The following is a 92712-nucleotide window of genomic DNA, read 5'->3' as shown; positions in this document are numbered from 1 at the left end:
CGCTTACCGCTCATGGGCACCTCTCTTTAAGCCATCTTAAATGACTCTGAGGTGTCTGTTAAACCCATGGCGATTCAGTAAGTAGGGGCAGAGTTACTTCCATTAATTTCCGGAACCACCCACTCGTTCACGTAAATAACCTATCTTCAGAGAACTTTTTTACAGTTCTCTGAAGATAGGTTAGCCCAGCGTTAAATTCGTCGGCAAACTGGTTCTGTGGTATCTCATTTGTATCGGTGTATATCACCGACATATAAAATCATCCACCACTATCAACGTAACACCAGACAACCTGCTTTCTGCCGACAACATCCCCGCTGTCGGCGAAATACACTGATGTCAGCCTTATGACGACTTATGCAACTCCCTAATCACATGCACAGCCAGCAGACTTTCCACCGAAATCACAGTATTGATTTTTACCGCTTTGACGATTTCAATCAGCGACAGGGTATTCTGCGCCAGTTGATCACGCAGCTCACTGACTTCTACCTGTAACTGCTGGTTTCTGGCCAGCAAGGCTTGGCGGGTTTTGCGGTTGACGTATTGCTGTTTTTCTTTTGGCTGCAGATTTAGCGGCTTAAGCTGTTGGTCAACATAGGCAGCAATCAGGCGTTTACGTTCAAAATTGCTAAGCGTGCTTAACCCGCCGTTGACGACGCCTTTTGCCTTAAGTCGGGTATGCAGTGCTTTGGCGGAAATAGGGGATTTGTCAAAGCCTTCAACCAGCATCAGTTGTAGTTCGTGTTCGATCAGTGTGTCCAGTTCCTTGCCGCGCATCAGTCGGTCTCCTGTATCAATTGTTGGTATTCAAGGGCAAAAAGCTGGGCCAGTGTGCGGATTTCACCCTCGGTATTTATGTCAGCAGACAGCACATTTTCCGTGGCAACCAGTTGTTGAGTCTCAGCACGACGTAGCCATTGCGTTTGTCGTGCGTCCAGTTGTTGTAACCGTTGGTCGATATCGGCCAGTTTGGCCTGGCAGTCGGGCTGAGGTTGTGCAAGTTGGATCAACTTTGAACGCGCTTGCTGTAGCGCCTGCTTTTTGGCAATCAGATTGGGTAGCTCATCTATCCGCCCTGTCAGGGTGAAATGTTCGCAAAAGACTGCACTCTGGCATTTCAGCCGATAAGGACATCCCCAGAGGTTAACTTCCCGCATACAGGAACCAAATTTCAGTGGATACAGCACGGCGTGTCTTTCCACCATTGCAGATGCTTGCACAGGTCCTTCAGCATCGCGAATTTCCTCAAAAGCGGCAGCAATATCCGCAAACTTTTCTATATAAATACTCAGAAAGCTATAATCCTGCTTATCGAGCTCCAGTACACGATTCGCCCATACATTTTTGAGGGAAGGAGCATTTTTTCTGGGATCGTATACACCCTCAACAGTCGTGACAATCAGACTAAACTTGTTTCCTTTTATATTTGATTTAATAGAGCTGCACTCCAACAACAATAACTCACCAATTCGTAATCCATAATTTAATAGCAGACGAACAATCAAAAAATTGCGGAACTGAAGATAGCCAAAAGGGAAAGGGTTTAGTGGGTTATGCTTTTGGGGAGAGGAGGGGGCTATTATGCCGTACAGACTGACCACCATCGCATAGGTCAGGCTCTGAAATCCTTGACCGTTGTGACTGCATTGCGAAGATTTTCCTGGTATCAATGTTCGATAGTTGTCTCGGCAAAGATGTAACCGAATATGTAAACGTGAAGCCAGAAGTGATAATGCCTTGGGGGAATCATCCCGATATGCCGGTGATATATAGGTGTTGATCAAAAAAGAGATAAAGTGAATTACCGCCTGAAATCGGGCTGCGTTAGTAGAGCCATGGGAGGCAGAGACTGTCGAAAGTGGCAACAGGCTTGACTGAATGACGCGACCGTTTTCAAGATACAGTGAAAATGAAGGCATTTCTCTGACAGCAATGTCCGGATTATGGCCAGATGAATAGAAGCTGTAGCAAAATGTGACGCCATACTTTTGCTGCCAGAATTCGTAAAAGAATTTCACAGCCTGTAGCGAAGCAGACTGTGTGGACAATGAACGATGAGCCAAATGATCAATGTGATATCTGAGGGGATACAACAATGGCAAACAGGTTTCCATGTCCATCAGGATCCATTGCCGTTTACAGTCGGAGATAACCAACTGGTTAAGTGAGTACATGACTTTAACCACACAATGATTATGGATATGAAGAAAATGTACTCTGTACCTAACGTAAGAAATGAGAGGGAGGTCAGAAATTACTAACGTATTGATTTATCAGTCAGTGGAAGTGCCTTATGAACTTATTAACCATCATAGATGATTTAACATAATATACATTATGCGCACCAATCTTGTAGTGGCTCAATGTTAATGCCTATTTGGAACTCAGGGGCCCATGCTTATTTTCCGTTCAGGTGGTGTCGCTGGCGCCGCATACCAGTTTTGCTCGTCAACCATCACGGTACCTTCAGGCTGCATCACGAAATTCGGCGACATGATCTGAACGTTGAATTCGTTGAACACATCCTGAATATTGCTGTGCAGTTCATTACGTGCCATCGCCAGCGACTGTCCCGGTAAGAGCCGTACCTGTAACTCATAAGAGATATACCAGTCCATCAGAGCCAGTTGGCGCACCTGCGGCGGCTGGGAAAGATCGACGCCTTTTGCTCGCTTGGCGGCCAGTTCCAGCATCGCATGCACCTGTCGCCAGGGCGTGTCGTAACCAATGGTGACGCCCACCGTCAGGTTGATACCACCATCAGGATCTTGCGAGCTCAGGTTGGTAATTTTGCCACTCACCACCACGGCGTTTGGTACTGTAACAACGTAGTTTTCACGGGTGATGATTTTTGTCGCGAGCATACCGATTTCACTCACTAACCCCTCATTATCCGCCACCCGAATAACATCCCCTTTACGCAGCGCGCGCGAATAAATCAGCACTAACCCGCTCATCGCATGGTTCATCACTCCTGCCGAACCCAGCGTCAGCATCAACCCGAAGAATACGCTAATACCTTTAAATGCCAGTGAGTTTGCGCCGGGTAAGAAAGGATAGGCCGCAGACAGGGCAAATAGCCACACCGCGACGGAGATGAGTTTGCGGGTCGCGCCGACTGTTTCAGGGTGGATGCCCGGGAGTTGCAAACGCCCTGCTTCTACCTGGTTAAGCACCACCTTGAGGAGTTTAAGAATGAATGCGGTGATAAGGAAAATAATCAGGACAATCATGACTCCCGGCATCGCGGAGACAATCGACAGCGCAATTTCCCTCAGCACGCGAACTGACCAGTCGCCTAGCGACGCACCCCAGACGCGCGTCCAGGGAAACAGGCTGAATGTCCAGCTTAGCCAGGCATAAAAAGCCAGAATACCTAATAAAATCATGATCAAGGCATACAGACGAGTTTCAATTTCGCCAATAAAACGCCGCCAGCGTTGAGGTACCCAACTGCGGTTTTCAATAATTCTGCGCCGGAAAAAACGTCGTACCCATTTCCAGGAGCGCCAGGAAACGTACCAAAAGAGAATTAACACCAGAACGCCCGCGGCGGTTTTCACCGCGGATAACGCCAGCCAGCCCGTGTCATATTGATCGAGAAGCGCTGTCCGCTGGGCTTCCATTCGCTCTAGCACGCGCTGTGCGGCCTGGTCGAGCGTCAGATCGTCACCCTCGTCCAGATCTGCCTGCGTCAGTAGCATCACCGGCTTGCCATTCATGACAATCAACCGACCCTGCTGGTTATAGCGGGATATCGGCACAATTTTCAGCGGCTCACGGACATCCTGTGCCGTAAAGTTGCGTAACGTATTGCGGATACGTAAAACGCGTTCTTCAGGCGTGGTAAGACCAAACTTCGCCTGAAGCATGACAATCGGCTGATGGAAGATGTACACCGTGCGGGCGCGCTCCTGGTCGCTTGGGTCCTGACGAGGCTCCGCAGCAAATCCAGAAAAGGCCAGAGAAGAAAGTAAACACGTTAAAAAAGCGAGCAGAATCTTGTTCATTCCCACCATCCCAAACGCGAACATTATCGTTATTTTTCAAACCATCAGCCAAAGGCGGAGGTTTCGCTTTCTTGAGCATAGACCAGCCTCTGGTTTCTGTATTGGTGCTTAACATTAAGTATGCTTCACCGGATAATGCATTCTGTTTATATTGACCGATGACTGTACTTACCGTTTTGCCCTGTTGATATAAACCTGTAAACCCTCTGCAAGAAAATCAAATACCGTTTTACAGGCCAGGCTGTGGCGTAAATCCTCATGCATCACCAGCCAGGTGTCGAGATGAAATGTAAAGAAATCAGGCATTATCCTCTGTAACGGCGGAGAAAAATCGGCCAGTTGTACCTGACACATACCGATACCGGCACCTGCGCGTATGAGCTTTAATTGTGCAATATCACTGTCAGTACGCACGGTAAAAAGATCGCGGTTCAGCTGAGGATATTGTTTAAGCGTCTGCAAAATAAAGGGCGTCATATTATCGAAACCCACAAGTGTATGGGTGAATAACGCATCAATACTTTCCGGAGCACCATGGCGTGACAGATAGGCTGGCGCGGCATGCAGACCTATTTCAATTCTGCCCATCCGACGTGCAATCAGTTGCTCCTGCACCGGTGTGGTCATGCGTACAGCAATATCTGCTTCCCGATTCAGTAAATCCTGAACTCGATTTGACAGAACCAGTTCAACGGTTATTTGCGGGTATTCATCCTTTATTTGTGCGATCACCGGAGGCAGAACCTCGGTGCCGATGATTTCACTGGCGGCAACGCGCACCACGCCTCGTAATCCGGTTGCGCCGGAACTGAAACTGGCAGCTGACCGCTCAATCATCATGGCCGTGTTTTCCATCGCTTGCGCATGGCCTCTCAGCTCGATGGCTGCGTCCGTGGCCTGCAATCCTGTCTGCGAACGTGTAAATAAAACAAGGCCAAGGGCTGATTCCAGTGCCGCGATATGACGACCTGCAGTTGGCTGGGTAATGGCAAGTCTGCGTGCGGCCCCTGACAGAGACCCCTCTTTCATCACTGCCAGAAAGGTGCGATACCATTCCCATGGGATATTTAGCTTCATACAAAAATGCATACCTGCTGGCTTATATTATGCAATTACATTTAGCTCGTACGGTCATTAAGATGTCAAGCAGATATCCAACAAGGGTAAGATGATGAAAAGCACAAAAAAGGTACTGATACTGGGTGCAACGGGTGGGATTGGTGGCGAAATTGTCCGTAAATTGATCCGGGACGAATGGGATGTTCGCGCATTGCGCCGTAGCGTTCCGCAAAATGACGCGCACAACAAAAGCATTACATGGGTAAGCGGTGATGCGCAGAATGCAGAACAGGTAGAGGCAGCGGCGTCAGAGTGTAGCGTGATTGTCCATGCTGTTAACCCGCCGGGTTATCAAAACTGGGAGCAGCTGGTTTTGCCCATGCTGCATAACACCATTAACGCAGCGGAGCGAAACGGTGCATTAATCGTTCTGCCGGGCACTCTTTATAACTACGGTCCGGATGCTTTTCCCCTCTTACGGGAGGATTCTCTTCAGGATCCTGTTACACGTAAAGGTGCTATACGCGTGCAAATGGAGAATGCACTGTCAGCCTATGCACAGCGTGGCGGCAAGGTGCTGATTTTGCGAGCTGGCGACTTTTTTGGTCCCCATGCTGGCAACAACTGGTTTTCACAGGGATTGGTCAAACCGGGGCACTCACCGAAGGTAATTAAAAATCCCGGGAAAGCCGGCGCAGGCCATCAGTGGGCCTATCTGCCTGATGTCGCCGAAACACTGGCTACGCTGCTGACGCGTCGGGAGGAACTCGAACCGTTTGCCTGTTTCCATATGCGCGGTCATTGGGATCCTGATGGGACAGCGATGACCGCAGCCATAAAGCACGTCGCGGAACGTGCCGGTATTAAGGCAAAAGTGAAGTCATTTCCATGGTGGCTAGTCTCTGCAATGAGTCCTTTTAATACCACACTGCGTGAAATGCGGGAGATGCGTTATCTTTGGGAGCAGTCAATAGAGATGGATAATTCAAAACTGATTGCATTTTTAGGTCACGAACCGCGGACCCCTCTTACAGAGGCCGTGCATTCTACATTAGCTGGCCTGGGATGTATTTAACATAACCTGCACGTTTAGAAAGGGTTGAAAGATGTCTGATATACTTTAGCTTTTGAAAAACGCTGCCGTAAGCAAATGGAAATTGAATTAAATAAAAGTGTTAAAGAGAGAATTTTCCATGCTGTCATTTTTGAAGTGACGGCAAACGTTATCATCGCGCTGTCACTTGCCTGGCTGATGAACGTGTCGGTACTCCAGTCAGGTTCGTTGTCTGTGATATCCGCACTTAGCGCAACAGTCTGGAATTTTATTTTCAATAAACTCTTTGACTCCCTGCAGAAAAAATACCGCTTTCAGCGGACGTTTCTCGTCCGTGCGATCCATGCGGTTGGTTTTGAAACAGGATTGATCATCACCTTAATCCCTGTGGCAATGGTTATGCTGAATCTAACAGTGACTGAGGCATTTTTTGTTGAGATTGGTCTGGTACTGTTCTTCCTACCCTACACAATGCTGTTTAACTGGCTTTACGACTACCTGCGCTGGACATTTTTTGGACGGAAACGGTCTGCCATGTAGCGATTGTGCGTTTTAACGCACGATGATAGACTGGCCTTCGTGATCGACAATAAGCATTATTGAGGCACCGCTTTATGAATAAACTTCTTATACTCTTCCCCGCTCTGTGTTTAAGCGGTTGCGTGGATCTGGGTAAAATTGGAACACATCCGGAAGTGGCATCCTTCTATATCAATCATCCAAAAAGCCAGGTTGCAGATTGCCTCATATACACATCCTCCAGAGAACATTTATCGCTGGAATTTGATGATACCCTTCCTGATGGTAGCGAAAGATATAATCTCCAGGATAGTGATTATACCGATGTTGCCTGGGTCGAAGTCAGTAAATTCAGCGGAAAACAGACTTCCGTTGAATTTTATTATGCACCTCACGATCCTGAATTGCATAAATCTATTCTGTCTATAGTGGATCAGTGTAAAAAATGAAGAGGAAGATAAAATGCAAAGTCTCCTGACTAAAGGAGTTTGTCTCGCGTTAGCGTTGTCCGCCGCCGGGACGGCTCAGGCCGTTCAGAAAGGGAGCCATGATAACAATCTCACCGGGATAACCATTTTCGCTCAAAAAGAGTCTCAGGGAAGCCAATGGGACAGTACAACGGGCGAAGCAAAATATATGATCAGCTATAAGGTTACACTTGATAATGCGTCTGATAAAAGTATTGAGCCAGGCAAAGACAATAAAATGTGCTTCTTCCTGTTTGATAAAAACGGAAAATCATTTATGAGCACCGGCATTGAAGTGGAAATGTTGAAAAAATACAATCCACGGGACAACAGAACAGGGTTAGTTTATTTCGCCAGCGCAAACCCTGACGTTTTAAATATGCCATTTGTCCGTTTCGGCATCGGAAAAGATTGCATAAATTGATACCTGTCACATTGACACGTTCTTTAGCATGTTCGACTCCACTCTCCTTCTATACTTTTTATTTCTCCATCTCAAAAAGGAAGGAACAATGTTCGATCATGTGAAATTCGGCGTCAGTGATTATGAAAAAAGTAAAACCTTCTTCCTCCACGCACTTCAGCCGCTTGGTGTAGAACTTATCGATGAAGGCACACCAGAATACGGTGTCGAAATGAGCTCAGGCGACGTTTCGCTTTGTCTTTTTCAGACAAATGAAAAACCTGCCCCTCTGCATCTGGCGTTTGTGGCCAACACGCGCCAGCAGGTCGATGAGTTTTACCATGCCGCCCTGCGCGCTGGCGGACAGGATAACGGCGGGCCGGGATTACGCCCGTACAGTGAAAATTACTATGCCGCTTTTGTCATCTCGCCTGATGGTCATAACATCGAGGCGGTGTGCCATGCGCCGGAGAGTCTGTAGCTCAGCCCTTTCGTCAGAAGCCATCAAATGCTCTGTCATGCATCTTTTTGCACGATAATGCACGAAAGTGTTTCATAAAACGTCGGCAATCCCGTAAGGTATCGTCTGCAAACGTGCAATTTCGTGCATAAACACTGACAGAGGTATCTATGACACAACAGTTGATTTTAATTGCTGGCCCCTATCGCAGCGGAACAGAAGGCGTTCAGGCGCGCATTGATGAGAATCTTGCGCGTCTCGAAAACGCAGCATTAGCCGTTTACCAGCGGGGTCACATCCCGGTCATTGGCGAATGGCTGGCTTTGCCGTTGGCGAAGGCCGCTGGCTCGAAATCGGTTGGTGATGAAATCAGTGAAGCGATGCTGTACCCCGTTGCTCACCGGCTCATCGCTAAATGTGATGCGATTTATCGTATTGCCGGTGTGTCTAAAGGGGCCGATATGGACATTGAGGTAGCCCGCAAATATGGCCTCAGAGTTTATACCGCGCTTGAGAGCATTCCTGAGGCTTAAGGCAGACCGCCAGCCAGTCTGTGGTCACAGGCTGGCTATCAGATAGTGTCACGATCTGAGGTCAACACGATGGAGACCCCTTTTTCCGATACCGCACGGATCCACTCTTTATCAGTATCATCTTCAACGACGATGGTATTAACTGAACACACATCGCCAATCACAAACGAAGACGCTGTGTTGATCTTTTCCGGAGACGCCAGGACGACCGTCTCTGCGGCTCTGCCGGAAAATGCACGTTTGATGCATGCCTCTTCGAAATCACCGGTTGTCAGCCCTGCGTCAGGATGAATACCGGTCACGCCCATAAAAAACAGGTCGGCATGAATATTTTCGATGCCTTCGATGGCCGCAGCGCCGACCGCAACGATAGAGTGTTTATACAAGCGACCGCCGATAAGAATCACCTCAATGGACGGATGATCGACCAGCCCAAGGGCAATGCTCGGGCTATGCGTAACCACCGTGATGCGCAAGTCAGCCGGTAAAAACGTAATCAGCTCCGAGGTCGTCGTGCCACCGTCGACGATCACCACCTGGCCTGATGAAATCAGCTGAGCCCCTTTCCGTGCCACCCTTTTTTTCGCATCCATTTTCACGGATTGCCGTTCAGCAAAGGGAGCAATCGCAGATGATGCCGGAAGCGCGCCACCGTGAACGCGCTGTAAACGCCCTTCTGCCGCCAGCTCGCGTAAATCACGCCGAATGGTGTCTTCAGAGACGTCAAAGAACTTGCTGAGCGCTTTTGACTGGACCTGACCTTCGGCGCCGAGCTTTTCGAGGATCAATTGTTTTCGCTGACTGGTGAGCATCATGAATTCCTGATATTGCATGTTTTGTCTTGAAATTGCACGACAATGCTGTTTATGATAATTACTCTACGTAAGGAGGAACAAACGTGCAATCAAATCGTGCAGATGTACGCATTATTAACAGTGAAACGCTGTCAGATAACTGGTACGTTCTTAAAAAATACACCTTCGACCTGCAGCGACGTGATGGTGAATGGCAACGACAACATCGGGAAGTCTACGACCGTGGGAACGGCGCGACTATTCTGCTTTACAACCGTGATAAAAAGACGGTGATCCTGACTCGCCAGTTCCGTTTCCCCGTCTTTATCAACGGCCATGAGGGCGATTTAATTGAAGCCGCTGCGGGGTTGCTGGACAACATGGATCCCGAAAGCCGCATAAAAGCAGAAGCGGAAGAAGAGACTGGATTCCACGTTTCAAGCGTGCAGAAAATCTTTGAAGCCTATATGAGCCCAGGCTCCGTCACGGAAAAGCTCTATTTTTATCTTGCCGAGTACCAGCCGAAAGACAGAACCGGCGCAGGCGGCGGGATCAAGGCGGAAGGAGAAGATATCGACGTGCTGGAAATGACGCTTGAAGAGGCATTACGCGGCATTGAAACGGGCAAGATTGTCGATGGGAAAACCATCATGCTGCTTTATCATGTTGCCCTTAAAGGAATTCTCTAACCTACTGGTTTAAATCCTGATTTAAAGGTGCATGAAGTCGGTGCTTGTCCGTTATGCGGATGGAATGCGGAAAACCTCCTAAATTTTGCAGTCTACTATATTTAGTGGGCGGTTTCGAAATTCGATAAAATCATAAACATTTCCCTGAGTCATCTGCATTTACTATTCAAAAATGCCAAACGTTCATGAGGCTGCCTGCAGAGGTAGCCTGTCTTATCTGTTGACTGGATTAAAATGCGACTCGCTACAGATAACGAAGCATATTATACTTGCTCCTCCACTCGAGCAGGAGGCAGCAACTCACGTGAAGGATACATATTACAACGACATAACGATCAATACGCTAATTCAGAGTGATCTGGACGCGTTTTTTGAGGACTTCAAAGGGATCGTCTTCGCCTACGCTATTATGAACAAGAAAGATCCTTCACAGATGAGGATACTCAATAACAGTCCTGAGTGGTTTAATATCTACCTTGAAAGAAAATATCAGTTCATTGACCCTGTCATTATTAGGGCTTTGCGCTGTGTTGAGGACTTCTTCTGGGAAAGTGATGTCGTCCTGTCGGATGGTTATAACCTGACACGTATTTTCGACGAAAGTGTTCAGTATGACATATACCAGGGGCAGACTTTTCCTCTGCATGACTATCTGAATAATCTTGTTGTCTTATCCGTCATCAGCCCTAAGCATTCTGGCATTGACATAGAGAAATATCGGCCGCAATTTTTACGCTTCCTTACTCAGTTACATCAGAAGACACTCAATCTGTATAGTCAGCATCAGCAGAAAAAGAATGTGTTCTTGTCGCCACGTGAGCGACAAATCCTCAAATGGGTCAGTGCCGGAAAAACCTACGTAGAAATTTCTGTTATTTTGTCTATTGCTGAACGCACCGTTAAATTCCATATGGGCAATGTAATGAAAAAACTCGGAGTGAATAATGCCAGACACGCAATAAAGCTTGGAACAGAACTCCGGTTACTGGACGACTGACCCCTCAGACACTGGTTATAGATGGCGTAAATGCTCGAGCATTTCGCGAAGCCAGTGGCTTGATTTGTCTTTGCTAATAATATCTTCAATAATGCTGGTGCTGGCAGGCATATAAATATAGTAAATAACCTCTCCTTTTTCAGAAACACCGCGCTGAATAACTTCAACTTTCCAGTTCGCATGGCGAAATATGGCATACATACCGCGACTGGCTACTGCGTACATTCCGTGATATTTTTTCTTTATGCAATAAATATTCATTGCAAGAAACAATGCCTTACTGGCGGGCACACCCTGCAGACTTGCAGAGTCTCGTATTTCTTTATCTAAAAATAAACGACTCACTTCACAGCAGGGAACATCTGCTGGAAAAACAATGGGACTATCGAAATAATTGTGAAAGATTTCGCTTATCATTGTCGGCTGCGTTGAGTTAATAAATCGCGCGCCGCATAACAGCTGTCCATCATACATACCCATTAAGTATGTCGTGTTATGGGAATCAAATTGATCCTTTTCCATCCCTTCGACGCATTCCACTTTCCAGTTGAGCCGGTCCCGAAAGGTTTTTCTTCTGAGTCGATAGAGTTCGTGCGCTAATGCTGGTGGTAAATCATCGTAGTCGTGCAAAAAAAATTCAATGGCAGAAATCATGCTCTTGTTCCTGATAATAACACCTGAAACTATTATCACCTGTCTTTTAGGACAGCTTTCATTGTGCCGCATATTCCCTATACTTAAAAAGTACCTGACCACGAAGTTCTCGCAAAACTAAGCGGTCAGGAGGTCAAAGACCTATGAAACACCAGGGATATACCCATCGATGATTATCTAATATTTAAAGTTTCGGGTATAGAGCATAAGAAGCACTTTGCCGATAAAATAATAAAAAACAATAATCATAAAGTAATTACAATAAAAACATTGCCCCTTAATCTTTTAAGGGGTATTATTTCCGATTAATTTTTTTCTACCTCCCCTTCATTTTACAGACTCTGCTGACTTCAGCTGCCCAAAACCCTCGCCGGTACCGCTTTGCAGGCATCTGCCTGTGCTATTCTTGCAGAATCATGCAAAACGGAGAGTTGATGATGGCCGACTGGAACCCTTCTCTTTACCTGCAATACGGCGCGGAAAGAACGCGTCCTGCCGCTGAACTGCTCGCCAGAATTCCTCTTGATGCGGTCTCTACCATCGCTGATTTAGGCTGTGGGCCAGGAAACAGCACCGCCTTGTTGAAGCATCGCTGGCCTTCGGCACGCATCACCGGGGTCGATAACTCCCCTGCAATGCTCGAGGAAGCACGCACCGCGTTACCCGACTGCCATTTTGTTGAGGCCGATATCCGCCAGTACAAGCCTGGTCAGCCGCTGAGCCTGATTTACGCTAACGCATCGCTACAGTGGATCCCGGACCATTACGATCTCCTGCCGCACCTGGTTTCTTTGCTCACGCTGAATGGCGTATTAGCGATCCAGATGCCTGACAACTGGCTTGAACCCACTCACGTGGCGATGCGTGAAGTGGCGCTGGAGCAAGACTACCCTGACCGCGGCCGCGAGCCTCTGCCTGGAGTGCATGCCTATTACGACATCTTGTCGGAGGCCGGTTGTGACGTGGATATCTGGCGGACAACCTATTTCCATAAAATGAGCTCCCACCAGGCGATTATTGACTGGGTAAGCGCCACCGGTTTGCGCCCGTGGCTCCAGGAACTGAATGAGAGCGAGCAGAAACGTTTCCTGAAACGCTACCATGAACTGCTGGAAGAGCAGTATCCACTCCAGGAAAACGGGCAGATACTGCTGGCTTTCCCACGGTTGTTTATTGTGGCGAAACGTCAACCCTGAACGGGTTATGACCGGGCTTCTCTCAGCAATTGCTGGATGACCTTTTCCTGCTGCGCATAATCTCCTTCACCAAAGGCGGTATAGCGTAGCTGCCCTTTGGCATCAAAATAGTAATGCGCTGGCCAGTACTGATTGCCGAATGCATTCCAGATTTGGTAGTTATTATCCGTCACCACCCGATACGGCAACTGCCATTTAGTGACCGCATTTTTTACCGATGAAAGCGGCTTTTCCCAGGGATATTCCGGCGTGTGAACCCCAATCACGACCAGCCCCTGCGGCTGATACTTTGTGGCCCAGTCTCGCACATGCGGGAGCGTATGCTGGCAGTTAATGCAATCCCACGTCCAGAAATCGATCAGCACAACCTTCCCTCGCAATGATTCAGACGTGACAGGGTCACCGTTAATCCACCCTGTTCCACCGCTTAACGAAGGCAACTGGCTGCTGGGCTCTGCGATCACGACCGGCTGGAGCTTCACCTGCGCGGTTGTGGGTTTCGCCAGCTTCAGTAACGTGGTTTCGAGACGGTCCGCAACGCCGTTTGCCCCTTTCAGAAGCGAAGTCATCCCTGTCGCGTTAAATACGACCGTCGCCAGCATCACCACGCCAGCCCCCTGCCGCAGCTTTTCCATCAGCGCCGATTTTGCTCTTAACGGCACCATCAGCGTGCGGCCTCCTAAAACGAGCAGACTCAACATCAGCGCGCATCCGCTGCCATAGGCCGCCAGCAGCACGCCCGTCGCAATAGCCGAGTGGCCCGCGATATTAATGCTGAAAATGGCGCCCAGTATGGGCCCGGCGCAAGGGGACCAGAGCAGCCCGACCGCAAGCCCGGCCAGAAAAGCCGATGCCATACCGCGCGTTTTCCCGCTTCGGGTGTTGAGGACATTTCCCGCGCTGACGGCCGGTCCCGCAACACGCTGGGCGAATGATGGAAAAATTAAGGCCAGCGCGGCCGCGGCCAGAATGACGAGGGCGATCCAGCGCCCGACGATGGTTGCCTCTGCTATCCACTCGCTGGCGACGGTGACGACCATCGCCACCAGGGTGAACATCACGATCATCCCCGCAAGCAGGGCCAGAATATGGCGTCGTTGCCCCTGAAAACCGGCGAACAGAAGCGGGATAACCGGGAGCGTACATGGACTGAGCAGGCTTATCATCCCGCCCAGAAAAGCGATTACCAGAAACATAGAAACCTCACAATACAAGTCCTGCGACGCTGCAGTGAGGCTATTTCATCGTGCGGATGTGTTCAGGATATGTGTACAAGCGTGGGTTTTGTCTGGATGTGTATCACCCAGGCCGGGAGATACAAAGCCGTACAATTAGCTAACGGCGCGGTAGCGTAATGGAGACATCCAGCCCGCCGCCGACGCGGTTCGACAGATTGAGCTTTCCTTCCAACTGAGCGGTGAGCTGCGCGGCAATCGCCAGCCCGAGTCCTGTTCCGCCGGTATCGCGGTTGCGGGATGTTTCAACCCGATAAAACGGCTGTAATACCGCCTCAAGCTCGTCATTGGGTATTCCCGGCCCACCGTCCGTGATGTGAATAACCACCTCTGCGCCAGACGAATCATCAATAGCAATGACGGCATACTCACCGAACTTCAGGGCGTTATCCAGCAGGTTTGTCATCACCCGGCGAAGCGCCTGCGGACGCGTGACGATCGGTAAACGGACTTCACCTGCCTGAAACTGCACATTTTTACCGATGTCCTGATAATCGCAGGCGATGCTGTTGACCCATGCGTTAAGCTCCAGCTTCAGGGTAGTCTCTTCCAGTGATTCTGATGACCGGGCATATGCAATACCTTCCCGTACCAGACGCGACATGTTATCAAGGTCGTTTAAAAGCTTGTCTCGCAATTCTGGTTGATCCGCCATTTCAACGCGAAGCTTCATGCGGGTAATGGGCGTCTGGAGATCGTGAGAAACAGAGGCCAGGATCTGCGCGCGCTCCCTGAGATAAGACTGAATGCGCGCCTGCATTGCGTTGAAGGCATGGGCTGCCCGCTGCACCTCCAGCGGTCCTTGCTCCGTCATTGGCGTGCTGGCCGCCGGATCCAGTGAATCCACCGCGCGGGTAAATTGTGAAAAAGGCCGAACTACCTGTCGTACGGCTACCCAGGAGCAGGCCGCCAGAAGCAGCAGCTGCAGGATGAGCACAACGGGCAGCCAGCTGGCGACCGGCGGCATGCGCGGGATCAGGTCAATGGTCAGTGGCGAGCCATCGCGTAACGTCAGATGCGCCTGGATGTGTGAAACGGCGCCGGGAACGGCGGTGAAGCTGAGCGGATACTCTGCGGCGAGCGTCGCTTTTAAGGTATGGATGGCATCCTGCGAACGCTTATCCGTCGGCGCTGCGCCGGGCTCCCCTGTGCCCAGAATATAGCGATAGTTACCGCGTTCAAGCCTCGGCAGCCAGGCCGCGCGCTCGCTGGCCGGTAACCGGTCTAAAATGGCGACGCTGGTTGCGACGTCGTTTTCCAGATTACCGAGCATCACCGTGCGGGCGCTGTGCATTCGCTCAATCATGACCAGCGTCAGGCTCAGGGCGTTAGCCAGCAGCAGGCCTGGCAGCACGACGATCAGCAAACGGGCCAGCAGCGAGCGTGGCCAGAGCCTCATTCGTTAACCTCTTTGATGGTCACCGGCATCGTAAAGACGTAGCCTTCGCTGCGCACGGTTTTGATATAGGCGGGCGTGCGGGCATCTTCATTCAGACGCTGGCGAACCCGGCTAACCAGCAGGTCGATAGAACGTTCAAACAGTTCGGCGTCGCGCCCTTGCGTCAGGTTGAGCAGCTGATCGCGGGTCAGCACGCACTGAGGATGGTCAAGGAAAACGCGCAGCAGGCGATACTCCGCCCCGCTGAGCGACACAATAACGCCTCCCGGATCGATTAAGTGACGGGCGACGGTATCGAGCTGCCATTCACCGAACATCACCAGCCGCCCTGCTTCCGTTACCTGCAGATTGGGCGGCATCGTGCGAAAACGCCGTAAAATGGCTTTGATACGCGCCAGCAGCTCGCGGGCGACAAACGGCTTCACCACGTAGTCATCCGCGCCCATCTCCAGACCCAGGATCCTGTCCGTCTCCTCATTGCGGGCCGTCAGCATCAGGATGGGCAGATCTTTGTGTTTGCCGCTGCGCAGCTGCCGGCATAGCGTAAGTCCGTCATCGCCGGGCATCATGACATCCAGCACCACCAGGTCGATATGCTGTTTATCCAGCACGACGCGCATCTCTTTGCCGTTGGCCGCGCCCGTCGCGCGATAACCAGACTTACCGAGATAATCGACAATCAGTTCACGAATATCCCTGTCGTCATCGACGACAAGGATATGATCAATATGCTCCACCGAACTCTCCAGACCGAAAGGTAACGTACTGAAAATAGCACATTTCAGAGTTTGTCAGCATCAACGACGGCCTTGACGAAATCCTGTGGATCTTCCTGAGGCGGGTTGTGCCCCACGGTTGCCCCGAAAGTGCGATGTTCATATTTACCGGTAAATTTACCCGCATAGGCCTGCGGAGCCGGATGCGGCGCACCGTTGTTTCCGCCTTCGATGGTGATCGTTGGAACGGTGATATTCGGCAGCGCGGCCAGTTTTTGCTCATAGCTGTCGTATTTGCGCTCGCCTTTTTCCAGCCCTAAACGCCAGCGATAGTTGCTGAGCGTTACTGCGACGTGATCCGGGTTATCGAGGGATTTGGCGCTGGCGTTAAAAACAGCATCACTAAATTTCCAGTCAGGCGATGCCTGCGACCAGATTAAGCGCGCGAAGTCATGCGTGTTTTTGGCATAACCTTCAGCACCGCGCGCGGTGGCGAAATAGAACTGATACCACCACTGCTGCTCCGCTTTTGGCGGCAACGGTTGTTTGACAATCTGCTGACTGCTGATGAGATACCCACTCACCGACACCAGTGATTTAACGCGCTCTGGCCACAGCGCCGCAACGATATCCGCCGTACGGGCACCCCAGTCATATCCTGCAAATACCGCCTGCTTAATATTCAGGGCGTCCATCAGGTTCACAATATCTTTCGCCATGGCTGAAGGCTGGCCGTTACGCGGCGTTTTGGCTGACAGGAAGCGCGTGGTGCCGTAGCCGCGCAGAGAAGGCACAATCACCCGATAGCCTTTTGCCGCCAGTGCGGGTGCGACCTCGGCATAGCTGTGAATATCGTAGGGCCAGCCGTGCAGTAAAATAACCGGCTGGCCATTTTTCGGGCCGATGTCGACATAACCGAAATTCAGATCGCCGGCGTTAATTTGCTGCGGGTGATCAAAGGCGGCCGCGACGTTTGTGCCGGTGGCTTCGGCCTGACAGGACATCACGGTGCCAAGAGAAACGGTCAGTGCGAGGGTTGAGTACGCGAGTTTGCTAAACATGTTGGTATCTCCGGTTGAGTACAATTTACGGGGATATAACAACACTGCAATGTATAGCGGATATGTGCGAAAGCGGGTTTATTGCAAGCCTGTGTATGTATCCGGGACGCTGATACAGTGTGATACAAACACAGGCGTTGTCGCCTTAAAGGGAGAGACGATAGCGGACGTAATCGTCAGCTTCACCATATTTGTCATAGAGTTTACGCGCCGGGTTATTCTCCCGGGTGACCCAATACAGTTTTGACCACCCTTCGCGCTTGCCTTCCTCAATCAGAGCATCAATAAGCGCCTTACCTGCTCCCGCCCCGCGTTCGTCGGCATCAACAAACAGATCTTCCAGGTAGCAGATGGGGGCCGTTGACCAGGTTCCTTCATGCAGAATGCACATCGCGAAGCCGATGACCTTTTCGTCTTTCTCTACCACGCGGCAGAACATCGGTGAATGCGCTGAGAGCGCCCTTTCCCATGTCGATGCGGTGACGGATTCCTCGAGGTAGCAATCATAAAAATGGGTATAGCCGTCCCACAATGGTCGCCAGTGGGAATAGTCGTCTTCGCGTAAAGGTCTTACTGTGACAGCCATGTGTTCCTCACATTACAAATCGATCGCCATTTCAAAACAGCGTAAATCAGCGCCTGCCATGTGCGAGTGATGATATTTTTCGCTCAGCGTAACAAACCCCAGCTTCTGGTAAAACGACCGGGCGTTAGGCGTTGAGTCGAGCGTCATGCGGGTTATCCCCCGGCTACGGGCTTCATTTTTCAGCGCCTCGATAATCCGGGTCGCCATGCCTTTACCGGATGCCGCAGGCAAGGTGAATATCGCCTCCAGACAGTGGGTGTCAACATCCAGATAGCCGGTTGCCGCAATATCACCCTTTTCATCTTCCACCACATAAAAAGGGTATTCAATGATCATCTGCCGAAAGCGTTCGGGCATGAGATCGGGCGTCCAGCGCGCAATGATGTCCGCGTCGTAACTGGTTTTACAGCCGTGACGAATCGCCTGATTGCGAATATTCCAGAGTATTTCGGCTTCCTGCGGGTTGGCTTTTCGTAACGTCATAATCCCCCTTTAACGGCTTTTTAGCCGCATTTCCCGTGCCAGTCTCGCAAGACGCTGAGTACGACAATAGAGCGTAAAAAGCACAAAGCCGCTGCTGTTCATCACTACCCGACAAAGTAACAGCGCGAAGGATGCGATGACCAGTGGCCAAAGGCTTCCGTCATGAGAAAACAGGAGATGTAACGCCTGAACGAGGGTCGCTATCAGCAGAATGATGAACAACGCCATAAAGCCCGACAATCCCGACGTCTTCCCACGAGCCAGGAGTACGCTTATCACAATGAGCGCGCCTGTCATCGTCAATGATGGTATGAAAAAGCTCAATGCATGATGTAAAGGTGACAACCCCTGCAACGTGCTGAGAAAAGGCAGAAGGTTTAACGCAAACGCCACTAAAAACAGAGGTAACAGCACCGCTACCGGATAAGGATTTTGACGCGGAAGCTCGCTGAGAGGACGCGAGAAATACCGTTCCAGCTCGGGCGTGGAATGATTCAAGAGACGGGTATCACGACGAGCAATAGCCTCTTCTATCTCTTTGCCATGCTGCAGGAGATCCTGGAAAACCCGTCCGGTTAAAATAGACAAAAAGCTCATCAAAATTTCGCCATTAAAAAATGCTGCCCATTTTTAGTAGTGAATAACCACAGCACGCCTCACCAGAATGTGATAGAGATGAAAATACCAGAACGCAAACAAAAGCATAACGCTTAAATATGGAGATCCGCGGATGACGATACCGACGCTCACGACAGAACGCTTACTGCTAAAGCCGCTGGTTGCCGAAGATGCGGCCCAGATACAAAAGCTTTATCCGCGCTGGGAGATTGTCCGTTATATGGTCTCTTCCGTGCCCTGGCCCTACCCGGATAACGGCGCGGAAAACTATGTCAACAACGTGGCGTTGCCGGATATGGCAAAAGGGATTGCCTGGTTCTGGAGCATCCGTCGTCGTGAGGTGCCGGACGCGCTGATGGGCATTATCTGTCTGTACGACGTCGAAGATAACAACCGAGGATTCTGGTTGGCTCCGGAGTTTCAGGGCCAGGGCTACATGCGCGAAGCCAGCACTGCCGCGACGGATTACTGGTTCAATACGCTAAACAAACCCGTGTTGCGCGCCCCGAAAGCCGCCGCCAACAGCCGTTCCCGGCGTATTTCAGACAGTAGCGGCATGCGGCTTATCAGAACGGAACAAAAAGCCTACGTCAGCGGCATGCTGGATTCTGAGCTGTGGGAGATTACCCGTGACGAGTGGAACGCCCGTCAGGTCAGCTGATAATGCTTATCCGGCATCAGCCTTTCCGGAATGTTCTCTTCATCGTTCATCTGCAGCAGATCGCGTTCCATCATGTTGCAGATGGCGTCCAGCGGCAGGTCGTTATTCTCGGTACCGAACGGGTCTTCCAGCTCTTCCGCCAGGGCGTCCAGCGAGATAAAGGTGTATGAGATCAGTGCTGAGACAAACGGCGTCATGTAGTGCAGATCCACAACCAGCGCGAACGGCAGCATGATGCAGAACAGATACACCGTGCGATGCAAAATCAGCGTATAGGCAAACGGCACCGGCGTTGTCGCAATGCGTTCGCACCCGGAAAGGACGATGGACATATCGTTCAGGCGGTTGTTCAGACTGTGGAACAGGATGTCCGAGAGTTGCCCGTTACGCCGCCGCACGGCCAGCCACTCCCCCATGATCAGTAAAATACGGTTCGCCGGTGAGTTGGCGCTCATCACGTGACGTAAATCATCCGGAGCAAGATAGCGAGAGAGTTGTTCAGCGTTCAGTTCCCGGCGCAGGGTCATGCGCAGGCAGTTGGCAAAAGCAATCTGCAGGCGGACAAATTCCCCCAGGTGCTTATCGTCAGGCAAGGTGTTTTTTACCTCGCGAAACAGCGAGCGTGCCGCTATCATCAGTTGCCCCCAGAGCAGGCGAGCCTCAACGTAGCGTGAATAACAGGCGTTGTTTCTGAAACCCAGAAAGATAGCGATCGCCACGCCGAGAATGCTAAAGGGCGCCACGGTAAATTTGATGCCCAGCGAGGTATACCACGGTAGCATCAGGATAACGGCGATAGAAAGCAGGAAGTTGAGCAGCAGTCGGGTGTAGATTTTGGGAAGTACCGAACCGTGCCAGACAAAAATCAGTTGTAGCCAGTGCTGTTTAGGACGAACAATCATAGTGTGTTTCAGGAAAGGAAAGAGCGTGGCTATTAAACGTGATCCCTTTCACCGTTGCAAGCATGTTAACGAAACATTGAATTTTCTCACCTGCTTAGCAATAACCGCACGGTGCTGCATGTGCTTTTAAAAAAAAGAGTAGATAGTATGTTGTAACTAAATAAAGGGATAGTTAAACCCGGCCGAAACCGGGTGACGTCATTAACAAAGAGTTTTTACCGCTGCGCGCATTCCCTTCAACAAAATGGCATCAAGGTCCAGGGTGACCTGGTCGACAAGACCGGATACTTGCGTCAGATCCTGTTCCCAGTGCTCGCTCACGCTCAGCACGGATTGCACCAGCTCACGGGTACTCAACTGCTGGTCGCGGTGCTGCGCCCAGAGCTGCTGATAACGTTCCAGCCAGAATGCATCATCCTGCACCGGATAGTTCTCCCCGTTACGCTCCGCACGATAAAACGCTATCAATGCAGCAAGCGCGAACGTCAGACGTGCAGGTAATTGTCCGCTTGCCTTCTGCCCTGCCAGCAGCTGCGGCAGGATTCGGGTGCGGTATTTGGTCATGCCGTTAAGCGCGATGGAAAGTAACTGGTGTCTGATGTAGGGATTACGAAAACGCCCTGTTACCGCACTGGCGAAAGATTCCAGCTCGTCACGCGGCAGATCGAGGACAGGAATGATCTCCTGATAAATCGCTTTTTCGACGAATGCGCAGATCTCAGCATCATTCATCGCCTCGCCCACCGTATCCAGCCCAGCCTGGAATGCCACCGGAACCAGCGCCGTGTGCGCACCGTTCAGGATGGCGACTTTGCGCTCTTTGTAGGGCCTGATGTCGTCAACAATCAGCACATTTAACGGGTACTTATCCAGACGAAGTTCCTGAGCAAGGGATGCCGGCCCCTGGATAACGAACAGATAGAAATGTTCAGCCGTGTCCAGGAACCCATCGTGATAACCCAGCCCAGCTTCCAGCGTGGCCGCTTCATCGCGCGGGTAACCGGTCACGATACGGTCAACCAGCGTCGAGCAGAAGCGGTTTGCCTCGTTAAGCCACCGGATAAAAGCAGCAGGCAGCGACCACTCCTGGGCATAGCGCAGGACGAGTTCACGCAGTGCATCTCCGTTGTAGTCAATCAGTTCGCACGGAATGATGATCCAGCCTTTGTCCGGTGCACCGTTGAAGTGGCTAAAACGCTCAAACAGCAGTCGCGTCAGCTTCGCCGGGTAGCTCACCGCAGGGGCATCGTCGAATTTGTCACCCGCGTGGTAGCTGATACCCGCTTCGGTGGTATTCGAGAAAACAAAGCGCATATCCGGGTTGTGTGCCAGTTTCAGGAACGCATCATACTGGCCGTAGACGTCGATCTCCCGGTTAACCGAGCGGATAAGACGGCTCTCACTCACCGCTTCACCCTGCCCGTTAAGACCGCGAATGATAGTGGTATAGAGACCATCCTGAGTACTCAGCGACGGCGGGAAGTCGCTCTGAATAGGACGGACGATAACCACACCGGCGTCGAGATCGGTATGTTCATTTAACAGGTCAATTTGCCAGTCGACAAACGCACGCAGGAAATTGCCTTCACCAAACTGAATGATGCGTTCTGGGTATTGAGCACCGGGAAAATCACGACGGTTGAGCGTGTTCACAAGGGGGTTCCTTTTATGATTAGTCATACAGCTTGATAAGATTGGTACGATAACTTATCAAAACTTAACGACCAGGAACCCTGTTTTGATCAATTCGCGGCACGGTTGTGCAAAATAATTATAAGAACTTATAGAACACAGACGTGGCCGTCATGGCACCGTCCGGCATCAGGGCATAGCGCGGGATCTCACCCACCTTTTGCCAGCCAGCACGATGGTAGAAGGTTTCGGCCCCGCTGCCGGTGGAGGTATCGAGTACCAGAACCGAAATCTCTCTGGCCCGGGCCTCAGCTTCTAGCGCTTCCATCAATGCCATCGCGGCCCCTTTCCGGCGCGCTTTTTCATGAACCAGCAGCTTCGCCACATCGGCGCGATGCGGCTGGTTTTCCGGCTGGTCTGTGATCAGCTGCACCGTTCCGATGACGCCATCCTGTGGATCGACACACGCAAGCACGAGGCGCTCGTTGCGCCCTACGCTTTCAGCAATGCCGCGCCAGAAAGAACGGCCCTTCTCCAGACTAAAGGGATGCATAAAACTGACGGATGCACCGCCGTTCACACAGTTTTCGAGGATCCCGGCCAGCGCCTCAAGATGGGTGAGAATATCGTCTCGGGTGAGATTTTTGATTTGCAGTGAGGTATTCATTGTTTTTCCTTACGTTGAATACCGTCACTGTGCATTTAACATCTTCTTAACGCAAACGGATCGAACATAGGCTTTTGTTATGTCATCGGGCGCGCTGGCGCTGCTGTTTCATGGCATACATCTTTTCATCGGCATCTTTCAGCCACTGCTGCAGGTCGTTGCCGTTATGATCGAATTCACTTAGCCCCCATGAGAAGTGGAGCGACCAGGGGTGAAGCTTCCGGGCGTTATAGCTTTCTACCTGCTCGGCGAGATACTGCATGGCAATCCAGGCGCCCTGCTCATCCGTATCCGCGAACAGCACGGCGAACTCGTCCCCGCCAAAACGCACCAGCAGATCCGCCTCACGGAAAGAGGCGCGCATCAGTTGCGCCATGGATTTCAGCGCCTTATCCCCCTCTTCATGCCCGAAACGATCGTTAATTTCTTTAAAGCGATCCAAATCCAGCCAGCCGAGCGTCAGCGGCTCAGCCCGGCGTCGGGCAACGGAAAGCGTGAAACGCACGAGTTGATTAAAGCCCCGACGGTTGAATAATCCGGTTAATTCATCCGTGGTCGCCGCGCTGATGGCAGCAAATTCATCTTCCGCCAGTGCGCCAAGGTCTCCCAGGACGGCGAGGTCGGCGGCAGAAAACTCCCGGGGAGCGTAATCAATCAGGCACAGCGAGCCTACGCTTGCGCCGTCACGCAGGCGCAGCGGGAAGCCCGCGTAAAAACGCACGCGTGGTTCGCCGGCCACCAGCGGATTATCCGCAAAACGATCGTCCTGAAGCATATCCCCCACCACCAGCGGCGCTTCGGTGAGGATCGTATGCCCACAAAATGAGATGTTGCGCGGAATGGCGTTGGGTGCCTGACCATCAGCCGACTTCACGATTAGCGAATGCTCATCAATGAGATTGACCATCGCCAGCGGCACCTGGAAGAAGCGTTTTGCCAGACGCGTTAACCGATCAAACGCCGGGGAACTGTCGATCTCAAGCAGACCTGATTCACGAAGCGAGTTCAGCCTGTCTGTTTCATTTTCAGGGGTTGCAGGTGCTTTCATAATGTCTCCTGACGTAAAGCGTTACTAAAAGCGTAGCTTAAACAGAGACATTGTCAGTGTTCTGACATCCTGTTAAGCCGCTTACTATTCACGTCAATGCCTTATGACGATTAACGCAGCTATGTTTCACTCCCGGAGGGCGCGGCAATTTGCTCGTCCGATACCCGGGCGCTGGTACGGTTTCGACCCGCTTTTTTTGAACGATAGAGATGATCGTCCGCTTCGGTCATGAGCTTGTTGAAGACCTCGGTCAACTGCCATGACTCAGATTTTCCACTTCCGAGGCCAATACTGACCGTCAGATAGAGCGTCTGGTGACGCCATGTAAAAGGATGGCTGGCAACGGTGGACCGGATACGTTCAGCCAGTTCAAAACCGTGCTGCGCGTCGCCTGAATTGACCACCACAGCGAACTCTTCCCCGCCCATGCGTGCCACCATGCCGTCTTCGCCGACAACCTGCTGAACCTGTCGGGCAAACGACGCCAGCACGCGGTCTCCGCACTCATGCCCATAGTTATCATTAATGCTTTTGAAGTAATCAATATCCAGCAGCATGACGGTCAGAAAACGTGAATGCCGGTACGTCTCTTCATGCTTTAACGCCTCGTAAAGCCCGGAACGCGAGTAGACGTGCGTTAAAAAGTCATAATCCGCCCTCAGTGAAACCTGGCGGATCAGGGAATTAATCGCGGCCATGCTGACGGATACCATCACCGGGCAGATCGCCATCGTGGCGATTCCCAGCCGGGCTGAAAACATCATTGGCGTCGTAAACGGCGTCGCCACGGCAATATTAATAATCGAGTTGGCGACCAAAATGATTTCAGTAGCGCCTGTGATAAACGTCAGCAGACAAGTCGCAGGTAATGAGTAACGAACCGCACACCAGATAAGCGCAGGCAGAGGAAACGAGAGGCTCCCCGCTCCGCCAATCACCACCGACGCGACAACCGAGACGATCAACGCAATCACCGGCAGCTGCTGCTCCAGCCGTAACCTGAGCTCACGGCCGGGCATACGTAACGTGAGCATACAGGGTACAACAAGCACGCCAGTTGAGAACTGCTCGCTAAACCAGTCGGCAAACAGCGGCCAGAAGGTGTGACGGTCAATCCCGACCGACCCCACCGCGCCGAGCAAGGCGCAGAGCAGCGCGGCAATCAGACAGTAGTTAAACAGGCGTAATGCGTTAAGCGGATCGGGGGTTTTCTTCATCAGCCGCTTGTCGCGCTGAACCAGCACGGCGACGACAACGATAAAGATCATGTTAGACAGGTTGATCACCACTGAGGCCATACCCCAGTTGGTCGTCACCGCGTCGTACAACAGCATCGCGACATAGGATACCGCATAGTAATGCAGGCGATTCAGGTAAACATAACGGGCGAAAACCCCTGCCATGACGCCATTCAGCGGCCAGAATAGCGACAGGGCCTCAACGAGCCGTAATTCCGCACCCACAAAATAGAATAAGGTAGTGAGGATGAAGATCGTTGATGCATTTCGCAGCGGCGTGTCGGGTTGGAACAGCCTGAAAGCGGTAAGAGTAGAACGCATTAAATATCATTCCATATGATAGCTTATGGCAATTATTGCGGTCGTCAGCATGATCGGGACTAACTTGGGATGCATCTATAACACAAATACCACTGGAGCATAACTCGTCAAATTTAGGCGTTCAGCTGCAGCACCAGCCAGTGGTGGATGACGCTGACGATATAATTTTGTTGCGGCGCGGTGAGCGTTACACCCTGTGGAATGTTATGCCATTTTGCCAGACAGCCCCGACAACAGGTGGCGGTGGCATGCTGGGCGATAAACACCGGGTGACCGCGCATGGGCGTCTGTTTACCGTCGTTTGCGGGATGTGCAGGCGCAAGGCGCTTTTCGACAAAATCCGCGGCATGCTGGTCAATGGTTTCGGGGCCTTTGTCCCAGCAGTACTGCCGTTCCTTATCGCCTAAGCGAAAGCGCGAACGAAATGTCGATCGCGCCAGGCGGGAAAAGAGAGGATCCAGATCGGACATCAGTATACGGAACGTCCCAGACGCTGGGTCAGTTTCTCCAGAACCGCCACACCGGCAAGCGAATTTCCCGTTTCATCCAGCTCCGGGCTCCAGACGGCTATTGCCATTTCATGCGGCACAATCGCCACGACGCCACCGCCGACGCCCGATTTAGCCGGAAGTCCAACGCGCCAGGCAAACTCGCCAGCGTTTTGATACATCCCGCTGGTTGCCATCAGCGCGTTAACCTGCCGAGCCTGAAGCGGAGAAACGACTTCCTGATCGAGATGTGGCGCGTGCCCCTGGTGCGCAAGGAACAGGAACGTCTGAGCCAGCTCAACGCAGCTCATTTTCAGGGCGCAGTAATGGAAGTAATTTTGCAGCACGGTCGCTACGTCGTTATGGAAATTACCGAAGGATTTCATCAGCCACGCAATAGCCGCGTTACGGGCGGAGTGTTCAAACTCCGAGCGTGCCACCACCACATCATAGGCAATATCGTCAACGCCCGAGAGCTGGCGAACAATCTCAAGCATTCGCTGGCGCGGTGCGCTGAGGCGGCTTTGCAGCATATCGCAGACCACCAGCGCCCCGGCATTGATAAAGGGATTTCGCGGTTTACCCTGTTCAATCTCAAGCTGAAGCAGCGAGTTAAAAGGCTGGCCGGAAGGATCTTTACCGACACGCTGCCAGATCTCTTCTTCTTCATACTGGCGCATCGCCGCAACCAGACTCAGCACTTTCGAAATGGACTGAATGGAAAAACGTTCCGTTGCATCGCCTGCCTGGTATCGCTGTCCGTCGATGGTACAGATAGCAATCCCCAGCTTATTCCCGCTCACCGAGGCAAGGGCCGGAATATAGTCGGCAACCTTCCCCTTTCCAATTAACGGACGAACCTGCGCCAGAATCTCGTCCAACATCTCATTATGGATGACCGCAGCCACACTTTGCTCCTTGCCCTCAGGCTAAAACGGGCTGCGAGTATAACAGAGGCTTATGTATTGCGTCAGGCGCTAAGACGAAAACGCGAAACGGCCTGCAATAAAAGATCGGATTGCTTTTGCAGCCGCTCAGAGGCATCCGAGGCGTCAGAGACCAGCAAGTCCGTCTGGCGGGAGACCTGATTCAGCGCCTGAAGCTGACGCGTCATCTGGTGAATACTGTCACCCTGACTGAGCGTGGCGGTTGAGATCTCATTCAGCAAACTGCTTAAATTGCCCACCAGACCGGTGACCTGCTGCAGATTCTCTTCCATCAGGTTAACGGCGCGGGAACCGTCTTCAATACCCTGCAACGAGCGGTTAATAAGCTCCTGAATGGTCTGCGTCGAGTGGCTGCTTTTTCTGGCCAAAAGCCCGACTTCCCGGGCGACGACGGCAAAACCGCGCCCCTGGTTTCCGGCATGGGCAGCCTCGATGGCGGCATTCAGCGCCAGGATGTTGGTCTGAAACGCCACGCTGTCGATCATCGCCACGATCCCTCGCATCTCAGAAGATCGGTCGACGATCGCCTGCATAGACGCATTAACGGTAGACATCATCTGGTCGCCCCCCACGGCAGCCTGGCGCGCCTCATCGGCCCGCGAACTGGCGAGCCTGGCATAGCCGCTATTCCCTTCCACATGGGTTTCCAGCGCCGCGATATGCGCCGTCACATCCTCAAGCTCTTTCGCCTGGCGTGCTGACTGCTGATACAGCTTCTGGTTACCCTCCGCCAGGGAGCCAATGTTCTCCACCATGGTGGCAGTGGCATGGCTGACCTGCGTCACCAGCTGCTGCAGACCGTGCTGCATCGTCGCGATACTGTCGCTAAGCTGCCCTATCTCCCGGTTGAAGCGCATGACGTTCGGCGGCGTGCCGGAGAGATCTCCTGCCGCCAGCTGGTTAATATGCGCAATCAACCGACGCAGCGGCGTAATCACCCATCTGGACATGCCGAACCAGACGACAACCGCGATGGCGAGCAACAGCACCGGCGCGAACAGGAACAACGTTTGCAGGCCGGAGAGCTGTGCCATTAAGCTCTGGCGCCCCTGCATGGCCTGCTTCTCGCTTGCCTGCTGATAGCGCGCATAGTTGTCGTTAAAATCAGACTGAAACGCCTGTGCCGGTACGGCAAAAAAAGCGTCGATGGTGTTGGTCTTAACCAGACCTTCAGCCTGTTCCTTGATCGCGCCGTAGAAAAGTTGATAGCTGTTCACCAGGGCGTCGTCTTTCGGCGGATTCAGCGCCAGCCAGGCCTTCCACGCCTGCTGAGAAACCGTCAGCGCCTTTTGCGCATCATCCATCAGGCTATGCCAGCTTCCGTCGGAACCGGTCTCTTTATCCTGCATAAACCAGACGCCGGACCGGTTAAGCAGATCGCTTGCCGCCAGCAGGGAGACACGGGCCAGATCCAGCTTGCTCTGCTGCTGCCAGGCCAGCAGATTTTGCTGCTCGTTGCGCTGGGCTTCGTTCAGAGAGGCGTTAAGCAGGAATGACGAGGAGAGCTGCAGCGCGGAGAAAAGGCCAATAATGCAAAAGATACCCGTCAGCAGGCCAAAGTGACGAGGGGTGAGACGCTGCGCAATACGGCGAAAAATTTGCGTTAGGTTCATAATTATCTTCATTAACAATGCGTTAGACGCGTGTGAGTCTACGAAATGAAAATGACAGAACCATTGCAGATAAATGACAGCGGCCCCCATGGTGAGGGCCGAAATCACAGGCGGGCAATAAATTACACGCGATCCTTCCACACCGTCTGCACGTTGCAGAACTCATGCAGCCCAAAATGGGAAAGCTCGCGGCCAAAGCCGCTTTTCTTCACGCCGCCGAAGGCCACGCGCGCGTCGCTGGCGCTAAAGCCGTTGATAAACACGCCGCCGCACTCCAGTTCGCGGGAGAATTTATCCGCAAGCGCTGCATCAGCGGTAAAGACGGTGGCGGACAGGCCAAAGTCGCTGTCGTTGGCAAGCGTCAGGGCGTGCTCCGCGTCTTTCGCAACAGTAATGGCCGCGACCGGACCAAACAGTTCCTGGCGGAACGCCGTCATCGACGGGTTAACGTTCGACAGCACGGTTGGCGCGTAGTAATTCCCCTCTCCGCTGATCTTCTCTCCGCCCAGCAGCAGCGTTGCCCCTTCGGCCAGGGTCGCCTGCACCTGCTGATGCAGTTCATCGCGCAGGTCAAAACGCGCCATCGGGCCAATAAAGTTCTCTTCCCGATCCGGTGCGCCCAGCTTCAGCGCAGAAACGGCCTCGACAAAACGCCGGGTAAAGGTCTCTGCGATACCCTCCTCGACGATAAAACGTTTCGCCGCCGCGCACACCTGCCCGGTATTCTGGTAGCGACCCGCCACCGCCGCCTTCACGGCAAGATCGAGGTCGGCATCGTTGAGAATGATAAACGGGTCGGAGCCACCCAGCTCAAGAACGCATTTTTTCAGCGCGGCCCCTGCCTGCGCGCCAATGGCCGCACCGGCACGCACGCTGCCGGTGACGGTCACCGCCGCAATACGGCGATCGTTAATCGCCTGACTTACGCCGTCATTGGTGGCATTCACCCAGCCGAATACACCTTCAGGGAAACCGGCATCCGCAAAGATCTGCGCAATAAGGTCCGCAGAGCCGAGCACGTTCGGCGCATGTTTGAGCAGATAGCTGTTACCTGCCAGCAGGATCGGCACCGCGCCACGCAGCACCTGCCAGAGCGGGAAGTTCCAGGGCATCACTGCGAGAACCGGCCCCAGCGGACGGTATTCAATGACCGCGTTGTGGTTTTCCACCAGCGTAGGCTCCGCACGCAGCATCGCCGGGCCGTGCTCGGCATACCAGTCGCACAGCGCGGCAGATTTTGCCACTTCCGCCCGCGCCTGCAGGATAGGTTTCCCCATTTCACGGGAGATTGTCTGCGCCATCTCTTCCGCGCGGTTTCGCAACGCTGCGCCGAGTTCCCGCAGCTTCTGCGCCCGATGGGACACGCTTTCGCGTCGCCACTGGCGATACCCCGCGTCAGAATGAGAAATCGCGCGTTCAACCTCTTCCGGCGTCGCCCAGGGATACGCGGCGAGGGTTTCCCCCGTTGCCGGGTTAACAGAAAAGGCATGCGTAGCAGATGAATAAATCATGTTGTTCTCCACGTATTTCGGTTGATTCATTGTGGCTCACTCTGCTATTTCTTAAAAATGAATAATACTAACCACCTTATTCACGAAACGAGAATGATATGGACTTAACCCAGCTCGAAATGTTTAACGCCGTCGCGCTGACGGGCAGCATTACCCAGGCGGCGCAGAAGGTGCATCGCGTGCCGTCCAACCTGACGACCCGCATCCGCCAGCTGGAAGCCGATCTTGGCGTTGAGCTGTTTATTCGTGAGAACCAGCGTTTGCGCTTATCCCCCGCCGGGCATAACTTCCTGCGCTACAGCAGGCAAATCCTCGCCCTGGTGGATGAAGCGCGCATGGTCGTCGCGGGAGATGAGCCACAGGGATTATTTGCCCTCGGCGCGCTGGAAAGTACCGCCGCCGTGCGCATTCCTGAAACGCTGGCGCAGTTTAACCAGCGCTATCCGCGCATCCAGTTTGCCCTTTCTACCGGGCCATCCGGAACGATGATTGATGGCGTACTGGAGGGAACCCTCAGCGCCGCCTTTGTCGACGGGCCGCTGTCGCACCCGGAGCTGGAGGGCATGCCGGTCTACAGGGAAGAGATGATGCTGGTCACGCCTGCCGGGCATGCGGAGGTGACGCGCGCCACGCAGGTCAGCGGCAGCGACGTTTACGCCTTTCGCGCGAACTGCTCGTATCGCCGACACCTGGAAAGCTGGTTTCATGCGGACAGAGCCACGCCCGGCCGCATTCATGAGATGGAGTCCTATCACGGCATGCTCGCCTGCGTCATTGCGGGCGCGGGCATCGCGCTGATGCCGCGCTCGATGCTGGAGAGTATGCCGGGACATCATCAGGTTGAAGCCTGGCCGCTGGCGGAAAACTGGCGGTGGCTCACTACCTGGCTGGTGTGGCGACGCGGGGCGATGACCCGCCAGCTGGAAGCCTTTATAGCGCTGCTAAACGAACGTCTTCAACCAGTGCCTTCTCCATAAACAGGCTGAGCGGATCGTCAGCATACGGGGCAAACGCCGGACGCAAATCGTACCCGCACTGCTCATAAAGACGAACCGCGGCACGCTGTTTGATGCCTGTCTCCAGCCTTACCGTATGACAATGACGGCTCAGGGCTTCATCTTCCAGGGCGGCCAGCAGCGTCTCGCCGAGATGCTGCCCACGATGGGCCGGATCGATATAGACCCGCTTCATCTCCCCCGTTCCGTCACCGTTGAGAACGATGGCTCCGCAGCCCACGGCGTGCAGCTGCTGGTCACGAATGACCATCAGGATAAGCGAAGCTTCCGGCAACGCAGCGAGGTCAAGCAGATGATTGCTTTCGGCGGGATAGAGTTCGCTCTGATAGCGGTCAAGCGCCGCGATCAGTTTGACAATGTCCGGATGACGTGCAGATTCAGAGGTAATGGAATACATGGCAGGCTCCTTGCTTTTTTTGTGAGACTAAATTTCAACATAGCGCAGGCCTGCCAGGGTGCTACATAGTATTAACTTATGTCATGACGCGAGCGTCAGCTGGACATCTAACGCCCTCAGCTCGGCCTGTGTCGTCTCATCCAGCCTGCTGTCCGTCACGATATCCGTGAGGGTATGAAGATGCGCCACGTTAAACAGTGACCAGGCGCCATATTTGGAGCTGTCCGCCAGCAGCACGCGGCGTTTAGCGTTGGCAATTAAATCGCGCTTAAGCGCGGCCTTCTCTTCCGTCGGCGAGGTTATGCCGCGGGTGATATCCCATCCGTTACAGCTGACAAAAGCCACGTCCGGCCAGACGTTTTGCAGCAGGCAACGGCCGTGCTCACCGATGCAGGACTGGCTCGAATCATCGATACGCCCGCCAATAATCGTTACTTCAATCTGTCGGAATTCCGAGAGAAACAGCGCAATGTGCAAATCGCTGGTGATCACGCGAAGCGGCAGATGCGTCAGCTGACGAGCGAGTTCAATCATCGTGGTACCGGCATCCAGCACAATGGCGTCCCCTGCTTTAACAAAACTCGCTGCCGCGCTGGCGATAGCGTGTTTTTCCACCAGACTGCGCTGCATTTTTTCATGCGTCGTGGGCTGAGAAGGAATAAACCGGTTAAGGGTTACGCCGCCATGAGTACGGCTAATCACACCTTCCTGATCGAGCTTAATCAAATCCCGGCGGATCGTTGCCGGAGAGGCATCGGTAATTGCCACCAGCTGATCCACCGTCACCAGATTATGCCCTTTCAGGTAATCCATTATCTGCTCTAACCGGTTATATCCCTTCATATCATTCCCGTGTAATTTGCATAGCCAACTGGATAGACACCGTCATGCTCTCAGACTTCGCTTTACCGGTCCAGGCAATATCGAACGCGGTTCCGTGGTCTGCAGAGGTACGGATAAACGGCAACCCGGCGGTGATATTCACCCCGTCATAAAAGCCGAGCAATTTTAGCGGAATATGCCCCTGATCGTGATACATCGCAACGACCATGTCATACATTCCTTCGTGGCATTGCATAAATACCGTATCCGGTGGACACGGTCCGGTGACGTTTAACCCCTGCGCTTTCATTGCCTCAACGGCCGGGCCGACAATTTTGATCTCTTCGTCACCAAACAGGCCGTTCTCACCCGCATGCGGGTTTACACCGGCAACGGCAATGCGAGGATGCTCGAACCCGACGCGTTTCAGGAAGCTATCCGCAATGCCAATCACGGTTTTTACCCGATCCTGATTGAGCGTATCAAGGAATTTGCGCAGCGCAATGTGGGTCGTGATGTGGATCACCTTCAGTTTATCCGTATACAGCACCATGGCGTAATCTTTGCTGTCGGTCAGATGCGCCAGCAGCTCGGTGTGACCCGGATAGAGGTGACCGGCCAGATGCAGAGCCTCTTTATTCAGAGGAGCCGTCGCGATAGCCTTTACTTTACCCGCCACCGCCAGTTCGGTGGCACGCTTCACGCAGCGATAAGCCAGATCCCCTGCGGCAGCCTGAACGACACCCGGCTTTAACGCATCAGGATCGGCCAGCGGTTCGTCCAGCACGTTAATCACGCCAGGGGCAAATTTCGCGTCGCACACCTCGTCGATAAGACGTATATCCGCCTGCCCGGCGATCCCTTTATCCAGCACCCGCTGCAACGTTCTGGCGCAGCCCACGACAACAACAGGCGCCCCTGACAACTCGCCTTCGGTGAGGGATTTGATAATGATTTCCGGGCCAATACCAGCCGGGTCACCCATGGTTACAGCAATGATTTTAGTCACTCAGTCTCTCCTCGATAAAATGCAATACCTCAAGCAGTGTCTCTTCCTTTCCGAAGCCCCCTGCTTTGGTCATTACCGGCTGCTGCCAGCCGCAACCCAGAAATTTTCCGTAAGGTACGCACTGTGCGACGCACCCGACGATCTCAAAACCCCGCGCACCAAGTGCCCTGGCGACTGCCATCGCAACATCGCCACCGGAGACGTACAACGCGTCCGGCTCGTGCACCGCAAGCACCTGTCGGGTCAGTTCACCTAAAAGCGTACAGATTTTTTCGCCCAGGCCTGCCCGGGTGACGTGATGCTGCTGACAGAGTTGCTCGACCTGATGGCGAGCCTCGTGGCACGCGCAGGTATGAACAATGCAGTGATGCCCAGCCTGTAGCACCTGCACAATTTGAGCGAGATACCCGGCCGTAACGCCGCGCAAAATGTCATTCACATCAATGAATACCGACGAGACGCCGGAAGCACGTGTTGCCAGGGTGACCTGGCGTTGAGCGATCTCACTCATCGAGCCCACCACGGCCAACAGCTGTTTGTGTCGCGCCGGGGCCAGATGACGGGCCAGCGCATCGCATAGTCCGGCAGAGCCCACCAGCAGCGGCATCTGCGCGCAGGTCATTGCTGCGGCGATAATGGCATCCAGCTCCTCGTCGGTCTGCGCATCAACGAAGATCCACTCCGTTCCCTGCGCCAGCTCGGCAGTCAGCGTCTCCACGGTCACGCTTTTACCAGTCACGTCGGTAAAAAGGTCTGCAATCGCGGCAGACGGGACGGGCGTTTTGGGATCGCTGGCAAATTCGGTTTCATCCACCGGAGTGCCGTTTACCAGACACCTGCCGTGCCGCGTGATCCGCCCTGCCGAGGGGTACGCCGGGGCAACAATCACCTGTTGCTTGCCGCTTAATGCCTTAAGGGCCTGCGTTTCAGCCCCCACGTTGCCACGCAGCGTGGAATCAATCTTTTTGATGAGCCAGCGGGCATCCGCGATATCCGCCCCTAGTGCGGCCACCTTTTCCGCCGCCTCTGAGACCCGCAGCGCCCGGGAATCGGTATTGACGATCAGCACATCGGTCGCCTGGGTAAAAGGTGTATGAAACGCCACGCTGACTTTTTTGCCGCACAGCGCCAGGCTGACGCCGGCATCGTTAGCACCGGTAAAGTCGTCTGCGACGACCACGACCTCTCTGTACAGATTGTTCACTTTCATCCCCGCTCCGGGTTCGCCTTTCCTGTTAATGATTATATTCAATCATGATTGATTATATGTGAGCAAGATCAAGTTAATCAGTTTGCGAATAAATTATAAATTTAGCCACACGATGACCATGAAGCGTCTTATTTGAGCGAAATCAATCATGGGCACAGAGACAGGAGAAAAGCGTGGTTACGATCAACAGCACCATTATTAGCGGCGCGAATGCCATCGCCGCCATCAGGCCGTTACTCACTGATAAAACGCAGCTGCTGCTAGTGACGGACGGCAACATTGCGCGTCTGGAGGCAGCAAAGCAGATCCGCGCGATCCTCAAAGAGGACAACCGCCGCGTCACGATTATTGACAGCGTGCCGCCTGAACCCTCCCACCACGATGTCAGCCAGCTGCTCGCGGGGTTAAACGGGACGTTTGGGCTTGTCGTGGGGATCGGCGGCGGTAGCGTACTGGATGTGGCCAAACTGCTCTCAGTGCTGTGTCATCCGCTGTCGCCGGGGCTGGATAACCTTCTGGCGGGTATAAAACCTGAGGCGCGCATCCCCTCTCTGCTGATCCCGGCTACTGCCGGAACCGGCTCGGAAGCGACGCCGAATGCCATTCTGGCGATTCCGGAGCAAAACACGAAAGTGGGCATTATCTCCCCCGTACTGCTGCCCGATTACGTCGCCCTGCTGCCGGAGCTGACCACCAGCATGCCCGCGCATATTGCCTCATCTACCGGGATTGATGCGTTGTGTCATCTGATTGAGTGTTTCACCTCAACGGTTGCCAACCCGGTCAGCGATAACGCCGCGCTGACGGGACTGGCTAAGCTGCTGAACAACATTGAAACGGCCTGCGCTGAACCGGGAAATCAGCTGGCGAAGCTGGAGATGCTGTGGGCGTCTTACTACGGCGGGGTTGCCATTGCGCATGCAGGCACACACCTGGTTCACGCCCTTTCCTATCCGCTCGGCGGGAAATATCACCTGCCGCACGGCGTCGCCAACGCCATTCTGCTGGCGCCCTGCATGCGAGCGGTTCGTCCCCACTGCGTGACGAAATTTGCACAGGTATGGGATTTGGTGCCGGGTGCAGATGCAACGCTGTCAGACGAAGAAAAATCCCACGCGCTGGTGGAGTACTTTGCCGCACTGGTTAGCAGGCTCAACCTGCCGGACAACCTGGAAGCGCTGGGCGTACCGCGCGACGACGTCCCCTCCCTGAGCGATGCGGCCCTTAACGTTAAGCGGCTAATGAACAACGCCCCTTGTCAGGTCAACCACGACGAGGTGCAGGCGATTTACCGGACACTATTTCCCAACATGAATAGCCAGGGAGTGAATCATGCATAACAACATCAGGGGCGTACTGACGGCCATAGTGACCCCCTTTGACACGGAAGGCGCGCTGAATCTACCGGGCCTTATACAACAGATCGATCGTCAACTTAATGCTGGTAACGGCATCTTCTGCGGCGGCACAAACGGTGAGTTCTTCGTGCTGAACGAAGAAGAAAAAATCGCCGTTACCCGTACCTGTGTGGAAACGGTTGCCGGGCGCGCCCCGGTGGTGGCGCACATTGGGGAAATCTCGACCCGTGAAACCATCCGCCTCGGGAAACAGATCGCCTCGCTGGGCGTCGACGCCGTTTCCGTCATTACCCCTTACTTCGTTCCGCTGAAGCAGGCTGAACTCGTCGCACATTACACCGCTATCGCCGACGCGCTAGCCGTCCCGGTATTTCTGTACAACATTCCGGCGCGTACCGGCAACACCATTGAGCCCGCTACCGCACGCGCGCTGGCCGAACATCCGAACATTATCGGTATTAAAGACAGTGCCGGAAGTTACGAGAGCCTGCGCGGATTCCTCAATGCGGTAAGCGACATTGACGGATTCAACGTGCTGAACGGACCGGATTCGCTTATCCATCAGGGTTTCGTCGACGGATGTTCAGCCTGCATTTCCGGGCTGGCGAACGTGGCGCCGGAGGCCATCAACGCCATCTGGTCACGCTTTAACGCGGGTGATATTGACGGTTCTCGTCTGGCGCAGGAGCGCGTCACCCAGCTTCGCACCGAGCTTTACAACGTGGCGTTTTCGCCTGCCGCAGTCAAAAAAGCGCTGCAGATCATGGGGGAAGACGTCGGAGAAAGCCGCTATGCCGTGGCGTTTAGCGAGCAGCAGTGCCAACAGATACGCCGAATAGTGACAATGTCACTTAACTAAATGGCGTTTGTTTCGTCAATAAGAATACCGGGTGCCCGAGGTGCCCAGGATTCACTCGCCCTGAAGAGAGGCAAAGATGAATAATTTTACCGCTGAAGATACCCTGATCATTGTGGGCATAGTCATTGTCTACATCCTGTTCACGACCTGGCTAACCTTCCGGATCCGCAGTAAAAATTCCGGGGACTTTATGGAAGGCTCCCGCGCGATGCCGGCGTTTATTGTCGGGATCCTGCTGATGTCCGAGTATATCGGCGCCAAATCCACTATCGGCACCGCGCAGGCGGCGTTTGAAGACGGGTTTGCTGCGTCCTGGTCCGTCATTGGGGCCGCGATTGGCTTCCCGCTTTTTGGCCTGCTGCTGGTAAAACGCATCTACAGCACCGGAAAAATCACCATCTCTGGTGCGATTGCTGAGAAATATGGTAACAGCACCAAAAACATTATCTCCATCATCATGATCTATGCCCTGCTGCTGGTTAACGTGGGGAATTACGTCAGCGGAGCTGCGGCCATTTCAACGGTATTGAAAGTCAACCTGCCCGTTGCCGCCTTCATTACGGCCATCGTCAGTACCTTCTATTTCGCCTTTGGCGGCATGAAGGGGGTAGCCTGGGTGACGGTGGTGCACAGCGCGCTGAAATACTTCGGCATTCTGGTCATCATGGGTTTTGCGCTGTCTAAGACGGGCGGCTTCGCGCCAATGGTTGAAAACATGCCGGACTTCTACTGGACCTGGGATGGCAATATTGGCGCGTCGACCATTTTCGCCTGGCTCATCGGCACCATTGGTTCCATCTTCTGTACCCAGTTTGTGATTCAGGCAATCTCCTCCACCAAAGACGTGAAATCGGCCAAACGCTCTACCTGGGTTGCGTTCTTCTTCTGCCTGCCGATTGCGCTGGCCATCGCGGTAATTGGCGTGGCGGCAAAATACCTGCACCCGGAGATTAACAGCCTGTATGCAATGCCGATTTTCCTGCAGGATATGAATCCGTGGCTGGCCGGTCTGGTCACCACCTCTCTGGTGGCATCTATTTTCGTCAGCGTCAGTACCGTTGCACTGGCTATCGCCTCCCTGGTGGTAAAAGATTTTTACGTGCCGATGCGCAACCCGACGCCTGAACAGGAATTTAAGGCCACCCGCTGGATCTCCCTGCTGATTGGTTTCCTGCCGCTGATTTTTGTTCTGCTGGTGCCTGAAGTCCTGAAGCTCTCGTTCTTTACCCGCGCTATTCGCCTGTCGATTTCAGTGGTGGCCGTTATCGCCTTCTACGCCCCGTTCTTCCGCAGCACCCGTGGTGCGAATGCGGGCCTGATTGGCGCCTGCGTCGTGACCTCCGTCTGGTATCTGCTGGGCGATCCTTTCGGCATCAACAATATGTACATCGCCCTGCTGACCCCTGCCGTCATCATGGTGATTGACCGTCTCATTCCGGGAAAAGCGCAGGGTAAAGCGCCAACCCCCGTTGAAAATAATGGAGTCTGATATGTCTGTAACCATAACCCGCGATGGGATTGTTCGCCCGCAACAGGATGCCCGCACGGAGGCCGCCATGCTGCCTTCCTCTTGCCCACAAAACCACGCGGCGAATCTGCTGCCGCTCCCGGATGGCTCGCTGATTTGCGTCTGGTTCGGAGGAACCCAGGAAGGTATTGCGGATATCTCCGTATGGAGTTCACGCCTGGCGCCGGGCGGCCAGCAGTGGAGTGATGCGGTAAAACTGTCGGATGATGCCACGCGTTCCGAACAAAACCCGGTTCTGTTTCTGGCCCCGGACAACGTGCTGTGGCTGCTGTGGACCGCACAGATTTCCGGTAATCAGGACACGGCTATTGTTCGCTATCGCCAGTCTCGCGATCTGGGGAAAACCTGGGGGGACATCGCAACCCTGCTCGATAAACCGGGCACGTTTATTCGCCAGCCAATTGTCGTGCTGGACAACGGAAACTGGCTGCTGCCTGTATTTTACTGCCGCACCCAGCCGGGAGAGAAATGGGTCGGAAATGACGATATCAGCGCGGTAAAAATCTCCGCAGATGGTGGCAAAACGTGGCGCGATGTCGAGGTGCCGGAAAGCCTGGGCTGTGTACACATGAATATTACCCCGCTTCACAACGGCACCCTGGTGGCGCTGTTCCGCAGCCGCTGGGCGGACAATATTTATTACAGCCAGTCAACGGATCACGGCGAAAGCTGGTCCGTACCGGAGCCGACGGAGCTACCCAATAACAACTCCTCTATCCAGGTAACAACCCTTGCCAGCGGTGAACTCGCGCTGGTCTTTAACGCCATGAGCGCCGCCGGCGCGCGTGAACGTCGCGCATCGTTATACGATGAAATTGACGATGGTGACGGTCGTAAAGAGCCGGCGATCACCAGCGGTCGGACAGCCTTCTGGGGCGCGCCGCGCGCGCCGATGACCGTCGCCATTTCGCCGGATGGCGGGAAAAGCTGGCCGTGGCAGCGTCATCTGGACGAGGGGGATGGTTACTGTATGACCAACAACTCCATGGAAAAACTCAATCGCGAATTCTCCTATCCCAGCATCAAGCAGGGACCTGAGGGCAATCTTCATATCGCTTACACGTACTTCCGCCAGGCCATAAAATACGTGCGGGTGACGCCAGAATGGGTCAAGGAGACTCTATGATTATCGGACATCTCAACGCCCTGTCGCTGGCAGGGCTACCGCCAGCGCTGTGCGCCCTGCTTTCCCGCCCGGATTGCACGTTGAAGGCCCTCAGCGAACGCGATGACGGACGCTGGCAGCCTGAGAATGCGTCGTGGTTTTGCCACATTGGCCCGGCGCAAACGCAGCCGCGAGCTGAGCGGCATACGGAATATCATCATCAGTGGGCGGACATCCAGATTGTGTTAGCAGGTGAAGAGCATATTTATGCTGGAACGCTTCCCGCAGGCAGGTCAGGTGACGAAGAGCGTAAACCGGATCTCTTTATCGCTTCACCCGCCGGGCTCGGCGTCAGGATCCGCCTGACCGCGGGTGGCTTTGTGGTCTTTTGTCCCGGAGAACCTCATCAGGCGCTGTGCGCCGTAGAGGCGCCGATGATGGTCCGCAAAGCGGTGTTTAAGGTTCCCCGCGCGATGCTGGAAGTCTGACATGCGTCACGCCGTCGTCACCGGGGCCAGCTCCGGAATTGGTGAGGCCATCGTTAAGCGATTACTGGCGGAGGGCTGGCAGGTCACCGGGCTCAGTCGCCGAGCCGTGATGCTGGATACGCCTGGCTTCACAAGTCTTCGCGTTGATATCACCGATCCTGATGCGTTGAGCAGCACCCTGCACACCGTCGCCTCGCCCCAGGCAGTAATCCATGCCGCCGGGATGATGGCCGCCGCGCCATTGGGCCAGCTGGAAAGCCGCGTTAGCGCCTCACTGTGGCAGCTCCACGTCCGGGCCTGTGAGGCGCTGTTTAACCATTTTGCGCCCTCTATGGCTGCCGGAGGACGGTTTGTGGCGATAGGCAGCAGAACCTCTCGTGGTGCAGCAGGACGATCGCAGTATGTTGCCACCAAAGCGGCGATGGTAGGAATGGTCAGGAGCTGGGCGGCGGAACTGGCCCCGCGCGGGATCACGGCTAACGTGGTCTCACCAGGGGCCACCCAAACGCCGATGCTCAGTGCACCAGGGCGGAAAACCTCGCCCCCAAAATGTCCGCCAATCGGACGTTTAATCGCGCCAGAAGAGGTGGCGGCACTGGTGAGTTTCTTGCTTAGCGAAGACGCCGCCGCCATCACCGGCCAGGAGATGGTGATATGCGGCGGCGCCTCCCTCAGCTAGCGCAGGAAGATACGCCCTTTCAGATACAAGGTGGCCTGGCCGCCAATCAGCACGCGGTCGCCCTTCAGCTCGCAGCGCAAATCCCCGCCACGGTATGACACCTGGCGGGCATTGAGTGACGTTTTACCCAGCTTTTCGCTCCAGTACGGGATCAGCATGCTGTGGGCGGATCCGGTGACCGGATCTTCCGGCACCCCTTCGCCCGGGCAGAAGAAGCGGCTGACGAAGTCATATTCTTCTCCCGGCGCCGTCACGCAGACCATTTTATCCAGCGGAAGCATTGCCCCAATATCCGGCGTTAACGCTTCCACCTGCTGCTGGCTCTCCAGCACCACCATGTAATCCCGACCCACGCGCACCTCTTTCGCCTCCGTGATGCCCAGCGCGCTAAACAGCAACTCGGGTGGGGTCTCGACAACCTCCGTCGACCACGCGGGGAAGTTCAGCGTCAGCCAGTCGCCGCTGCGTTTGACCGACAGCTCGCCGACAAAGCGCGTGGTGAAGGTGATTTCGGTATGCGGGTAATCAAGGTATTCGAAAATGACGTGTGATGCGGCCAGCGTGGCGTGACCGCACAGGTTAATTTCATCCAGCGTGGTAAACCAGCGTAGCTCAAACCCGCCGTCGGTGCGCACGAAAAAGGCGGTCTCGGACTGGTTATGCTGCTGCGCCATTTTGAGTAGCGTCTCGTCCGGCAACCACTCTTCCAGAGGACATACCGCTGCGGCGTTGCCGCCAAAGGTTTTGTCGCTGAAGGCATCCACCAGATAAAAATCAATTTCCTGCATTGTCTCTTCCTCTCTTGTTATGGCTATTTAGCGCAGAAAAACTGTGCCTTTCAGATAAAGTGTGGCCTGCCCGCTCATCAGCACGCGCGAGCCTTTCAGCTCACAGCGTACATCGCCACCGCGCGCTGAAACCTGACGGGCAAACAGCATTGTTTTCCCCAGCGTTTCACCCCAGTAAGGGATCAGCATCGTGTGCGCGGAGCCGGTGACCGGGTCTTCCGGTACGGAAACGCCCGGTGAGAAAAAGCGGCTGACAAAATCATATTCCCCCTCACCGCGCGCCGTAACGCTCACCTTATGCTCACCTGGCGTCATCGCCGAGAAGCGCGGCGCAAGCGCTTCAACCTGCTGGCGATTTTCCAGTACGATCAGCCAGGCACGCCCTTTACGGGCTTCAACGTAGCGGCTGATACCCAGCGCCGAAAGCATCTCCGGCGGGGGGATCTCCTGATGGGTTGGACATGCAGGGAAGTCCAGCGTCATCCACTCCCCCTCCCGGCTGACCGTCAGGCGGCCAGAAGCGGTATCAAAGTGGATCCGCGAATCCGGGTAATCCAGCTCGGTAAACAGCACATGCGCGGCCGCCAGCGTAGCGTGGCCGCAGAGATTGACTTCTGTGAGCGTGGTAAACCAGCGTAGCTCAATGCCCCCTTTACTGCAGACGAAAAAAGCCGTTTCCGACTGATTATGCTGTTGCGCCATTTTCAGTAAGGTTTCATCGGGTAACCACGCTTTCAGCGGGCAAACGGCTGCCGGGTTACCGCCAAACGAGGTATCGCTGAACGCATCTACCAGATAAAAATCAATCTCCTGCATTGTCTTACCGCCTGTTTTTATTGTGTTGTTCTTTTATATTCAATGAAAACCGCGTTCCCGGCTACCGCTTTCACAAAGTAAATATTGAGATCTGCATCACATAATGGTTGAGTTATTGGCAGCGTGCTGTTCGGTAAGCTGGGTAACCGGCATGCCTCCACGCTGGTGAGCAGCGCCATCGGTCTGCTGCTGGCCTGCCTGCTGTTGCTGATGCCTGCCGCAGGCAGTGAACGCCATCTGGCGATCCTCAGCCTGTTCTGGGGCGTGGCGATCATGATTATTGGTCTGGGCATGCAGGTGAAAGTCCTGGCTCTGGCGCCGGATGCAACGGACGTCGCAATGTCGCTGTTCTCCGGGATTTTCAATCTGGGGATTGGCGCGGGCGCGCTGGTGGGAAATCAGGTAATACTTCACGTATCGATGTCGGCGATTGGCTACCTGGGTGACGTTTGTTTTTTGCCGGGTGGCGGCTTCGCCTTACCCGGCCTACAAGACCCGTAGTCCCGTGCAAGCGAAGCGCCGCCGGGCAAGACATCAATGATAGGTCTTAATAATTTCCAGCACGCCGTTAATAATAAACTGCACGCCCATACAGACCAGTAAGAAGCCCATCAGACGGGAAATCGCCTCGATACCCCCTTTCCCTACCCAGCGCATGATGGCGCCAGAACTGCGCAGCGACGCCCACACGATAACCCCGATAATCGCAAAAATCAGCGGCGGCGCAACCGTCAGCACCCAGTCCGGGAAGGTTGCGCTGTCACGCACCGTTGATGCTGAACTGATGATCATCGCAATGGTACCCGGCCCCGCCGTGCTCGGCATGGCAATCGGTACAAAGGCGATATTCGCACTCGGTTCGGTTTCCAGCTCTTCGGATTTGCTGGCCGCCTCCGGCGACTCATGCGCTTTTTGCGCCGGGAACAGCATGCGGAAACCGATAAAGGCCACAATCAGCCCCCCGGCGATACGCAGGCCAGGGATAGAAATCCCGAAGGTATTCATCACCACCTGTCCGGCATAGTAAGCCACCATCATGATGGCAAACACATACACCGAGGCCATCATCGACTGATGGTTACGCTCGGCGCTGTTCATATTCCCTGCCAACCCGAGGAACAGCGCCACCGTCGTTAACGGGTTAGCCAACGGCAGCAAGACCACCAGCCCAAGGCTGACTGCTTTTATTAAATCCAACATAGTGCGTTGTCGTCCTTATCCATATTTAACACAGCAATTATAGGGTGAAAGTGTGACATTCAGCCATGGGCGCAACGTAACGATTATTTTCCCCCTGGAAAGATAACTGACAGTTATCTATATGATTTGAAAGACCTCAAAAAAAGTTCATGAAACGTTTTAGCAATTCGTGGCATCGGCTGACTCATTCAGTTGACTTATACTTGCCTGAGCAATAATATCTGCCGTGACTAACTACTTGCCAGGGCAACCATTGTGAAAAGCACCAGTGATATCTTTAACGACGTTGTTCCGCTGGGTCGTCTTATTCATATGGTAAATCAGAAAAAAGATCGCCTGCTCAATGACTATCTGTCACCGCTGGATATCACCGCAACACAGTTCAAAGTGCTGTGTTCCATTCGCTGCGAAGTGTGTATCACACCGGTTGAGCTGAAAAAGGTGCTCTCTGTCGATCTGGGCGCGTTAACCCGCATGCTCGATCGTCTGATCTGCAAAGGATGGATAGAACGCAGCCCTAACCCGAATGACAAACGCGGCGTACTGGTGAAGCTGACCAGCGATGGCGCGGCCATGTGCGAGCAATGTCATCAATTAGTAGGACAAACACTGCATCAGGAACTAACAAAAAACTTAACGGCAGATGAAGTGGCAACCCTTGAGCTTTTGCTGAAGAAAATACTGCCGTAAACAGAAAAAGAGGTATGACGATGTCCAGACGCAATACTGACGCTATCACCATTCATAGCATTTTGGACTGGATCGAAGATAACCTGGAATCGCCGCTCTCCCTTGAAAAAGTGTCGGAGCGTTCAGGTTACTCCAAATGGCACCTGCAACGGATGTTCAAAAAAGAGACCGGTCATTCATTAGGTCAATATATTCGCAGCCGCAAGCTGACGGAAATTGCCCAAAAATTGAAAGAAAGCAATGAGCCGATCCTTTATCTGGCGGAGCGTTACGGATTTGAATCGCAACAAACCCTGACGCGTACGTTCAAGAACTATTTTGACGTGCCGCCTCATAAGTACCGAATCACCAGCGTGCCGGGCGAATCCCGATACCTGTATCCGTTAAAACACTGTAGTTAATCATCGCCTGTAACAGACGTAACCGAGGAAATCATGAAAGTTACCGCCTCCGCCGCCCTCGCCTTGCTGGTGCTGTTCTCCAGCCAGACCTTCGCGGAGCAAACCCCTCGTGCAACGCAGCAAAATAATCCTGATACGATGATTTTGCCGTCAGCACATGACCAGTCGCCTTATGATTTCAACCATATGGGTGCTGGTAGCGACAAATCCGACGAATTAGGCGTGCCTTATTATAATCAGCACAGCCTCTGATTCGTTTTTGCCCCGCTGACGCGGGGCTTTTTTTTATGCCTTTTCTCTTACCCGCGTCGCCCGACGCACGCGCAGGCCAAAGACATTGATATACAACCCGGCCATGATCAGCACGGCGCCAAACAGCTGCAGCGCGCTCAGCGTTTCATCCAGTAAGAGTGCCGCACTGGCAAGCCCCACCACCGGCACCAGCAGGGATAACGGCGCCACGCGCCAGGTTTCATAACGCCCCAGCAGCGATCCCCAGATCCCGTAGCCCACAATGGTGGCGACAAAGGCCAGATAGACAAGAGAAAGGATTGTGGTCAGGTCGATCTCGACCAGACTGTTGAGCATGACGGCCGGGCCATCCAGAATCAACGCCGCGACCATAAACGGTAAGACGGGGATCAAGGCGCTCCAGACCACCAGGGACATCACCTGCGGGCGCGCCTCGTGCTGCATAATCAGCTTGTTAAAGATATTCCCGCAGGCCCAGCTCAGCCCTGCAGCCAGCGTCAGCATAAAGCCGAGCAGCGCCACATGCTGGCCATTCAGGCTGGCCTCTATCAGCACCAGTACGCCAAACACCGCCAGCGTAATGCCCGCCAGCTGTTTGCCCTGCAGGCGCTCGCCAAACACAAACGCGCCGAGAATAATGGTAAAGAACGCCTGCGCCTGTAACACCAGCGAGGCCAGCCCAGCCGGCATACCGAACTTAATCGCGCAGAAGAGAAACGCGAACTGGCCGAAGCTAATGGTCAGACCGTAGCCCAGCAGCAGTTTTAACGGGATCTTCGGACGGGCGACAAAGAAGATGGCCGGGAACGCAACCAGCAGAAAACGTAAACCGGCCAGCATCAGCGGAGGCATGTTGTGTAACCCCAGCTTAATGACCACAAAATTGAGTCCCCATACTACGACCACCAGCAACGCCAGCAGCCCGTCTTTACGTGTCATACCCTGCCCCTGAATTATTAATTATTTGTTAACACTTCAAGGTAACAGAAAAAATAGCGCCACGAGAAGATCATTAATTCTGGCAGTCAGGCGAAGCACTTACGGATAAATTAGGTGCTATACAAGCCCCTTATAGCGTGATACTCCTTTTATAACACAACAAAAAAAGCATAAGCATTTGTCGGGCAGAATATGAAACCATCTCTCAGGCGCTCAACCGCAGCGCTGCTGGCATCGTCATTGTTATTAACCATTGGTCGTGGGGCAACGCTGCCGTTTATGACCATTTATCTCACGCGCGTTTATAGCATGAGCGTCGAGAATATTGGTTATGCCCTGACGATTGCGCTGACTATCGGCGTGGTATTCAGCCTGGGCTTTGGCATTCTTGCCGATAAGTTTGATAAAAAACGCTACATTCTGATCGCGATCGTGGCCTTTATCGCCGGATTTGTCGCGATCCCGCTGGTCGATAACGTCACGCTGGTGGTGCTGTTCTTTGCCCTGATCAACTGCGCCTATTCCGTCTTTTCGACGGTGCTGAAGGCCTGGTTCTCCGACGTGCTCACCACGAGCCAAAAAGCGCGCGTTTTCTCGCTGAACTACAGCTTTCTGAACATTGGCTGGACGATCGGACCACCGATTGGCACTCTGCTGGTGATGTACAGCCTGCAGCTACCGTTCTGGCTGGCAGCCTTCTGCGCCGCTCTGCCGCTTGGATTCATCCATTTCTTTGTGCAGAAAAGCGTTGCGTTAGATACCGCCGAGGAGAAGCAACCCTGGCAGCCGTCGGTATTGCTGAAAGACCGCGCGCTGTTCTGGTACACGCTGTCTGGCCTGCTCGCGTCATACGTCGGCGGATCGTTCGCGACCTGCATTTCGCAATATGTCCTGGCCGCGCATGCAGACAGTAATTTCGCCGAAAAGGTGGTCGCCGTGGTATTGCCCGTCAACGCCGCCGTGGTGGTAACGCTGCAATATGCACTGGGTCGTAAGATCACTGCCAGCAATATTCGCCCGCTGATGACCCTCGCCACCCTGTTTTTTATCGTGGGGCTGGGTGGCTTTATGCTCTCCGGAGAAAACCTGGTTTACTGGGGCATCGCTGCCGCCATCTTTACCCTGGGTGAGATTATCTATGCGCCGGGCGAATATATGCTGATCGACAACATTGCCCCGCCGGGAATGAAGGCAAGTTATTTCTCCGCGCAGGCGCTGGGCTGGCTCGGCGCGGCGGCAAACCCGATGATCACCGGTATTATCCTGACCAACCTGCCGCACTGGTCGTTGTTTGTGATCATGATGGTCGCCATCGTCATTGCGTGGCTGATGATTTTGCGCGGCATGAGCGTGAAGGCGTGGTGCGAAACGCCCAACGTGGCGTAGCGTTTGTAGGCCGGGTAAGGCGTAGCCGCCACCCGGCAATAAAGCATCAGTGGTGCAGCATTTCTTCTACTACCTGCTCTTTATACATCTCATTCGGATAATAAGTCGGCCAGTTATCCATCTCTTTCAGCAGCGCCTCGTGGGAGGTGTTGCCCATGAAAATATGGAAGTGCGAAGAGGCTTTCGGCGCGATGGTGTGGTCGCTGAACTGCACAAACTTCGGTGCCTTGCTGCTGGCGTCCTTACACTCAAACAGGTAGCGAACGCCTTTTTTGCCCGATGCGTAGGTCAGTATTTTGTAGCCGCTGTAATCATAATGACAGCGGCTGACCGCGTTGCCTTTATGGAATTCCATCACGTTATTTTCGATGCCGATGGCATCCACATCCGTCGCATAACCCGTTCGGTAGTAGGCTTTTACCTCATCAAATGATTTGCTTTTATCCTTCTGCGCCTTCTGTTTAAACACCGGGTCCAGCAAGCCGTCCAGCAGGAACGGATAGACCGACTGCCAGGTCCCGTCCCAGTCAGACAGCGCTCTGTCCTTCACGTCCTTATCCTCAAACACGCCGCTCGCAGCTTTCTGTTCCGCTTCGGTCATCTGATGGCCGTGCGAGTGTGCAAAAAGCTGACCGCTGACCAGCAGCGCCCCCAGAGTCATGGCAAATTTTCCAATATGTGCAGCCAACATAACATCCTCATTCCGTTTGATAAGAATACAAATGTTATATTATAACATTTCAAATCGCAACCAGCCCGCGAACACCCTCCTGCTCCATGTTTTCACCCCGTCCGCGCTGAATAATCGTACCGCGCGACATCAGCAGGTAGCTGTCGGCCAGCTCGGCGGCAAAGTCGTAAAATTGCTCAACCAGCAGGATCGCCATATCCCCCCGGTCCGCCAGGGTGCGGATCACCTGGCCAATCTCTTTGATCACCGACGGCTGTATGCCTTCGGTCGGCTCATCCAGAATCAGCAGTTGTGGGCGGCTCGCCAGGGCGCGACCAATCGCCAGCTGCTGTTGCTGCCCGCCGGAGAGGTCGCCCCCGCGGCGATGTTTCATCTCTTTAAGCACCGGGAAAAGCTGCCAAATCTCGTCCGGCACCTGCTTCGCCTCGCGGGCGGAAAATCGCGACAGCCCCAGCAGGAGGTTCTCTTCCACGGTCAGGCGCGGGAAAATCTCGCGGCCCTGCGGAACATACGCCACGCCCGACTGCACCCGCTGGTGCGGCTTGCTGTGGGTGATCTTTTTACCCTGCCAGATGACCTCCCCGGTTTTCGCCGGGATCAGCCCCATCAGACACTTTAGCAGCGTGGTTTTCCCGACGCCGTTGCGCCCCAGCAGGCAGGTGACTTCTCCGGGGATGGCTTCAAAGCTCACGCCGCGCAGGATATGACTGCCGCCGTAATACTGATTCAGTTCATTGACCTGTAGCATCACCTCTCCTTAACGTCCCAGATAGACCTCAATCACCTGCTCGTTGGCCTGCACCTCGCGAAGCGAACCTTCCGCCAGCACGCGGCCCTGATGCAGCACCGTCACGTGGTCGGCGATGGTTTCCACAAAGCCCATATCGTGCTCCACCACCATCAGGGAATGCTTACCCGCCAGCGTTTTGAACAGCTCGGCGGTGTATTCCGTTTCCGCGTCGGTCATCCCGGCGGCCGGTTCATCCAGCAGCAACAGGTGCGGGTCCTGCACCAGAAGCATACCGATTTCCAGAAACTGTTTTTGCCCGTGGGAAAGCAGCCCGGCGCGGCGGTCGCGCTCGCTGCTAAGGCGCAGCAAAACCAGCATCTCATCAATGCGGTCGCGCTGTTCACCGTTGAGCGTTGCCCGCAGGCTCGCCCAGACGGATTTATCGGTTTTCATGGCGATCTCCAGGTTTTCCCACACCGTCAGCGCTTCAAAAACGGTGGGTTTCTGGAATTTACGCCCGATCCCCTGGCGGGCAATGGCCGCAGGCTCCAGTGCAGTCAGGTCGATGGACTGATCGTAAATCGCCCTGCCGCTCTTTGGCCGCGTTTTGCCGGTGATGACGTCCATCAGCGTGGTTTTACCGGCTCCGTTAGGGCCTATCACGCAGCGCAACTCGCCCACGCCGATATTCAGCGAGAGATCGGTCAGGGCCTGAAATCCATCAAAATTGACGTTAATGGCCTCAAGCTGAAGCACCGGGTCGGTCTGGTCCCGGTAACGATCGCCGGGCAACTGGCGGGTAAATAACCCTTCGGCAGGCTGCATTATTTCTCTCCCTTTCGAAACAGACCGTAGACGCCGCGCGGTAAAAACAGCGTGACGGCGATGAAAATCAGCCCCAGAAACAGCTGCCAGTATTCCGGCATCGCGACGGTGAAAAAGCTCTTCGCACCGTTTACCAGCGCTGCGCCAATCACCGGCCCGACCAGCGTGCCGCGCCCACCCAGCGCCACCCAGATGGCCGCTTCTATCGAGTTCGTCGGTGACATTTCACCGGGATTAATAATGCCCACCTGCGGGACGTACAGCGCCCCCGCCAGGCCGCACAGCACGGCAGAAAGCGTCCATACCAGCAGCTTGAACCCGCGCGGATCGTAGCCGCAAAACGTCAGGCGATTTTCGGCGTCGCGAACGGCGGTCAGGATGCGGCCAAACTTGCTCTTCGCCAGCGCAAATCCGGTGCCCAACGCCAGGAGCAGCAACAGCACGGTCGCCAGAAACAGCGCGATACGGGTGGTCGTTTCCGTCACCGAAAACCCGAGCAGCGTGGTGAAGCCGGTAAAACCGTTATTGCCGCCAAAACCGGTTTCGTTGCGAAAGAACAGCAGCATCCCGGCATAGGTCAGCGCCTGGGTCATAATCGAGAAGTAGACCCCTTTTATCTTTGAGCGGAAGGCAAACCAGCCAAACACCAGCGCCAGCAGCCCCGGAACCAGTACAATCAGCACCAGCGCCCAGGCAAAATGCTGGGTTCCCCACCAGAACCACGGCAGGTCGCTCCAGGAAAGAAACGACATAAACGCAGGCAGACCGTCACCTGCGGCCTGGCGCATCAGGTACATCCCCATCGCGTAGCCGCCCAGGGCGAAGAAGATGCCGTGTCCAAGAGAGAGCATCCCGGCATAGCCCCACACCAGATCCAGCGCCACCGCAACGATGGCATAGCAGAGGATCTTACCAATCAGCGTCAGCATCCAGGTCGACAGCGCCAGCGGATGCGTCGCAGGCAGTAAGGCAAAAAACGGTAATATCAGCAGACACACCACCAGCAGGCTGCCTGCAAGTTGCGTGGTGCGTGGCGCTTTGCGCGCCAGCGTTAAGGTCAGCGGCTGGCTCATCAGTCAATCACCCTCCCTTTCAGCGCAAACAGCCCCTGAGGGCGTTTCTGAATAAACAGCACGATCGCCACCAGAATCACAATCTTGCCCAGCACCGCCCCCATCTGCGGTTCAAGAATTTTATTGAAAATGCCCAGACCAAAGGCCGCGGCCACGCTGCCTGCCAGCTGGCCTACGCCACCAAGAACAACCACGAGGAAAGAGTCGATAATATAGCCCTGGCCCAGCTCCGGTCCGACGTTACCGAGCTGCGATAGCGCCACGCCGCCTAACCCGGCAATTCCTGAGCCAAGCCCAAACGCCAGCATATCGACGCGACCTGTCGGTACCCCGCAGCAGGCGGCCATGCTGCGGTTCTGCGTCACCGCGCGCACGTTCAGCCCCAGACGGGTTTTATTCAAAATGAGCCAGGTAAAGAACAGCACCAGCAGCACGAAGCCCAGCACCACAATGCGGTTCCACGGCAGCGTCAGGTTAGCAAAAACCTGCACCCCGCCAGACAGCCATGCCGGGTTCGCCACCTCCAGGTTCTGGGCACCAAACGTCATGCGCACCAGCTGGATAATCATCAGGCTGATCCCCCACGTCGCCAGCAGCGTTTCCAGCGGACGACCGTACAGATGGCGAATCACGGTGCGCTCCAGCACCATCCCGATGCCCGCAGTCAGGCAGAATGCGACCGGCAGCGCGATAACGGGATAGAGCGCCAGCCACTGAGGCGCAAGCCCGGCCATCGCCTGCTGTACCATCCACGTGGCGTACGCGCCCAGCATCAGCATCTCGCCGTGCGCCATATTAATGACGCCCAGCAGGCCGTAGGTGATGGCGAGCCCCAGCGCCGCCAGCAGCAGCACTGACCCCAGGGACAGCCCCATAAACGCCTGGCCCAGCAGATCGCCCCACATCAGTCGATGCTGGACCTGGCTAAGACTCTCTTGCGCGGCGGCGCGAACCCCGGCATCCGGCTCTGTCTGTGCCTGGGTAAACGGGGTAAGTCTGGACTCCACGTCCGGATCGTCGGACTGCCCTAATAATTCGACAGCTTTACGGCGCACCTCTGCCTGCGGGCTGGTTAGCTGGAGATTCGCCACCGCCAGTAAAAGCGCCTGATGTGCCACCGCGTCCGTTTCATCGTTTACCCGCTTTTGCAGAAAAGCGAGCATCCCGGGCTGGGCATCCCGCTGAAGCTGACGTGCCGCCGCTCGCCTTTCGGTGACACTGTCACTCACCAGCTGATGCGTAGCGATGGCCGTGGCGGCCAGCACGCGCAGCCGGTTGGTCAGACGAACGGCTTTGGTTGCCCCTTCGGCCGCCTTAGCGTCACCGAGCGACACCATTTGACCATTACGCCGGGCAAAGGCGTGCTTTTGGCCGTCGGTATACAGATTTTCCTTTTGCAGCGCCTGCAGCAGCGGCAGCCTCGCGGCATCCGGCGCGACGGCCCACTGCGTCAGCAATTCCGCCTGCTGGCTGCGGCTGGCGGCAACAAAACGATCGGCATCCGATGCCTGCGCCATCCCTGGCAGCAGTCCGGAAAGCCATACAAGAGCGATGAACATGCGCATGGCGTTCATGACGTTTCTCCCTGCAGTGATGGCTTAGTTGCTGGCGGTTTTCATCGGCTGGTCGGGCTTTTTGTCATTCCCGGCGATGAACGGGCTCCACGGCTGGGCGCGTACCGGCTGCTCCGTCTGCCACACCACGTTGAACTGGCCGTTGCCTTCGATTTCACCGATCATGACCGGCTTATGCAGATGGTGGTTGGTGGCATCCATGGTGAGCGTAAAGCCAGACGGCGCCTTAAAGGACTGGCCTGCCATCGCCGCACGCACTTTATCCACGTCGGTAGTACCCGCTTTTTCCACTGCCTGCGCCCACATATGGATCCCCACGTAAGTAGCTTCCATCGGGTCGTTGGTCACCACGGTATCGGCGTTCGGCAGCTTATGCGCTTTGGCATAGGCTTTGTAATCTGCCACGAAGGCCTGGTTGGTCGGATTATCCACGGATTCAAAGTAGTTCCACGCGGCCAGGTTGCCGACCAGCGGTTTGGTGTCGATCCCGCGCAGCTCTTCTTCGCCCACGGAGAACGCCACCACCGGCACGTCGGTCGCCTTCAGCCCCTGGTTAGCCAGCTCTTTGTAGAATGGCACGTTGGAATCGCCGTTGATGGTCGACACCACGGCGGTTTTACCACCGGCGGAGAATTTCTTGATGTTGGCGACGATGGTCTGGTAGTCGCTATGGCCAAACGGGGTGTAAACCTCTTCGATGTCCTTATCCTCTACCCCTTTCGAATGCAGGAAAGCGCGCAGGATCTTGTTGGTGGTGCGCGGGTAGACGTAATCGGTGCCCAGAAGGAAGAAGCGTTTCGCCGCGCCGCCGTCTTCGCTCATCAGGTATTCCACCGCCGGGATGGCCTGCTGGTTCGGTGCCGCACCGGTATAGAAGACGTTCGGCGACATCTCTTCGCCTTCATATTGCACCGGGTAGAACAGCAGGCCGTTCAGTTCCTCAAACACCGGCAGCACGGATTTGCGCGACACCGACGTCCAGCAGCCGAACACGACCGCCACTTTATCCTGACTTAACAGCTGGCGCGCTTTCTCGGCAAACAGCGGCCAGTTTGAGGCCGGATCCACCACCACCGGCTCCAGCTTCTTGCCCAGCACACCGCCTTTGGCGTTGATTTCATCAATCGTCATCAGGGCAACGTCCTTCAGCGGCGTTTCGGAGATGGCCATGGTGCCGGAAAGAGAATGCATGATCCCCACTTTGATGGTATCGGCCGCCTGTACGCCAAAACTCATTCCCATCGCCACGACGGACGCGGATAACGCAAAAGCTTTTAATAAGGTACGACGCTGCATATTTTCACTCCTGAAAAAGAACGCTGTGCGAAAACGTCCGTTACGGCGTGGACGCGGAAATAAAGGTGTCAGCGAAGCAGGAGCAAAAAGGATGCCAGAATGGAGGGCGCGCTATTTCAGGAGGTGGAACGCAGGATGTAAAGAGAACGTCTCAGAATGGCACAGCGCTGCACTTTTATAATGCAGCGCTGAGGAGGAGGTTTTACCAGACTTCGCTGGCGATCTGCGTGACCAGACGGACTTTGTCCCACTGCTGGGTTTCACTCAGGCTGTTACCCTCTTCGGTAGAGGCAAAGCCGCACTGCGGGCTGAGGCAAATTTGCTCTTTTGCCACGAATTTCGCCGCCTCTTCCAGACGGGCTTTAACACCCTCAGGGTTCTCCAGCTCACCGTTTTTCGTGGTGATAAGACCCAGCACCACCTGCTGCTTGCCCGGGTGAACAAAGCGCAATGGCGCGAAATCACCGCTGCGGTCGTTATCATATTCAAGGAAGAACGCGTCAACGTTGACCGTCCCGAACAGCACTTCCGCCACCGGCTCATAGCCGCCTTCGGAAATCCAGGTTGAACGGAAGTTACCGCGACAGACGTGCAGCCCGATGGTCAGATCGTCCGGCTTGCCTTCCAGCGCCTTGTTCAGGACGCGGGCATAGATACGAGCCAGCTCATCGGCATCATCGCCGCGCTCGCGGATCTGACGGCGCTGATCGTCCGAACAGAGATAGGCCCAGACGGTGTCGTCCAGCTGCAGGTAACGGCAGCCCGCATCGTAGAATGCGCGGATGGCGTCGCGCCAGGTGGTCGCCAGATCGTCAAAATACACATTCAGGTCCGGATACACTGTCGCATCAATATCTTTACGGCCTCCGCGGAAATGCAGCACGCTCGGGCTGGGAATGGTCATTTTCGGCTGAGCATTACCGCTGATGCTTTTCAGATAACGGAAATCTTCGAGCATTGGATGCTCGCCAAAGCCCAGCTTGCCGGTGACGCGCACGCCGTGGGCTTTGGTTTGCACCCCGTTAAACTGGATGCCCTGCTGTGAATCGTAACGCTCAACGCCCTGCAAACCGTCGAAGAAGTCGAAGTGCCACCAGGCACGGCGAAATTCACCGTCGGTCACGACATGCAGGCCGCACGCGCACTGCTGCTCAACGACGTGGCGAATGGCATCGTCTTCCACAGCGCGAAGCTGTCCGGCATCAATTTCGCCGCTGGCGAACTTCAGGCGAGCCTGTTTGATGGCATCCGGGCGTAAAAAACTGCCGACTACATCGGCGCGGTACGGGGCGTGCTGTCGTTGCATGGAAATCTCCTCAGTCTGCCGGCGATAATTGCCAGCAGTGATAATTCATCATTTGAATCTTTAGACTTCTGGATGTCTAAATGTCCAAAAAAGATGTCATACCTGCCGCCTTCCGGCAAACGAGAAAATTTCACGGGTGTTGAAAAAAATTCATGTTCACAGCGCGACGACGGCTTCGCTACTGGCAAAGGCGAACTTTTCATCTTCCCAGCCGGTGATCCCTCCGAGCATGATTTTGACCGGCAGCCCGAGGCGCGCCAGCTTCAGCGCGGCTCTGTCCGCGCCGTTGCAGTGCGGTCCTGCACAGTAGACGACGAACAGCGTGCCTTCAGGCCATTGGGCCATACGCTCAGCGGTAATCTGGCTCCGCGGCAGGTGCAATGCGCCAGGCACATGACGGCGGGCAAACTGTTCCGGGCTTCCCACCACGTGCAGCAGCACGAAGTCCTGCTCATGGTTGACGATGGCATGATGCACATCAGCACAGTCGGTTTCAACGCTCAGGCGGCGCAGAAAATGGGTAACGGCTTCCTGCGGCTCGGCAGCCGGAAATTCAGTAACATAGCTCATGATCCTTCCTCATCTTTGGCGTTTGTGTTAACACTACTCTATCCACAAATTCAGCCCGTGAATGCGTTCGCTTATGCCAGAAAACAGCAAAAAGATGACAAACTTAAGACAAATTCCCCGCCCGAAAGTGGTCGTGCTGGCGTATGACGGTCTGTGTACCTTTGAGTTTGGCGTAGCGGTGGAGATCTTCGGCCTGCCGCGCCCCGAGCTGGGCGACGAATGGTATCGTTTTGCGGTGGCGAGCGTTGATAGCGGTGAACTTAGGGCGACAGGTGGGATCCGCATCATTACCGATGGGGATATCACGCTGCTTGAGTCTGCCGACCTGATCGTTGTTCCGGGCTGGCGAGGACTGGATTCACCGGTTCCGGATGCGCTCTGTGGCGCATTGCGTCAGGCCAGCGCGCGCGGGTGTCAGTTGCTCTCCATCTGCTCGGGCGTGTTTGTACTGGCCGCCTCAGGGCTGCTGAACGGACGTAAAGCCACGACGCACTGGCGCTACATTGACGCGCTTAAAGCCCGTTACCCTGACATCGACGTGGTTGAGGATGTGCTCTACCAGGACGAGGGCGATATACTGACCTCCGCAGGCAGTGCGGCGGGAATCGATCTCTGCCTGCACGTTGTGCGTCGGGATTATGGAATGGAAACCGCCAACAGCGTGGCGCGTCGGCTGGTCATTCCTCCTCACAGGGATGGATCTCAACCACAGCAGTTGAGCCGCCCGGTGGCGCAGCTGCGGGAAAGCCAGCGTCTGGGCCAGCTGTTTGATTTTCTGCACACGCATCTTATCGAGGCGCACAGCGTCGACTCCCTGGCGCGTCGGGTCGGTATGAGCCAGCGCACCTTCCTTCGTCGCTTCGAGGCGGCGACGGGGACGACGCCCGCACGCTGGTTAATCAATGAGCGCCTGCTGAGAGCGAAAGATTATCTGGAAAGCAGCCGGTTAAGCATCGACAGCATCGCTGAACAGACCGGGTTTGGTCAGGCGTCGACATTGCGTCATCATTTTCGCCAGCAGTTCGCGCTTTCCCCGGCTCAGTATCGCAAACAATTTTCACGTCCTGGTACTGCCCGCTGAGGCGTTATTTTTATGGTTACACTGGCATACGGAGCACCTGATGGTTACCACACACGTTTTTATCGCGGTCAGTCTTGATGGTTACATCGCCCGACAGAATGACGATATCGACTGGCTGCTGCAGCGCGACGATCCGGCAGAAGACCATGGCTATGAGGCGTTCATCGCGGACAAAGACTGGATCGTGATGGGACGAGGGAGTTATGAGAAGGTATTGACCTTTGACACATGGCCTTATGACCGGCCCGTGCTGGTGCTCTCCCGACAGCTGGCCAACACGCCCGTGCCGGAGGCGCTAAAGGGCAAAGTGCAGTTCTCATGCCGCACGCCAAAGGAGGTGCTTGACGATCTCGCCGCGCAGGACGTACATCGCGTCTATCTCGATGGCGGACAGGTGATCCAGTCGTTCCTGCGCGAAGGACTGGTGGCCGATATGGTGATCACCACCGTTCCTGTCCTGCTCGGGGCGGGAAAACCGCTGTTCGGAACCCTTCCACAAGATATCGATTTAACTCTGGTATCAAGCCATAGCTTCCCTTCGGGCCTGGTGCAGTCACACTATCGGCTGACGCCATAACCCACCGTGACGACCTGCGCAAAAAAAAACCGCCAAAAAATGGCGGTAAATGCTTGCATGGATAGATTTGTATTTTGGTCTCTACCTCCCGACACTCCATGGCCGGGCTGCGGATCTCTTACAACCTAACATCTGTCGACTCAATGAACGCTAAACAACCTTATTACCCTGCATGGGTATTGATCTGCAAATAACGCATAAGGCCCTGATCAGCGCTCTGTTTTGCATCGTCATTAATGGCTTCAAGATAAAAGGAGCGGGCGACACCATAAGGTGCTTTATCAGAGGGATACACCGCGAACTGGAATGTTTTTCCTCTTGCTTGATGAGTGCAATCTAATTCCCAATGCTGATCGTTCACTTTTTTGCTGGCGCAGGCAACGCCACCATAGTCACTGGTTAAATAGGAACCGACGCGAATTTCTGCAGATCGAATATATTCTGGTTCGTCATTACCTGCATAACGAATCCCTGCAACGGCTCCAACAGCAACCGCCAGAAGCGCAAGCGCTATTATTTTTTTCATTTATAAATGACCTGTTCCTTAGCCCAAGACAACTATTATATAAGATTAATCCTTAATGCAAACATCCAATTGTGGACCAGAAATGGTAGTTTACAAAGACTCAGATGATTTTTAGGAAATGTCCTAACTGCTATTCCGAACGCACATTATTTGACATTTTCTTTGCGCTAATTTTAATTTTTGAATAATAACCCTAAAAAATAATCGACATGATTATCCGGCATTGTTTTTCAGCGGTGAATCCATGATTAAAAAAGGGTTATCTTTCGTCATGCTTATTTGTGCGCTGTTTTCAGGCCAGCTTATGGCCGGGCACAGGGGACATGAATATTTATGGGTAAAGAATGTGGCGCATCAGCTTCGTCATGAAGCCGACAGCGATGAGTTGCGAAGCGCTGCGGAAGAGTCGGCGGAGGGTTTGCGCGAACACCACCTGTGGCAGAAATCGCGCAAACCGGACACACACGTTCGGTAATTAGCTACCCTTGCGTTTTGGCAGGGTTTTCATCAGATCGTCCGGACTGACGGACGCCACAATACTGCCGGGCTGTGGCATTTTGAAGATGTGGTTTTTCATCTTGCCAATCACATGCATTTCGCAAGGACGGCAGTCGAACTTGAGGGTCAGAACTTCGTCACCGTTGACCAACTGCATGGGGGTAGCCTTCCAGCTCTTAATGTTCCCTTTTGCCTGCTTAGGACACAGGTTAAACGCAAAGCGCAGGCAGTGCTTGGTGATCATCACCGGCACATCGCCCTTCTCTTCATGCGCTTCATAGGCTGCGTCGATCAGCTGCACGCCGTGGCGATGATAGAATTCACGAGCTTTATGGTTGTAAACGTTGGCGAGGAAGGATAAATGGGTGTCCGGGTATACAGGCGCAGGGACGGCTTCCGCTTTACGGCTACCGCGCGGATACTGTGCCAGGCGCGCGGCATCCAGCATTTCTGCCGTTTCACGGCGGAAGGCGTTAAGCAAGCTGTTCGGCACGAACAGCGCGTCCGGTAGATTAACGTCGATAGCGCGCGCGTAGTAAATCGTCTGGCCCAGCTTCGCCACGCCATCTTTCAGGCTGTTGAGCGCTTTTTCCGCGTTGTTTGCCACCTCGAACAGACCATCAAGCGTATGCGTCACGCTGATGCCGTCTTCGCAGGTCATGGTCAGAATCAGCTGCTCTTCCCAGCCGCCCAGCGCAATATCCACCGCGATACGACGTTCGCTGGAGGTTTTCAGCAGCGCCTGTTGCCAGTTATGATCGAGGTTACGGTTAAGCGCCGCGTTCGGCCGCGCCTTGTAGAGATCGGCGGGCATTTCATTCGGCCATACGCGGTAGCGGTTCTCGCCGGTTTTCTCGACCGTATTAGCACGGAAGCCCACGACTTCACGCTTAATCATCACGTTAAGGCCATCGCCGTTGGCCAGCGGTTCCGTCACTTCAACATCAAGGTGATCTTTCGCCACTTTCAGCACTTCACCAACCGGTAAACCGATAAACTTCGGTGAGTCAAACGCGCCGATATCCCCTTTACGGGCATTCACAAAATAGTCCGTGCTGCCGCGGTGGAAGGTTTTGTCCGTCGACGGAATAAAGAAATGCTCGGTGCGACCGGCCGACGCGCGCGCCAGGTCACCGCGATCGTCAATAATGGCGTCCAGCATCTGGCGATAGTGCGCGGTGATGTTCTTCACGTAGCTCATATCTTTGTAACGCCCTTCAATTTTGAAGGAACGCACGCCCGCGTCGATCAGCGCGCCCAGGTTGGCCGTCTGATCGTTATCCTTCATGGAGAGCAGGTGTTTTTCGAACGCCACGACGCGGCCCTGATCGTCTTTCAGGGTATACGGCAGACGGCAGGCCTGAGAGCAGTCGCCGCGGTTGGCGCTGCGGCCCGTCTGCGCGTGGGAAATATTGCACTGACCGGAATAAGCAACGCACAGCGCACCGTGGATAAAGAATTCAATCGTCGCGTCGGTCGCCTGGTGAATATCGCGGATTTGATTCAGGTTCAGCTCACGCGCCAGAACGATCTGCGAAAAGCCGACGTCGGAGAGAAACTTCGCCTTCTCGACCGTACGGATATCACACTGGGTACTGGCATGCAGCTCAATGGGCGGAATATCCAGCGCCAGAACGCCCATATCCTGAACAATCAGGGCATCAACGCCGGTCTGGTAGAGATCGGTAATCAGACGTTGCGCAGGCTCCAGCTCATCATCATGAAGAATGGTGTTCAGGGTCACGAACACTTTCGCCCCGAAACGGTGGGCGAACGGCACCAGTTCAGCAATATCGCTCAGGCTGTTGCTGGCGTTATGGCGGGCACCGAAGCCAGGGCCACCGATGTAGACAGCGTCAGCGCCATGAAGGATCGCTTCACGGGCAATGGCGGCGTCGCGGGCCGGGCTTAAAAGTTCAAGATGATGGGATTGCAGGCGCATACTTCGTCGTTATCCGTTATGGTCAAAATGGCGGCTATTGTAGTCAGAAGTATGCGTCAGCGAAACAGTTTTGCGTAGCGTCAGCGGGGATAATGAATCAGGGAGTGAAAATGCACCGTCCGCTCGCTGCTGTTGCGGTAGGCGTGCGGTTTATCGCCGGCAAAACGGACGCCCGAGTCGGCAGAAATCGTCTGCCACTTGCCATCAAGTTTCATCTCCAGCTCGCCGCTGACCACCACTACATGTTCAATCACCCCGGCCTCATGCGGCGTGGATTCACTCAGCGCACCGGGTGCCAGCGTAATGGAGAAATAATCAAACCCGAGCGTCTCATCCCATGGAAAGAGCGGTTTGACCACCATCGCCTGCTGCTGCGGGTCAAATACCGCCTGCCGGTCCGCCTCCGGCGTGATGAACGCGGAAAACGGTACGTTCAGTCCCGTGGCAATTTTCCACAGCGTCGACACCGTCGGGCTGGATTCATTTCGCTCAATTTGCCCAAGCATGGCTTTTGACACGCCGGTCTCGTCCGCGAGCTTCGACAAACTCCAGCCGCGCGCCTGACGCAGCGTTTTCAGTGTTGTTGCAAGATGTAGTGTGATGTCCATGTTCCCTCCTGATGGCGATCAGCATACCACTTGTACGCTATAGCGCACAGTGTTACCTTATGCTGGACGTTATAACGCACAACGGAGTTTTCATGCGCCCTTCCTCTCACCTTGTTCCAGTCGCACTGGCTGGATTTGTCGCCGTGCTGGTCGGTTACGCCAGCTCGGCAGCCATCATCTGGCAGGCCGCCGCTGCGGCTGGTGCCAGCGCACAGCAGATTGCGGGCTGGATGACCGCACTGGGGATTGGGATGGGTGTCAGCACGCTGGCGCTGTCCTGGTGGTATAAAGCACCGGTGCTGACCGCCTGGTCGACGCCCGGCGCGGCGCTGCTCGCCACCAGCCTGCACGGTGTTACGCTGGCTGAAACGATCGGCGTGTTCATCTTTGCTAACGCGCTCATTTTACTTTGCGGCATCACCGGGCTCTTCGCCCGTCTGATGAGGCTGATCCCCCATTCGCTTGCTGCCGCCATGCTGGCAGGGGTGTTGCTGCAGTTTGGCCTGCATGCATTTGCGCATCTTGAGGGTCACTTTCTGCTGTGCGGCAGCATGATTGCGGCATGGCTGATGGCAAAAGCATTGGCTCCGCGTTATGCCATCGTGGTCACGCTGCTGGTCGGCGGTATCGTGGCATGGGCGGGGGGCGACGTTGTCACCAATAAACTCACGCTCTCCCTTGTGATGCCTGAGTTTATTGCGCCCACGTTCACCTTCACCAGCCTGGTGAGTATTGGCGTGCCCTTCTTCCTGGTAACCATGGCATCGCAAAATGCGCCGGGTTTCGCCACGATGAAGGCCTCCGGTTACCCGCTTGCGGTCTCACCGCTCATCATCGTTACGGGGGCGCTGGCGCTGCTGCTTTCCCCTTTTGGCGTCTTTTCTATCTGTATCGCGGCCATTACTGCCGCCATTTGTCAAAGCCCGGATGCACATCCGGATGCCGGTAAACGCTGGCTGGCGGCCATTGCTGCCGGAGGGTTTTATCTGATTGCGGGGATTTTCGGCGGCTCGATTACCGGGCTGATGGCCGCTCTGCCGCTCAGCTGGATCCAGACACTCGCCGGTCTGGCGCTGCTGGGCACCATCAGCGGGAGTTTATATCAGGCATTGAGCCACGAAGCGGAGCGCGACGCAGCCATCGTCACGTTCCTGATGACCGCGAGTGGCGTTACGATCCTGGGTATCGGTTCGGCATTCTGGGGACTGGTGCTGGGCGGCGTGTGCTACGCCCTGTTTTCACGCGCTCGCCGCGCGTAGTTGCGAAGGCGTCATGCCCGTCGCACTGCGAAAGCGGTTGCTGAAGTGGCTGGCGGAGTTAAACCCACAGGCAAGGGCGATGTCCGTCAGCGGCGTCGAGGTGCGCTGCACAAGGGCCTTCACTTTTTCCATTCGTCTCTGCATCACGTACTGATGCGGCGCCAGCCCCGTCGACTGGCGGAACATGCGGGCAAAATGGTATTCGCTGAGGGCGGCCTGCGCCGCCAGTTCAGCCAGCGTCAGGGGCTGCCCCAGGTTCTCTTCGACAAAAGCCAACACATTGCGCAGCACGAATGGCGATAACCCGCCGGTGACGACCGGCAGCTTCCACTGAACGTTAGAGTAGTTTTGCAGCAGATGGGTCAGGAGCAGCGTAGAGGCCGTGCTCAGGGTGAGCTGGTTTGCGTGCTGCTGCCAGTCGCAGCCAAGCAAAAACTGACGATACAGCGCGGTGATCTTCGGATCGCTACCAAAAATGCGCTCGTCCAGCGTCAGCGAAAGCGGCCGCTTATCCCAGATCTTTTCCCCCACGTCGCGCAGGTGTTCATCGGTGCAGTAGAGATGCACAAACGACAGATCATCCCGGATATCCCACGTCGATTCGCTCTCTTTGGGCATCAAACAGAAACGGTCCGGTCCCCCGCCGTTCTTCCAGCCGCCCGGCGTTTTTTGATAACTTTCGTAGCCGTCCGCCACGTACAGACTCAGGGTATGGTGGTTACTTTTAACCGTTATCGTATCGTGCTTGTTGTACCACGCTGCCAGCTGAATACCCGAGTTCAGCGAGACGGTTTCCCGCAGGACCGCATTCTGTTGGCAAAGCGTTTCAAAGGTATCGTAAGCGTGAGACATAACCGTTAGCGCATGATTGATGGGAATATCAGTCTAAGAAGAGTTGTCTCCCGTTGCCAGTCCCCGGGAAAGAAAAAAGCGCAAGATTTTGCAAGTCATCCGCAAGCCGGTGAAAGCCCGTTGCGGATCTGCGCGCCATACTGCGGGCATTCGGGGTTTGAGAAGAGAAAAAGTATGAACGCATTATTATACGGACTGGTGGTGGTCATCTGGGGAACCACCTGGATTGCGATTTTTCTGCAGCAGGGGCCCGTAGCCGCGCCCGTCTCTATTTTCTGGCGTTTCGCCGTCGCCAGCCTCACGATGATGGTGGTGTTAATCGCCCTACGCCGCCTGCGCAAGCTGGCGCTGCGGGATCACCTTTATTGCATGCTCCAGGGATGTTGCGTTTTCTGCTTTAACTTCTGGTGTTTTTACACCGCAGCCTCGCACATCAATACCGGGCTGGAATCGGTGATCTTCTCCATGGCCGTGCTCTATAACGCCATTAACAGCTTTATTTTCTTCGGGCAGCGTCCGCCGACACGGTTCTGGATGGCGGCGGCACTGGGCCTGATCGGGATCATCACCCTCTTCTGGGACGATCTACTGGCCAGCGGCTGGAACGCGTCGCTCCTGACCGGGATTGGTCTTTCCGCACTCGGCACCTACGGCTTCTCGCTGGGCAATATGATCAGCATGCGTCATCAGCGCAGAGGCCTTGAAACCATGACCACCAACGCCTGGGCGATGCTTTATGGCACGCTGGTAATGGGCTGCATTGCCCTGTTCAGAGGCGACAGCTTCGCGCCAGAGTGGACCATCAGCTACATTGGCGCGCTGCTCTATCTGGCCCTGTTTGGTTCGGTCATTGCCTTTGGCGCCTACTTCACGCTGGTGGGCCGCATTGGTCCGGGCAAAGCGGCCTACAGTACGCTGCTCTTCCCGCTGGTGGCATTGTCCATCTCCACGGTGTATGAAGGCTACGTCTGGCATATCAACGGTATCGTGGGATTATTGCTGATTCTGGGAGGAAATATGGTGATGTTTACCAAACCAGAAACCTGGTTCAGGCGCTTACGAGCGGCGTAAATAAAACGGCCTGCGCAATGCAGGCCGTTTTATTTTATTTCGCGGTCTTTTTGACATCAAACATGGTGGCATCCGTCGCCATGTCATCAACAACCTGCTTCAGCGTCGCGAAGCCCATCGGTGTATTTTCGTTTGCCAGTTCCTTACCTTCACCTTTACGCACCACTTTCATGACCGGTTTGTTGGTGGCCGCGTCAATGAGCTCACCTTCGAAGAAAAGATGCGTATCCATGGTACGGTGACCGGTTGCCATCTGCGTACCCGCCACCACCAGCGCGACCGGCACCACTTCATAGAACTGCAGACCTTCTTTCTGCGAACTCACCCCGGTGATGGCACCGCGGAAGATCAGGCTGTGTTTGCCCGGTGTCGTCACAACAGGTTTACGGGTACCAATCGCCGTTTTCATTTTGTTATTGGTATAGGTCAGAAGCTCATCAAGCGTTTTTTGACCAATCTGGGTGGTTGGTTTTGGTGCTGGATAATAGGTAATTGGCGTCCAGAGAATACTGTCGTAGTTGGCTTCGTTATACGAAGGGTCAACCCAACGCAGCGTTGGTTTACCCGTCGCAGACGTCGTCTGCTGCAAGCCTGAATAATCTTTTAAAAAGCCGGAGTATTGTTCTGGAGCGGCGACTTTTGAAGAACAGCCCGCCAACGCTAACAGACCAGTAAGCACTGCAACTTTAAAAAAAGTTTGAGTACGCATGATGGTTTTCCATGTTATCTGCAAGTATGCAATTGAAGTTATAGCAAAAGACTGGCGGGTTTGTTGTGACAAAAAATGATGCGGGGAGCACAAATTGCGAAAAGACTGCCCGAACGCATGCCGGGCAGTGAAAAATTACTGATTTATATCCAGTTGCCAGAACAGATGTTTGCCAAACGGGTCGATTTCATAGCCCGTCACTTCCTTGCGCACCGGTTCGAAAATGGTTGAATGCGCAATCATTACCGCGGGCATCTGGTCATGCATCATCTGCTGAGCCTCTTTATACAGCGCCACGCGTTTATCATGATCGGTTATCGATTTCGCCTCGGCGATGATGCTATCAAACGGCTTGTAGCACCATTTCGCCGAATTTGACCCGCCGTTTGCCGAGGTACAGGTAAACAGCGGACCAAAGAAGTTATCGGGGTCGCCCGTTGCGGTCGTCCAGCCCATCAGCGCGGCCTGATGTTCACCGCCCTTCACGCGCTTAAGGTATTCGCCCCATTCGTAGGTGACGATTTTGGTCTGTACGCCGATTTTCGCCCAGTCGGCCTGAATCATCTCCGCCATGCGTTTCGCATTCGGATTGTACGGACGCTGGACCGGCATCGCCCACAGGTCGACGCTCACGCCGTTGGCAAAACCGGCCTCTTTCAGTAGCGCTTTCGCCTTTTCGGGATCGTAATCGTAATCCTTAAGCTCGCTGTCTGCGCTCCAGACGCCCGGCGGCAGCAGGTTCTTCGCCGCGGTGCCGGTGCCATGGAACACCGCCTCAATAATGGCCGGTTTATTGATGGCCATCGCCAGCGCCTGACGGACTTTTACGTTATCCAGCGGTGGTTTTTGGGTATTGAACGCCAGAAAACCGGTATTCAGTCCGGCTTTGCTCATCAGGTTGATATCTTTGTTCGCCTTCATGCGCGGCAGATCCGCCGGGTTCGGGAACGGCATCACCTGACATTCATTCTTCTCAATTTTGGCAAAACGCACGGAGGCGTCCGGTGTGATGCTAAACACCAGCCGATCCAGCTTCGATTTCCCCTGCCAGTAGTCGGCAAACGCCGTGAACAGGATCCGCGAATCCTTCTGATACTGCGTCAGCTTAAACGGCCCGGTGCCGATGGGCTCCATATCCACCTTCTCCGGCGTGCCCGCTTTTAGCATCGCGTCGGCATACTCTGCGGAAAGGATCGAGGCAAAATACCATGCCAGATCGGCGACAAACGGCGCTTCCGGGTGCGTCAGGGTAAAGCGTACAGTGTGGTCATCAACTTTATCAATGCCGGTTATCAGGCTACCAAACTCCAGACTTTCGAAGTTGGAGTAGCTGCCGTTAGAGACGTTGTGATAGGGATGATTCACGTCTTTCTGCCGCATAAACGAGAAAATCACGTCGTCGGCGTTAAAGTCGCGGGTCGGCGTGAAGGATTTATTGCTCTGGAATTTGACGCCTTTACGCAGATGGAAGGTATAAACCTTGCCGTCGTCGCTCACCTCCCAGCGCTCCGCGAGGCTCGGCACCAGCTCCGTGGTGCCGGGTTTGAAATCGACCAGCCGGTTATAGACCGGCACCGCGCTGGCATCCACGCTGGTTCCCGAGGTGTATAACTGAGGATTAAAGTTTTCCGGCGATCCTTCGGAGCAATACACCAGCGTTTTCGCGGCAACGGTGGAACTGACCGTGAGCGCAGCGAGTGCCAGCGTTAAAGTTGTGAGTTTGCGTGTCATCATTTATTCCTGTCTTTTTAATTCGACGGCTAATTAATTCTTTTGTCATTTCATAAATAACATTAAAGTGAGGTGGCAAACACCCGAAAAATAAATAAGGAACAAATCACTATGGGCTCGCCACTTTCCAGACAATTAACGCACCGTTTTTTCCGCTATCTCGCTATCACCAGCCAGAGCGATCCTAAAGTGAAAACGCTGCCCTCAACGCCGGGCCAGCATGACATGGCGCGGGAGCTGGCGCAGGAACTGGCACAGCTGGGGTTAGACGACATTGTGATTGATGAATTCGCCACGGTCACGGCGGTAAAAAAAGGCAATGTGCCCGGTGCGCCGCGCATCGGCTTTATTACCCATATTGATACCGTGGACGTGGGATTATCACCGGATATTCATCCACAAATATTAACCTTTACCGGTGAAGATCTTTGTCTGAATAAAGAGAAAGACATTTGGCTGCGGGTTAAAGAGCACCCCGAAATTCTGGCTTATCCGAACGAGGAGATTATTTTCAGCGACGGGACTAGCGTATTAGGTGCCGATAATAAATCAGCGGTCACGGTCGTCATGACGGTGCTGGAAAACCTGACGGCAGAGCATCAGCATGGGGATATCGTCGTGGCATTTGTGCCTGATGAAGAGATCGGCCTGAACGGTGCCAAGGCGCTGGATCTTAAGCGCTTCGACGTCGACTTTGCCTGGACCATCGACTGCTGCGAGCTGGGTGAAATTGTCTACGAGAACTTTAATGCGGCAGCCGCTGAGATCCGCTTTACCGGCGTAACGGCGCACCCGATGTCCGCCAAAGGCGTGCTGGTGAATCCCCTGCTGATGGCGACAGACTACATCAACCATTTTGACCGCCAGCAAACGCCAGAGTGCACCGAGGGGCGTGAAGGCTATATCTGGTTTAACGGCATTCAGGCCGGGCAGAACGAGGCCGTTCTTAAGGCCAATATCCGCGACTTTGACAAGGACAACTTTGCCGCCCGCAAGCAGCAGATTGCCGACGTTGCCGCGATGATTGCCGCCCAACACCCAACGGCCAGGGTGGACTATCGCATTGAAGATACCTACAGCAATATCAGCAATGCGATTGGCGAAGACCGACGTGCTATCGATCTGATGTTCGAGGCAATGGAATCGCTCGGCATCACGCCGAAGCCGACGCCAATGCGCGGCGGTACCGACGGCGCGGCGCTCTCGGCAAAAGGGCTGCTCACGCCGAACTTCTTCACCGGCGCGCATAACTTCCACTCAAAGTTTGAATTCCTGCCGCTGTCATCGTTCGAGGCGTCTTACAACACCGCGCTGCAGATCTGCCTGCTGGCCGCCCGTTAAGCGGGCTTGCGTGCCAGCATAGTGGCAAAGCGCAGCTTAATGCGGTTGCCGTTTTCATCGGTGCGGTGCAGTTCGCCCACGTCTTCGTTGTATTTGAGCAACGCCCAGCCTTCATAGTAGTTGCTCAGCTCACCGGTTTTAAACGCAAACGGGAAGCCGACGGTGCACGGGTAATCCGCCGTATCCATGGCGGCAACAATCAGGTTGTAGCCACCCGGCTTCGTGCAGCGCTGCATGTTGGCAATAAGTCCCGGGATGGTTTTTGCCTCCAGGAACATCATCACCACGGTGGAGAGAATGAAATCGTACTCGCCGTCAAAACTCAGGTTATTGAGATCTTTGATCGCCGTTTGGAGGTTATCGATCCCTTCTTCGGCCTTGATACGCTCGATATTATCGATGCTCATCGGGTTCTTATCCCACGCGGTCACATCGTAACCGTTGGCCGCCAGGAAGAGGCTGTTACGGCCATTGCCGCAACCCAGATCCAGCGTTTTACCCGGTTTAATCTTTCCCGCACTGAACAGCACCTCTGAATGAGTACGGGTTAAGCCATATTTCTCTGTGAAGTAATTCTCATCGACGGTCATTATTTTTTTCCTGATCCTGCATACGTTTAAAGTGCATCCTGAATGCTATTTTAAAGCGTTTACCGTCTGGTTGCCAACCGTTCAAAAACCGAAAAATTTGCTACGTTTAGTTAAGACGCTTATCAGAGACAGACAGATGAACAAATATCGCCTTAGCGACGAGACACGCCTCTGGCAATGGAAAAACGGCGAGACAACCCACTCTGCGACGTTGCGGCAGATTATCGCGACAGTGGATTTTAACGACGTGACGGCCGGTACGAAAGGCGGCTGGATTGACGATGAGCGCGCTCTCGCGCAGAGCGGCGACTGTTGGATTTACGACGAAAACAGCGTGGTGTTCGCCGGTGCAGCCGTGTCCGGCAACGCGCGCCTTACCCTGCCTTGCGTCATCAGCCATGATGCCCGTATCGGTGACAGCTGCTGGCTGGACGGCGCGGAGGTAAGCCACGGGGCGCGCATAAGTGACAATGTCACCATTCAGCAATCCTGCGTACGGGGCGAGTGCCATATTTACGGCGAGGCTCGTGTACTGCATCACAGCGTGGTTATTGCTGCCAAAGGGCTGACGCCGGACCATGAACAGATCCTGCAAATCTACGATAAGGCGACGGTCAGCCAGTCACGCATTGTGCACCAGGCGCAAATCTACGGCGAGGCCATGGTCAATTTTGCCTTTGTTGAGCACCGCGCCGAAATATTCGACAACGCGATCCTCGAAGGTAACGACTTAAATAACGTCTGGGTGTGCGACTGCGCAAAGGTCTATGGCAACGCCCGCGTGATTGCCGGTTTGGGCGACGATGCCATTCCGACGGTGCGCTACAGTTCTCAGATTGCGGAGAATGCTGTGGTGGAGGGAAACTGCGTCATCAAGCACCACGTCCTGATTGGCGGTCAGGCATGGCTGCGCGGCGGGCCAATCATGCTGGATGACAAAGTGGTGGTCCAGGGACGCGCGCGGATAAGCGGTGATGTGCTCATCGAGCACCGGGTTGAAATCACCGATGATGCGATCATTGAAGCCTTTGCTGGCGAAAGCATTCACCTGCGCGGCGAAAAAGTGATTAATGGCGACCAGCGCATCACCCGCACCCCGCTGCTGGGGGCGTTATAGGGTAGAGATCTTCCCGTAGATGTTCACATCATCAAAGCGGCCATTCAGGTATTCCGCTTCCCGCAGGCACCCTTCCAGCGTAAAACCGTTGCGCACGGCAACGTTGTTGCTGTGCTGATTTGCCACCCGACACTTGATCACAAAACGGCGGATCTCACCGCGTTCGACGTAGTAGCGCATAAACGCCTGCAGTGACCGGGAGAGAATGCCCTGCCCCTGGCGATCTTCATCCAGCCAGTAGCCGATGTACCCGGCCTTGTTGGCAGGTTCAATCGTATTAAACGACAGCACGCCAACCAGTTCATCGCACGCGAAGATCAAAAACATTTTGGCGTAGCCGCGCTGGTGCAGCATCTGGTTGCTCTGCACGTTGCGGCGGGTATCGTCCTCGCTTCCCACGTGCTGCGCCCAGTCAAAGGCGGTTTGCAGAAAGGTTTTGTTTTTGACGACGAGATTGTGCAGGTCGGTGGTGTAACGCTCTTCGACTGAACGCAGTTCGATGTCTTGTGAAACGGGGATGATTTCAGATGTCATGGTGCCTCGTCATCGCCCGGTGGCGCTAACGCTTACCGGGCCTACAGTGTCGAAACGTAGGCCGGGTAAGGCGAAGCCGCCACCCGGCACAATCCCACAAACGTTAACGCATTACCCGGTCGTCAACGTAATGACGTTTATCCGGCGCTGGCGGGAAATACTGGTACAGCCAGGTTTCACTGATGGCATCGCCCTGGCAGCGCAGGAACAGGCGCATATCCACCGGCTCGGTTGAATCCGACGTGGGGTACCAGTCAAACAGAATGCGATAGCCGTCAAACGGCTCAACGTAGAGGATCTCAACCTGCTTCGCTTCACCGCTGGAGAGCGTAATCACCGGCTCAATGCCTTTTGGTGCAGCGGCCTTCAGGTCGCCACCGACGAAGTCGATAGCAAAGCGACGGGCCCACACTTTCGGGTAATTTTCGCCCGGTGCCCAGCCTTCCGGGAACCCGCCCATGCCGGTACGGGTGGCGAAGACGTTGGCCAGCGGAGAACGCACCGGCGGCATTGCGCTCCAGTACAGACGATATTTAAAGTCCAGCTCGTCGCCCGCTTTCACCGCTTTTTCCGGCTGCCAGAAGCAGACCACGTTATCCAGCGTTTCACCCGTGGTCGGGATCTCCATCAGGCCAACCGCGCCTTTACCCCAGTCATTGCGCGGTTCAACCCACAGGCTTGGGCGTTTGTTATACCAGCCCATCACGTCCTGATAGTGCGAGAAATCGCGATCGAGCTGCAGCAGACCGAACCCTTTCGGGTTTTTGTCCATATAGGCGTTGAACTGCAGCTTCTGCGGGTTGTTCAGCGGACGACAGATCCACTCGCCGTTGCCGCGCCACATCGCCAGGCGGTCGGAGTCATGGATTTGCGGGTGAATGGTGTCACACATGCGGCGTTCGTTATTGCCACAGCTGAACATGCTGGTCATCGGCGCGATGCCGAGCTGCTTGATGTCCTTACGCGCATAGAGATGGTTTTCCACCTCCATAATTACCTGGCTCTTCTCGCAGTGGATCACGAATTTATAGGCGCCGGTTATGCTCGGGCTATCCAACAGCGTATAAACGGTAAAAGTCGTGTCGCCGGGTTTGACGGTTTCAAACCAGAAGGAGGTAAAGTCCGGGAACTCTTCCGGCGTGTCGGTAAAGGTATCTACCGCCAGACCGCGAGCGGAAAGGCCATACTGGTAAGTGTCATCCACCGCGCGGAAATAGCTCGCCCCCAGGAAAGAGACGATATCGCGACGCGCCAGCTCAGGCGCCTTAAAGGCGCGGAAGCCCGCAAAGCCGAGATCGCTTTGCCCTTCCAGCTGTTTGGTATCCACACCCGTTTCACCGTAGCTGAACAGCTCCGGACGGAAGTGGATCTCGCGTGCCATAGAGGTAGACTGGTCCAGCGAGAACATCCGCACGCGGCGACGGAACCCCATCCCCATATGGAAGAACTGCACGTCCAGCTGACGCCCTTCAATGTTGTTCCACAGTGACTGTTTTTCATCGTAGCGGATGGCGTTGTACGCCTGCGGCGTCATGGTTGCCAGCGTGTCCGGCAGCGGACGCGGCGCGCCACCCCACGGGGTTTTCGCCAGGTCATGCGCCATGGATTGCAGTACGGAAAAGTCAAAACGACGGCTCTGGCCGTCAGCAATGTCAGAGTCGGCAGCGTATGCCGCTTTGGAAAACAGGGAAGCAAGGCCAGATGTGCCGCTCAGGGCTGCCACTGCCAGCGAGCCTTTTAGAAAACGTCTGCGATTCATGCCTGGAAAAACGTCCTTATGGTCGTGTGAATGTGTTTCGCGCTCGGCGAAATGACGGCAAGAAAGAACGCACAGCCTAAACAAAAATGGTTAAGAATCCAATTGTTGGCCGGTGATTATATGAACAAAGTGAGAAATATTTTCTGTCGACCAGAACGGCCCGAAAGTGGTGTAAAGAAAGCCTGGAAAATGTGTATAAAAATGCCCCGTCAGGACATCAGCTGACGGGGCAAAGGAGGCGGTTATTTTACGCTGACATCGATACCCGGGAAGTACTTATCAGCGAGTTTAGCGATCGTGCCGTCGGCACGTACTTTATCAATCGCGGCATCAAGCTGCTTTTTGGTGGCCTCGTCACCTTTACGCAACCCAAAACCGATCCCACTGCCGAGGATAGTGTCGTCAGACACCGGTTTGCCGATGAAGCCAAACCCTTTCCCCTGCGGCTTACTAAGGAAACCTGCCTGCCCGGCCGCGGACATAACCAGCGAGGCGTCGATACGGCCATTCAGCAGGTCGCCCCAGGCCATATTCTGATCTTTATAAGACACCACGGTGACACCCTGCTTTTCCCAGTGCTCTTTCGCATAGGTTTCCTGAATGGACCCCTGCAGCACGCCGATAGTTTTGCCCTTCAGCCCTTCGGGCGTCGCCTCGACCGCCGTACCGGCCTTGCCGACCAGCTGCGACGGAATACGGTAAATCGGCTGGGTAAAATCAATGCTCTTGCGACGCTGCTCGGTAATGTTCATCGCCGAGTTGATGGCGTCAAATTTCTTCGCCACCAGGCCCGGGATCAACGCATCAAATGAGGTTTCAACCCAGCTGCACTTCAGCGCTGCCGCTTTGCAAATGGCATTCCCCAGCTCAACGTCAAACCCTTCCAGTTCGCCCGCTGCATTGCGGCTCTCAAACGGCGGATATTCCGCTTCCAGACCGTAACGCAGCTCGGTGGCCGCGAAGGAAGAAAAGGTACACAGCAATCCCATGCCGACAACTAACGCGCGTAATTTCATCTAATACTCCTCAGCGTGGTTTAACCCGACACAGGGCCTGGGCACCTGCCCGTAACGTCGCCTCATCTTTCGCAAAAGAGAGACGAATCAATTTATTATCCGTACCGTCCGCATAAAACGCCGACAGCGGAATGGTGGCAACGCCATACTCAACGATCAACCGTTTCACCAGCTCGCTGTCGCGCTCGTCGCTGAACTGGCTGTAGTCCGCCAGCATGAAGAACGATCCGGCGCTCGGCAGCAGCGTAAACGGCGAATCGGCCAGCAGGCTGTGAAGCAGATCGCGCTTACGCTGGTAAAACGCCGACAGCGACAGCCAGGTTTGCGGATCGACCATATGCTCAGCAAACGCGTGCTGCATTGGCGTATCGGCAGAAAACATTAAAAATTGATGGACTTTACAAATCTCATCCATCAGTACCGCCGGGGCAACACAGTAGCCCACGCGCCACCCGGTGACGTGATAGGTTTTTCCGAAAGAGGAAATAATCACGCTGCGCTCCGCCAGCTGCGGGTGCGTGGCCATCCCGTGGTGCGGTTCACCATCAAAAACGACGTGTTCGTACACTTCGTCAGACAAAATAATGATGTCGGTATTGCGCGTCAGCGCCGCCAGCTGTTGCAGATCATTGGCTGAGAAGACCTGACCGCTTGGGTTATGCGGCGTATTGATGATGATCATGCGCGTACGCGGGGTGATCGCGGCACGGACCTCATCCCAGTTGACGGAAAAATCCGGCACGGTGAGCTTGATGGCAATCGGGGTTGCCCCCTGCAGACGGACAATCGGCGCGTAGCTGTCAAATGACGGCTCAAAGTAGATCACCTCATCACCCGGGTGCACCAGCCCACTTATCGCTGAATAGAGCCCCTCACTGGCGCTGGCAGTCACCAGCACCTCACTGGCAGGGTCATACTGCGTGCCGTAGAGCGTGGCAATTTTATCGGCAATACGTTCTTTGAGCGGCTGCAGGCCGGTCATTGCCGCATACTGGTTATGGCCCGCCTCCATTGCGCGGGTGACGCCCGCAATCAGCTTCGGGTCGCAGGAAAAATTCGGTGCGCCCTGAGAAAGGTTAATCGCGTTATGCTGCGCCGAGAGCTGGCCGATAACGGTAAAAATGGTGGTTCCCACATCCGGCAGTTTGGAGCGCGTTTGCACAGGCGTTCGTAAAGTCATCCTCTTTCCCTTCTCATGGACATTGCATAACTATTCAAACAACATCTGTGTTGTCGGGACAATCGAATTGTTGTCATAATAGCCATGAGAAAAATGCATAGCTGAGGTGTTTTTATGTCGCGCCGTTCGCTCCCGCTTAATGCCATCGACGCATTTCTGGTCACCGCGCGTCACCTGAATCTTACCCATGCCGCCGCGGAACTCTGTCTGACGCAGGGGGCGGTAAGCCGTAAGATTGCCTCCCTGGAAGCATGGTTTGGCTTTCCGCTTTTTGAACGCCACGCGCGCGGGCTGCGCCTCTCACCGCAGGGCAGCGCCCTGCTTCCGGAGCTGCAGTCCGCTTTCGAGCAGCTGCTGTCCGTAGCCGACCAGGCCCGCAGCCAGCACACCGTGATCCGGCTGAAGGCCCCCACCTGCGCCATGCGCTGGCTGGTACCGCGCCTGCTGGAGGTGGAGCGCGAGCATCCGGATCTGCAAATTGCGCTGACCACCACCACCGATCACAACGTCAATTTCAAAACCGAATCTTACGACGCAGCCATTGTGTTCGGCACGCACATGAGCGCAGGCGATCTGCTGTTCGACGAGGCGCTCACCCCGGTGATAAGCCCGGTGCGCGCAGGTTCAGCCCTGGTATCGTTAACGTTCCTTCACCCGACAAGGGATAAGACTGACTGGTCGCTGTGGCTGACGAAACAGGAAGGTCCAGGCTTTGTCATGCACAAAAATCAACACTTCGACACGATGGATCTCGCCATTACGGCCGCCATTCAGGGGCTGGGCGTCGCCATTGCCGACGAAACGCTGGTGGCAGAAGATGTCCGCGCAGGAAGGCTGATGCGGCCCTATGAGACAAGCATAAAAACCGGCGCAAGCTACCGGCTGGTGCTGCGCGAAACGCCAGACGAGGAAAATGGTCTCGCAGCGTTTCGTGCCTGTTTGCTTAATCGAGGTTGACGTGGTGCTTCATCACCCGTTTGAAGAGACTCATGCGGGCACGCATAAAGCGGTTTTCAAGCCTGAAAGCTGCATGTTTATTCACGCCAATGCGTAACAGAACGTCCCGCCCTTTACGACACGCGGGCCAGTGCGTCGGCCCGGGCAGGATGTCGCGACGACCCGCGTCACGGGCAAAGCTCACCCAGTAATCCGCCACCTGGGCAGCAAACTGCAGATCCCGCTCATTGACATACTGACGTGAAGGCTCCACCTGGCCGAGCGTATCGAAGACATAGGGAACTTCGTTGCCGTGCCAGGCGCCGTTGGTATAGGTGGCATGTTCCGCTTCTGCGACATAGTCAAACCAGTAACGCCAGCACAATCCCCCCACGCGCTGCTGAGCCTGCATCACCACATAGCCCATCGTGGTAAACGCCATGTCGCGACACACCTGCCTGCCCAGCTCTTCATCGCCTTTCACGCCCGGATAGAGCAACTTAATCAGCCCCAGCCCGAAGCGACGCTCCCGGCGAAGCTTCTGGATTTGCCCGGCGAGATCGATGCCAAAGACCGCCATCACGCTGGCTTCATCGCTGTTGGAGCCAATCATCACCGGCACCGGATGCTGACGGGCGGCAAAAAAGACGTCCAGCATGGCTTCCGGCAGAACGCAATCCCCGACGATGGGTGCCGGGGCGACGTTCAACGGCGCGGTTAACGACCAGAACGCGTCGGGCGGAATGGCGCGTAACTGCCCGGCGGTCGCATTTTCAAGGCCGAAATGGGCGGCCAGCGCTTCCCCTTTTTGCAGCGCCTGCTCGCGCGGCGTATCCGGTAAAGTGTATCCGCTTTGCACAATCGCCTTATGGAACAATCCTGCTGCCAGCGGTGAGGCCAGCAGAGAGAGCACGCTGCGCGCACCAGCGGATTCACCAAACAGGGTCACATTAGCGGGATCGCCACCAAACCCGGCGATATTCTCCCGCACCCATTCGAGCGCGGCGATCTGATCCAGCAGGGCAAAATTATGCACCACGCGCCCTTCCTCGCCTTCCAGCGCGGGATGGGCGAAAAAGCCGAGATGCCCGAGACGGTAGTTGATCGTCACGACAACCACGCCGCGCGTGGCCAGCGCTTTGCCGTTGTACGGCGGCAGGCCACCAGCACCAATCGTAAACCCGCCCCCGTGCAGCCAGACCATAACCGGGAGCAGCTCGGTGCGGTCGACGGGGGCCCAGACGTTAAGGTAGAGACAATCTTCAGAAAACTGGCCCGGATCGCCGCCGCCTAACTCCTGACAATACTCGCTGCTTTGCCAGCTTGAGGGCGAGAAAGCCGTGGCCTCGCGCAGGCCGTCCCAGCATTCAGGCGGCCGGGGTGAGCGCCAGCGCCACTCTCCCACGGGCGGTGCGGCGTAGGGAATACCGCACCAGAGGTGGACGTTTTCATCGGTTAAACCAGTCAGTGCGCCCTGGCGCGTTTCAACCACAGGGGCGGAAGGATTTTGCATAACGACCTTATTTTTTCCATCACACCCCAGCAGAGTAACGATTTCAGAGCAAACCGCAACGCTGTTTGCTGCGCGTTTCAGCCTCCTGGTAGAGCGTAAACTCGTCATACACCGGGCATCCCAGCGCGTCTTCAAACGCATCGCGGCTGGCATTACCGTGGCTGCGGGCCTGGGTTTCGTTCCCGAGATTGGACTGGAAAATCCCCGCGGCGCTGACCGGGAGGAAATCTTCGTAGGTGATCGGCTGGGCTACCACCCATCCACGCTCAATCAGCGGCTGCGGATCGTCTCCCGGACGAAACGCATGACGATGGGCTTCCCCTGATGGCGTCAGGCGATAGCGAAAATAGGCCAGCTCCTGACGGCGCATTAGCATTTCGCTGTCCGGGAAGGCGTTAAAGATCTCCCGCAAATGCAGCTGGTGCGTCAGGTTATCTTTACCGGTACCGGCCTGAGCGAGCAGAGTATCGTACAGTTCACGGCCTTTCGGGGTCAGCGCCACGCCGCGCTGTTCAATCTCACCGAAGCGCGCGGTGTGGGTACCCTTATGTTCCCCGGCAAACAGTACCGGCTCTTCCAGCGCCTTGAAGCTGGTTTGACGCAATAAGACGGGCACCTCGCGACGCGGCGGCCCTTCGATCAGTATTTTTGGCTCAATACCGTACTTCGGCATCAGCTCCTGCACCCGGTCAATATCCAGCGTGCGCGGCGTGAGATGGTTGATGTGGCAGCCCGGGAAGCAGACCACGTCGGCAATCAGGCGGTGCTCGTTGCTCAGGGCCAGATAGGTTTCCTGATCGACCGTTGCATGGCGGTGCCAGCGGAAGGTTTCCAGCGCTTCCTGCACAAATTCACGCGCCTGTGCGTCAGTAAACTGCCCTTCCGACTCATGGAGGTCGATAAGTTCCAGACAGCGCGGGGTAAAGATGTTCCGGTGAGACAGGATCTCCGCGGCTCTCGCGCGCAGCGCGACGTTCTCAATCAGTTCGAGACGCAGCAGCGAGGTAAAGATACGAAACGGATTACGACACAGCGCCGCATCATCAACCGGACGAAACGCCGTTGAATGAACCGGCACCCCCGCCTGAGAGAGATCGTAATAGCTGACCGGGTACATGCCCATAATGGCAAACATACGACGCAGGGTTGAAAGCTCTTGTGCCGTGCCAACGCGGATCGCCCCGTGACGCTCAACGTTCAGGCGCGCAAGCTCATCGGCGTTAGCCAGTTGTTCATGTAATAGTGGATTATTTTCCAGAACCGCCAGGTTTACGTCCGCAACCAGTTCGAGCAAGGTGCCGTACTGCGGAACTTCCTGCTGGTACATCGCCGACATAGCCTGCGAAAAGTGTTCCCGAATGTCATCAGCCGTGATGGTGTTCGCCATGATGTCATGCCTCCAGTGAATATTACCTGGAGTGTAGAGAAACCCGTTCCTTCCGGGGGGAAGAATTTCTGATTTGTGATCTTAAGACGACAGTGGTCAAACCGTGTGCTACCGGCCCCTGAACAGGGCTGGCGGAGGCGTCCTGCCGCCTCGACTGTTTTACCACAATTTTCCTGATAATTATTTTGAGTTCTGTTTTCTGGCCATAAAGGAGTACTTTTTTATTCTATCCCAACGGCAAATAGATTGGATTTATCACACCATTATTTCTATCCTCAGCGTTCCGCTTTTTTAGCGAAACTTAGGACTAATCCGATCTTTTGTTTTCAAGTTCTTCCCGCTCAACTCTATTTTCTCGTTAAGCGAAGCGCAAATGCATCGATATTTAAAAATAACGCAACCGCAAATAGCCAAACGCATTTGACGGATGACGCCCAGCGACTAGAGTTATTACTCGAACGACGAGTGATACGGACTATTTTTCGTATCGTACTGACATAACCAATATATGACCGTGAGGTTTAATATGGCAGAGCATCGTGGTGGTTCCGGTAATTTCGCTGAAGACCGTGATAAAGCATCAGACGCTGGGCGTAAAGGTGGCCAGCATAGCGGCGGTAACTTTAAAAACGATCCGCAACGCGCATCTGAAGCGGGTAAGAAAGGAGGACAAAACAGCCACGGCGGAGGCCGTAAATCTGATAACTCCTGATCTTATTTAATACTCTTTTAATAAAACCAGAGAGCATGCTGCGGGCTGAATGGCTCGCAGTACCCTTGGCCGTTAAACTTCGTGCCGCAACGCTGGAAGATGAAAAAGAAACCGTTCTTAAACTCACCGACCTGGCCGTTGAAAATATTAACCAAAAAGCGCAAAAATGACGTGATAACACAGGTTAAATAAAATGAGCATCAGTCCCGCAACAATTAAGCGGTGCCATTTAACGGCAGCCATAATATGGTTCATTCTCGCTATCCCTTCCGTAATATGGTGGAAGAACAGCGTACTATGGGTCATTATCATCAGTATTTACGCCAACATTGTCGGCCATTTATCTGGCTACAGTGCCGCGCGTGCCGATCAGGCTGCTGAAAGTGAGACCAAATAGACGCATCGGGCGTCGAAGCGAAAAAGTATCCAGCGGAGAGAATATCTGCTCCACCACCTACTACACTTTATCTCCAGGCAGTAAGTCATTTTTGGCCAGGCAATACTGACCTGCCTGGCCATTCTCCTGCATTACGGTTTCAGAGGTACGGACCATGTTCGAACTCGATGCGTTTCATCTTGCCAGAATTCAGTTCGCTTTTACCGTTTCGTTTCATATCCTTTTTCCTGCGATCACCATCGGCCTCGCCAGCTATCTGGTGGTGCTGGAGGGCATGTGGTTGCGCACCAGGAACGACGTCTGGCGATCGCTTTACCATTTCTGGCTCAAGATATTTGCCGTTAACTTCGGTATGGGTGTCGTTTCCGGGCTGGTCATGGCGTACCAGTTTGGCACCAACTGGAGCGGGTTCTCACAGTTTGCGGGCAGTATTACCGGCCCACTCCTGACCTATGAGGTGTTAACCGCCTTTTTCCTGGAGGCCGGTTTCCTTGGCGTCATGATGTTCGGCTGGAATAAGGTCGGTCCCGGCCTGCACTTCTTTTCAACCTGCATGGTGGCGCTCGGCACGCTGATGTCGACCTTCTGGATCCTCGCCTCCAACAGCTGGATGCATACGCCGCAGGGTTTCACTATCGAGAACGGACAGGTTATTCCACAGGACTGGCTGGCGATCGTCTTTAACCCTTCTTTCCCTTACCGCCTAATTCATATGGCTATCGCCGCGTTTCTGAGCAGCGCGCTGTTTGTCGGTGCGTCGGGCGCATGGCACCTGCTGCGTGGTAACAATACGCCTGCCGTGCGCACCATGTTTTCCATGGCGATGTGGATGGCGCTGCTGGTCGCCCCCATTCAGGCGGTTGTGGGAGATATGCACGGCCTGAACACACTTGAGCATCAGCCAGCCAAAATAGCCGCCATTGAGGGCCACTGGGAAAATCCCCCCGGCGAGGCCACCCCGCTGCTGCTGTTTGGTCTGCCGGATATGAACGAGGAGCGCACCAAATACGGTCTGGCGATCCCCGCGCTTGGCAGCCTTATCCTGACGCACAGCCTGGACAAGCAGGTACCGGCGCTGAAAGACTTTCCAAAAGGAGATCGCCCAAACTCGACAATCGTTTTCTGGTCGTTCCGCGTCATGGTCGGGATGGGGCTGCTGATGATTACTCTCGGTCTGATCGGTGTCTGGCTTCGCTATCGTCATCGGCTTTACCACTCTCGCCCGTTCCACTGGTTTGCCCTCTGTATGGGGCCTGCCGGGCTGCTGGCGCTGCTCGCTGGTTGGGTGACCACCGAAGTAGGACGTCAGCCGTGGGTGGTCTATGGCTATCTGCGCACAATCGACGCGGTATCGCTGCACAGCACCCTGCAGATGAGCATCAGCCTGCTGGCGTTCTTCGTCGTTTACTCGTCGGTGTTCGGCGTGGGCTATGTTTACCTCATCCGGCTGATTAAGAAAGGACCACAGCCTGTCGGTACGCTGACGTCAAACACCTCGGGCACGCCCGCCCGTCCGCTGTCTGCCGCTGAGTCTGTTCCTGAAGAGGAGAGAACCTGATGGGCATTGATATCTCTGTTATCTGGTTTGCCATCATCGTCTTTGCCACGCTGATGTACATCATTATGGATGGCTTTGATTTGGGTATTGGCCTGCTGTTTAACTTCGTGGGCGATGCCAGAGAGCGTGATGTGATGGTCAACAGCGTAGCGCCGGTCTGGGACGGCAACGAGACCTGGCTGGTACTCGGCGGCGCGGGCCTCTTCGGTGCGTTTCCGCTGGCCTATGCGGTCATTATTGATGCGTTGACGATTCCCCTCACCGCGATGCTGATCGGTCTCATCTTTCGCGGCGTGGCCTTTGAATTCCGCTTCAAAGCCACGCCCTCGCACCGCAAATTCTGGGACTACTCCTTTGCCGGCGGCTCTCTGCTCGCCACCTTCAGCCAGGGGGTGGTGGTGGGGGCAGTGATTAACGGCTTCGACGTTGAGGGGCGGCGGTTTGTCGGCTCCGCGCTTGACTGGCTCACCCCCTTCAACCTCTTCTGCGGTATCGGTCTGATCGTCGCCTACACGCTGCCGGGCACCACCTGGCTCATTATGAAAAGTGAAGGCGCGCTGCAGGCCCGCATGCGCGAGCTGACCCGTCACGTGCTGCTGGCGCTGGTCGTGGTTATTGCGGTAGTGAGCATCTGGACGCCGCTCGGCTGGCAGTACGTGGCCGATCGCTGGTTTACCTTACCCAACTTCTTCTGGTTCCTGCCGGTTCCTTTGCTGGTCGGGATTTTCAGCGTGCTGATCTGGCGCCTGACCCGCAACCCGGCCAGCCACTCTCGCCCCTTCCTGCTGACGCTGGGGCTTATTTTCCTCGGGTTTAGCGGGCTCGGTATCAGCCTCTGGCCAAACATTATTCCGCCGCGCATCACCCTGTGGGAAGCCGCGGCCCCGCCTGCCAGCCAGCTTTTTATGCTGGTAGGAACATTACTGATTATTCCGGTGATCCTGATGTACACGGCCTGGAGCTACTACGTCTTTCGGGGCAAAGTGTCGGATACCGAGGGTTATCACTGAGGGACGCGATCCTGCTGGGTGGTTGGATTCGTCGCTGAACACGACCAGGCCGACATCATAAAATTCGGCGGTGTTTTCTTCTGCGCAAAGCGCCGCCGAGAGCCTTCCGCCCGTGCAGGATTTCGCGGTGGTTTAACGAAGCCCGAGATCGGTTAATTTGCTCGCCAGTTTTTTCGTCATTTCACCCGCGTTATTATTACTGTCGTGAAAAAGATTGCTCATCTTGCCGCCTCTTATTTCTCGAAAGGAATGATTTAAATATGCCCACTGCGCTCAAGAATGGCATATTGAATATCACTTATTTCTGGAATACCGTTATGCGGCCATGTTGACACCAGAATATCATCACAAGATACAGTTTATCCTATCCCGGGTAACTTTTCATTTTCACGTTTCATGGCCGTCGTCACCGTTTCGCTGATTAACCGATAATTTTGATTTCTAACGCGAATGTTTTTAGGACTTATCACATTTGCCACATAAAGGAAGAGCAATAATACTTAATACGTCAAGACACCCAAAATGAAGGATATCGGATGAAATTATCACTTATTTCCGCTTTATTGATATTTTTGGTTCCGGCCGCATGGGCAGATAATAACGGCGGATTACAAAAAGGCGAAGCCCCACCGCCACCTCACGCGCTTGATAGCGGATATCGCGGAACCGACGATGCGCGTATTATGACCATCGATCAGGCAAAACAAATGCACGATGGTGCGACAATTTCATTACGCGGTAATCTTATTGACGGTAGCGGCGATAAGTTTGTATTTCAGGATAAAACCGGAAAAATCGACGTTATTATTCCCCAGGCCGTCTTCGACGGCAGAACGGTAAAACCCGACCAGATGATCAGTATCAACGGTTCGCTTGATAAAAAATCATCTCCTGCCGTCGTCCGTGTTGATCGTTTGCAGAAATAATTCAGCGAAGCGTTAACGCTGCAGTTATCCATCAAATCTCACCCCTTGGCTTAAGGAGTCAGCTATGAGTGATACCAAACAACGTACGAACGCTTACCCGCAGCCCCCGTTCCCGGAACAGCCGCAAACGCCGCCGGGACTGGCATCAGAGATGCAACCTGTACCCGACCACGGGGAAAAAAGCTATAAAGGACATGGCCGCCTTGCCAGCAAAAAAGCGCTGATTACCGGTGGTGACTCCGGTATTGGTCGCGCGGTCGCTATCGCCTATGCGCGTGAAGGCGCTGACGTTGCTATCAACTATCTGCCTGAAGAAGAAAAAGATGCCTCTGAGGTCATCGACCTGATCGAAGCGGAAGGACGCAAGGCCGTCGCGCTGCCGGGAGATGTCCGGGACGAAACGTTCTGTCAGAATCTGGTCGAAGAAGCCGTCTCGAAGCTGGGCGGGCTGGACATTCTGGTCAATAACGCCGGCCGTCAGCAGTTCCGTGAATCGCTTGAAGAACTGACCACCGAGGATTTTGACGCGACGTTTAAAACCAACGTCTACGCTCCTTTCTGGATCACCAAAGCGGCACTCCGTCATCTGAAAGCCTCGTCTGTTATTATTAATACCTCCTCCGTTCAGGCGGTGAAGCCCAGCCCCGTTTTGCTGGACTATGCCCAGACAAAAGCCTGTCTGGCGGTGTTTACCAAATCCTTAGCCAAACAGCTGGGTCCGAAAGGCATTCGCGTCAACGCGGTTGCCCCTGGCCCTTACTGGACGGTACTGCAGTCCAGCGGCGGGCAGCCGATGGAAAAAGTGAAGGAGTTCGGTGGCGATACCCCGCTGGGACGTCCTGGCCAGCCCGTCGAGATTGCCCCGCTGTACGTCACGCTGGCCTCGGATGAATGTTCATTTACGTCCGGCCAGGTGTGGTGTTCTGACGGCGGTGACGGCGTGATCTAAACCGGTTAGCGCTTCCCCTCCACAATGAGCAATAAATGAACAAGGACGTTCGCTTTTATTCCCCTGCCGAAAAACATGTTGTAACTCAAACAGATCAAATGTTAAAAATATTTTGCTATCAGGTTATCAAAATTAAACAACTTAACTTGTCACCCGCATCGCTCTGTTTTTAACATCGCCTATGGAAAAAAATGGTCTGTTCAGTCAGCGCATACGCTTGCGCCATTTGCATACATTTGTGGCCGTCGCTCAACAGGGAACGCTGGGGCGTGCGGCTGAAACCCTTAACCTGAGCCAGCCGGCGCTCTCGAAAACCCTCAACGAGCTGGAACAACTGACCGGTGCCCGTCTTTTTGACCGCGGGCGGCTGGGGGCGCAGCTTACTATCGTGGGCGAACAGTTCCTCACGCACGCCGTTAAAGTGCTGGATGCGCTCAATACCGCAGGCCAGTCCCTGCATCGAAAAGAAGAGCATTCCAGTGAGGTGGTGCGCGTGGGCGCCTTGCCTACCGCGGCGCTGGGTATTCTTCCGCCTGTTATCGGCCAGTTCCACAAGCAGCAGCGGCATACCACAATTCAGGTTGCCACCATGAATAACACCATGCTGCTCGCGGGGTTGAAATCAGGCGAACTGGATATCGGTATCGGTCGAATGTCCGACCCGGAACTGATGGGCGGTCTCAATTACGAACTGCTGTTCCTGGAATCCCTGAAGCTGGTGGTTCGTCCCGATCACCCCCTGCTGCAGGACACGGTGACGTTAAGCCGCGTTATGGAGTGGCCGGTTGTGGTTTGCCCGAAAGGGACAGTCCCCCGCCAGACCGCCGAAGCGTTGCTGCAAATGCAGGGGTGTACGCTACCTTCAGGGTGTATCGAAACGCTATCGGCCTCGCTTTCACGCCAGCTCACGCTGGATTATGACTACGTCTGGTTCGTCCCCTCCGGTGCGGTAAAAGATGATTTACGCCAGGGAACGCTGATCGCCCTGCCGATTACCTCCCCAGGAGCCGGGGAACCCATCGGCATTTTGACCCGGGTGGATACCCCACTTTCTACCGGCGCACAGACGCTGCTGAGCGCTATCCGTAAATCAATGCCGGTTTAAAACCTTTTTCACCCCTCACCCTAACCCTCTCCCCTATGGGGCGAGGGGACTAGCCTGTGCGTTAATCAAATAATGCGGAATAATTCATTAACAATTGCGTAAAACAATTTAACAGTTTTATGATAACGAAGAATTCACCAAATGGTTCACAAATCATTTTATAAATCCGAATTCACTCGTGATAATCATTATTATCCCCGCAATTATTACCCAACTGGTACATACCCGACACGGCGGGGGGATCGATAGGAGAAAGACATGGCATGTGGCAGCGCGCCGCGCGGGATACCTCGTATTCTGCAGTGGCTTCTTGCCGGACTGATGATGCTCATCGGTCTGGCGGTCGGCGGGTTGGGCTTTAAGCTCGCCACCGTAGGCGGAAGTGGATACTTCCTGATAATGGGCGTGGTCATGGTGATTGCCGCGATCCTGATTTTCCTCAATCGCACCAGCGGGATCGTGCTTTACAGCGTCGCGTTTATTGCCTCACTGTTCTGGGCGGTGAGCGATGCGGGCTGGGATTTCTGGCCGCTCTTCTCTCGCCTGTTTACCTTTGCCGTTCTGGCCTTCCTCTGCGCCATCGTCTGGCCTTTCCTGCGTACAGCGAACCACAGCGCCGCGAACAAGGCTCCCGCTTTTGGCGTCGCGGCCGTGCTCGCAGTGGCAATGCTGGTCAGCCTGGGCTGGATGTTTAAGCCACAAACCCTCGTGGCAGCCAACGAGTCCGTTCCGGTTAAACCTGTCGCACCCGGCGAGCAGCAAAAGAACTGGGAGCACTGGGGCAATACTACCCACGGCGACCGTTTCGCCGCGCTGGACCAGATTAACAAGCAAAACGTCAGCGATTTGAAAGTCGCCTGGGTTGCGCACACCGGCGATATTCCGCAGAGCAACGGCTCCGGCGCGGAAGATCAGAACACGCCATTGCAGATTGGTGACACGCTGTATGTCTGTACCCCATACAGTAAAGTGCTGGCGCTGGACGTGGATTCTGGTAAAGAAAAATGGCGTTATGATTCCAAAGCCACGGCCCCTAACTGGCAGCGCTGCCGTGGTCTGGGCTATTTTGAAGATCGCTCTAGCGTGACAACGTCACAGACAGAGACACAGCCTGCTGCATGCCCTCGCCGTCTGTTCCTGCCCACCACCGATGCCCGCCTGATTGCCATCAACGCGGATAACGGCAAGGTCTGCGAAGACTTCGGCAACCATGGCACCGTGGATCTGAGCATCGGCATGGGCGAAATTAAGCCCGGGTATTATCAGCAGACCTCCACGCCGCTGGTCGCCGGCAATGTCGTTGTTGTCGGCGGTCGCGTCGCGGATAACTTCTCCACCGGCGAACCGCCGGGCGTAGTGCGCGCATACGACGTTCACACCGGTAAACTGGCCTGGGCGTGGGATCCGGGTAATCCGAACCTGACCGGCCTGCCGCCGGAAGGCCAGACCTACACGCGCGGCACGCCGAACGTCTGGTCAGCGATGTCTTACGACGCTAAGTTGAACCTGATCTACCTGCCAACCGGCAACGCCACCCCGGATTTCTGGGCGGGCGAGCGTACCGCGCTGGACGATAAATACAGCTCTTCCATCGTCGCCGTCGACGCGACCACCGGTCAGGTGCGCTGGCATTTCCAGACGACCCACCACGACCTGTGGGATTTCGACCTGCCTTCCCAGTCGCTACTGTACGACCTGCCAGACGGTAAAGGCGGTACCACGCCTGTGCTGGTGCAGACCAGCAAGCAGGGCATGATCTTCATGCTTAACCGCGAAACCGGTAAGCCGGTGGCGAAGGTAGAAGAACGTCCTGTCCCGGCGGGCAACGTTGAAGGTGAACGCTACTCTCCGACCCAGCCGTATTCCGTTGGCATGCCGATGATTGGCAACCAGACGCTCACCGAATCCGACATGTGGGGGGCGACGCCTGTCGACCTGCTGCTGTGCCGAATTCAGTTTAAAGAGATGCGTCATCAGGGCGTCTTCACCCCTCCGGGTCTCGATCGTTCCCTGCAGTTCCCTGGCTCTCTCGGCGGGATGAACTGGGGCAGCGTCTCCGTTGACCCGAACAATAGCCTGATGTTCGTCAACGATATGCGCCTGGGCCTGGCAAACTACATGGTCCCGCGCGCTAACGTGGCGAAAAACGCCAGCGGCATCGAGATGGGTATCGTACCGATGGACGGCACGCCGTTCGGCGCGATGCGCGAACGCTTCCTGTCGCCGCTGGGCATTCCGTGCCAGAAGCCGCCGTTCGGAACCATGTCGGCCGTTGACCTGAAAACCGGCAAGCTGGTGTGGCAGGTTCCTGTCGGCACGGTGGAAGATACTGGTCCGCTGGGCATTCGTATGCACATGCCAATCCCAATCGGTATGCCGACGCTGGGCGCGTCACTCTCTACCCAGTCCGGCCTGCTGTTCTTCGCCGGCACGCAGGATTTCTACCTGCGCGCGTTTGATACCGCCACCGGGAAAGAGATCTGGAAAGACCGCCTGCCGGTCGGCAGCCAGTCCGGCCCGATGACCTACGTGTCGCCGAAAACCGGTAAACAGTACATCATCATTAACGCCGGGGGCGCTCGCCAGTCGCCGGATCGCGGTGATTACGTTATTGCGTACGCGTTACCTGATAAGACGTAACAGATGAAAAAGGGACCGAAAGGTCCCTTTTTTGTAGGTCAGATTTTGTAGGTCGGGTAAGCGAAGCGTCACCCGACACAACACGCCACTCAGAACGTCTCCCAGTTATCCCCGGAAACCGTCGCCGCCGGGCGCAACGGCGCGCTCTTCGCCACTGGCGCAGACGCCGCCGCGCGGCCCGGCTTTGAACCGCTCAGACGAAACGCTCCGACCGCCTCGGTCAGACGCGCGCCCTGTTCTTCCAGAGACGCCGCCGCCGCGGAGGCTTCTTCCACCAGCGAGGCGTTCTGCTGGGTTACTTTATCCATCTCAGAAATTGCCTGACTCACCTGAACAATACCGCGGCTCTGTTCATCGGACGCTGCGGCAATCTCCAGCATGATGTCGGTCACGCGTTTAACCGCGTCGACGATTTCATTCATGGTGTTACCGGCGGCGACAACCTCACCGGAACCCTGGTCAATCAGCGATACCGATTCGTTGATCAGGCTTTCGATCTCTTTTGCGGCATTCGCACTGCGGCTTGCAAGTGTTCGGACTTCACTGGCCACCACGGCAAAGCCACGCCCCTGTTCACCCGCACGCGCCGCTTCTACCGCCGCGTTAAGCGCCAGGATATTGGTCTGGAACGCAATGCTGTTGATGACGGCGGTGATCTCCGAGATCTTTTTCGAACTGGTGGAGATATTGCCCATGGTTTTGACCACGCCGGAGACCATCTGTCCGCCGCGGCTGGCTTTACCGGAGGCATCTTCCGCCAGCTTGCTGGCATGATGGGCGTTATCGGCGTTCTGTTTCACCGTTGCGGTGAGCTGTTCCATGCTCGCGGCAGTCTGCTCAATGGCCGCAGCCTGCTGCTCGGTGCGCGAAGAGAGGTCGGTATTACCGGCAGAAATCTCGCTGGTGCCGCGGTAAATCTCCTCCGCCCCCTGACGTACAGTGCCCACGGTGTTTTCAAGCGAGTGCTGCATGGTTTGCAGATCGCGCGTCAGGCGGCCAATTTCGCTGCGCCCCGCCACGTCATCCGGCATCGTCAGGTCGCCTTTGGCGATATTCTCGATACGTTTCGCTGCACGCTGCAACGGATTAATTACCGTGCGGCGCAGCACAACAAAGGTCATCGCCGTCAGCACCAGCGCCAGCGCAAACGCGCCCACCATAAACATCAGGCCCAATTGCGTGCGGCTGTGGGCCTGTGCCGTCAGCGTATTCGCACGGTCGGTACGGATCTTAATCGCCTTCAGCAGAACGGCGTTGTAAGCGTCATCCAGCGGGCGCGCCGTTTCGTTTTCGTGGTTGATAATCGCTTCGAACATACCGTTTTTGGCGAATTTCACCATAGGCTGCATGCCCGCGATATAGGCGTCGTACCGCGCCTTGAGATCCGCTTCCAGCGCTTCCCCCTCAGCGGTGCGCACGGCACGATTCATATAGGCGTTAAAGCTCTCCTGGGACTGCTTAATGCGCGTTTCCGCCTCGCTGATGTTCTGCTTCATCGCATCCATCTCCGCGATACGGCTTGCCGCACCGGCGTGGATCAGATTGATACGCGCGGTTCGCAGATGGTTTGAGCTGTTCGACAGCCCCATACGCACCTGAATTTCGGATGTGACATCCTGCTGATCGCGATCGGCCTGCAGCAGGAAATAACCCGCCAGACCCGAGCTCAAGGCAAACAGGAGAATAATGCCACCGAGAATGGAGGAAAACAGCGGAACCAGCCTGATGTGATGCAAGAAGCTCAGCTTACGCTGCGCCTGCATCGAAGTAGTGTTGTCCATGACCGTCGACTCTCTTGTAGGTAAGATGCGTAAAAACATGCGTGTTAAATAGTCATCGGCACGGTGGGGATTTAGATTACGGCTAAAAACGCCGCACTGGTCACACTTTAGAGAAGATTATTAAAGAAACGCCAGCGGTGAAAAACCGCTGGCAGAAGAGTTACTTGTCGCCGAAATGAATGACGGTGCGGATGGATTTTCCTTCATGCATCAGGTCGAACGCGTCGTTGATCTGCTCCAGCGGCAAACGGTGGGTAATGAACAGATCGAGCTGAATCTTGCCGACCATGGCATCTTCAACCATACCCGGAAGCTGGGTACGGCCCTTCACGCCGCCAAACGCCGAACCGCGCCACACGCGTCCGGTGACGAGCTGGAATGGACGGGTTTTAATCTCCTGACCCGCACCGGCCACGCCAATGATAATGCTCTCGCCCCAGCCTTTGTGGCAGCACTCCAGCGCGGAACGCATCACGTTCACGTTACCGATACATTCAAAGCTGAAGTCAACGCCGCCGTCGGTCAGCTCAACGATGACATCCTGAATCGGTTTTTCGTGATCTTTCGGGTTCACAAAATCGGTCGCGCCCATTTCACCCGCCAGCTTGAATTTCTCCGGGTTGGTGTCAACCGCGATGATACGACCGGCCTTCGCCTGCACCGCGCCCTGAATCACCGCCAGACCAATGCCACCGAGACCGAATACCGCAACGGTGTCGCCCTCTTTGACTTTTGCAGTGTTATGCACCGCGCCAATACCGGTGGTCACGCCGCAGCCCAGCAGGCAGACTTTATCCAGCGGTGCCTGCGGGTTCACCTTCGCCAGCGAGATCTCCGCGCAAACGGTGTATTCGCTGAAGGTGCTGGTGCCCATGTAATGATAAACAGGCTCGCCGTTATAAGAGAAACGGGTCGTGCCGTCCGGCATCAGCCCTTTCCCCTGAGTAGCGCGAACCGCCTGGCAGAGGTTGGTTTTACCGGATTTACAGAACTTACACTCGCCGCATTCCGCCGTGTACAGCGGGATCACGTGATCCCCCGGTTTCAGGCTGGTCACGCCCTCGCCCACTTCCACCACAATCCCTCCGCCTTCATGACCGAGTACCGCCGGGAAGACGCCTTCCGGATCGTCACCGGAGAGCGTAAACGCATCAGTATGGCACACGCCGGTATGGGTGATTTTGATCAGCACTTCGCCTTTCTTCGGCGGTGCCACGTCGATTTCAACGATTTTGAGCGGCTGTCCGGGACCAAATGCAACTGCAGCGCGAGATTTCATCATGTCTTCCCTTTTTGTCAGGTGTGTGGGTTTATTTTAGATAAGAGCGCAGCAAATGGCCGACTTCTGCCATGCGTACGGCTCGCTGATCCGGCGTGGTTTCCCCCGTCACCAGCTCATCTTTGAGGTGAATTTCAACCATTTCGCCCATCAGACCATTGGCAGCCCCGCGCACGGCGGCGATTTGCTGCAAAATGGCCAGACAGGGGTCACCCGACTCCAGCGCGCGTTCAAGGGCATCAACCTGGCCCCGAATGCGACGGACGCGAGTAAGAATACGTTTTTTATCTTCGGGTGAATGCGGCATACGCCCTCCTGATACTATAGGGGGGTATGGTACCTTTTTATACAGCTTTATGTAAACATTAATTTTCCTATTTTTATCATTGAGTTATACGATATCCCTAAAAACATTATTAGGCATAAAAGGACTTCTTACTTCCCATACGAGGCTATCAAGGTAGGCTGGAGTTCAGATTCAACTTACCGTTTGGACGGAGATTCCCCTCATATTGATCATCAAATACCTCTGTCCAAGTATTAGCATCAGTTATCTGTTGAGATAGGTTATTACACTTCTTATAATTACATGATATAATCAGAATCATTTATTTTAAGGTTCAAAAATGAACGTACTCTTCAAAACTACGTCTCTCGTCTCAACCAACTACCAAAAAAAAATAAAATCCTCGCTTCTAGATTTTATTTTTGTTATTACTTTTTTCATAATAGCTTTTTCTGGAATTAAAAGCTCAGTACCATTGCCAAACTTTTTATATTCAATAATACACTACATATGGCTTGCCAGCCCTTTACCTTTAGCCTATGTTTCACTTCGTTTAATAAGACTACCATCATTAGTTTCAGCCTATATTGTTTTTATGACATTCAAATTACTGGAGTATATAAGTAATATCAAGTTATCGCTCACGGGTGAGGTACTCTCCTGGAATGACTTATTTTCTCGCTCTAATATATCTATTGCAAAACATTACCTCACAGCATGGCCAGTATTCTATCTTTTCCTCGCAATATTATTTTGCGTAATTTTATTTTTTATCAACAGAATATTTTACACAACAAAGAAAAATAAAACATTTCTTGCCATTATTTTTATAATCACTTTGCCATTTTCATTTTATACTCATTTCAGCGCTCTCTTTGGCGAGGAGAGTATCCTCTCAAGAAAAATGATACTATTAGCTAAAGAAATGAACGTAATTTACAAATCATGGAATTGGCCTGAAAACCTCCAGGATAATGGAATAGCCATGCATGTCGTGATGACAAGCTCACGGAAATCTGCACCTATGGCTAACAAAAATAATAAAGAGGTTTACAACTTTCAAAAGCGAGTTGGCAGTACGGAATTATCAAAACATAAAACCATCATTTACGTACTCTGTGAGTCATGCTGGTATGACAATGCAAATTTCAAAGAAATAATTACCCCCATATTAAATGAAGGTTTTGTCACTTTTAGAGCGACTTCTCCAGTTTATGGTGGAGGTACTGCAAATGTTGAATTTGAAATGCTAACCGGACTACCAAGTAATTCAAGGGTTTTATCCGGTATAATTTATCAAGAATATGCTTCACAGTTCAAATCGCACTCCGATACTATTGCCAACTCATTAAAAGAAAAAGGTTTTATTACTTATGCAGCACATAACTATTTAAAAGAGTTTTGGCATAGAGATATTGTATATAAAAAGTTTGGATTTGAACAATTTGATGGTCTTTATGAAATGTCTAATATAAGTCTTCCAGCCCAAATTGTTGCAACCAGAAAAAAATGGCAATGGCAACCCGATGATTATCTTCTTTATAAGTCAGCTATTGAACATCTCAAAAAAGCTGGCGGGAAAAATATATTCATGAATTTAATTACTATGTCTACCCATGGACCCTATCCTCATGAGAATGACTCAGGAGAGTATATTTACACATACGAACTGAAACAAGCCGTGGATCGTTTCGTCGATTTCTACAAAGAAGTTCGTGAGATAGATCCAAATGCTGTAGTTGTTATTTATGGCGATCACAAACCTGCTTTAAATAAATTTTTCATGGATAATGATGTTCTTCCAACTAATCTTTTCAGCAAAACAGGGGAGCATGACAACGATTTTGTATTTAAATGGGATATAAACCCTACCGATTATGGAGATGTTCCTGTATTTGTAGCAGCAGGCAGTGATGCAAACTTAAAGGCACTCGCGCTGGAAGCGAATAATCAACCTTATTTTTGCGTATCCTCTCTGATAGATAAGTACTTAATTAACTCTGGCTTACCAAGCTTCAGATACAACATTAAAAACGAATGCTCAAACAAAAATATTTCATACGAAAGAAAAATCAATACAATGCCATCATGGGTATATTCAATAGCTTTGTTCGATAATAATGAAAAGTGATATTAGTTAAAATAAAAATATGCAACATGCTGATTTTGACAAGGTATAAGGACGTTTCTTAGAGTCTATTCTCTAAAGGATGGTCAGAATGTTGTAAATAATAATTCCTGAGATGAAAATGTCACAAGCTGGAAATGACGCCATATTCTTCACCCTCAGAACGCGATGCCGGTGGAACGCTCTGCATGCCACCGGGATTCGCTCATCGCGCTTTGTGCTGTTGTGTTCGCACCGTAATTGTTGTCGAGCGCTCTCAGGTACAAAAAACAGGCATCGAACTCATGAAATGACTAAAGCATGGAGATAAATGCATGTTGTACCTGAGAGGCATACGCCCTGGGGGACATGCGATGCCCTTCGCGAAAAAATAGCGGGTCATTAAGGGTGGTGCGCAAACGCGACAGCGCATGGCTCAGAGCCGAAGTGCTCATCGCCAGCTCATCAGCAGCCAGCCGAACGGAACGGTGGCGGTAAATCGCGTCGAAAACGGGCAGCAGGTTTAAATCAAGGCGTCTCAATGCCGGATGCATAATATTCATCATTTGTTGATTTCATTGCACTTAATTCTTCGAACAATACTCCGTATGCTTAACGCCATCAATCGAAACACAGGCTTAAAAACAGGAAAAGCAATGAGCATAACCATTCGTCAGGCCCGTCCCGAAGGTAAGATCGCCGGCTATGCCGTGTTCTTCACCAGCTACTCGACCTGGCTCGGACGCAACGGTATTTATATGGA

At 54.3% G+C, this 92712-nt stretch carries 93 protein-coding genes and 3 pseudogenes; 40 read left to right on the top strand and 56 right to left on the bottom strand.

The window, feature by feature from the left end:
- Nucleotides 1–345 precede the first annotated feature (345 nt).
- From FU672_RS20550 to FU672_RS20530, 4 genes are all read right to left on the bottom strand, one after another.
- Nucleotides 346–780 carry a hypothetical protein gene (locus FU672_RS20550; protein WP_148244615.1) on the bottom strand — a complete coding sequence of 145 codons (435 nt, stop codon included), beginning with the start codon at nucleotides 778–780 and terminating at the stop codon, nucleotides 346–348.
- On the bottom strand, nucleotides 780–2123 hold the full coding sequence (locus FU672_RS25225) for a histidine phosphatase family protein (protein ID WP_262349032.1): 1344 nt from the start codon (nucleotides 2121–2123) through the stop codon (nucleotides 780–782). Before FU672_RS25225 ends, FU672_RS20550 begins: the two co-directional genes overlap by 1 nt.
- Before the next feature lie 264 nt (nucleotides 2124–2387).
- Nucleotides 2388–4013, bottom strand: coding sequence for a mechanosensitive ion channel family protein (locus FU672_RS20535; RefSeq protein ID WP_148244614.1), 1626 nt, complete (start codon nucleotides 4011–4013; stop codon nucleotides 2388–2390).
- 168 nt (nucleotides 4014–4181) lie between these two features.
- Nucleotides 4182–5090, bottom strand: a complete 909-nt coding sequence (locus FU672_RS20530) for a LysR family transcriptional regulator (protein ID WP_148244613.1) — start codon at nucleotides 5088–5090, stop codon at nucleotides 4182–4184.
- A gap of 94 nt (nucleotides 5091–5184) precedes the next feature.
- Here FU672_RS20530 and FU672_RS20525 point away from each other — a divergent pair, with 94 nt between their 5' ends.
- The 6 genes from FU672_RS20525 (at nucleotide 5185) to FU672_RS20500 (ending at nucleotide 8508) form a co-directional block, all read left to right on the top strand.
- A complete protein-coding gene (locus FU672_RS20525; protein WP_148244622.1) occupies nucleotides 5185–6147 on the top strand; it encodes an NAD-dependent epimerase/dehydratase family protein in 963 nt (320 codons plus the stop codon).
- Between the two features lie 75 nt (nucleotides 6148–6222).
- Complete coding sequence (locus FU672_RS20520; protein WP_148244612.1) at nucleotides 6223–6666, top strand: PACE efflux transporter; 444 nt, start codon at nucleotides 6223–6225, stop codon at nucleotides 6664–6666.
- A gap of 74 nt (nucleotides 6667–6740) precedes the next feature.
- Nucleotides 6741–7094: a hypothetical protein gene (locus FU672_RS20515; protein ID WP_148244611.1), complete on the top strand. Its 354-nt coding sequence runs from the start codon at nucleotides 6741–6743 to the stop codon at nucleotides 7092–7094.
- A 13-nt stretch (nucleotides 7095–7107) separates the two neighbouring features.
- Nucleotides 7108–7536, top strand: a complete 429-nt coding sequence (locus FU672_RS20510) for a DUF4354 family protein (RefSeq protein WP_148244610.1) — start codon at nucleotides 7108–7110, stop codon at nucleotides 7534–7536.
- 88 nt (nucleotides 7537–7624) lie between these two features.
- Nucleotides 7625–7996 carry a VOC family protein gene (locus tag FU672_RS20505; protein WP_148244621.1) on the top strand — a complete coding sequence of 124 codons (372 nt, stop codon included), beginning with the start codon at nucleotides 7625–7627 and terminating at the stop codon, nucleotides 7994–7996.
- 149 nt (nucleotides 7997–8145) lie between these two features.
- A complete protein-coding gene (locus FU672_RS20500) occupies nucleotides 8146–8508 on the top strand; it encodes a TIR domain-containing protein (RefSeq protein WP_148244609.1) in 363 nt (120 codons plus the stop codon).
- Between the two features lie 38 nt (nucleotides 8509–8546).
- Here FU672_RS20500 and FU672_RS20495 read toward each other — a convergent pair whose 3' ends face one another.
- Nucleotides 8547–9320 (bottom strand): DeoR/GlpR family DNA-binding transcription regulator, encoded by a 774-nt coding sequence (locus FU672_RS20495; protein WP_148244620.1) that lies wholly within the window; start codon nucleotides 9318–9320, stop codon nucleotides 8547–8549.
- 86 nt (nucleotides 9321–9406) lie between these two features.
- Here FU672_RS20495 and FU672_RS20490 point away from each other — a divergent pair, with 86 nt between their 5' ends.
- A complete protein-coding gene (locus tag FU672_RS20490) occupies nucleotides 9407–9991 on the top strand; it encodes an NUDIX hydrolase (protein WP_148244608.1) in 585 nt (194 codons plus the stop codon).
- A 304-nt stretch (nucleotides 9992–10295) separates the two neighbouring features.
- Nucleotides 10296–10988 carry a helix-turn-helix transcriptional regulator gene (locus FU672_RS20485; RefSeq protein WP_148244607.1) on the top strand — a complete coding sequence of 231 codons (693 nt, stop codon included), beginning with the start codon at nucleotides 10296–10298 and terminating at the stop codon, nucleotides 10986–10988.
- Nucleotides 10989–11003: 15 nt separating this feature from the next.
- Here FU672_RS20485 and FU672_RS20480 read toward each other — a convergent pair whose 3' ends face one another.
- Nucleotides 11004–11642 (bottom strand): acyl-homoserine-lactone synthase, encoded by a 639-nt coding sequence (locus tag FU672_RS20480; protein ID WP_148244606.1) that lies wholly within the window; start codon nucleotides 11640–11642, stop codon nucleotides 11004–11006.
- A 437-nt stretch (nucleotides 11643–12079) separates the two neighbouring features.
- On the opposite strand from FU672_RS20480, the gene tam reads away from it, so the two are divergent.
- Nucleotides 12080–12838, top strand: coding sequence for a trans-aconitate 2-methyltransferase (gene tam / locus FU672_RS20475; protein WP_148244619.1), 759 nt, complete (start codon nucleotides 12080–12082; stop codon nucleotides 12836–12838).
- Nucleotides 12839–12843: 5 nt separating this feature from the next.
- On the opposite strand, the gene FU672_RS20470 is transcribed toward tam, so the two are convergent.
- From FU672_RS20470 to FU672_RS20440, 7 genes are all read right to left on the bottom strand, one after another.
- Nucleotides 12844–14034, bottom strand: a complete 1191-nt coding sequence (locus FU672_RS20470; protein WP_148244605.1) for a cytochrome c biogenesis protein/redoxin — start codon at nucleotides 14032–14034, stop codon at nucleotides 12844–12846.
- Nucleotides 14035–14173: 139 nt separating this feature from the next.
- Nucleotides 14174–15472 carry an ATP-binding protein gene (locus FU672_RS20465; protein ID WP_148244604.1) on the bottom strand — a complete coding sequence of 433 codons (1299 nt, stop codon included), beginning with the start codon at nucleotides 15470–15472 and terminating at the stop codon, nucleotides 14174–14176.
- The gene (locus tag FU672_RS20460; protein WP_148244603.1) at nucleotides 15469–16209 is read right to left on the bottom strand and encodes a response regulator; all 741 of its coding nucleotides are present in this window, start codon (nucleotides 16207–16209) and stop codon (nucleotides 15469–15471) included. Before FU672_RS20460 ends, FU672_RS20465 begins: the two co-directional genes overlap by 4 nt.
- A 44-nt stretch (nucleotides 16210–16253) precedes the next feature.
- On the bottom strand, nucleotides 16254–17249 hold the full coding sequence (locus FU672_RS20455; protein WP_148244602.1) for an alpha/beta fold hydrolase: 996 nt from the start codon (nucleotides 17247–17249) through the stop codon (nucleotides 16254–16256).
- Between the two features lie 145 nt (nucleotides 17250–17394).
- On the bottom strand, nucleotides 17395–17835 hold the full coding sequence (locus tag FU672_RS20450; RefSeq protein WP_148244601.1) for a GNAT family N-acetyltransferase: 441 nt from the start codon (nucleotides 17833–17835) through the stop codon (nucleotides 17395–17397).
- Between the two features lie 12 nt (nucleotides 17836–17847).
- Nucleotides 17848–18318 (bottom strand): GNAT family N-acetyltransferase, encoded by a 471-nt coding sequence (locus FU672_RS20445; RefSeq protein ID WP_148244600.1) that lies wholly within the window; start codon nucleotides 18316–18318, stop codon nucleotides 17848–17850.
- A 9-nt stretch (nucleotides 18319–18327) separates the two neighbouring features.
- Entirely contained in the window at nucleotides 18328–18915 is a 588-nt protein-coding gene (locus tag FU672_RS20440) for a hypothetical protein (RefSeq protein ID WP_148244599.1), read from the bottom strand.
- Between the two features lie 133 nt (nucleotides 18916–19048).
- Here FU672_RS20440 and FU672_RS20435 point away from each other — a divergent pair, with 133 nt between their 5' ends.
- Nucleotides 19049–19597 (top strand): GNAT family N-acetyltransferase, encoded by a 549-nt coding sequence (locus FU672_RS20435; RefSeq protein WP_148244598.1) that lies wholly within the window; start codon nucleotides 19049–19051, stop codon nucleotides 19595–19597.
- On the opposite strand, the gene FU672_RS20430 is transcribed toward FU672_RS20435, so the two are convergent.
- The 9 genes from FU672_RS20430 to sad form a co-directional block, all read right to left on the bottom strand.
- Nucleotides 19585–20499, bottom strand: coding sequence for a bestrophin family protein (locus FU672_RS20430; protein ID WP_148244597.1), 915 nt, complete (start codon nucleotides 20497–20499; stop codon nucleotides 19585–19587). The genes FU672_RS20435 and FU672_RS20430 overlap by 13 nt on opposite strands.
- Before the next feature lie 201 nt (nucleotides 20500–20700).
- On the bottom strand, nucleotides 20701–22152 hold the full coding sequence (locus FU672_RS20425) for a tagaturonate reductase (RefSeq protein WP_148244596.1): 1452 nt from the start codon (nucleotides 22150–22152) through the stop codon (nucleotides 20701–20703).
- Between the two features lie 118 nt (nucleotides 22153–22270).
- Nucleotides 22271–22798 carry a GNAT family N-acetyltransferase gene (locus tag FU672_RS20420; RefSeq protein ID WP_148244595.1) on the bottom strand — a complete coding sequence of 176 codons (528 nt, stop codon included), beginning with the start codon at nucleotides 22796–22798 and terminating at the stop codon, nucleotides 22271–22273.
- 82 nt (nucleotides 22799–22880) lie between these two features.
- On the bottom strand, nucleotides 22881–23846 hold the full coding sequence (locus tag FU672_RS20415; protein WP_148244594.1) for a sensor domain-containing diguanylate cyclase: 966 nt from the start codon (nucleotides 23844–23846) through the stop codon (nucleotides 22881–22883).
- Between the two features lie 119 nt (nucleotides 23847–23965).
- Nucleotides 23966–25405 (bottom strand): sensor domain-containing diguanylate cyclase, encoded by a 1440-nt coding sequence (locus FU672_RS20410; RefSeq protein ID WP_148244593.1) that lies wholly within the window; start codon nucleotides 25403–25405, stop codon nucleotides 23966–23968.
- A 113-nt stretch (nucleotides 25406–25518) separates the two neighbouring features.
- Nucleotides 25519–25875, bottom strand: coding sequence for a DUF4186 domain-containing protein (locus FU672_RS20405; protein ID WP_148244592.1), 357 nt, complete (start codon nucleotides 25873–25875; stop codon nucleotides 25519–25521).
- On the bottom strand, nucleotides 25875–26801 hold the full coding sequence (gene glsB, locus FU672_RS20400) for a glutaminase B (protein WP_148244591.1): 927 nt from the start codon (nucleotides 26799–26801) through the stop codon (nucleotides 25875–25877). The genes FU672_RS20405 and glsB overlap by 1 nt, the downstream gene beginning before the upstream one ends.
- A gap of 62 nt (nucleotides 26802–26863) precedes the next feature.
- Nucleotides 26864–28453, bottom strand: a complete 1590-nt coding sequence (locus FU672_RS20395) for a methyl-accepting chemotaxis protein (protein ID WP_148244590.1) — start codon at nucleotides 28451–28453, stop codon at nucleotides 26864–26866.
- 122 nt (nucleotides 28454–28575) lie between these two features.
- Nucleotides 28576–29964, bottom strand: coding sequence for a succinate-semialdehyde dehydrogenase (sad, locus tag FU672_RS20390; RefSeq protein WP_148244589.1), 1389 nt, complete (start codon nucleotides 29962–29964; stop codon nucleotides 28576–28578).
- A gap of 98 nt (nucleotides 29965–30062) precedes the next feature.
- On the opposite strand from sad, the gene ptrR reads away from it, so the two are divergent.
- Nucleotides 30063–30941, top strand: a complete 879-nt coding sequence (gene ptrR / locus FU672_RS20385; protein ID WP_148244588.1) for a putrescine utilization regulator PtrR — start codon at nucleotides 30063–30065, stop codon at nucleotides 30939–30941.
- Here ptrR and FU672_RS20380 read toward each other — a convergent pair.
- From FU672_RS20380 to dtnK, 4 genes are all read right to left on the bottom strand, one after another.
- The gene (locus FU672_RS20380; protein WP_148244587.1) at nucleotides 30895–31377 is read right to left on the bottom strand and encodes a GNAT family N-acetyltransferase; all 483 of its coding nucleotides are present in this window, start codon (nucleotides 31375–31377) and stop codon (nucleotides 30895–30897) included. The genes ptrR and FU672_RS20380 overlap by 47 nt on opposite strands.
- An 81-nt stretch (nucleotides 31378–31458) precedes the next feature.
- On the bottom strand, nucleotides 31459–32220 hold the full coding sequence (locus FU672_RS20375; protein WP_148244586.1) for a DeoR/GlpR family DNA-binding transcription regulator: 762 nt from the start codon (nucleotides 32218–32220) through the stop codon (nucleotides 31459–31461).
- A 1-nt stretch (nucleotide 32221) separates the two neighbouring features.
- Nucleotides 32222–33208, bottom strand: coding sequence for a D-threonate 4-phosphate dehydrogenase (locus FU672_RS20370; protein WP_148244585.1), 987 nt, complete (start codon nucleotides 33206–33208; stop codon nucleotides 32222–32224).
- Complete coding sequence (dtnK, locus tag FU672_RS20365) at nucleotides 33201–34418, bottom strand: D-threonate kinase (protein ID WP_148244584.1); 1218 nt, start codon at nucleotides 34416–34418, stop codon at nucleotides 33201–33203. The genes FU672_RS20370 and dtnK overlap by 8 nt, the downstream gene beginning before the upstream one ends.
- Nucleotides 34419–34591: 173 nt before the next feature.
- Here dtnK and FU672_RS20360 point away from each other — a divergent pair, with 173 nt between their 5' ends.
- From FU672_RS20360 to FU672_RS20335, 6 genes are all read left to right on the top strand, one after another.
- Nucleotides 34592–35758 carry an iron-containing alcohol dehydrogenase gene (locus FU672_RS20360; protein WP_148244583.1) on the top strand — a complete coding sequence of 389 codons (1167 nt, stop codon included), beginning with the start codon at nucleotides 34592–34594 and terminating at the stop codon, nucleotides 35756–35758.
- Nucleotides 35751–36635 (top strand): dihydrodipicolinate synthase family protein, encoded by an 885-nt coding sequence (locus tag FU672_RS20355; protein ID WP_148244582.1) that lies wholly within the window; start codon nucleotides 35751–35753, stop codon nucleotides 36633–36635. The genes FU672_RS20360 and FU672_RS20355 overlap by 8 nt, the downstream gene beginning before the upstream one ends.
- 76 nt (nucleotides 36636–36711) lie before the next feature.
- Complete coding sequence (locus FU672_RS20350) at nucleotides 36712–38124, top strand: sodium:solute symporter family protein (RefSeq protein ID WP_148244581.1); 1413 nt, start codon at nucleotides 36712–36714, stop codon at nucleotides 38122–38124.
- 1 nt (nucleotide 38125) lies between these two features.
- Complete coding sequence (locus FU672_RS20345; RefSeq protein WP_148244580.1) at nucleotides 38126–39289, top strand: sialidase family protein; 1164 nt, start codon at nucleotides 38126–38128, stop codon at nucleotides 39287–39289.
- Complete coding sequence (locus FU672_RS20340) at nucleotides 39286–39756, top strand: NanQ anomerase/TabA/YiaL family protein (protein ID WP_148244579.1); 471 nt, start codon at nucleotides 39286–39288, stop codon at nucleotides 39754–39756. Before FU672_RS20345 ends, FU672_RS20340 begins: the two co-directional genes overlap by 4 nt.
- A 1-nt stretch (nucleotide 39757) precedes the next feature.
- On the top strand, nucleotides 39758–40435 hold the full coding sequence (locus FU672_RS20335) for an SDR family NAD(P)-dependent oxidoreductase (protein WP_148244578.1): 678 nt from the start codon (nucleotides 39758–39760) through the stop codon (nucleotides 40433–40435).
- Here FU672_RS20335 and FU672_RS20330 read toward each other — a convergent pair.
- Entirely contained in the window at nucleotides 40432–41223 is a 792-nt protein-coding gene (locus FU672_RS20330) for a PhzF family phenazine biosynthesis protein (RefSeq protein ID WP_148244577.1), read from the bottom strand. The genes FU672_RS20335 and FU672_RS20330 overlap by 4 nt on opposite strands.
- A 27-nt stretch (nucleotides 41224–41250) precedes the next feature.
- Nucleotides 41251–42039 carry a PhzF family phenazine biosynthesis protein gene (locus tag FU672_RS20325; RefSeq protein WP_148244576.1) on the bottom strand — a complete coding sequence of 263 codons (789 nt, stop codon included), beginning with the start codon at nucleotides 42037–42039 and terminating at the stop codon, nucleotides 41251–41253.
- Nucleotides 42040–42150: 111 nt separating this feature from the next.
- Here FU672_RS20325 and FU672_RS20320 point away from each other — a divergent pair.
- Nucleotides 42151–42489: pseudogene (locus tag FU672_RS20320) on the top strand (sugar transporter); the annotation flags it as partial.
- A gap of 84 nt (nucleotides 42490–42573) precedes the next feature.
- Here FU672_RS20320 and FU672_RS20315 read toward each other — a convergent pair.
- Entirely contained in the window at nucleotides 42574–43239 is a 666-nt protein-coding gene (locus FU672_RS20315) for a MarC family NAAT transporter (RefSeq protein ID WP_148244575.1), read from the bottom strand.
- Nucleotides 43240–43494: 255 nt separating this feature from the next.
- Here FU672_RS20315 and marR point away from each other — a divergent pair, with 255 nt between their 5' ends.
- The 3 genes from marR to marB are packed head-to-tail and all read left to right on the top strand — an operon-like array spanning nucleotide 43495 to nucleotide 44582.
- The gene (marR, locus tag FU672_RS20310) at nucleotides 43495–43929 is read left to right on the top strand and encodes a multiple antibiotic resistance transcriptional regulator MarR (RefSeq protein WP_148244574.1); all 435 of its coding nucleotides are present in this window, start codon (nucleotides 43495–43497) and stop codon (nucleotides 43927–43929) included.
- 20 nt (nucleotides 43930–43949) lie between these two features.
- The gene (marA, locus tag FU672_RS20305) at nucleotides 43950–44330 is read left to right on the top strand and encodes an MDR efflux pump AcrAB transcriptional activator MarA (RefSeq protein ID WP_008502237.1); all 381 of its coding nucleotides are present in this window, start codon (nucleotides 43950–43952) and stop codon (nucleotides 44328–44330) included.
- Nucleotides 44331–44363: 33 nt separating this feature from the next.
- On the top strand, nucleotides 44364–44582 hold the full coding sequence (gene marB / locus FU672_RS20300) for a multiple antibiotic resistance protein MarB (RefSeq protein WP_148244573.1): 219 nt from the start codon (nucleotides 44364–44366) through the stop codon (nucleotides 44580–44582).
- Nucleotides 44583–44615: 33 nt separating this feature from the next.
- Here the strand turns inward: marB and eamA are convergent, their stop codons facing one another.
- Nucleotides 44616–45521 carry an O-acetylserine/cysteine exporter gene (eamA, locus tag FU672_RS20295; RefSeq protein ID WP_148244572.1) on the bottom strand — a complete coding sequence of 302 codons (906 nt, stop codon included), beginning with the start codon at nucleotides 45519–45521 and terminating at the stop codon, nucleotides 44616–44618.
- Nucleotides 45522–45713: 192 nt separating this feature from the next.
- Here eamA and ydeE point away from each other — a divergent pair, with 192 nt between their 5' ends.
- Nucleotides 45714–46907: an efflux MFS transporter YdeE gene (gene ydeE, locus FU672_RS20290; protein ID WP_148244571.1), complete on the top strand. Its 1194-nt coding sequence runs from the start codon at nucleotides 45714–45716 to the stop codon at nucleotides 46905–46907.
- A 46-nt stretch (nucleotides 46908–46953) separates the two neighbouring features.
- On the opposite strand, the gene zinT is transcribed toward ydeE, so the two are convergent.
- The 8 genes from zinT to FU672_RS20250 all read right to left on the bottom strand — a co-directional run bounded on the left by zinT (nucleotide 46954) and on the right by FU672_RS20250 (nucleotide 54972).
- Nucleotides 46954–47595: a metal-binding protein ZinT gene (gene zinT, locus FU672_RS20285; protein ID WP_148244618.1), complete on the bottom strand. Its 642-nt coding sequence runs from the start codon at nucleotides 47593–47595 to the stop codon at nucleotides 46954–46956.
- A 52-nt stretch (nucleotides 47596–47647) separates the two neighbouring features.
- The gene (urtE, locus tag FU672_RS20280) at nucleotides 47648–48346 is read right to left on the bottom strand and encodes an urea ABC transporter ATP-binding subunit UrtE (protein ID WP_148244570.1); all 699 of its coding nucleotides are present in this window, start codon (nucleotides 48344–48346) and stop codon (nucleotides 47648–47650) included.
- Nucleotides 48347–48355: 9 nt separating this feature from the next.
- Nucleotides 48356–49153 carry an urea ABC transporter ATP-binding protein UrtD gene (gene urtD / locus FU672_RS20275; protein WP_148244569.1) on the bottom strand — a complete coding sequence of 266 codons (798 nt, stop codon included), beginning with the start codon at nucleotides 49151–49153 and terminating at the stop codon, nucleotides 48356–48358.
- Complete coding sequence (urtC, locus tag FU672_RS20270; RefSeq protein WP_148244568.1) at nucleotides 49153–50226, bottom strand: urea ABC transporter permease subunit UrtC; 1074 nt, start codon at nucleotides 50224–50226, stop codon at nucleotides 49153–49155. The genes urtD and urtC overlap by 1 nt, the downstream gene beginning before the upstream one ends.
- Nucleotides 50226–51800 (bottom strand): urea ABC transporter permease subunit UrtB, encoded by a 1575-nt coding sequence (urtB, locus tag FU672_RS20265; RefSeq protein ID WP_148244567.1) that lies wholly within the window; start codon nucleotides 51798–51800, stop codon nucleotides 50226–50228. The genes urtC and urtB overlap by 1 nt, the downstream gene beginning before the upstream one ends.
- Nucleotides 51801–51824: 24 nt before the next feature.
- Complete coding sequence (gene urtA / locus FU672_RS20260) at nucleotides 51825–53096, bottom strand: urea ABC transporter substrate-binding protein (RefSeq protein ID WP_014883816.1); 1272 nt, start codon at nucleotides 53094–53096, stop codon at nucleotides 51825–51827.
- A 202-nt stretch (nucleotides 53097–53298) separates the two neighbouring features.
- Nucleotides 53299–54402 (bottom strand): cobalamin-independent methionine synthase II family protein, encoded by a 1104-nt coding sequence (locus tag FU672_RS20255; RefSeq protein WP_148244566.1) that lies wholly within the window; start codon nucleotides 54400–54402, stop codon nucleotides 53299–53301.
- 156 nt (nucleotides 54403–54558) lie between these two features.
- Nucleotides 54559–54972, bottom strand: coding sequence for a rhodanese-like domain-containing protein (locus FU672_RS20250; RefSeq protein WP_148244565.1), 414 nt, complete (start codon nucleotides 54970–54972; stop codon nucleotides 54559–54561).
- 73 nt (nucleotides 54973–55045) lie between these two features.
- Here FU672_RS20250 and ftrA point away from each other — a divergent pair, with 73 nt between their 5' ends.
- Nucleotides 55046–56053: a transcriptional regulator FtrA gene (gene ftrA / locus FU672_RS20245; RefSeq protein WP_148244564.1), complete on the top strand. Its 1008-nt coding sequence runs from the start codon at nucleotides 55046–55048 to the stop codon at nucleotides 56051–56053.
- 40 nt (nucleotides 56054–56093) lie between these two features.
- Complete coding sequence (locus tag FU672_RS20240; protein ID WP_148244563.1) at nucleotides 56094–56630, top strand: dihydrofolate reductase family protein; 537 nt, start codon at nucleotides 56094–56096, stop codon at nucleotides 56628–56630.
- 163 nt (nucleotides 56631–56793) lie between these two features.
- Here the strand turns inward: FU672_RS20240 and FU672_RS20235 are convergent, their stop codons facing one another.
- On the bottom strand, nucleotides 56794–57156 hold the full coding sequence (locus FU672_RS20235; protein ID WP_148244562.1) for a hypothetical protein: 363 nt from the start codon (nucleotides 57154–57156) through the stop codon (nucleotides 56794–56796).
- Nucleotides 57157–57400: 244 nt separating this feature from the next.
- On the opposite strand from FU672_RS20235, the gene FU672_RS20230 reads away from it, so the two are divergent.
- Nucleotides 57401–57631 carry a DUF2554 family protein gene (locus FU672_RS20230; protein WP_148244561.1) on the top strand — a complete coding sequence of 77 codons (231 nt, stop codon included), beginning with the start codon at nucleotides 57401–57403 and terminating at the stop codon, nucleotides 57629–57631.
- Here FU672_RS20230 and FU672_RS20225 read toward each other — a convergent pair whose 3' ends face one another.
- Together FU672_RS20225 and FU672_RS20220 are read right to left on the bottom strand one after the other, a co-directional pair.
- Entirely contained in the window at nucleotides 57632–59596 is a 1965-nt protein-coding gene (locus FU672_RS20225) for a peptidase U32 family protein (RefSeq protein ID WP_148244560.1), read from the bottom strand. It abuts the gene before it with no gap.
- Between the two features lie 80 nt (nucleotides 59597–59676).
- A complete protein-coding gene (locus tag FU672_RS20220; RefSeq protein ID WP_148244559.1) occupies nucleotides 59677–60204 on the bottom strand; it encodes a helix-turn-helix domain-containing protein in 528 nt (175 codons plus the stop codon).
- A 59-nt stretch (nucleotides 60205–60263) separates the two neighbouring features.
- Between FU672_RS20220 and FU672_RS20215 the strand changes: the two genes are divergently transcribed.
- Entirely contained in the window at nucleotides 60264–61463 is a 1200-nt protein-coding gene (locus tag FU672_RS20215) for a benzoate/H(+) symporter BenE family transporter (protein WP_148244558.1), read from the top strand.
- Here FU672_RS20215 and FU672_RS20210 read toward each other — a convergent pair.
- Complete coding sequence (locus FU672_RS20210) at nucleotides 61443–62315, bottom strand: helix-turn-helix transcriptional regulator (protein WP_148244557.1); 873 nt, start codon at nucleotides 62313–62315, stop codon at nucleotides 61443–61445. The two genes, FU672_RS20215 and FU672_RS20210, sit on opposite strands and share 21 nt — an antisense overlap.
- 174 nt (nucleotides 62316–62489) lie before the next feature.
- On the opposite strand from FU672_RS20210, the gene FU672_RS20205 reads away from it, so the two are divergent.
- Nucleotides 62490–63386 carry a DMT family transporter gene (locus FU672_RS20205; RefSeq protein ID WP_148244556.1) on the top strand — a complete coding sequence of 299 codons (897 nt, stop codon included), beginning with the start codon at nucleotides 62490–62492 and terminating at the stop codon, nucleotides 63384–63386.
- Between the two features lie 34 nt (nucleotides 63387–63420).
- Here the strand turns inward: FU672_RS20205 and FU672_RS20200 are convergent, their stop codons facing one another.
- The gene (locus FU672_RS20200) at nucleotides 63421–64095 is read right to left on the bottom strand and encodes a DUF3313 domain-containing protein (RefSeq protein ID WP_148244555.1); all 675 of its coding nucleotides are present in this window, start codon (nucleotides 64093–64095) and stop codon (nucleotides 63421–63423) included.
- Between the two features lie 135 nt (nucleotides 64096–64230).
- Nucleotides 64231–65826, bottom strand: a complete 1596-nt coding sequence (locus FU672_RS20195) for an ABC transporter substrate-binding protein (protein WP_148244617.1) — start codon at nucleotides 65824–65826, stop codon at nucleotides 64231–64233.
- A gap of 111 nt (nucleotides 65827–65937) precedes the next feature.
- On the opposite strand from FU672_RS20195, the gene pepT reads away from it, so the two are divergent.
- Nucleotides 65938–67167 carry a peptidase T gene (gene pepT, locus FU672_RS20190; protein WP_148244554.1) on the top strand — a complete coding sequence of 410 codons (1230 nt, stop codon included), beginning with the start codon at nucleotides 65938–65940 and terminating at the stop codon, nucleotides 67165–67167.
- On the opposite strand, the gene tehB is transcribed toward pepT, so the two are convergent.
- Nucleotides 67164–67757: a tellurite resistance methyltransferase TehB gene (gene tehB / locus FU672_RS20185; protein ID WP_148244553.1), complete on the bottom strand. Its 594-nt coding sequence runs from the start codon at nucleotides 67755–67757 to the stop codon at nucleotides 67164–67166. The two genes, pepT and tehB, sit on opposite strands and share 4 nt — an antisense overlap.
- 136 nt (nucleotides 67758–67893) lie before the next feature.
- Between tehB and ydcK the strand changes: the two genes are divergently transcribed.
- Complete coding sequence (ydcK, locus tag FU672_RS20180) at nucleotides 67894–68874, top strand: YdcK family protein (protein WP_148244552.1); 981 nt, start codon at nucleotides 67894–67896, stop codon at nucleotides 68872–68874.
- On the opposite strand, the gene rimL is transcribed toward ydcK, so the two are convergent.
- The 4 genes from rimL to FU672_RS20160 form a co-directional block, all read right to left on the bottom strand.
- Complete coding sequence (rimL, locus tag FU672_RS20175) at nucleotides 68869–69408, bottom strand: 50S ribosomal protein L7/L12-serine acetyltransferase (protein ID WP_148244551.1); 540 nt, start codon at nucleotides 69406–69408, stop codon at nucleotides 68869–68871. The genes ydcK and rimL overlap by 6 nt on opposite strands.
- Before the next feature lie 103 nt (nucleotides 69409–69511).
- The gene (locus FU672_RS20170) at nucleotides 69512–71167 is read right to left on the bottom strand and encodes a glucan biosynthesis protein D (protein WP_148244550.1); all 1656 of its coding nucleotides are present in this window, start codon (nucleotides 71165–71167) and stop codon (nucleotides 69512–69514) included.
- A 242-nt stretch (nucleotides 71168–71409) separates the two neighbouring features.
- On the bottom strand, nucleotides 71410–72183 hold the full coding sequence (locus FU672_RS20165; protein WP_025756391.1) for a transporter substrate-binding domain-containing protein: 774 nt from the start codon (nucleotides 72181–72183) through the stop codon (nucleotides 71410–71412).
- Between the two features lie 10 nt (nucleotides 72184–72193).
- Complete coding sequence (locus FU672_RS20160; RefSeq protein ID WP_148244549.1) at nucleotides 72194–73363, bottom strand: pyridoxal phosphate-dependent aminotransferase; 1170 nt, start codon at nucleotides 73361–73363, stop codon at nucleotides 72194–72196.
- Nucleotides 73364–73477: 114 nt separating this feature from the next.
- On the opposite strand from FU672_RS20160, the gene FU672_RS20155 reads away from it, so the two are divergent.
- Entirely contained in the window at nucleotides 73478–74320 is an 843-nt protein-coding gene (locus FU672_RS20155) for a LysR family transcriptional regulator (RefSeq protein WP_148244548.1), read from the top strand.
- Here FU672_RS20155 and FU672_RS20150 read toward each other — a convergent pair.
- Complete coding sequence (locus FU672_RS20150) at nucleotides 74307–75812, bottom strand: carboxylesterase/lipase family protein (protein ID WP_148244547.1); 1506 nt, start codon at nucleotides 75810–75812, stop codon at nucleotides 74307–74309. The two genes, FU672_RS20155 and FU672_RS20150, sit on opposite strands and share 14 nt — an antisense overlap.
- Nucleotides 75813–75855: 43 nt before the next feature.
- Entirely contained in the window at nucleotides 75856–77199 is a 1344-nt protein-coding gene (hglS, locus tag FU672_RS20145) for a 2-oxoadipate dioxygenase/decarboxylase HglS (RefSeq protein WP_148244546.1), read from the bottom strand.
- Between the two features lie 526 nt (nucleotides 77200–77725).
- On the opposite strand from hglS, the gene FU672_RS20140 reads away from it, so the two are divergent.
- From FU672_RS20140 to cydB, 5 genes are all read left to right on the top strand, one after another.
- Complete coding sequence (locus FU672_RS20140) at nucleotides 77726–77911, top strand: con-10 family general stress protein (protein WP_148244545.1); 186 nt, start codon at nucleotides 77726–77728, stop codon at nucleotides 77909–77911.
- 35 nt (nucleotides 77912–77946) lie between these two features.
- A complete protein-coding gene (locus FU672_RS25220) occupies nucleotides 77947–78081 on the top strand; it encodes a hypothetical protein (RefSeq protein WP_410053334.1) in 135 nt (44 codons plus the stop codon).
- Between the two features lie 23 nt (nucleotides 78082–78104).
- A complete protein-coding gene (locus tag FU672_RS20135) occupies nucleotides 78105–78308 on the top strand; it encodes a hypothetical protein (protein WP_148244544.1) in 204 nt (67 codons plus the stop codon).
- A gap of 154 nt (nucleotides 78309–78462) precedes the next feature.
- Nucleotides 78463–79866, top strand: a complete 1404-nt coding sequence (locus tag FU672_RS20130; RefSeq protein ID WP_148244543.1) for a cytochrome ubiquinol oxidase subunit I — start codon at nucleotides 78463–78465, stop codon at nucleotides 79864–79866.
- Complete coding sequence (gene cydB, locus FU672_RS20125) at nucleotides 79866–80876, top strand: cytochrome d ubiquinol oxidase subunit II (RefSeq protein WP_148244542.1); 1011 nt, start codon at nucleotides 79866–79868, stop codon at nucleotides 80874–80876. Before FU672_RS20130 ends, cydB begins: the two co-directional genes overlap by 1 nt.
- A gap of 24 nt (nucleotides 80877–80900) precedes the next feature.
- Here the strand turns inward: cydB and FU672_RS20120 are convergent.
- A pseudogene (locus tag FU672_RS20120) lies at nucleotides 80901–81098 on the bottom strand (CinA family protein); the annotation flags it as partial.
- Between the two features lie 314 nt (nucleotides 81099–81412).
- Between FU672_RS20120 and FU672_RS20110 the strand changes: the two are divergent.
- From FU672_RS20110 to FU672_RS20095, 4 genes are all read left to right on the top strand, one after another.
- Nucleotides 81413–81802, top strand: a complete 390-nt coding sequence (locus FU672_RS20110) for a YdeI family stress tolerance OB fold protein (RefSeq protein ID WP_063142825.1) — start codon at nucleotides 81413–81415, stop codon at nucleotides 81800–81802.
- A 64-nt stretch (nucleotides 81803–81866) separates the two neighbouring features.
- Entirely contained in the window at nucleotides 81867–82751 is an 885-nt protein-coding gene (locus FU672_RS20105; protein WP_148244541.1) for an SDR family oxidoreductase, read from the top strand.
- Between the two features lie 181 nt (nucleotides 82752–82932).
- A complete protein-coding gene (locus FU672_RS20100) occupies nucleotides 82933–83856 on the top strand; it encodes a LysR substrate-binding domain-containing protein (protein ID WP_148244540.1) in 924 nt (307 codons plus the stop codon).
- A 258-nt stretch (nucleotides 83857–84114) separates the two neighbouring features.
- Entirely contained in the window at nucleotides 84115–86496 is a 2382-nt protein-coding gene (locus FU672_RS20095) for a glucose/quinate/shikimate family membrane-bound PQQ-dependent dehydrogenase (protein WP_148244539.1), read from the top strand.
- 89 nt (nucleotides 86497–86585) lie between these two features.
- Here the strand turns inward: FU672_RS20095 and FU672_RS20090 are convergent, their stop codons facing one another.
- The 3 genes from FU672_RS20090 to FU672_RS20080 form a co-directional block, all read right to left on the bottom strand.
- Nucleotides 86586–88277: a methyl-accepting chemotaxis protein gene (locus FU672_RS20090; RefSeq protein WP_148244538.1), complete on the bottom strand. Its 1692-nt coding sequence runs from the start codon at nucleotides 88275–88277 to the stop codon at nucleotides 86586–86588.
- Nucleotides 88278–88437: 160 nt separating this feature from the next.
- A complete protein-coding gene (locus FU672_RS20085; protein ID WP_148244616.1) occupies nucleotides 88438–89556 on the bottom strand; it encodes an S-(hydroxymethyl)glutathione dehydrogenase/class III alcohol dehydrogenase in 1119 nt (372 codons plus the stop codon).
- 31 nt (nucleotides 89557–89587) lie between these two features.
- Nucleotides 89588–89863, bottom strand: a complete 276-nt coding sequence (locus tag FU672_RS20080; protein WP_003857256.1) for a metal/formaldehyde-sensitive transcriptional repressor — start codon at nucleotides 89861–89863, stop codon at nucleotides 89588–89590.
- Nucleotides 89864–90182: 319 nt separating this feature from the next.
- Between FU672_RS20080 and FU672_RS20075 the strand changes: the two genes are divergently transcribed.
- A complete protein-coding gene (locus FU672_RS20075; protein WP_148244537.1) occupies nucleotides 90183–91973 on the top strand; it encodes an LTA synthase family protein in 1791 nt (596 codons plus the stop codon).
- A gap of 293 nt (nucleotides 91974–92266) precedes the next feature.
- On the opposite strand, the pseudogene FU672_RS20070 reads toward FU672_RS20075, so the two are convergent.
- Nucleotides 92267–92515, bottom strand: a pseudogene (locus FU672_RS20070) (LysR family transcriptional regulator); the annotation flags it as partial.
- Nucleotides 92516–92712: the final 197 nt, after the last annotated feature.

Origin of the sequence: Enterobacter asburiae (genome assembly GCF_008080435.1) — a bacterium.
GTDB lineage: Bacteria > Pseudomonadota > Gammaproteobacteria > Enterobacterales > Enterobacteriaceae > Enterobacter > Enterobacter asburiae_C.
This window is presented reverse-complemented; position numbering and strand designations above follow the sequence as displayed.

Coding starts and splice junctions, on each gene's coding strand:
- FU672_RS20550 (WP_148244615.1), bottom strand. CDS start 780: ATGCGCGGCAAGGAACTGGACACACTGATCGAACACGAACTACAACTG.
- FU672_RS25225 (WP_262349032.1), bottom strand. CDS start 2,123: ATGGACATGGAAACCTGTTTGCCATTGTTGTATCCCCTCAGATATCAC.
- FU672_RS20535 (WP_148244614.1), bottom strand. CDS start 4,013: ATGAACAAGATTCTGCTCGCTTTTTTAACGTGTTTACTTTCTTCTCTG.
- FU672_RS20530 (WP_148244613.1), bottom strand. CDS start 5,090: ATGAAGCTAAATATCCCATGGGAATGGTATCGCACCTTTCTGGCAGTG.
- FU672_RS20525 (WP_148244622.1), top strand. CDS start 5,185: ATGAAAAGCACAAAAAAGGTACTGATACTGGGTGCAACGGGTGGGATT.
- FU672_RS20520 (WP_148244612.1), top strand. CDS start 6,223: ATGGAAATTGAATTAAATAAAAGTGTTAAAGAGAGAATTTTCCATGCT.
- FU672_RS20515 (WP_148244611.1), top strand. CDS start 6,741: ATGAATAAACTTCTTATACTCTTCCCCGCTCTGTGTTTAAGCGGTTGC.
- FU672_RS20510 (WP_148244610.1), top strand. CDS start 7,108: ATGCAAAGTCTCCTGACTAAAGGAGTTTGTCTCGCGTTAGCGTTGTCC.
- FU672_RS20505 (WP_148244621.1), top strand. CDS start 7,625: ATGTTCGATCATGTGAAATTCGGCGTCAGTGATTATGAAAAAAGTAAA.
- FU672_RS20500 (WP_148244609.1), top strand. CDS start 8,146: ATGACACAACAGTTGATTTTAATTGCTGGCCCCTATCGCAGCGGAACA.
- FU672_RS20495 (WP_148244620.1), bottom strand. CDS start 9,320: ATGCTCACCAGTCAGCGAAAACAATTGATCCTCGAAAAGCTCGGCGCC.
- FU672_RS20480 (WP_148244606.1), bottom strand. CDS start 11,642: ATGATTTCTGCCATTGAATTTTTTTTGCACGACTACGATGATTTACCA.
- tam (WP_148244619.1), top strand. CDS start 12,080: ATGGCCGACTGGAACCCTTCTCTTTACCTGCAATACGGCGCGGAAAGA.
- FU672_RS20470 (WP_148244605.1), bottom strand. CDS start 14,034: ATGTTTCTGGTAATCGCTTTTCTGGGCGGGATGATAAGCCTGCTCAGT.
- FU672_RS20465 (WP_148244604.1), bottom strand. CDS start 15,472: ATGAGGCTCTGGCCACGCTCGCTGCTGGCCCGTTTGCTGATCGTCGTG.
- FU672_RS20455 (WP_148244602.1), bottom strand. CDS start 17,249: ATGTTTAGCAAACTCGCGTACTCAACCCTCGCACTGACCGTTTCTCTT.
- FU672_RS20450 (WP_148244601.1), bottom strand. CDS start 17,835: ATGGCTGTCACAGTAAGACCTTTACGCGAAGACGACTATTCCCACTGG.
- FU672_RS20445 (WP_148244600.1), bottom strand. CDS start 18,318: ATGACGTTACGAAAAGCCAACCCGCAGGAAGCCGAAATACTCTGGAAT.
- FU672_RS20440 (WP_148244599.1), bottom strand. CDS start 18,915: ATGAGCTTTTTGTCTATTTTAACCGGACGGGTTTTCCAGGATCTCCTG.
- FU672_RS20435 (WP_148244598.1), top strand. CDS start 19,049: ATGACGATACCGACGCTCACGACAGAACGCTTACTGCTAAAGCCGCTG.
- FU672_RS20430 (WP_148244597.1), bottom strand. CDS start 20,499: ATGATTGTTCGTCCTAAACAGCACTGGCTACAACTGATTTTTGTCTGG.
- FU672_RS20420 (WP_148244595.1), bottom strand. CDS start 22,798: ATGAATACCTCACTGCAAATCAAAAATCTCACCCGAGACGATATTCTC.
- FU672_RS20415 (WP_148244594.1), bottom strand. CDS start 23,846: ATGAAAGCACCTGCAACCCCTGAAAATGAAACAGACAGGCTGAACTCG.
- FU672_RS20410 (WP_148244593.1), bottom strand. CDS start 25,405: ATGCGTTCTACTCTTACCGCTTTCAGGCTGTTCCAACCCGACACGCCG.
- FU672_RS20405 (WP_148244592.1), bottom strand. CDS start 25,875: ATGTCCGATCTGGATCCTCTCTTTTCCCGCCTGGCGCGATCGACATTT.
- FU672_RS20395 (WP_148244590.1), bottom strand. CDS start 28,453: ATGAACCTAACGCAAATTTTTCGCCGTATTGCGCAGCGTCTCACCCCT.
- sad (WP_148244589.1), bottom strand. CDS start 29,964: ATGATTTATTCATCTGCTACGCATGCCTTTTCTGTTAACCCGGCAACG.
- ptrR (WP_148244588.1), top strand. CDS start 30,063: ATGGACTTAACCCAGCTCGAAATGTTTAACGCCGTCGCGCTGACGGGC.
- FU672_RS20380 (WP_148244587.1), bottom strand. CDS start 31,377: ATGTATTCCATTACCTCTGAATCTGCACGTCATCCGGACATTGTCAAA.
- FU672_RS20375 (WP_148244586.1), bottom strand. CDS start 32,220: ATGAAGGGATATAACCGGTTAGAGCAGATAATGGATTACCTGAAAGGG.
- dtnK (WP_148244584.1), bottom strand. CDS start 34,418: ATGAAAGTGAACAATCTGTACAGAGAGGTCGTGGTCGTCGCAGACGAC.
- FU672_RS20355 (WP_148244582.1), top strand. CDS start 35,751: ATGCATAACAACATCAGGGGCGTACTGACGGCCATAGTGACCCCCTTT.
- FU672_RS20350 (WP_148244581.1), top strand. CDS start 36,712: ATGAATAATTTTACCGCTGAAGATACCCTGATCATTGTGGGCATAGTC.
- FU672_RS20345 (WP_148244580.1), top strand. CDS start 38,126: ATGTCTGTAACCATAACCCGCGATGGGATTGTTCGCCCGCAACAGGAT.
- FU672_RS20340 (WP_148244579.1), top strand. CDS start 39,286: ATGATTATCGGACATCTCAACGCCCTGTCGCTGGCAGGGCTACCGCCA.
- FU672_RS20335 (WP_148244578.1), top strand. CDS start 39,758: ATGCGTCACGCCGTCGTCACCGGGGCCAGCTCCGGAATTGGTGAGGCC.
- FU672_RS20330 (WP_148244577.1), bottom strand. CDS start 41,223: ATGCAGGAAATTGATTTTTATCTGGTGGATGCCTTCAGCGACAAAACC.
- FU672_RS20325 (WP_148244576.1), bottom strand. CDS start 42,039: ATGCAGGAGATTGATTTTTATCTGGTAGATGCGTTCAGCGATACCTCG.
- FU672_RS20315 (WP_148244575.1), bottom strand. CDS start 43,239: ATGTTGGATTTAATAAAAGCAGTCAGCCTTGGGCTGGTGGTCTTGCTG.
- marA (WP_008502237.1), top strand. CDS start 43,950: ATGTCCAGACGCAATACTGACGCTATCACCATTCATAGCATTTTGGAC.
- marB (WP_148244573.1), top strand. CDS start 44,364: ATGAAAGTTACCGCCTCCGCCGCCCTCGCCTTGCTGGTGCTGTTCTCC.
- eamA (WP_148244572.1), bottom strand. CDS start 45,521: ATGACACGTAAAGACGGGCTGCTGGCGTTGCTGGTGGTCGTAGTATGG.
- ydeE (WP_148244571.1), top strand. CDS start 45,714: ATGAAACCATCTCTCAGGCGCTCAACCGCAGCGCTGCTGGCATCGTCA.
- urtE (WP_148244570.1), bottom strand. CDS start 48,346: ATGCTACAGGTCAATGAACTGAATCAGTATTACGGCGGCAGTCATATC.
- urtD (WP_148244569.1), bottom strand. CDS start 49,153: ATGCAGCCTGCCGAAGGGTTATTTACCCGCCAGTTGCCCGGCGATCGT.
- urtC (WP_148244568.1), bottom strand. CDS start 50,226: ATGAGCCAGCCGCTGACCTTAACGCTGGCGCGCAAAGCGCCACGCACC.
- urtB (WP_148244567.1), bottom strand. CDS start 51,800: ATGAACGCCATGCGCATGTTCATCGCTCTTGTATGGCTTTCCGGACTG.
- urtA (WP_014883816.1), bottom strand. CDS start 53,096: ATGCAGCGTCGTACCTTATTAAAAGCTTTTGCGTTATCCGCGTCCGTC.
- FU672_RS20255 (WP_148244566.1), bottom strand. CDS start 54,402: ATGCAACGACAGCACGCCCCGTACCGCGCCGATGTAGTCGGCAGTTTT.
- FU672_RS20250 (WP_148244565.1), bottom strand. CDS start 54,972: ATGAGCTATGTTACTGAATTTCCGGCTGCCGAGCCGCAGGAAGCCGTT.
- ftrA (WP_148244564.1), top strand. CDS start 55,046: ATGCCAGAAAACAGCAAAAAGATGACAAACTTAAGACAAATTCCCCGC.
- FU672_RS20240 (WP_148244563.1), top strand. CDS start 56,094: ATGGTTACCACACACGTTTTTATCGCGGTCAGTCTTGATGGTTACATC.
- FU672_RS20235 (WP_148244562.1), bottom strand. CDS start 57,156: ATGAAAAAAATAATAGCGCTTGCGCTTCTGGCGGTTGCTGTTGGAGCC.
- FU672_RS20230 (WP_148244561.1), top strand. CDS start 57,401: ATGATTAAAAAAGGGTTATCTTTCGTCATGCTTATTTGTGCGCTGTTT.
- FU672_RS20225 (WP_148244560.1), bottom strand. CDS start 59,596: ATGCGCCTGCAATCCCATCATCTTGAACTTTTAAGCCCGGCCCGCGAC.
- FU672_RS20220 (WP_148244559.1), bottom strand. CDS start 60,204: ATGGACATCACACTACATCTTGCAACAACACTGAAAACGCTGCGTCAG.
- FU672_RS20215 (WP_148244558.1), top strand. CDS start 60,264: ATGCTGGACGTTATAACGCACAACGGAGTTTTCATGCGCCCTTCCTCT.
- FU672_RS20210 (WP_148244557.1), bottom strand. CDS start 62,315: ATGTCTCACGCTTACGATACCTTTGAAACGCTTTGCCAACAGAATGCG.
- FU672_RS20205 (WP_148244556.1), top strand. CDS start 62,490: ATGAACGCATTATTATACGGACTGGTGGTGGTCATCTGGGGAACCACC.
- FU672_RS20200 (WP_148244555.1), bottom strand. CDS start 64,095: ATGCGTACTCAAACTTTTTTTAAAGTTGCAGTGCTTACTGGTCTGTTA.
- FU672_RS20195 (WP_148244617.1), bottom strand. CDS start 65,826: ATGACACGCAAACTCACAACTTTAACGCTGGCACTCGCTGCGCTCACG.
- pepT (WP_148244554.1), top strand. CDS start 65,938: ATGGGCTCGCCACTTTCCAGACAATTAACGCACCGTTTTTTCCGCTAT.
- tehB (WP_148244553.1), bottom strand. CDS start 67,757: ATGACCGTCGATGAGAATTACTTCACAGAGAAATATGGCTTAACCCGT.
- ydcK (WP_148244552.1), top strand. CDS start 67,894: ATGAACAAATATCGCCTTAGCGACGAGACACGCCTCTGGCAATGGAAA.
- rimL (WP_148244551.1), bottom strand. CDS start 69,408: ATGACATCTGAAATCATCCCCGTTTCACAAGACATCGAACTGCGTTCA.
- FU672_RS20170 (WP_148244550.1), bottom strand. CDS start 71,167: ATGAATCGCAGACGTTTTCTAAAAGGCTCGCTGGCAGTGGCAGCCCTG.
- FU672_RS20165 (WP_025756391.1), bottom strand. CDS start 72,183: ATGAAATTACGCGCGTTAGTTGTCGGCATGGGATTGCTGTGTACCTTT.
- FU672_RS20160 (WP_148244549.1), bottom strand. CDS start 73,363: ATGACTTTACGAACGCCTGTGCAAACGCGCTCCAAACTGCCGGATGTG.
- FU672_RS20155 (WP_148244548.1), top strand. CDS start 73,478: ATGTCGCGCCGTTCGCTCCCGCTTAATGCCATCGACGCATTTCTGGTC.
- FU672_RS20150 (WP_148244547.1), bottom strand. CDS start 75,812: ATGCAAAATCCTTCCGCCCCTGTGGTTGAAACGCGCCAGGGCGCACTG.
- hglS (WP_148244546.1), bottom strand. CDS start 77,199: ATGGCGAACACCATCACGGCTGATGACATTCGGGAACACTTTTCGCAG.
- FU672_RS20140 (WP_148244545.1), top strand. CDS start 77,726: ATGGCAGAGCATCGTGGTGGTTCCGGTAATTTCGCTGAAGACCGTGAT.
- FU672_RS25220 (WP_410053334.1), top strand. CDS start 77,947: ATGCTGCGGGCTGAATGGCTCGCAGTACCCTTGGCCGTTAAACTTCGT.
- FU672_RS20135 (WP_148244544.1), top strand. CDS start 78,105: ATGAGCATCAGTCCCGCAACAATTAAGCGGTGCCATTTAACGGCAGCC.
- FU672_RS20130 (WP_148244543.1), top strand. CDS start 78,463: ATGTTCGAACTCGATGCGTTTCATCTTGCCAGAATTCAGTTCGCTTTT.
- cydB (WP_148244542.1), top strand. CDS start 79,866: ATGGGCATTGATATCTCTGTTATCTGGTTTGCCATCATCGTCTTTGCC.
- FU672_RS20110 (WP_063142825.1), top strand. CDS start 81,413: ATGAAATTATCACTTATTTCCGCTTTATTGATATTTTTGGTTCCGGCC.
- FU672_RS20105 (WP_148244541.1), top strand. CDS start 81,867: ATGAGTGATACCAAACAACGTACGAACGCTTACCCGCAGCCCCCGTTC.
- FU672_RS20100 (WP_148244540.1), top strand. CDS start 82,933: ATGGAAAAAAATGGTCTGTTCAGTCAGCGCATACGCTTGCGCCATTTG.
- FU672_RS20095 (WP_148244539.1), top strand. CDS start 84,115: ATGGCATGTGGCAGCGCGCCGCGCGGGATACCTCGTATTCTGCAGTGG.
- FU672_RS20090 (WP_148244538.1), bottom strand. CDS start 88,277: ATGGACAACACTACTTCGATGCAGGCGCAGCGTAAGCTGAGCTTCTTG.
- FU672_RS20085 (WP_148244616.1), bottom strand. CDS start 89,556: ATGAAATCTCGCGCTGCAGTTGCATTTGGTCCCGGACAGCCGCTCAAA.
- FU672_RS20080 (WP_003857256.1), bottom strand. CDS start 89,863: ATGCCGCATTCACCCGAAGATAAAAAACGTATTCTTACTCGCGTCCGT.
- FU672_RS20075 (WP_148244537.1), top strand. CDS start 90,183: ATGAACGTACTCTTCAAAACTACGTCTCTCGTCTCAACCAACTACCAA.